106 protein-coding genes, 4 tRNA genes, 1 other RNA gene and 4 pseudogenes (2 of these 115 cut by a window edge) are annotated in these 115,343 nt (G+C 54.9%); 50 read left to right on the forward strand and 65 right to left on the reverse strand.

Going from position 1 to position 115,343, the window contains the following annotated elements; all coding sequences use genetic code 11:
- Positions 1 to 99, reverse strand: partial view of a glucuronate isomerase gene (uxaC, locus tag K6L24_RS18630; RefSeq protein WP_222681721.1) — the 5' end (the start) only. It extends 1,311 nt beyond the left edge of the window; only the first 99 of its 1,410 coding nucleotides appear in the window; it begins with the start codon at positions 97 to 99; its stop codon lies off the left edge, out of view.
- 371 nt (positions 100 to 470) lie between these two features.
- Between uxaC and K6L24_RS18635 the strand changes: the two are divergent.
- From K6L24_RS18635 to K6L24_RS22405, 11 genes and pseudogenes are all read left to right on the forward strand, one after another.
- Positions 471 to 1,783, forward strand: a pseudogene (locus K6L24_RS18635) (MFS transporter).
- Positions 1,784 to 2,042: 259 nt separating this feature from the next.
- Positions 2,043 to 2,819: a transcriptional regulator ExuR gene (exuR, locus tag K6L24_RS18640; protein WP_062745544.1), complete on the forward strand. Its 777-nt coding sequence runs from the start codon at positions 2,043 to 2,045 to the stop codon at positions 2,817 to 2,819.
- Positions 2,820 to 3,134: 315 nt separating this feature from the next.
- A complete protein-coding gene (locus K6L24_RS18645; protein ID WP_062745547.1) occupies positions 3,135 to 3,809 on the forward strand; it encodes a DedA family protein in 675 nt (224 codons plus the stop codon).
- On the forward strand, positions 3,809 to 4,189 hold the full coding sequence (gene mzrA, locus K6L24_RS18650; RefSeq protein WP_240043785.1) for an EnvZ/OmpR regulon moderator MzrA: 381 nt from the start codon (positions 3,809 to 3,811) through the stop codon (positions 4,187 to 4,189). Before K6L24_RS18645 ends, mzrA begins: the two co-directional genes overlap by 1 nt.
- Before the next feature lie 159 nt (positions 4,190 to 4,348).
- Positions 4,349 to 4,720 (forward strand): DUF1090 domain-containing protein, encoded by a 372-nt coding sequence (locus K6L24_RS18655; protein WP_118664794.1) that lies wholly within the window; start codon positions 4,349 to 4,351, stop codon positions 4,718 to 4,720.
- Positions 4,721 to 4,768: 48 nt separating this feature from the next.
- Positions 4,769 to 5,074, forward strand: coding sequence for an ElaB/YgaM/YqjD family protein (locus K6L24_RS18660; protein WP_062745555.1), 306 nt, complete (start codon positions 4,769 to 4,771; stop codon positions 5,072 to 5,074).
- Position 5,075: 1 nt separating this feature from the next.
- A complete protein-coding gene (locus K6L24_RS18665; RefSeq protein ID WP_062745558.1) occupies positions 5,076 to 5,468 on the forward strand; it encodes a phage holin family protein in 393 nt (130 codons plus the stop codon).
- Positions 5,468 to 5,749 carry a YqjK-like family protein gene (locus K6L24_RS18670; RefSeq protein ID WP_062745560.1) on the forward strand — a complete coding sequence of 94 codons (282 nt, stop codon included), beginning with the start codon at positions 5,468 to 5,470 and terminating at the stop codon, positions 5,747 to 5,749. The genes K6L24_RS18665 and K6L24_RS18670 overlap by 1 nt, the downstream gene beginning before the upstream one ends.
- A 208-nt stretch (positions 5,750 to 5,957) precedes the next feature.
- Positions 5,958 to 6,347, forward strand: coding sequence for a DoxX family protein (locus tag K6L24_RS18675; protein WP_222681722.1), 390 nt, complete (start codon positions 5,958 to 5,960; stop codon positions 6,345 to 6,347).
- An 83-nt stretch (positions 6,348 to 6,430) separates the two neighbouring features.
- The gene (locus K6L24_RS18680; RefSeq protein WP_118664796.1) at positions 6,431 to 7,417 is read left to right on the forward strand and encodes a glutathione S-transferase family protein; all 987 of its coding nucleotides are present in this window, start codon (positions 6,431 to 6,433) and stop codon (positions 7,415 to 7,417) included.
- Positions 7,418 to 7,558: 141 nt separating this feature from the next.
- Entirely contained in the window at positions 7,559 to 7,693 is a 135-nt protein-coding gene (locus tag K6L24_RS22405) for a hypothetical protein (RefSeq protein WP_255210146.1), read from the forward strand.
- A gap of 23 nt (positions 7,694 to 7,716) precedes the next feature.
- Here the strand turns inward: K6L24_RS22405 and K6L24_RS18685 are convergent, their stop codons facing one another.
- Positions 7,717 to 8,619, reverse strand: a complete 903-nt coding sequence (locus K6L24_RS18685; RefSeq protein WP_167550584.1) for a LysR family transcriptional regulator — start codon at positions 8,617 to 8,619, stop codon at positions 7,717 to 7,719.
- A 125-nt stretch (positions 8,620 to 8,744) separates the two neighbouring features.
- Here K6L24_RS18685 and K6L24_RS18690 point away from each other — a divergent pair, with 125 nt between their 5' ends.
- Positions 8,745 to 9,446 (forward strand): pirin family protein, encoded by a 702-nt coding sequence (locus K6L24_RS18690; protein ID WP_222681723.1) that lies wholly within the window; start codon positions 8,745 to 8,747, stop codon positions 9,444 to 9,446.
- A 124-nt stretch (positions 9,447 to 9,570) separates the two neighbouring features.
- Here the strand turns inward: K6L24_RS18690 and rnpB are convergent.
- Positions 9,571 to 9,950: RNase P RNA component class A (rnpB, locus tag K6L24_RS18695), an RNA gene on the reverse strand.
- Positions 9,951 to 9,982: 32 nt separating this feature from the next.
- A complete protein-coding gene (gene rsmI / locus K6L24_RS18700) occupies positions 9,983 to 10,846 on the reverse strand; it encodes a 16S rRNA (cytidine(1402)-2'-O)-methyltransferase (protein WP_062745568.1) in 864 nt (287 codons plus the stop codon).
- A gap of 62 nt (positions 10,847 to 10,908) precedes the next feature.
- Here rsmI and K6L24_RS18705 point away from each other — a divergent pair, with 62 nt between their 5' ends.
- The 4 genes from K6L24_RS18705 to dolP are packed head-to-tail and all read left to right on the forward strand — an operon-like array spanning position 10,909 to position 14,493.
- Entirely contained in the window at positions 10,909 to 12,930 is a 2,022-nt protein-coding gene (locus K6L24_RS18705; protein ID WP_062745570.1) for a penicillin-binding protein activator, read from the forward strand.
- Entirely contained in the window at positions 12,888 to 13,280 is a 393-nt protein-coding gene (locus K6L24_RS18710; RefSeq protein WP_062745572.1) for a YraN family protein, read from the forward strand. The genes K6L24_RS18705 and K6L24_RS18710 overlap by 43 nt, the downstream gene beginning before the upstream one ends.
- Positions 13,281 to 13,319: 39 nt before the next feature.
- Entirely contained in the window at positions 13,320 to 13,910 is a 591-nt protein-coding gene (gene diaA, locus K6L24_RS18715) for a DnaA initiator-associating protein DiaA (RefSeq protein WP_062745574.1), read from the forward strand.
- A gap of 10 nt (positions 13,911 to 13,920) precedes the next feature.
- Complete coding sequence (dolP, locus tag K6L24_RS18720; RefSeq protein ID WP_062745576.1) at positions 13,921 to 14,493, forward strand: division/outer membrane stress-associated lipid-binding lipoprotein; 573 nt, start codon at positions 13,921 to 13,923, stop codon at positions 14,491 to 14,493.
- A 102-nt stretch (positions 14,494 to 14,595) separates the two neighbouring features.
- Here dolP and K6L24_RS18725 read toward each other — a convergent pair whose 3' ends face one another.
- The 11 genes from K6L24_RS18725 to pmbA form a co-directional block, all read right to left on the reverse strand.
- Positions 14,596 to 16,506, reverse strand: coding sequence for a BglG family transcription antiterminator (locus K6L24_RS18725; protein ID WP_062745579.1), 1,911 nt, complete (start codon positions 16,504 to 16,506; stop codon positions 14,596 to 14,598).
- A gap of 97 nt (positions 16,507 to 16,603) precedes the next feature.
- Positions 16,604 to 17,344, reverse strand: coding sequence for a 2-dehydro-3-deoxy-phosphogluconate aldolase (gene dagF / locus K6L24_RS18730; protein ID WP_137269159.1), 741 nt, complete (start codon positions 17,342 to 17,344; stop codon positions 16,604 to 16,606).
- 2 nt (positions 17,345 to 17,346) lie between these two features.
- Positions 17,347 to 18,462 carry a DgaE family pyridoxal phosphate-dependent ammonia lyase gene (locus K6L24_RS18735; RefSeq protein WP_222681724.1) on the reverse strand — a complete coding sequence of 372 codons (1,116 nt, stop codon included), beginning with the start codon at positions 18,460 to 18,462 and terminating at the stop codon, positions 17,347 to 17,349.
- On the reverse strand, positions 18,446 to 19,579 hold the full coding sequence (locus K6L24_RS18740) for an amidohydrolase/deacetylase family metallohydrolase (protein ID WP_187509346.1): 1,134 nt from the start codon (positions 19,577 to 19,579) through the stop codon (positions 18,446 to 18,448). Before K6L24_RS18740 ends, K6L24_RS18735 begins: the two co-directional genes overlap by 17 nt.
- 45 nt (positions 19,580 to 19,624) lie before the next feature.
- Positions 19,625 to 20,269 (reverse strand): DUF4310 family protein, encoded by a 645-nt coding sequence (locus K6L24_RS18745; protein WP_062745587.1) that lies wholly within the window; start codon positions 20,267 to 20,269, stop codon positions 19,625 to 19,627.
- Between the two features lie 13 nt (positions 20,270 to 20,282).
- Positions 20,283 to 21,059 (reverse strand): DUF4311 domain-containing protein, encoded by a 777-nt coding sequence (locus K6L24_RS18750; protein WP_062745589.1) that lies wholly within the window; start codon positions 21,057 to 21,059, stop codon positions 20,283 to 20,285.
- Positions 21,060 to 21,150: 91 nt separating this feature from the next.
- Positions 21,151 to 21,450, reverse strand: coding sequence for a DUF4312 family protein (locus tag K6L24_RS18755; RefSeq protein WP_187509347.1), 300 nt, complete (start codon positions 21,448 to 21,450; stop codon positions 21,151 to 21,153).
- Complete coding sequence (locus tag K6L24_RS18760) at positions 21,450 to 21,809, reverse strand: SFCGS family glycine-rich protein (protein ID WP_062745593.1); 360 nt, start codon at positions 21,807 to 21,809, stop codon at positions 21,450 to 21,452. The genes K6L24_RS18755 and K6L24_RS18760 overlap by 1 nt, the downstream gene beginning before the upstream one ends.
- A gap of 9 nt (positions 21,810 to 21,818) precedes the next feature.
- Positions 21,819 to 22,166: a glycine dehydrogenase gene (locus tag K6L24_RS18765; RefSeq protein WP_062745595.1), complete on the reverse strand. Its 348-nt coding sequence runs from the start codon at positions 22,164 to 22,166 to the stop codon at positions 21,819 to 21,821.
- Between the two features lie 675 nt (positions 22,167 to 22,841).
- Complete coding sequence (gene cybC, locus K6L24_RS18770; RefSeq protein WP_062745598.1) at positions 22,842 to 23,225, reverse strand: cytochrome b562; 384 nt, start codon at positions 23,223 to 23,225, stop codon at positions 22,842 to 22,844.
- A 94-nt stretch (positions 23,226 to 23,319) separates the two neighbouring features.
- Entirely contained in the window at positions 23,320 to 24,660 is a 1,341-nt protein-coding gene (pmbA, locus tag K6L24_RS18775) for a metalloprotease PmbA (RefSeq protein ID WP_062745600.1), read from the reverse strand.
- 150 nt (positions 24,661 to 24,810) lie between these two features.
- Between pmbA and yjgA the strand changes: the two genes are divergently transcribed.
- On the forward strand, positions 24,811 to 25,356 hold the full coding sequence (gene yjgA / locus K6L24_RS18780; protein WP_062745602.1) for a ribosome biogenesis factor YjgA: 546 nt from the start codon (positions 24,811 to 24,813) through the stop codon (positions 25,354 to 25,356).
- Between the two features lie 101 nt (positions 25,357 to 25,457).
- Here yjgA and mpl read toward each other — a convergent pair whose 3' ends face one another.
- The gene (gene mpl / locus K6L24_RS18785; protein ID WP_062745604.1) at positions 25,458 to 26,810 is read right to left on the reverse strand and encodes a UDP-N-acetylmuramate:L-alanyl-gamma-D-glutamyl-meso-diaminopimelate ligase; all 1,353 of its coding nucleotides are present in this window, start codon (positions 26,808 to 26,810) and stop codon (positions 25,458 to 25,460) included.
- 166 nt (positions 26,811 to 26,976) lie between these two features.
- Between mpl and fbp the strand changes: the two genes are divergently transcribed.
- Positions 26,977 to 27,975: a class 1 fructose-bisphosphatase gene (fbp, locus tag K6L24_RS18790; RefSeq protein ID WP_062745606.1), complete on the forward strand. Its 999-nt coding sequence runs from the start codon at positions 26,977 to 26,979 to the stop codon at positions 27,973 to 27,975.
- 69 nt (positions 27,976 to 28,044) lie between these two features.
- Here fbp and K6L24_RS18795 read toward each other — a convergent pair whose 3' ends face one another.
- Entirely contained in the window at positions 28,045 to 28,845 is an 801-nt protein-coding gene (locus K6L24_RS18795; protein WP_062745609.1) for a MoaF C-terminal domain-containing protein, read from the reverse strand.
- A gap of 148 nt (positions 28,846 to 28,993) precedes the next feature.
- On the opposite strand from K6L24_RS18795, the gene K6L24_RS18800 reads away from it, so the two are divergent.
- Positions 28,994 to 30,091, forward strand: coding sequence for a class II histone deacetylase (locus K6L24_RS18800; RefSeq protein WP_137269163.1), 1,098 nt, complete (start codon positions 28,994 to 28,996; stop codon positions 30,089 to 30,091).
- A gap of 66 nt (positions 30,092 to 30,157) precedes the next feature.
- Here the strand turns inward: K6L24_RS18800 and K6L24_RS18805 are convergent, their stop codons facing one another.
- Positions 30,158 to 31,723, reverse strand: a complete 1,566-nt coding sequence (locus tag K6L24_RS18805; RefSeq protein ID WP_222681725.1) for a methyl-accepting chemotaxis protein — start codon at positions 31,721 to 31,723, stop codon at positions 30,158 to 30,160.
- Positions 31,724 to 32,181: 458 nt separating this feature from the next.
- On the opposite strand from K6L24_RS18805, the gene ppa reads away from it, so the two are divergent.
- A complete protein-coding gene (gene ppa, locus K6L24_RS18810; protein WP_062745619.1) occupies positions 32,182 to 32,712 on the forward strand; it encodes an inorganic diphosphatase in 531 nt (176 codons plus the stop codon).
- A gap of 107 nt (positions 32,713 to 32,819) precedes the next feature.
- On the opposite strand, the gene K6L24_RS18815 is transcribed toward ppa, so the two are convergent.
- From K6L24_RS18815 to tamA, 3 genes are read right to left on the reverse strand one after another with little or no spacing between them, the layout of a single operon-like run.
- Positions 32,820 to 33,167 (reverse strand): gamma-glutamylcyclotransferase family protein, encoded by a 348-nt coding sequence (locus K6L24_RS18815; RefSeq protein WP_062745622.1) that lies wholly within the window; start codon positions 33,165 to 33,167, stop codon positions 32,820 to 32,822.
- 2 nt (positions 33,168 to 33,169) lie between these two features.
- Complete coding sequence (gene tamB, locus K6L24_RS18820) at positions 33,170 to 36,943, reverse strand: autotransporter assembly complex protein TamB (protein WP_222681726.1); 3,774 nt, start codon at positions 36,941 to 36,943, stop codon at positions 33,170 to 33,172.
- The gene (gene tamA / locus K6L24_RS18825; RefSeq protein ID WP_191927788.1) at positions 36,940 to 38,655 is read right to left on the reverse strand and encodes an autotransporter assembly complex protein TamA; all 1,716 of its coding nucleotides are present in this window, start codon (positions 38,653 to 38,655) and stop codon (positions 36,940 to 36,942) included. The genes tamB and tamA overlap by 4 nt, the downstream gene beginning before the upstream one ends.
- 676 nt (positions 38,656 to 39,331) lie before the next feature.
- On the opposite strand from tamA, the gene paeA reads away from it, so the two are divergent.
- On the forward strand, positions 39,332 to 40,660 hold the full coding sequence (gene paeA / locus K6L24_RS18830; protein WP_062745630.1) for a polyamine export protein PaeA: 1,329 nt from the start codon (positions 39,332 to 39,334) through the stop codon (positions 40,658 to 40,660).
- A gap of 63 nt (positions 40,661 to 40,723) precedes the next feature.
- Here paeA and K6L24_RS18835 read toward each other — a convergent pair whose 3' ends face one another.
- Positions 40,724 to 40,930, reverse strand: coding sequence for a DUF1107 domain-containing protein (locus K6L24_RS18835; RefSeq protein ID WP_062745632.1), 207 nt, complete (start codon positions 40,928 to 40,930; stop codon positions 40,724 to 40,726).
- Positions 40,931 to 41,247: 317 nt separating this feature from the next.
- On the opposite strand from K6L24_RS18835, the gene K6L24_RS18840 reads away from it, so the two are divergent.
- Entirely contained in the window at positions 41,248 to 41,805 is a 558-nt protein-coding gene (locus K6L24_RS18840) for a YtfJ family protein (RefSeq protein WP_062745634.1), read from the forward strand.
- Between the two features lie 65 nt (positions 41,806 to 41,870).
- Here K6L24_RS18840 and cysQ read toward each other — a convergent pair whose 3' ends face one another.
- A complete protein-coding gene (gene cysQ, locus K6L24_RS18845) occupies positions 41,871 to 42,617 on the reverse strand; it encodes a 3'(2'),5'-bisphosphate nucleotidase CysQ (protein ID WP_062745637.1) in 747 nt (248 codons plus the stop codon).
- Positions 42,618 to 42,947: 330 nt separating this feature from the next.
- Between cysQ and K6L24_RS18850 the strand changes: the two genes are divergently transcribed.
- Positions 42,948 to 44,882 carry a bifunctional 2',3'-cyclic-nucleotide 2'-phosphodiesterase/3'-nucleotidase gene (locus tag K6L24_RS18850; protein ID WP_222681727.1) on the forward strand — a complete coding sequence of 645 codons (1,935 nt, stop codon included), beginning with the start codon at positions 42,948 to 42,950 and terminating at the stop codon, positions 44,880 to 44,882.
- 47 nt (positions 44,883 to 44,929) lie between these two features.
- Here the strand turns inward: K6L24_RS18850 and bamJ are convergent, their stop codons facing one another.
- Complete coding sequence (bamJ, locus tag K6L24_RS18855) at positions 44,930 to 45,550, reverse strand: BamJ family beta-barrel-assembly machinery protein (protein WP_062745641.1); 621 nt, start codon at positions 45,548 to 45,550, stop codon at positions 44,930 to 44,932.
- 346 nt (positions 45,551 to 45,896) lie between these two features.
- Between bamJ and K6L24_RS18860 the strand changes: the two genes are divergently transcribed.
- Entirely contained in the window at positions 45,897 to 46,442 is a 546-nt protein-coding gene (locus tag K6L24_RS18860; RefSeq protein ID WP_062745786.1) for an OapA family protein, read from the forward strand.
- Positions 46,443 to 46,547: 105 nt separating this feature from the next.
- On the opposite strand, the gene rplI is transcribed toward K6L24_RS18860, so the two are convergent.
- The 5 genes from rplI to yjfP all read right to left on the reverse strand — a co-directional run bounded on the left by rplI (position 46,548) and on the right by yjfP (position 48,983).
- The gene (rplI, locus tag K6L24_RS18865) at positions 46,548 to 47,000 is read right to left on the reverse strand and encodes a 50S ribosomal protein L9 (RefSeq protein ID WP_062745643.1); all 453 of its coding nucleotides are present in this window, start codon (positions 46,998 to 47,000) and stop codon (positions 46,548 to 46,550) included.
- A 38-nt stretch (positions 47,001 to 47,038) separates the two neighbouring features.
- Entirely contained in the window at positions 47,039 to 47,266 is a 228-nt protein-coding gene (rpsR, locus tag K6L24_RS18870) for a 30S ribosomal protein S18 (RefSeq protein WP_062745644.1), read from the reverse strand.
- 4 nt (positions 47,267 to 47,270) lie between these two features.
- Entirely contained in the window at positions 47,271 to 47,588 is a 318-nt protein-coding gene (gene priB / locus K6L24_RS18875; protein ID WP_072277455.1) for a primosomal replication protein N, read from the reverse strand.
- A 5-nt stretch (positions 47,589 to 47,593) separates the two neighbouring features.
- Positions 47,594 to 47,989: a 30S ribosomal protein S6 gene (gene rpsF, locus K6L24_RS18880; protein ID WP_004160104.1), complete on the reverse strand. Its 396-nt coding sequence runs from the start codon at positions 47,987 to 47,989 to the stop codon at positions 47,594 to 47,596.
- 229 nt (positions 47,990 to 48,218) lie between these two features.
- Positions 48,219 to 48,983 carry an esterase gene (yjfP, locus tag K6L24_RS18885; protein ID WP_137269168.1) on the reverse strand — a complete coding sequence of 255 codons (765 nt, stop codon included), beginning with the start codon at positions 48,981 to 48,983 and terminating at the stop codon, positions 48,219 to 48,221.
- Between the two features lie 182 nt (positions 48,984 to 49,165).
- Here yjfP and K6L24_RS18890 point away from each other — a divergent pair, with 182 nt between their 5' ends.
- Positions 49,166 to 51,103: a methyl-accepting chemotaxis protein gene (locus tag K6L24_RS18890; protein ID WP_222681728.1), complete on the forward strand. Its 1,938-nt coding sequence runs from the start codon at positions 49,166 to 49,168 to the stop codon at positions 51,101 to 51,103.
- A gap of 44 nt (positions 51,104 to 51,147) precedes the next feature.
- Positions 51,148 to 51,474: a biofilm peroxide resistance protein BsmA gene (gene bsmA, locus K6L24_RS18895; protein WP_137269171.1), complete on the forward strand. Its 327-nt coding sequence runs from the start codon at positions 51,148 to 51,150 to the stop codon at positions 51,472 to 51,474.
- Here bsmA and K6L24_RS18900 read toward each other — a convergent pair.
- The 15 genes from K6L24_RS18900 to nnr all read right to left on the reverse strand — a co-directional run bounded on the left by K6L24_RS18900 (position 51,448) and on the right by nnr (position 69,704).
- Complete coding sequence (locus K6L24_RS18900; protein WP_187509353.1) at positions 51,448 to 53,079, reverse strand: isovaleryl-CoA dehydrogenase; 1,632 nt, start codon at positions 53,077 to 53,079, stop codon at positions 51,448 to 51,450. The genes bsmA and K6L24_RS18900 overlap by 27 nt on opposite strands.
- A gap of 84 nt (positions 53,080 to 53,163) precedes the next feature.
- Entirely contained in the window at positions 53,164 to 53,901 is a 738-nt protein-coding gene (rlmB, locus tag K6L24_RS18905; RefSeq protein WP_062745656.1) for a 23S rRNA (guanosine(2251)-2'-O)-methyltransferase RlmB, read from the reverse strand.
- A gap of 185 nt (positions 53,902 to 54,086) precedes the next feature.
- Positions 54,087 to 56,534: a ribonuclease R gene (gene rnr, locus K6L24_RS18910; RefSeq protein ID WP_222681729.1), complete on the reverse strand. Its 2,448-nt coding sequence runs from the start codon at positions 56,532 to 56,534 to the stop codon at positions 54,087 to 54,089.
- Positions 56,535 to 56,550: 16 nt separating this feature from the next.
- Complete coding sequence (nsrR, locus tag K6L24_RS18915; protein ID WP_222681730.1) at positions 56,551 to 56,994, reverse strand: nitric oxide-sensing transcriptional repressor NsrR; 444 nt, start codon at positions 56,992 to 56,994, stop codon at positions 56,551 to 56,553.
- Between the two features lie 186 nt (positions 56,995 to 57,180).
- Positions 57,181 to 58,479, reverse strand: a complete 1,299-nt coding sequence (locus K6L24_RS18920; RefSeq protein WP_062745663.1) for an adenylosuccinate synthase — start codon at positions 58,477 to 58,479, stop codon at positions 57,181 to 57,183.
- A 134-nt stretch (positions 58,480 to 58,613) separates the two neighbouring features.
- Positions 58,614 to 58,814 (reverse strand): DUF2065 domain-containing protein, encoded by a 201-nt coding sequence (locus K6L24_RS18925; protein WP_062745790.1) that lies wholly within the window; start codon positions 58,812 to 58,814, stop codon positions 58,614 to 58,616.
- An 81-nt stretch (positions 58,815 to 58,895) separates the two neighbouring features.
- On the reverse strand, positions 58,896 to 59,900 hold the full coding sequence (hflC, locus tag K6L24_RS18930; protein ID WP_062745665.1) for a protease modulator HflC: 1,005 nt from the start codon (positions 59,898 to 59,900) through the stop codon (positions 58,896 to 58,898).
- 3 nt (positions 59,901 to 59,903) lie between these two features.
- On the reverse strand, positions 59,904 to 61,166 hold the full coding sequence (hflK, locus tag K6L24_RS18935) for an FtsH protease activity modulator HflK (protein WP_062745668.1): 1,263 nt from the start codon (positions 61,164 to 61,166) through the stop codon (positions 59,904 to 59,906).
- 54 nt (positions 61,167 to 61,220) lie between these two features.
- Positions 61,221 to 62,504, reverse strand: a complete 1,284-nt coding sequence (hflX, locus tag K6L24_RS18940; protein WP_062745671.1) for a ribosome rescue GTPase HflX — start codon at positions 62,502 to 62,504, stop codon at positions 61,221 to 61,223.
- 230 nt (positions 62,505 to 62,734) lie between these two features.
- The gene (gene hfq, locus K6L24_RS18945) at positions 62,735 to 63,046 is read right to left on the reverse strand and encodes an RNA chaperone Hfq (RefSeq protein WP_062745674.1); all 312 of its coding nucleotides are present in this window, start codon (positions 63,044 to 63,046) and stop codon (positions 62,735 to 62,737) included.
- Positions 63,047 to 63,148: 102 nt separating this feature from the next.
- Positions 63,149 to 64,099: a tRNA (adenosine(37)-N6)-dimethylallyltransferase MiaA gene (gene miaA, locus K6L24_RS18950; protein WP_062745676.1), complete on the reverse strand. Its 951-nt coding sequence runs from the start codon at positions 64,097 to 64,099 to the stop codon at positions 63,149 to 63,151.
- On the reverse strand, positions 64,092 to 65,951 hold the full coding sequence (mutL, locus tag K6L24_RS18955) for a DNA mismatch repair endonuclease MutL (protein WP_062745679.1): 1,860 nt from the start codon (positions 65,949 to 65,951) through the stop codon (positions 64,092 to 64,094). The genes miaA and mutL overlap by 8 nt, the downstream gene beginning before the upstream one ends.
- 92 nt (positions 65,952 to 66,043) lie before the next feature.
- Positions 66,044 to 67,711: an N-acetylmuramoyl-L-alanine amidase AmiB gene (gene amiB / locus K6L24_RS18960; RefSeq protein ID WP_157076016.1), complete on the reverse strand. Its 1,668-nt coding sequence runs from the start codon at positions 67,709 to 67,711 to the stop codon at positions 66,044 to 66,046.
- Positions 67,708 to 68,184 (reverse strand): tRNA (adenosine(37)-N6)-threonylcarbamoyltransferase complex ATPase subunit type 1 TsaE, encoded by a 477-nt coding sequence (gene tsaE, locus K6L24_RS18965; RefSeq protein WP_062745682.1) that lies wholly within the window; start codon positions 68,182 to 68,184, stop codon positions 67,708 to 67,710. The genes amiB and tsaE overlap by 4 nt, the downstream gene beginning before the upstream one ends.
- A complete protein-coding gene (gene nnr, locus K6L24_RS18970) occupies positions 68,181 to 69,704 on the reverse strand; it encodes a bifunctional ADP-dependent NAD(P)H-hydrate dehydratase/NAD(P)H-hydrate epimerase (RefSeq protein ID WP_222681731.1) in 1,524 nt (507 codons plus the stop codon). Before nnr ends, tsaE begins: the two co-directional genes overlap by 4 nt.
- Between nnr and queG the strand changes: the two genes are divergently transcribed.
- A complete protein-coding gene (gene queG, locus K6L24_RS18975; RefSeq protein ID WP_062745689.1) occupies positions 69,703 to 70,842 on the forward strand; it encodes a tRNA epoxyqueuosine(34) reductase QueG in 1,140 nt (379 codons plus the stop codon). The two genes, nnr and queG, sit on opposite strands and share 2 nt — an antisense overlap.
- A gap of 313 nt (positions 70,843 to 71,155) precedes the next feature.
- Here the strand turns inward: queG and K6L24_RS18980 are convergent.
- Positions 71,156 to 71,231, reverse strand: a tRNA-Gly gene (locus K6L24_RS18980).
- A 567-nt stretch (positions 71,232 to 71,798) separates the two neighbouring features.
- Here K6L24_RS18980 and K6L24_RS22510 point away from each other — a divergent pair.
- The 4 genes and pseudogenes from K6L24_RS22510 to K6L24_RS18990 form a co-directional block, all read left to right on the forward strand.
- Positions 71,799 to 73,091 (forward strand): annotated as a pseudogene (locus K6L24_RS22510) (ESPR-type extended signal peptide-containing protein); the annotation flags it as partial.
- Positions 73,092 to 73,220: 129 nt separating this feature from the next.
- A pseudogene (locus tag K6L24_RS22515) lies at positions 73,221 to 73,326 on the forward strand (hypothetical protein); the annotation flags it as partial.
- Positions 73,327 to 73,460: 134 nt separating this feature from the next.
- A pseudogene (locus K6L24_RS22520) lies at positions 73,461 to 73,913 on the forward strand (YadA C-terminal domain-containing protein); the annotation flags it as partial.
- Positions 73,914 to 73,973: 60 nt separating this feature from the next.
- Positions 73,974 to 74,540, forward strand: a complete 567-nt coding sequence (locus tag K6L24_RS18990) for a tetratricopeptide repeat protein (protein WP_062745693.1) — start codon at positions 73,974 to 73,976, stop codon at positions 74,538 to 74,540.
- Between the two features lie 47 nt (positions 74,541 to 74,587).
- On the opposite strand, the gene K6L24_RS18995 is transcribed toward K6L24_RS18990, so the two are convergent.
- A complete protein-coding gene (locus K6L24_RS18995) occupies positions 74,588 to 75,058 on the reverse strand; it encodes a nucleoside deaminase (RefSeq protein WP_245006693.1) in 471 nt (156 codons plus the stop codon).
- A 111-nt stretch (positions 75,059 to 75,169) separates the two neighbouring features.
- Between K6L24_RS18995 and cynR the strand changes: the two genes are divergently transcribed.
- Positions 75,170 to 76,066, forward strand: a complete 897-nt coding sequence (cynR, locus tag K6L24_RS19000; protein ID WP_062745697.1) for a transcriptional regulator CynR — start codon at positions 75,170 to 75,172, stop codon at positions 76,064 to 76,066.
- 67 nt (positions 76,067 to 76,133) lie between these two features.
- On the opposite strand, the gene K6L24_RS19005 is transcribed toward cynR, so the two are convergent.
- From K6L24_RS19005 to orn, 3 genes are all read right to left on the reverse strand, one after another.
- Positions 76,134 to 76,209 (reverse strand) — tRNA-Gly (locus tag K6L24_RS19005).
- Between the two features lie 26 nt (positions 76,210 to 76,235).
- Positions 76,236 to 76,311, reverse strand: a tRNA-Gly gene (locus K6L24_RS19010).
- 192 nt (positions 76,312 to 76,503) lie between these two features.
- Positions 76,504 to 77,049 carry an oligoribonuclease gene (gene orn / locus K6L24_RS19015; protein ID WP_062745700.1) on the reverse strand — a complete coding sequence of 182 codons (546 nt, stop codon included), beginning with the start codon at positions 77,047 to 77,049 and terminating at the stop codon, positions 76,504 to 76,506.
- Between the two features lie 102 nt (positions 77,050 to 77,151).
- Here orn and rsgA point away from each other — a divergent pair, with 102 nt between their 5' ends.
- The 3 genes from rsgA (at position 77,152) to mscM (ending at position 82,654) form a co-directional block, all read left to right on the forward strand.
- Positions 77,152 to 78,210: a small ribosomal subunit biogenesis GTPase RsgA gene (rsgA, locus tag K6L24_RS19020; RefSeq protein WP_062745702.1), complete on the forward strand. Its 1,059-nt coding sequence runs from the start codon at positions 77,152 to 77,154 to the stop codon at positions 78,208 to 78,210.
- A 199-nt stretch (positions 78,211 to 78,409) separates the two neighbouring features.
- Positions 78,410 to 79,309, forward strand: coding sequence for an archaetidylserine decarboxylase (gene asd / locus K6L24_RS19025; RefSeq protein ID WP_118664829.1), 900 nt, complete (start codon positions 78,410 to 78,412; stop codon positions 79,307 to 79,309).
- A 9-nt stretch (positions 79,310 to 79,318) separates the two neighbouring features.
- Complete coding sequence (gene mscM, locus K6L24_RS19030) at positions 79,319 to 82,654, forward strand: miniconductance mechanosensitive channel MscM (protein WP_062745705.1); 3,336 nt, start codon at positions 79,319 to 79,321, stop codon at positions 82,652 to 82,654.
- An 86-nt stretch (positions 82,655 to 82,740) separates the two neighbouring features.
- Here mscM and epmA read toward each other — a convergent pair whose 3' ends face one another.
- Positions 82,741 to 83,718: an elongation factor P--(R)-beta-lysine ligase gene (epmA, locus tag K6L24_RS19035; RefSeq protein WP_062745707.1), complete on the reverse strand. Its 978-nt coding sequence runs from the start codon at positions 83,716 to 83,718 to the stop codon at positions 82,741 to 82,743.
- Positions 83,719 to 84,033: 315 nt separating this feature from the next.
- Between epmA and frdA the strand changes: the two genes are divergently transcribed.
- Genes frdA through K6L24_RS19060 form a run of 5 tightly spaced genes read left to right on the forward strand, consistent with a single transcriptional unit; the run spans position 84,034 to position 87,899 of the window.
- On the forward strand, positions 84,034 to 85,824 hold the full coding sequence (frdA, locus tag K6L24_RS19040; RefSeq protein WP_062745710.1) for a fumarate reductase (quinol) flavoprotein subunit: 1,791 nt from the start codon (positions 84,034 to 84,036) through the stop codon (positions 85,822 to 85,824).
- Positions 85,817 to 86,551 (forward strand): succinate dehydrogenase/fumarate reductase iron-sulfur subunit, encoded by a 735-nt coding sequence (locus tag K6L24_RS19045; protein ID WP_062745713.1) that lies wholly within the window; start codon positions 85,817 to 85,819, stop codon positions 86,549 to 86,551. Before frdA ends, K6L24_RS19045 begins: the two co-directional genes overlap by 8 nt.
- Before the next feature lie 11 nt (positions 86,552 to 86,562).
- Complete coding sequence (frdC, locus tag K6L24_RS19050) at positions 86,563 to 86,958, forward strand: fumarate reductase subunit FrdC (protein ID WP_222681732.1); 396 nt, start codon at positions 86,563 to 86,565, stop codon at positions 86,956 to 86,958.
- A gap of 6 nt (positions 86,959 to 86,964) precedes the next feature.
- Entirely contained in the window at positions 86,965 to 87,324 is a 360-nt protein-coding gene (frdD, locus tag K6L24_RS19055; protein WP_062745719.1) for a fumarate reductase subunit FrdD, read from the forward strand.
- A 50-nt stretch (positions 87,325 to 87,374) separates the two neighbouring features.
- A complete protein-coding gene (locus tag K6L24_RS19060; protein WP_062745728.1) occupies positions 87,375 to 87,899 on the forward strand; it encodes a lipocalin family protein in 525 nt (174 codons plus the stop codon).
- Positions 87,900 to 87,940: 41 nt separating this feature from the next.
- On the opposite strand, the gene K6L24_RS19065 is transcribed toward K6L24_RS19060, so the two are convergent.
- A complete protein-coding gene (locus K6L24_RS19065; protein ID WP_062745730.1) occupies positions 87,941 to 88,072 on the reverse strand; it encodes an entericidin A/B family lipoprotein in 132 nt (43 codons plus the stop codon).
- A gap of 161 nt (positions 88,073 to 88,233) precedes the next feature.
- Positions 88,234 to 88,800, reverse strand: coding sequence for an elongation factor P (efp, locus tag K6L24_RS19070; RefSeq protein WP_062745732.1), 567 nt, complete (start codon positions 88,798 to 88,800; stop codon positions 88,234 to 88,236).
- Between the two features lie 40 nt (positions 88,801 to 88,840).
- Between efp and epmB the strand changes: the two genes are divergently transcribed.
- The gene (gene epmB / locus K6L24_RS19075; RefSeq protein ID WP_062745735.1) at positions 88,841 to 89,869 is read left to right on the forward strand and encodes an EF-P beta-lysylation protein EpmB; all 1,029 of its coding nucleotides are present in this window, start codon (positions 88,841 to 88,843) and stop codon (positions 89,867 to 89,869) included.
- An 81-nt stretch (positions 89,870 to 89,950) separates the two neighbouring features.
- Here the strand turns inward: epmB and K6L24_RS19080 are convergent, their stop codons facing one another.
- Positions 89,951 to 90,298 (reverse strand): DUF4156 domain-containing protein, encoded by a 348-nt coding sequence (locus tag K6L24_RS19080; RefSeq protein WP_062745737.1) that lies wholly within the window; start codon positions 90,296 to 90,298, stop codon positions 89,951 to 89,953.
- Between the two features lie 417 nt (positions 90,299 to 90,715).
- On the opposite strand from K6L24_RS19080, the gene K6L24_RS19085 reads away from it, so the two are divergent.
- From K6L24_RS19085 to K6L24_RS19100, 4 genes are all read left to right on the forward strand, one after another.
- Complete coding sequence (locus K6L24_RS19085; protein ID WP_137269185.1) at positions 90,716 to 91,369, forward strand: DUF1120 domain-containing protein; 654 nt, start codon at positions 90,716 to 90,718, stop codon at positions 91,367 to 91,369.
- 244 nt (positions 91,370 to 91,613) lie between these two features.
- Positions 91,614 to 92,279, forward strand: coding sequence for a DUF1120 domain-containing protein (locus tag K6L24_RS19090; RefSeq protein WP_084344202.1), 666 nt, complete (start codon positions 91,614 to 91,616; stop codon positions 92,277 to 92,279).
- 66 nt (positions 92,280 to 92,345) lie between these two features.
- A complete protein-coding gene (locus tag K6L24_RS19095) occupies positions 92,346 to 93,047 on the forward strand; it encodes a fimbria/pilus chaperone family protein (RefSeq protein WP_222681733.1) in 702 nt (233 codons plus the stop codon).
- Positions 93,047 to 95,515, forward strand: coding sequence for a fimbria/pilus outer membrane usher protein (locus K6L24_RS19100; RefSeq protein ID WP_222681734.1), 2,469 nt, complete (start codon positions 93,047 to 93,049; stop codon positions 95,513 to 95,515). The genes K6L24_RS19095 and K6L24_RS19100 overlap by 1 nt, the downstream gene beginning before the upstream one ends.
- A gap of 97 nt (positions 95,516 to 95,612) precedes the next feature.
- On the opposite strand, the gene groL is transcribed toward K6L24_RS19100, so the two are convergent.
- From groL to K6L24_RS19115, 3 genes are all read right to left on the reverse strand, one after another.
- The gene (gene groL, locus K6L24_RS19105) at positions 95,613 to 97,256 is read right to left on the reverse strand and encodes a chaperonin GroEL (protein ID WP_062745755.1); all 1,644 of its coding nucleotides are present in this window, start codon (positions 97,254 to 97,256) and stop codon (positions 95,613 to 95,615) included.
- A 47-nt stretch (positions 97,257 to 97,303) separates the two neighbouring features.
- Positions 97,304 to 97,597: a co-chaperone GroES gene (locus K6L24_RS19110; RefSeq protein ID WP_062745758.1), complete on the reverse strand. Its 294-nt coding sequence runs from the start codon at positions 97,595 to 97,597 to the stop codon at positions 97,304 to 97,306.
- Between the two features lie 229 nt (positions 97,598 to 97,826).
- Positions 97,827 to 98,288 carry an FxsA family protein gene (locus K6L24_RS19115; protein WP_062745761.1) on the reverse strand — a complete coding sequence of 154 codons (462 nt, stop codon included), beginning with the start codon at positions 98,286 to 98,288 and terminating at the stop codon, positions 97,827 to 97,829.
- A gap of 367 nt (positions 98,289 to 98,655) precedes the next feature.
- Here K6L24_RS19115 and aspA point away from each other — a divergent pair, with 367 nt between their 5' ends.
- The 5 genes from aspA (at position 98,656) to K6L24_RS19140 (ending at position 104,252) form a co-directional block, all read left to right on the forward strand.
- Positions 98,656 to 100,092 (forward strand): aspartate ammonia-lyase, encoded by a 1,437-nt coding sequence (gene aspA, locus K6L24_RS19120; protein ID WP_222681735.1) that lies wholly within the window; start codon positions 98,656 to 98,658, stop codon positions 100,090 to 100,092.
- A gap of 117 nt (positions 100,093 to 100,209) precedes the next feature.
- On the forward strand, positions 100,210 to 101,511 hold the full coding sequence (locus K6L24_RS19125) for an anaerobic C4-dicarboxylate transporter (RefSeq protein ID WP_062745766.1): 1,302 nt from the start codon (positions 100,210 to 100,212) through the stop codon (positions 101,509 to 101,511).
- 222 nt (positions 101,512 to 101,733) lie between these two features.
- Positions 101,734 to 103,443 (forward strand): protein-disulfide reductase DsbD, encoded by a 1,710-nt coding sequence (locus tag K6L24_RS19130; protein ID WP_062745769.1) that lies wholly within the window; start codon positions 101,734 to 101,736, stop codon positions 103,441 to 103,443.
- Between the two features lie 44 nt (positions 103,444 to 103,487).
- Positions 103,488 to 104,066, forward strand: a complete 579-nt coding sequence (locus K6L24_RS19135) for a transcriptional regulator (protein ID WP_062745772.1) — start codon at positions 103,488 to 103,490, stop codon at positions 104,064 to 104,066.
- 110 nt (positions 104,067 to 104,176) lie between these two features.
- Positions 104,177 to 104,252: transfer RNA gene (locus K6L24_RS19140), tRNA-Phe, on the forward strand.
- A 280-nt stretch (positions 104,253 to 104,532) separates the two neighbouring features.
- Here K6L24_RS19140 and K6L24_RS19145 read toward each other — a convergent pair.
- The 9 genes from K6L24_RS19145 to K6L24_RS19185 form a co-directional block, all read right to left on the reverse strand.
- Positions 104,533 to 104,886 carry a hypothetical protein gene (locus K6L24_RS19145; RefSeq protein ID WP_062749485.1) on the reverse strand — a complete coding sequence of 118 codons (354 nt, stop codon included), beginning with the start codon at positions 104,884 to 104,886 and terminating at the stop codon, positions 104,533 to 104,535.
- Positions 104,887 to 104,953: 67 nt separating this feature from the next.
- Positions 104,954 to 106,306: a VasL domain-containing protein gene (locus tag K6L24_RS19150; protein ID WP_118664839.1), complete on the reverse strand. Its 1,353-nt coding sequence runs from the start codon at positions 106,304 to 106,306 to the stop codon at positions 104,954 to 104,956.
- Between the two features lie 39 nt (positions 106,307 to 106,345).
- Entirely contained in the window at positions 106,346 to 106,801 is a 456-nt protein-coding gene (gene tssE, locus K6L24_RS19155) for a type VI secretion system baseplate subunit TssE (protein WP_187509371.1), read from the reverse strand.
- Positions 106,801 to 107,337: a type VI secretion system lipoprotein TssJ gene (gene tssJ, locus K6L24_RS19160; protein WP_187509372.1), complete on the reverse strand. Its 537-nt coding sequence runs from the start codon at positions 107,335 to 107,337 to the stop codon at positions 106,801 to 106,803. The genes tssE and tssJ overlap by 1 nt, the downstream gene beginning before the upstream one ends.
- Positions 107,318 to 108,421, reverse strand: coding sequence for a type VI secretion system baseplate subunit TssG (gene tssG / locus K6L24_RS19165; RefSeq protein ID WP_222681736.1), 1,104 nt, complete (start codon positions 108,419 to 108,421; stop codon positions 107,318 to 107,320). Before tssG ends, tssJ begins: the two co-directional genes overlap by 20 nt.
- Positions 108,376 to 110,139 (reverse strand): type VI secretion system baseplate subunit TssF, encoded by a 1,764-nt coding sequence (gene tssF, locus K6L24_RS19170; protein ID WP_062749475.1) that lies wholly within the window; start codon positions 110,137 to 110,139, stop codon positions 108,376 to 108,378. Before tssF ends, tssG begins: the two co-directional genes overlap by 46 nt.
- 20 nt (positions 110,140 to 110,159) lie before the next feature.
- Entirely contained in the window at positions 110,160 to 111,755 is a 1,596-nt protein-coding gene (gene tssA, locus K6L24_RS19175) for a type VI secretion system protein TssA (protein WP_222681737.1), read from the reverse strand.
- Entirely contained in the window at positions 111,755 to 115,168 is a 3,414-nt protein-coding gene (locus K6L24_RS19180) for an ImcF-related family protein (protein WP_222681738.1), read from the reverse strand. The genes tssA and K6L24_RS19180 overlap by 1 nt, the downstream gene beginning before the upstream one ends.
- On the reverse strand, positions 115,155 to 115,343 hold the 3' end of the coding sequence (locus K6L24_RS19185) for a hypothetical protein (RefSeq protein WP_222681739.1). Its footprint extends 972 nt past the window's final position; 189 of the gene's 1,161 nt are visible here — the last part of the coding sequence; its start codon lies beyond the right edge, outside the window; the stop codon is at positions 115,155 to 115,157. Before K6L24_RS19185 ends, K6L24_RS19180 begins: the two co-directional genes overlap by 14 nt.

A 115,343-nucleotide genomic window follows, 5' to 3' on the forward strand; every position in this document is an offset into this window, starting at 1 on the left:
GTGATAGTCAAAGATCGGCTGATCAGCGGCGTAATCATGGTAAAGCCGGCGGGCAAATTCACTGTCGAGTAGAAAGTCTTCACTCATAAAGCGTGACATGGGGTCTCTCCTGCTGGGTCTGATGCCAGTAAAGTTATCATACCAATTATGATTGCCGCTGAAATAATAGTGCGAATGCGATCACAAAAACACCACTATTTATCCGTGAATCAGACTGCCTTTCACGCCTTCAGAAGCTATCCTCCTGTGTTTTCAGTGGTTTTATTATCCCTCATTGCAAAAATGGTTTTTGTGATGGCTCTCAACTTTTAAATCTGTATGACAAGTTATCGTGTCGGCGTTTCATATTGAGCAGGCAAGGTTGTCGTGAAATTACCGTGCGGGTGCTGTACGCAGCAGGCCGTCCCGCCCCTTACAGGTGCACGTCCCCCTGACGTGACATCAACAATAATTACGGGAAGAGGTTTTAAATGCGTAAAATTAAAGGGTTACGCTGGTACATGATCGGTCTGGTGACCATCGGTACCATCCTGGGTTACCTGACGCGTAACGCCATCGCCGTGGCGGCCCCCACGCTGGAGACAGAGCTGCATATCACCACACAACAATATTCCTATATTGTTGCCGCCTATTCAGCCTGTTACACCATCATGCAGCCTGTGGCTGGCTATATCCTCGATGTGCTGGGTACCAAAATCGGCTATGCCCTGTTCGCCATTCTCTGGGCGGTGTTCTGCGCCGCCACCGCGCTGGCAGGCAGCTGGGGCGGGCTGGCGATAGCCAGGGGGCAGTGGGGGCCGCTGAGGCAGCCATGATCCCCGCCGGGCTAAAGGCCAGCAGCGAATGGTTCCCCGCTAAGGAGCGTTCAATTGCCGTCGGCTATTTCAATGTCGGGTCGTCCATTGGTGCCATGCTGGCGCCCCCGCTGGTCGTGTGGGCTATCGTGGCACACAGCTGGCAGATGGCGTTTATCATTACCGGCGTGTTGAGCATGATCTGGGCACTGTGCTGGCTGGTGTTCTATAAGCATCCGAAAGATCAGAAGAAACTGGATCCCGAAGAGCGCGAATACATCCTTTCCGGCCAGGAAGCCCAGCATCAGACCCATAACGGCAAAAAAATGTCCGCCTGGCAGATTGTACGTAACCGTCAGTTCTGGGGCATTGCCCTGCCGCGCTTTCTGGCGGAGCCCGCCTGGGGCACATTCAACGCCTGGATCCCGCTGTTTATGTTCAAGGCGTACGGTTTCAATCTTAAAGAAATTGCCATGTTCGCCTGGATGCCGATGCTGTTTGCTGACCTCGGCTGTATTGTCGGAGGCTATCTGCCGCCGTTCTTCCAGCGCGTGTTTGGCGTTAACCTGATCGTCTCGCGCAAGCTGGTGGTCACCATGGGAGCAGTCCTGATGATTGGCCCGGGCACCATCGGGCTGTTTACCAGTCCTTATGCCGCTATTGCTCTGCTGTGCGTCGGCGGTTTTGCCCATCAGGCGCTTTCCGGTTCGCTGATCACGCTCTCTTCTGACGTTTTCGGTCGCAATGAAGTGGCCACCGCAAACGGGCTGACCGGCATGGCAGCCTGGACCGCCAGTACCATGTTCGCCCTCGTTGTCGGCGCGCTGGCCGATACCATGGGGTTCAGCCCGCTGTTTGCCGCGCTGGCGGTGTTTGACCTGTTAGGGGCGGTCGCCATCTGGACGCTGCTGAAAAATAAACCCATTTCAGAGCTGGAGCAGGAGAAAAAAGAGAAAATGGCCGGGGTGGTGACCCAGCATTCCGCATAATACTGCGGGCGCCCCCTGCAGTATTCTCACTGAGATGGCCGACCTTCTGTTTTGGTCGGCCAGTCGCGCAGAGCGGCCCCGTGGAGCAAAGCATGAGCGAGGGTGACCGCAATAACAGGTCAGCCCTGCAGGACACCGCGATGTCGCGTCGGATTTGATCTCACAACGAGTACCGTTTTTGCAGGAGGGTCGACCCGTCACCGTGAAAAGTGGTATAACAAATTCCATTATCAGTGTGACCTGAAGGGGAACGTGGAGCATGGAATTAACTGAGTCGCGCCGTCTCTATCAACAGCTGGCCGCCGAACTGAAAAGACGCCTGGAGCAGGGCCTGTATCAGGTTGGCGAAAAATTACCTGCGGAGCGTTTTATCGCAGAAGAGATGGGCGTCAGCCGAACCGTGGTACGGGAAGCGATCATCATGCTGGAAGTGGAAGGCTACGTCGAAGTGCGGAAAGGTTCCGGCATCCATGTCGTTTCCCTGAGCCAGCAAAATCGCATCGCCACCAGCAGTCAGCTGGAGTTTGCCAACTTCGGACCTTTTGAGCTACTGCAGGCCCGTCAGTTGATTGAAAGCAACGTCGCCGAGTTTGCCGCCACCCAGGTGACACGCCAGGATATCCTGCAGTTAATGGCGATCCAGACTCAGGCGCGAAAAGAAGATCGTTTCCGCGATTCCGAGTGGGATATGAAATTCCACGTACAGATTGCGCTGGCGACGCAAAACAGTGCGCTGGCGGCTATTGTAGAAAAAATGTGGCTACATCGTCTGCATAACCCGTACTGGCTGAAATTGCATGAACATATTGATGAAAAGTCGATTGAGAGCTGGTGCGAGGATCACGATAATATCCTGAAAGCCCTGATGCGCAAGGACCCGGCGGCCAGTAAGCTGGCCATGTGGCAGCACCTTGAGAACACCAAACAGATGTTGTTTCATGCCACCACAGATGACTTCGAATTTAACGTCGACCGTTACATGTTTGCCGAAAACCCGGTCGTCATACCGGAATCAGTGGCAAACAGCGAAAAATAGCACTCTTCCTCCAGGCTGAGCTGACTCTTTGAGTCAAAAAACCTTCAATAGTGTCAGCCTGTGTAAAACTCCTTCCAGACAACGCAGTACAACGGTAAAACATCGTTAGGCCTGTGTTTCTTCCTGTCCAGGCTTGCGTAATTTTGTTACAGTTATCCGTCTTTTTTACCCGTTCCTGCACGGGATAAAAGGCGAGGTCATATTCACCAGCCATGCTGTTCCGCCGCCCGTTTTATGCTAATCAGCACCGATATAACGATGAATTAAGTGTGCAAAAAAGATGAAACAGGCCAACTATGACGTTCAGGACTATTAATGGATATTTTCAAATCTCTGGTGCACGCTCTCTGGCAACAGGATTATGCCACCCTGGCTGACCCGACGCTGGTATGGGCGATTTACTTTGTTCTGTTTATGATTTTGTTCCTCGAAAATGGATTGCTGCCCGCCGCCTTTCTTCCGGGTGACAGCCTGCTGATTCTGGTCGGCGTACTGATAGCTAAAGGAACCATGAATTTTGCCCTGACAGTGTGTGTCCTGACCACGGCGGCCAGTCTCGGCTGCTGGGTAAGTTATATACAGGGCCGGTGGCTGGGAAATACGGTTACGGTGCAAAAATGGCTGTCCCATCTGCCTGCGCAATATCATCAGCGTGCCCATCAGATGTTCCACCGCCACGGTCTCTCTGCGCTGCTGGTCGGCCGCTTTATCGCCTTTGTCCGCACGCTGCTGCCCACCATTGCCGGCCTTTCTGGTCTGAGCAATGCCCGTTTTCAGTTTTTCAACTGGATGAGCGCCCTGCTGTGGGTGCTGATTTTGACCGTGATGGGATACGCGCTGGGTAAAACACCGATTTTCCTGAAATATGAAGATCAGCTGATGTTCTGCCTGATGTTACTGCCCCTGTTTTTACTGGTGTTTGGCCTGTGCGGCTCACTGTATGTCCTGTGGCGTAAGAAGCAATCCACAAATGAGAAAGGAAACTCATGATGTCCGGTTTGATGAAATTACCGACGCGTCTCCTGCGGCTGTTGCCGCTGATGGCCATCGCCCTGTTAGCACTGGTGCTAATGCCCAGCCTGTTTCGCAGTGAAAATGCCCTGCAAATCCGGGCTTCCCGTCAGGGAATCAGCCTGCCGGATGGCTTTTATGTCTATCAGACGCTCAATGCCCAGGGTATTCAGATCAAAAGTATTACGCCGGAACAGAACGCGCTGATTATCAAATTTGACTCCATGGAGCAGAGCGCAGCGGCTGAGAAAGTGCTGCGTAAACTGTTGCCCTACGGGTTCGATATTGCACGGCATGATAACAATGATGCGGCTAACTGGATAAACCGCATCAGCCTGCGGCCGCAATCTGTCGGCTGATCCCCTCCCTTTTCATCGGGTTTATCCTTAAGAATGCTCTCTGTTTTTGAGATTTTGCTATTTTCTGTCTATGCTTCATAAGCAGTAAAATGCGATACACCTGTTTCAGGACAACGATATCTGTCACTTGATATCTCGCAAAGGAAGGTCACAATCACGATGAAAAACCATTTTATTCTTGGCGCGAGCCTGCTTATGTTTGCCACTTTCTCGCAGGCAGATACGCTCTGTCAGCAGAAAGAGCAGTCTATCCAGCATGAAATCGACATGGCGAAAAAACACGACAATCAGCGTCGGGTTAACGGTCTTGAACGTGCGTTAACGGAGACCCACGCGAACTGTAGTGATGCCAGTCTGAAAGCAGCCCATCAGGATAAGATCAGGCAGCACGAGAAAAAAGTGGCCGAGCGGGAACAGGAACTGAAGCAGGAAAAAGCGGAAGGAAACGACCGCGATAAGATTGCCAAACGCGAACAGAAACTGGCTGATGCCCGACATGAGCTGAAGGAAGTGCAGGCTGCGCCCTGGTAACGGGCACACTCTGCCAACGTCATTAAAACTAAGGTAAAGGAGTTTTCAATGTCTAAAGATACTACATCAGAACATCTGCGCGCCGAGCTGAAAAACCTGGCTGATACGCTGGAAGAAGTGTTAACGACCTCCGGTGAGAAGTCTAAAACTGAACTGGACAAGCTGCGCAGCAAAGCGCAGAGCGCGCTGAAAGATACCCGCGCCCGCCTGGGTGATTCCGGTGATCGCATTGCGCAGACCACCCGCGAAGCCGCAGAGCGTACCGATGTTTATGTGCGTGATAACCCGTGGACCAGCGTAGGTATTGGCGCCGCAGTTGGCGTTGTACTGGGCGTGCTGCTGACCCGTCGTTAATATGGCAGAACATCAGCCAAGCCACGGCCCCGGCAAAGGGGTCTTAAACATCGGTCAGCGAATTGTTACTACTCTGGTAGGGATGGTGGAAACACGCATCCGTCTGGCGGTAGTGGAGCTGGAAGCTGAAAAAGCGAACCTGATACAGATGCTGTTGATGGTTGGCCTGACGATGCTGTTTACTGCCTTTGGTCTGATGAGCCTGATGGTGTTGGTAATCTGGGCAGTCGATGCACAGTATCGTCTGATGGCCATAGCCATTACGACCGGCGTGCTGTTCGCCCTGGCGCTGATCTTTGGTCTGTGGACGCTGGCAAAATCACGCCGCTCAACGCTGCTTAGCGCCACCCGCAAGGAGCTGTCGGAAGACCGCAAGCTGCTGGAGGATGACTGATGAGCCGCGAACGCGATGCACGTAAAGCTGAACTACTCCGGCAAATTCAGCAACAGCGACTGGACCTGAGCGCCGGACGTAAAGCCTGGCTCGACAAGACTGCACGTTACGATCACGGCTTTTTGACGCTGCTCAGTGCCAAACGCTGGCTGACCATTGGCAGCGGTGTGATGGCAATCTGGTCCGTGCGTAATCCGCGTTTCATGGGCCGCTGGGCCAGACGCGGCCTGGGTGCCTGGAGCACCTGGCGGATGGTTCGTAACTATCTGCCGCGCCGATAATCCTCTGCATTAGCGGCCGCAGCTACGCGGCGGCCGCCTCTTCTCCAGTTTTCTTGAATAACTTCGACAGATTATCTCGCTTACAATGGTTTGCTTCCCCGACTATTATCTCCAGCAACGAAAGGTACTGAGCGGTTAACACGCATCAGACCTGAGCCAATCCGGTCGGGCCGCTTGCACGACCAACTAATCTTGTTTGGGGATAATCATGAAAAAAGTCGAAGATACCGGTATTGTTCTGGCGCGCATCCTGATGGCCATTCTGTTTGTGGTTGCCGGCTGGGGCAAGCTGACCGATTATGCAGGCACCCAGCAGTTTATGGCCTCAATGGGCATCCCTGCTCTCTTCGTCCCCCTGACCGTGCTGCTGGAGTTTGGTGGTGGTCTGGCGATTATGTTCGGCTTCCTGACCCGTACCACCGCGCTGATTACCGCTATCTTTACCGTGCTGACCGCTATCCTGGCGCACAGTAACTTTGCGGTCGATGGTCCGACCATGTTCCTGAAAAACATCAGCATTGCGGGCGGTTTCCTGCTGCTGGCGATTAACGGCCCGGGCGCACTGAGTATTGACCGTCTGCTGGGTAAGAAGTGGTAAATCCACAGTACCCGTTATACTAAGATTATCGGGGGTGAGGATCATATCCTCACCCCTTTTATGTTACGGAAAGGAGCAACACTATGGGACAACTGATTGAAGGCGTCTGGCACGACCAGTGGTATGACACCAAAGCCACAGGCGGCCGTTTTAAACGTTCTGAATCTGCCTTTCGCAACTGGGTTACCGCCGATGGTGAAGCCGGCCCAACCGGCAAAGCGGGTTTTCGCGCTGAAGCCGATCGCTACCATCTGTATGTGTCTCTCGCCTGCCCGTGGGCACACCGCACGCTGATTATGCGCGAATTAAAAGGGCTGTCCGATCTGATTTCAGTCTCGGTGGTGCATCCACTGATGCTGGAAAACGGCTGGACCTTTGATGAAGATTTCCCTGCTGCTACCGGCGATAGCCTGTATCAGAACGAATATCTTTACCAGCTCTACCTCCACGCCGACCCGCAGTATACCGGCCGCGTGACGGTCCCGGTGCTGTGGGACAAACAGCAGCACACTATCGTCAGCAATGAATCAGCCGATATTATCCGCATGTTTAACAGCGCCTTTGACGGTGTTGGTGCGCGCGCCGGAGACTATTATCCGCAGGATCTGCATGCTGAAATTGATGAACTGAATGGCTGGATCTACGATACGGTCAACAACGGCGTGTATAAGTCGGGGTTTGCCACCAGCCAGCCAGCCTATGATGAGGCGGTAACCGCGCTATTCGCATCGCTGGACCGGCTGGAAACCCTGCTGGGTCAACACCGCTATCTTGCCGGGGAACACCTGACGGAGGCCGATATCCGCCTGTGGACCACGCTGGTGCGTTTCGACCCGGTGTACGTCACTCACTTCAAATGCGACCGTCACCGGGTGAGTGATTACCTGAACCTGAACGGTTTTCTGCGTGACCTGTGGCAGACGCCCGGCCTGGCGGAGACCGTTAATCTTGATCATATCCGTCATCATTACTACTGCAGCCATAAGACCATTAACCCAAGCGGCGTGATCTCACTGGGCCCGGCGTACGACTGGGATGTTCCTCACGGCCGTGACCGGCATTTCGGTTAACCCTTAGCAACCAGGGCGATTTTCCTCCCCGCCCTGGATGTTCCGCACCCTTTATTGATCTGGCACAAATTCCCCTCTTTCGCACTTACGTATCTTTACTGACGTGAACACCTAAAACGAAATCACTACGGGGATGGAGCCATGATCAAATCTGTCGCAATCTGCCTTGCCGTTGTTATGCTCTGCTATGTGGCTTTTGTCGGCCACTATTACTATCAGACTTTTTCAACCTTCAGCAGCATTGAGCATTCTCAGGAAAACAACGCTGTTCAGTAGTCTGACGCGGCGACTGCGGGCTGTTATCCCTGGCGTTTCGCCAGCAGTTTCGGGATCTCCCGCAGGCACCAGGACTTTGCTTCCCCCATACTGTCACGCCGCCATGCCATAATAATGTCCACTTCCCGGGTGTACTCCGGGCTGACCACGCGCAGACGACCTTCCGCAATATCCTTCTCCACCATGGTGTAGGGCATGGTGCCCACACCCAGACCGGCCAGCAGTGCACGGTGTTTATCTTCGATGGTGCTGACCGTCAGTCGCTGCTGCTTGTCGAGCAGCGTCACGGTCAGAACCGGACGTTCGCGGGCGGTATCAGCGACGGCAATCCCGCGATACTTCACACGCGTGGTTTCTGACAGGGGTTCCGGCTCCAGATGAATAGGATGCTCCGGGCTGGCCACATAGACACTCATCAGCGTGTAAAGCTTGCGGGTATTAATTTCTGATGACGCGCGAAAATGCATATCCGGCGCAATCACGATATCAGCCCGCCCCTGCTCCAGGCGCTCCCAGGCCCCCGCCAGCACTTCGGTCATCAGGGAGACCTGAGTATTGGCTTTATCGGCCAGCTTCCCGACCAGGGGAAACAGCAGCTCAGTGGACACCAGCGCTTCGGTAGCGATGGTCAGGTGGGTTTCCCAGCCGCGCGCCAGCGCTTCAGCATCGGTGGTCAGTTTATCCGCCGCTTCCAGCAGAACGCGTCCCCGTTCCAACAGCATGCGTCCGACATTGGTGAATTTTGTACGGTGACCTGAACGGTCAAACAGCACCACATCTAACTCTTCCTCCAGCTTCTGCATTGTATAACTCAGGGCGGAGGGGACGCGACCCAGCTCATCCGCGGCGGCGGCAAAGCTTCCGCGACGGTCGATAGCGTCCATCACCCGCAGCGCTTCCAGCGTCAGAGCACGATCTTTGGCCATAGTAATTCTCTGTCAGGAAATTTGAATATTGCCAGCAGATTAACTGGCTAACAATCCGGCGTCCAGAAACTTACCATAACAGGATAATAAACGGCGGGATGTTTCCGGCCGATAAGGAGAAAAGTATGATAACCAGTCGAACCGCAGAGCAGTGTGGCAAAGCCGATTATGGCTGGCTGCAGGCACGCTATACCTTCTCCTTTGGTCACTATTTTGATCCTCAACTGCTTGGCTACGCGTCATTGCGCGTGCTGAATCAGGAAGTGCTGGCACCAGGGGCTTCCTTCCAACCCAGAACCTATCCTAAGGTCGATGTACTGAACCTGATATTACAGGGCGTGGCAGAATACCGTGACAGTGAAGGCAATCATGTGCGAGCACAGGCTGGCGAGGCACTGCTGCTGGCGACGCAGCCCGGCGTCAGCTACTCCGAGCACAATATCAGTAAAGAGGTCCCTCTGACGCGTATGCAGCTGTGGCTGGATGCCTGTCCTGAACGTGAAAATAACGCGGTGCAGCAGATGCCCGTTTCTGAACATCTGCGCTATACCCTAATCGCTTCGCCAGATGGCAGTGCGGGCAGCCTGCAGTTACGTCAGCAGGTGTGGATCCATCAGGTGGTGCTGGCACCGGGCGAAAGTTACGTCCTGCCTCTGCATGGCACGCGAGCCTATCTGCAATCGATTCATGGCTCCCTGAAAGCGACCACAGATTCTCAACAGGAAGATCTGGCCTGCGGTGATGGTGCCTTTCTGCGTGAGGAGCAGAGCCTGACCCTTACGGCGGAAAGCCCCTTGCGGGCGCTGGTTATCGATCTCCCGGTATAACGGCATCAGGATCATAACCTTCTGACGATTCAGCGATGTCCTGACCGGTAAACGGCTATACAGAGCAGCAAAACTGTACGCTGTTAACGCAAAAACCCCGCCGAAGCGGGGTTTTTACTGAATGGTTCGAAGCTGACCGGTAAGCCGGGTTCTGTCGTGGACAGTCATTCATCTAGGCCAGCAATCGCTCACTGGCTCAAGCAGCCTACCCGGGTTCAGTACGGGCCGTACCTGGTGAACCCCTATTTGGCCTTGCTCCGGGTGGAGTTTACCGTGCCACGAACTGTTGCCAGCCGCGCGGTGCGCTCTTACCGCACCCTTTCACCCTTACCTGATCCCACTTGCGTGGGCCATCGGCGGTTTGCTCTCTGTTGCACTTGTCGTGGGCTTGCGCCCCCCAGGCGTTACCTGGCACCCTGCCCTATGGAGCCCGGACTTTCCTCCCCTCTGTCTGTCTCCCCCGAAGGAGGACGGCAACAAAGCGGCGACTGTCTGGTCAGCTTCGGCGCGCAGTGTATAGGGTTTTCACCTGGATGTCACTCACCCTGCTGTTCGAGCGCGTACTTATAGAGCGCATTTTTTTTCACGCTGTGGATCTCAGCGGTCAGCGCAGCGGCTTTCTTCAGCGGCAGCTCGGCCTGGAGCAGCGCCAGCGTACGCAGCGCTTCCGGTGGCAGTGCCTCTTCCTCAGCGTGATACCCTTCCACAATCAGCACCATCTCGCCCTTACGGCGATTGTCTTCTTCCTGTACCCAGGCCAGCAGTTCCCCTACAGGTGCACCGTGAATCGACTCCCAGGTTTTGGTGATTTCCCGTGCCAGCACCACATAGCGCGCGGGGCCAAGTACTGCCACCATATCCTGTAAGCTGTCCAGCAGGCGGTGTGTCGATTCGTAAAAAATCAGGGTGCGCGGCTCCTTCTCCAGCTCGCGCAGGGTATCGCAACGTCCTTTGCTTTTGGCTGGCAGGAAACCTTCGTAACAGAAACGGTCAGACGGTAGTCCGGCGGCACTCAGGGCCGCAATCGCGGCGCAGGCACCCGGTAACGGTACCACCCGGATCCCCGCTTCACGGCACAGACGCACCAGGTGATAACCCGGATCATTGATTAATGGCGTGCCCGCATCGGAAACTAAAGCTATGCTTTGACCTTCGCGCAGCTTCGCCAGCAAGACTTCCGCTTTCTGCTGTTCATTATGATCGTGCAATGCGAAGAGGCGCGCATTGATGGCGAAATGTTGTAGCAACAGCCCGGTATGACGTGTATCTTCCGCAGCGATCAGATCGACGCTCGCAAGCACCTTTAGTGCCCGCTGGGTGATATCGCCCAGGTTACCTATCGGTGTTGGAACGATATAGAGCGTGCTGGCAGAAATATCTGCCCGATCGTGTTGTTTCATTGTTTGATCCGAATTGCCGATTTAATATTGAGCATCTTGAAAAAAACATCACTGGATACAGTATGCTTCCTTCGAAAGTAGTTCACTGCAAAGCAGTACGCACTATGCCGCTGCTGCTGGCAGCCCTGATTTTTGCCGGTTGTACCGGTCAGGCTCCGCAAACGCCTCAGGCGAATGTACAGGGGGCTGCCACTGGCACCTCTGACTATTATCTTCAGCAAATGCAGCAAAGCGCAGATGATAACAAGGTTGACTGGCAATTACTCGCAATCAGAGCGTTGTTGAACGAAGGGAAGGTTCCTCAGGCCAACGATCAGCTGACGCAGGTGCCACAGGATCTCAATGCCACTCAACGTCAGGAGCTGTTACTGCTCCAGGCACAGCTCAGTATCGCGCAGAAAAATCTGCCGGATGCCGCGGCAAAGCTGAAACAGCTTGATACCAGCGCCCTGTCCCAGGAGCAGCAGGTCCGTTACTACCAGTTGCTGATTGCCACCAGCGAGGGTCGCCCTTCGCTCGATGTGCTGCGCGCCTGGATTGCCCAGGAGCCGCTGCTGACCAACCCGGCGGATAAACAAAAGAATATCGATGCGACCTGGCAAACGCTGACGCAGATGACACCTGACCAGATGAACAGTCTGGCCATTAACGCCAGTGAAAACGTCCTGCAGGGCTGGCTCGATCTGCTGGGCGTCTACCGCGCTAACGTCAGTGACCCGGATATGCTAAAAGCGGGTATCAGCGACTGGCAGACACGCTACCCTAATAATCCGGCGGCTAAAATGCTGCCTACCGCGTTGACGCAGGTGCAGAACTTCCAGCCCGCTTCTACGGGGAAAATCGCCCTTCTGCTGCCGTTAAGCGGTCAGGCGCAGGTGTTTGCAAATGCCATCCAGAAGGGGTTTAACGACGCGAAGAATGGTGTGCTGGCTCAGGGCAGCGAGCCGGCTGCTGCGGCACCGGTACAGGCTCCTGCGGCAGTCCAGGCAGCCCCGGATGCTGTTGTCAGCCCATCGGCTGCCCCACAAGCCACCGACGCAGCAGCAGCCACCGACGTTCAGCCTCAGTCCGCCCCGGCCAACAGCGTAGAAACGGCAGCGCCGTCTGCCACTACCCAGGTTCAGGTTTACGATACCAGTACCCAGCCTATCGAACAGGTTCTGGCCCAGGCGAAGAGTGATGGTGCCACGCTGGTGGTCGGCCCCCTGCTGAAAAATCACGTGGAAGCGCTCGCAAACAGCCAGACGCCGCTGAACGTTCTGGCCCTCAATGAACCGGAAACTGTCCAGAACCGTCCGAATCTTTGCTATTTTGCGCTTTCTCCTGAAGACGAAGCGCGTGATGCCGCTCATCATATGTGGGATCAGGGCAAACGTACTCCGCTGCTGCTGGTACCCCGTACTTCGCTGGGCGACCGCGTGAGCAAAGCGTTTACGGCTGAATGGCAGAAGCTGGGCGGCAGCCAGGTGTTGCAGCAGCAGTTTGGTTCGAAAGCCGAGCTGAAACAGGGCATCAATAGCGGCGCGGGCATCCGCCTGAGCGGCACGCCGGTGAATACCCAGCCTGCGGCGGCGGCGGGTGTGACCATTGGCGGCCTGACGATTCCGGCCCCGGTGAGCGATGCGCAGATCAGCAGCAGCAACGGCAGCGTTGATTCCGTGTATATTGTCGCGACTCAGGACGAGATGGCGCTAATTAAACCGATGATCTCCATGCGCGTCAGCAGCCGTGATAATGTGGGTCTGTATGCCAGCTCACGCAGCTATCAGGCAGGAGCCGGCCCGGACTATCGTCTGGAACTGGACGGCTTACAGTTCAGTGATATTCCACTGCTGTCCGGCGCCAACCCGGCACTGATGCAGCAGGCAGCAAAGTCGTTTAACAACGATTATTCACTGGTTCGTCTCTATGCCATGGGCATTGATGCCTGGACGCTGGCAAACCATTTTAACGAGATGCGCTCGCTACCCGGTTTCCAGATTAAAGGGGATACGGGCAATCTGAGCGCAACTCAGGACTGCGTCATTAACAGGAAGTTAGTGTGGAGCCAGTATCGCCAGGGCCAGATCGTGCCGGCCAACTAAGCCGCCAGCAGCAGGGGGCGGCCCGCGAGCGTCAGGCTCGTCACCTGCTGCAAACGTCGGGTTTGCGTTTTATCGCCGCCAATGTGCGTTACCGTACCGGCGAGATTGACCTGATTATGCGTGAGGGGCAGGTGTGGGTATTTGTTGAAGTGCGCTACCGACGCGATGGCCGTTTTGGCGGCGCCGCAGCCAGCATTACCCGCAGTAAACAGCAAAAACTGTTACGTGCCGCAGCACTGTGGCTTAACGGCCGGGGACTGAGTTTTGACACGGCCGACTGTCGATTTGATGTGGTAGCGATCACCGGCGAACAGGTGGAATGGTTACCCAATGCATTTACAGCAGAATAAGCGCCTGTTTTTGAAGGCTAAACTAACCAGGTGAATGACGTGCTGGAAAGAATTAAAGTCTGTTTTACTGAAAGTATTCAAACACAGATCGCGGCAGCAGAAGCGCTGCCAGATGCGATATCACGCGCGGCGATGACCATGGTGCAGTCGCTGCTGAATGGCAACAAAATCCTGAGCTGTGGTAACGGAACCTCCAGTGCCAATGCCCAGCATTTTGCTGCCAGCATGATCAACCGCTTTGAAACCGAGCGTCCGAGCCTCCCCGCTATCGCCCTTAGCGCAGATAACGTCCTGCTGACGGCCATTGGTAACGATCGACTGCATGAAGAGATTTATGCCAAACAGGTGCGTGCGCTGGGCCACGCCGGTGATATTTTACTCGCCATATCAACCCGGGGTAACAGCCGTGATATTGTCAAAGCCGTAGAAGCGGCGGTAACGCGTGATATGACCATTGTCGCGCTGACCGGCTACGACGGCGGTGAACTTGCCGGTCTGCTGGGCCCCCAGGATGTGGAGATCCGTATTCCCTCGCATCGCAGCGCGAGAATTCAGGAAATGCATATGTTAACCGTGAATTGTCTGTGCGATTTAATAGATAACACTTTGTTTCCCCACCAGGATGTTTAAAGGAGCTTAAATGAAGGCATTATCTGCATGTGCAGTTATCCTCACCGCGTTACTGTTACAGGGCTGTGTGGCTGCCGTTGTCGGCAGTGCAGCCGTTGCCACGAAAAGCGCGACTGACCCCCGCTCCGTAGGCACTCAGGTTGATGACGGGACATTAGAACTGCGGGTAACCAACGCGTTGTCCAAAGACGAACAGATCAAACAGAATACCCATATTGTGGCCACAGCCTATCAGGGCAAAGTGCTGCTGACCGGACAGGTACCGAGCAACGACCTCGCTTTACGGGCAAAACAGATTGCTGTCGGCGTTGATGGGGCGACCGAGGTGTATAACGAAATCCGTACTGGCAGCCGGGTCAGCTTTGGTACAGCCTCCTCGGATACCTGGATCACCACGAAAGTACGTTCACAGCTGCTGAGTAGCGATCAGGTGAAATCCTCGAATGTTAAAGTGACCACTGAAAACGGCGAAGTGTTCCTGCTGGGCCTGGTGACCGATGCGGAAGCGAAGGCCGCAGCCGATATCGCCAGCCGGGTAAGCGGCGTCACGCACGTCACCACGGCGTTTACGATTCTGAAATAACCCTGTGCGGGGCGACCGAAAACGGTCGCCCCAACGGAATTCGCGCTTATCCTGCCGAAGCCGATCTTCTTTTCCTGTCCATCCGAGCAATGCCAGTCTGGCTTACAACCGGCTTAAACAATCCATCGCTACCGCTTTAAAACTGGCAAAATCTTTGCTGTCTCGCAGTCGGGTCATTGCCCTTTCCCGCATAAACGTAACAAACAGATCGTAAATCGCCATCGCTTCTTCATATTCCGTTTTACTGATTGCCAGCAGAAAAATGACGTAGGCTGTCTCGTCTCCCCAGGCCACCCCTTTCGGGGCCAGCACCGTGTAAACACAGGTTTTTTTCGCCAGCAAGCCCAGCGAGTGCGGCAGAGCGATCCCTTCACCCAGCATGGTACTGACAATGGCTTCACGCTCCTCCACAGAGGGGTAAAACGTCTTATCGACCATCCCCTCCACCTCCAGTTCAGCGCAGAGCTGACGGAACAGATCGCTGCGATCCATCGGCTGGTCAAGGATCAGGAAGTGACTGGCATCGAAAAATTTCTCCAGCATATAGGGCCGCGTACGATCCAGCAGCACCAGCTTACCGATCTGCTCCAGCTGGTACTCGGTGGGAAATGGCGACATCACGACCACCGGTTTATCTTTGTCGCTGAGGCGAACAGTCGAGATGACAAAATCCTCTTCCACGCTCTCCTTCAGCTCGTATTCACGCAGTGACAGGGTGTTACTGACGACAATCTGCGGGTATTTCCGCAATAGCATAGCCTCGATCATCCGCACGGTGGAGTTGCCGGTGTCGCACACCAGCAGGATCTGCGGATGACGCTGGTAGCCGACATTGTAATGACGCTCCAGCCCCACCCCAATATGCAGCACCAGGAAACCGATTTCATTTTCACTGATGGTATAAGGCGTGTATTTACCCCAGCTGGAAACGGCAGCCAGCGTCACATCCCAGGCCATGGGATAGTGCTGTTTGATATTGGACAGCAGCGGATTCGGGATCTGGATCTGATATCGCACGCGGGTGATCATCGTTTTAATGTGCGTCAGCAGATCGGCATGGAGCTGAGGATCGTCCTGCAGGTTGAAATTATAGTGGGTATTAATGTAGCTGAGGATGTAGTTCACCAGCGAGTCACCGTCATCAGGGCTGATCACGCTGGCCGCGCTATCCTCTACCCGGCGTGCGGCAATATTCACACGCAGGTAAGCCTCTTCCGCCGGAGAGATCGCCTTCCCGGTGATCGGTCTCATCAGATTAACAATATGACGCGCGGCGCTTCGCACCTCATCCGCCACATCTTCTGCGGTAAAATCCGTCAGTGGGTAACCTTCCCCGATGCGGCGTACCGCCACGGCACAATACAGACGCAGATAGAATTCGCCCTCATCGGTCAGGCGAATATTGAAACGCGAAAGACACTGTTGCAGCAGCGGTTGCAGCGTTTCAAGCATTCCGCTGTTTAGCGCTTCCAGCCGCAACAGGGGGCTGTCGCCGTTCTCCTGAGCAATCTGATACAACAGATCGGTCAGGCAGGTACGCATCGCGACCTCCGTGCCAAACAGCTTCATGCCATAGCGAGGCTTGGTTTCAATCGCCAGCTGGTAACGCGCCAGCCACTCTCTGACCTCGGCCATATCGCTTTGCAACGTGGTGCGACTGACAAACCACTCATCTGCCAAATCTTCCAGTTTCAGGGAAAAAGCCGAGGTAAGAAAACGAGTCAGCAGATGGTACACACGCTCAGGCGACGTGCGCGGCACACGTAAATGGGAAGGTGACTGCTGCAACAGCAGGGTATAGCGCAGGCTGTCGCTAATTTTTAACTGATAGCCCGCCCCACGGTTAAGCACCAGGCTGGCGCCGTGATCGGCCAGTAACTCGTTGAGCACGCTGATATCAGTACGTACCGTGCGCGTGGAGACGTCAAAACGGCGTGCCAGTTCATCCTGCGGCACGGTTTCGTTTTGCAATAAATCAAATAACTGTGCCAGACGTTGGTTCGGGAATCTCACGAAGCACCACTTTTATGCAATCAACCAGGAGAAAACGTAACTTATTTTTCGATGGAAAAATAGTACACCCCGGCGTCACCAGGGTGCAGGAACAAGATTAACCCACTAACTTTTTCGTCATGGCCAGCAGCGTTGCCACATCCTCTGGCCGGGTCAGACCGGAAGGCGCATCGATAATCGAACTGTAAATATGCGGGATAATTTTGCTGACGCCCGCATCCAGTGCGATCTGCAGGATCGTTTCAAAGTTGTCCAGATCGATACCGCCCGTTGGCTCCAGCCAGAAGTCGTGTTGTGCACAAGCCTCCGCCACCGCCTTGAATTCATCAATACAGGTCAAACCGTTCATCGGGAAATACTTAATTGAACTGCCGCCCATATCTTTCAACATGGCAATAGCGGTAGCCACCGGCACAATACCGTCTTCGACGCGGGAGCTCAGTGGCCCGGTAGAAATTTTCACCTTACCGCACTGGCCAGTGGGCGACACCAGCGCATTGACCACTGTCATCGACTGTCCCAGTCGTGCCCGGCTGGTGCCGACGCCGGTAAAGACCTGGTTGACATGCTGCGGCTGAACCTGGCCAGCAATTGCACTGACCATGGCAGACTGGTTGGGATCGCCTGCTCCCAGGCCGACGGACAGCGCATTATCAATCAGGGACGCGTATTCACGCATATCCGTGACGGCGCTGGCGACATCGGGATAGTTTTTTGACAATACGCCGACCAGGACGTAGCCCTCGGCTGCTTCCCAGATATCGCGGGCGTTCTGTTTTGAGCCGGCAAGCACGTTGAGGCATACCCGGTCACGGTAAAATTTTGGTGTCAGCGTCATGCTTAATTCTCCTTGTTTAACAGTCTCTGAATGCAGACAAAAATAGTGTGCAGCTGATCGGCTGACACGCTACGCACGTCCACTTCGACAATGCCTTCATTCGCTTTGTAACCGCGGAAATAAATCGCGATCTCACCGGTTTTCAGCGCCTGAACAATGTCGCTGGTGGTATGCCCGATGACGGCTTCATCAAAGTGGATTTCCGCCCGGGCAATATCACGTCCGGCGGCATCCCACACCGTGCGCGCCTGGATACCCGGCAGCTGGTTTAAGCTATCAATAAACGGCGTCATTTTTTCGACCATCTGCGCGCCGGTGACCTTCTCCACACGCAGATAGTTTTCAATCGCATGAGTCAGACCGAGGATCCCCTCTTTACCGACTTTCATCGCCCGGCCAATCCCGTTCGACTGGCGTTTCACCAACTCAACATACTGAGTTTTTCCCATCACCAGTCCGCTGGTCGGGCCTTCAATGGCTTTCGCACCGCTGTAAATGACCAGGTCAGCACCGTAGCCGTAATACACCTGCAAATCTTCCTCAGCGGCGGCATCCACAATCAGCGGCACGCCGTGTTTACGCGCCACCAGGGCAGCCTGCTCGACGCTGAGATGGCTCTTCTGTACGCTATGGTGCGATTTGATATACATAATCGCCGCCGTTTGCGGTGTGATCGCCGCAGCAAGCTGGTCCGGCGAACACTCGTTGGCGTAGCCCGCTTCCACCAGCCTGCCGCCCCCCATCGCCACCATCGTCCCCACGGGTGCCCCGTAATTGACGTTGTGCCCCTTCGGCAGGACGATATCATGAGGAACCGTCAGCGGGGCCACGTGCAGATTTTCCAGCAGCCAGTCGTTATCTTTCACAATCACTGCTGCCACCGACTGTGCGATACCGGCAGAGGCGCACGAAACCACCACTGCCGCTTCACAGCCCAGCAGCCCGGCGATATAGGCACCGGTCTTGTTAACCAGGTCTTTCATCTCAAAGTAATGATTCAGACCATAGCTGACCGTCTCAACCACATCCGCGCCCGGGGTAGACACACCGAGAATGGTCATGCGGCCGGAGGCATTAATCACCTGTTTTAAATCATATTTTTCATACACTGAAGTCATCACGTTTTTTCCCTTCGTTAGTCACGAATATGCGGCCATGCACCACGGCGGCCAGCGGTATCAACTGTTTTTCTCCGGACAGTGTCTGACCGTCCGAATCACTGAACAGACAAGCGTCCTGCTTCACCTCAAACAGGGTGAGATCGGCATCCTGCCCCGGAACGAGCCGCCCTTTGTCTTTCAGCCGCAGCCCCTCAGCAGCATGGCGGGTCACGCAGTCAATCACCTGTGGCAGCGTCATACCGATATTTAAAAATTTGGACATGACATGCGCCAGGGAATACACCGGGCCATTGAGCCGGTTACGGCAGTAGATGTCTGAACTGATGGTGTGAGGCAGAATGCCCCGGGCAATGGCCGCCCGGGCCACCTCAAAGCTGAAGCTCGCCGAACCATGTCCGACATCCAGGCGAACCCCACGCTGAAGCGCACGGGTCACAGAGGCTCTGAGCTGCCCCTGTGGCGTAAGAATACGGTTAGGTTTGCCGTTAAAGCAGTGGGTAATGATGTCGCCAGAGGTCAGTAAATCGGCGATCTCATCCAGATTCGGCGGATTATTACCGATATGCACCATCAGTGGCAGCCCACCATTTTCCCGTTGTATCGCCTTAGCCCGCACCAGCGGTTTAATGCCGTTTTGTTCCACAACGCTGCTGCTGATACGCGCTTTCAGGCCCAGGATAAAATCCGGCAGACGCTGCAACGACGCGCTCACCGCCGCGGCATCAATGCGCGCCATATCCGCCAGCTCGTTCTGCGTCAGAATGCCGCTGCGGGCGATATTGAGCAGAGCGTAAACCCGGGTGCTGGCGCTGCGGGTCAGCTGGTAAAAATCATCAATATCATCAGCCCCGGTGCTGCCGGCATCCACGACCGTGGTGACACCTGTCTCGACCCCTATGCGGTCGGCTTCATCATGGTAAATGGGCGATTTCGGGTAGCAGTGGACGTGTGAGTCAATCCAGCCTGCACTGAGCCAGTAACGCCCTGCCAGATCCCATTCATGCTTTGCCGGGCCTGTTACCTGGCCTGTCGCCGCAATTTTGCCATCGCTGATGGCGATATCGTTAAGCGTGCCGTCGCTAAGACGGGCCTGGCGGATAATCAAATCAAACATTGCAGACTCCTTTGCGTGGCGACGTCCTGCCGCCACGAAGGTCAGTTACAGCGCGACGGGGAACATCGCCCCCAGCGCCATCGCACCCAGAATGGCCCCACCGGTAATCGGCTTGTTCCACAGGTAAAACAGCAGGGAACCGACCAGCGACCCCAGGCCAATCGGAATGGAGGCCGCCATGGCAGACAGAATGATCAACGGGCCAAGGAAACGGCCGGAAGTGTTACCCGCCCCCATCATCACGTCGGCACCGTAGGTGGAGTCACTGTTGCTGATGGTGAATTTGCGCGCGAGGATAATCAGGTATCCGACGGCCAGACCCAGCACCAGTCCGGTGACCAGTGAGGCCGCGAAATTCGCTACCGGGAAGATAAACCCCGCCCCCAGCAGCAGCGCGGGCACGCCCAGGCCAATCCCGGTCTGGATCGCCCCGCCAATATCAAGGATCCCGACCAGCGAGCCTTCAATAATGCGTGCGAACAGAAAGCTGGCTCCAAAGGCCGCCACCGCGCCGTACACGCCGGTTTCCATCCCCGCACGCAGCATAGAGACGAAAGCCACTTCGTTGAATGCCCCCAGGCCATAGACGTAATACATATGTGTCCCGGCGAAAACACCGGAAGAGAGCAGTCCCACAAAAATCGGGAATGACCAGTCGTCATACCAGAAACCACGTTGTGTATTTTCCATTACCATCGTCCTCTTATTTGCCGCTCAGGGAGTTATGGATCATTTCCAGCCAGCCGGGCACACCCAGTTGGAAGGATTGCAACAGCTTCATATCAAAGCCACGGAAGAAGCCGCTGAGAACGAACAGCAGGACAATGGCCACCATCATCACTTTCGTCACCCGATTCCAGCCGGCTTCCTCGACGCCTTTACCAATCAGGATGCCCAGCACCAGCCCGGGTACCGCATTTCCCATGATCAGCTGTGCCAGCCCACCAAAAATGGTCGCCCAGAAACCCGATTTTTTACCCGCGTCGATCGCCGCCAGCCAGAAAATCACCGGCATTACGGTGTTCACTAACAGGTTTGCCGCCGGAACCAGCACTTTGACCGCCGTCACCTGCAGGGCCGCCGGTACGGCCGATGCCGTTGAGTTGAGGAATGCCACCACGATCATGCCGATGATGCCGCAGGCAATCGCCATCTTCTTAGGGTTATGCAGGGTATCTGCCACGTTACGGTTTTTGACCATCAACGCCGCTGCACCCCAGTTAGGAATAATGCGGTGGTCAACGTCCTGGGTGAAAGATCCCGCTGCGACTGAGGAGGCCCAGGCGTTGAAGAAGAAGCCCAGACCGAAGGAGAAGTGAGAAGCCGGATCGCCCTCACAGGAATTCAGTTCACCCAGCGTACGAAATGCGCCCATGCCCTGTGTGGTGGGAGCATGGAACATACGAGCCGCGCCGGCACCCACGCCCACGCCCACGAGACCGCCAATAATCAACGATTTAAATAATATGATTAGGAACATCAGTCTTTCCTTTTGTTATCACCCCGGAGTCTGTCAGGCGGCAGAAACATCGCCGCAGCCCGCTTGCACGGAGGTATCCGCCCTAATGTTTTTATCTGGAAACAGTGAAATCTACGTTATCTGTATCCACCACCACGACGTTGACAGTGATCTCCAGGTCGACGCTGTAGAGATGCTTCTCTCGTGCCAGAAAGAAGAACAGAAACTTTTCTGTTTTGATCTGCACTTCTGCCCGCCGCACCTTGACGTCTACCGGCTCAATACGCAGCAGGATTTTGCTGGTAGATTTCAGTACGGTGTTCTGTACCCGGCTAAGCCCATCGGCAAAGGCTTTGCCTTTGCTGTCACCTTTTCCGCTGACGCTCACCGTGGTGGTGAATTGTTCTTTCATCAGCCGTGCTTCTTCTGCCACGCCTGCACCAGACGCTCACCCAGTTCTTCTTTATCCATAAAGCCGAAACCGAGCACATTAGCCCCTTCATTGATGGCAGTGACCCCCTCATCAATGGAGCGCATACCGTGTTTGGCTTTATAACCGTATTTATTCTGCGCAGTAATGGCACCGGCACCGCCGCTACCGCAGAAAGAGATGCCAAAACTGGCATTTTCCGCTTTCATCACATCACCCAGTTTCATATCTGCTGCCACACCCGGCACGACAATGGCTTTACCACCGGCTTTCTCAATACCTGCTGCGACTTTCTGGCCTTTACCTAAACGGTCACCAATAACGACGATGATTTGAGACATATATTTTCCTTAATTGAGTTCGTTTTCTTTTGCGACTTCGAAATGAACGGAGAGCAGCCAGGCCTCTTCTTCTGGCAGATTAGCGAACAGATCAACGACCTGTTGCGCCAGCGCCATTGACTGCGGCGAAATATCTTCAAACAGCTCGGCTTCAACGTCTGGTAAAGCTTCACCGGTTAAAGAACGACGCGCCATCGCCCGCACATGTGATGCCAGCATCTGCTGCTGCACTGGGTTAGGATGAATATCTCTGACGGCAAAAAGATCGGCGATTTTCTCCATGACCTGCGTAGCCAGCGCCTCGATTTCATTATCCTGTTGTAATTTCGCGCCCACAGGCACTGTCCCGTTACTCACATTCGTCCCCTTTTAATTAGCATGGGATTAACCTACCCCCCCGGGCCCTTTCTGTGTAGAACGACTTTTTCCACCTCAAAGTGGAAATAAACGAACAGCACTGGTTTGATGTCGCAAAAACGTCGAAACATGCATGACGGGCTTTAAAACGAGAGGTGAATCACATATGAGAGGGGTTATTTACACGATTATTGCAGCAGAAAAGAATATGCGTTCTGTCATCTCATCATTGACAACGAAAATAGAAGTAAATCTTATAAAAGAAAAATCCTTGCACACCCGGGTACTGAAAACAGCGCCGCCCGTGAATGACGACAGGCGACGCGATCACCATACGATCGTTTTTTAATAACTAAAAAGAGAAGGTCTGAATAAGTATTATTAATATACGAAAAACAGCTGCTACACGGGATTTCGTCAGAGTATATTTAAAGGCGTTTCAAGGGAATTATCACAACCAATAATTGAAAATATTATAGTTGACCTTTTATGGTGAAATCTCTCGCTTTTAGTCGTCTTTCCCAACAAGTCAGAAAAAAATGTCACAGAATGAAAAGTGGCGATACATAATAATTTTTCGATCCCCCGGTCCTCAGCAGACAGCATAAAAAAAGAGGTGATAGCCACAGCCATCACCTCTCAGATTGACACTAACATTGGATCTTTCAGCGCCGATCAGCGAAACTTCTTATGGCCTTCGTCTCGCGTAGCGGCAAATTTTTTCGCTTCTTCTTTCGCCCCTGAAAGATCCCCGCTGTTTGCCAGCTTCAGGCTGGTATCAATCTGGCCGATAAGCTTATCCAGCTGTGCGCGGTAATCCTTCATTTCCGCACTCCCTGCGGCCTGACCCTCCAGCTTATCCGGGGTCTGGGTTTTTGCATTTTCAGCCGCCGAGCGCATATCGGTTAAGGCTTTAACCATTTCGGCTTTATCGTCGGTTTTCTGTACCGTACGGTATGCGCCTTTCAGAATATCCATATCCCCTTCCAGGCCCTGTGCCAGCAGCGTGGAACTGAACAGCAGGGTAGAGCTCAACATTGCAATCCATAATTTACGCATCTCAGATCCTATTTTTATAAATGGGTATCGTTCGGGCATGAAAAAGGCGGCAGTTTTCACCGCCGCCTGTTCAGCATACGCGTAAATCCGGAAATTACTGCCCGGCGATCTTCATTTCTGGTAACAAAACGGATCCACACTGGATATTGCTGCGCGTTTCAATATCGCTACCGATGCTGACCATATTGCGCCACATGTCTTTCAGGTTGCCGGCAATGGTGATCTCACTGACCGGATACTGGATCACGCCATTTTCTACCCAGAAACCGGACGCGCCACGGGAATAATCACCGGTGATCCCGCTCACGCCCTGCCCCATCAGCTCCGTAACCAGCAGCCCGGTTCCCAGCTGCTTCAGCATCTCTTCAAAGCTGTGGCCCTGACCGGCGATGCGCCAGTTATGGATACCGCCCGCATGGCCGGTACTCTGCAGGCCCAGCTTGCGTGCGGAGTAGCTGGTCAGCAGCCAGGTCTGCAACACGCCATCTTTAATGATGTCGCGACGCTGGGTGCGGATGCCTTCGCTGTCGAACGGCGTGGAAGCCAGTCCTTTCAGCAGATGCGGGTGCTCTTCAATGGTCAGCCACTCCGGCAGGATCTGCTGTCCAAGCGAGTCAAGCAGGAACGTGGATTTACGGTATACGCTGCCGCCGCTTATCGCACCGACTAAGTGGCCAAACAGGCCGGTCGCCACTTCTGCGGCAAACATTACCGGTGCTTTCATTGTGGACAGCTTACGCGGAGAGAGGCGCGATAATGTCCGTCGCGCACACTCTTCACCGACGTATTCCGGTGACTGAAGGTCATCAATCGCCCGGCCAATGGTATAGGCGTAATCGCGTTCCATATCGCCATTCTCTTCCGCGATCACGCAGCTGGAGAGAGAGTGCCGGCTGGAACAGTAGCCCTGGAGCATACCGTGGCTGTTACCGAACACCTTAATCCCTACGTGGCTGTTAAAGCTGCCGCCTTCGGTATTGGTAATGCGCTTATCAGCCTTCAGTGAGGCCTGTTCGGCGCGCGCGGCCAGCTCAATCGCACGATCGGCGTCGATCTCAGCCGGATGAAACAGATCGAGATCTGGCGCATCAAAGGCCAGCAGTTCACGATCCGCCACCCCCGCATAAGGGTCCGGTGAGGTATAGCGGGCAATATCTACCGCCGCCTGCACGGTACGCTTAATCGCATCCGGGCTGAGGTCCGTTGAGGAGGCGCTGCCTTTACGGTTCTGGTAGTAAACAGTGATGCCCAGCGCACCATCGCTGTTGAATTCGACATTTTCAACTTCACCGTAGCGCGTGCTGACGCTGATGCCGGTAGTTTTGCTTACCGCGACTTCTGCCCCGTCGCTGCTGGCTTTTGCCAGTTCGAGTGCCGTCGCTATCGCCTGTTCCAGGGTTTTACGCTGTTCTGCAACTTGGGAGAGTAATTTCATCGACCTGCCGTATAATGAGTTGAGAAATACCTGCTGAGAAAACCGTTCTCAAGGTGGTAAAGATTATTTTGAGTCTAACAGACTCAGAGAACAATTTCGCAGTAGCCTCGTAACCTGATAGCATTAGCCTCTTTTTCAGGAGCCGTACCAATGACCAAGCAGCCCGACGACTGGCTCGATGATGTACCCGATAACGAAGAAGAAGAAGATGATGAGATTATCTGGGTCAGTAAAAGTGAAATAAAACGTGATGCCGAGGAGCTGAAGCGCCTGGGTGGTGAACTGGTGGAGCTGGGGAAAAATTCTCTGGATAAGATCCCACTGGATGAAGATCTGCGTGCCGCGATTGAGCTGGCACAGAAGATTAAGAAAGAAGGCCGCCGTCGCCAGATGCAGCTGATTGGTAAAATGCTGCGTTCGCGTGATGAAGAGCCGATCCGTACGGCACTGGATAAGCTGAAGAACCGTCACAACCAGCAGGTTGCGCTGTTCCATAAGCTGGAAGTGCTGCGTGACCGCCTGGTGGAACAGGGCGATGACGCAATCCCTGAGGTGCTGAACCTATACCCGGATGCCGATCGTCAGCAGTTGCGCGCCATGATCCGTAACGCGCAGAAAGAGAAAGCGGCCAACAAGCCACCGAAGGCTTACCGTCAGATTTTCCAGTATCTGCGTGAGCTGGCTACCGCTTTGTAACTGCCCAGAATTGCGGGCGGGCCGACAAAGCGTGTCCGCCCCGATGTCCAGGGGCCGGTTCGTTTTACCGGTCGGCCCGTTGGATCCTCCCGCAACATCTGTTACGCCAGGCGATCTAACAACTTCTGATGTATCCCGCCAAAACCGCCGTTGCTCATCACCAGGATAGAATCTCCCGGCTGGGCTTTTTTGGCGATCATTTCAACCAGCGTATCAATATCCGCACTCCACTGTGCTGGCTGGATACAGGCATCAGCCACTTCGGCAACCTGCCAGGGAATATGATGCGGCTGATAGAGGAACACTTCATCAGCACGTCCCAGGGCCGGTGCCAGATCGTCCTTACTGACCCCCATCTTCATGGTATTCGAGCGAGGCTCCAGCACCGCAAGGATACGTGCCGTACCGCCGACTTTGCCGCGAAGCGCCGCCAGCGTGGCAAGAATAGCCGTCGGGTGATGGGCAAAGTCATCGTAAACCTTGATGCCGTTGCTCTCCCCACGCAGCTCAAGCCGCCGCCGGGCATTAATAAAGTCGTTCAGCGCACGGCCTGCATCCTCAGGCTTGACGCCCAGGTGACGTGCCGCTGCAATCGCCATCATGCCGTTATGCATGTTGTGCTCGCCGACCAGCGACCAGTTCACTTCCGCTACACGTTCACCGTCCAGTAAAACTTCCCAGTGGGACGCATCCGGTGACAGCTTCTTCGCCAGCCAGTGGCCGTTTTCGCCGACGGTTTCCTGCTCGCTCCAGCAGCCCATCGCCATCACCTGTTTAATATTCGCGTCGTGCTCGGGCAGGATAATTTTTCCCTGTCCCGGTACGATACGCACCAGATGATGGAACTGCTTCTGCACTGCACGCAGATCGTCAAAGATATCCGCGTGGTCAAATTCGAGATTGTTGAGGATCAGCGTGCGCGGGCAGTAATGTACAAACTTGGAACGCTTGTCAAAGAACGCGCAGTCATACTCATCGGCCTCAATCACAAAGAATGGGCTTTTTCCTAAAGTTGCCGATACCTCGAAATTTCCTGGTACGCCACCGATCACATAGCCCGGCTCATAGCCGCAGGCCTGTAAAATCCACGCTGCCATGCCCGCCGTCGTGGTTTTCCCGTGGGTTCCTGCCACCGCCAGCACCCAGCGGTCGCGCAGCACAAAATCGTGCAGCCACTGTGGGCCAGACAGGTAAGGAATATTGCGCTCCAGCACCGCTTCCACGCACGGGTTACCCCGGGTCATCGCATTGCCAATGATCACCAGATCCGGGGCGGGGTCGAGCTGTGAAGCGTCATAACCCTGAATTAAATCAATACCCTGCTTTTCCAGCAGCGTACTCATTGGCGGATAAACATTAGCATCTGAGCCGGTCACTTCATGGCCGAGCTCACGGGCCAGCATCGCCAGTCCACCCATAAAGGTGCCGCAGATACCGAGGATATGAATACGCATAAAAGGTCCGTTTCGTAAAAGTTCCGTCATAGTGTACCGTCCCCAACGTGCGGAAGAAACGGATTTGCCCTATGTTCTTTCGCGTTCAATCGGCTAAACTGCGTACGCATACGTTGGCAGTTTGTGAATCAAGCTGCTGCTCAACCGCAGATTCAGGGATTGTGTTATGAAAACGTTAGGCGAATTTATCGTCGAGAAACAGCACGACTTTCCGCACGCCACGGGTGAACTGACCGCATTGATCTCCGCGATCAAGCTGGGTGCCAAGATCATCCACCGCGATATCAATAAGGCTGGCCTGGTCGATATTCTGGGTGCCAGCGGCGCTGAGAACATTCAGGGCGAAGAGCAGATGAAGCTCGATCTCTTCGCCAATGAAAAGCTGAAAGCCGCACTGAAGGCACGTGGCATTGTCGCGGGTATCGCGTCTGAAGAAGAAGATGAAATCGTCATCTTCGAAGGCGTGGAAAACGGCAAGTACGTGGTGCTGATGGATCCTCTCGACGGCTCCTCAAACATTGATGTAAACGTTTCTGTCGGAACTATTTTCTCTATCTACCGCCGTATTACCCCACCGGGTACGCCGGTCACCGAAGAAGACTTCCTGCAGCCAGGCAGCCAGCAGGTTGCTGCGGGTTATGTGGTGTATGGTTCATCGACCATGCTGGTTTATACCACCGGCTGTGGCGTACATGCCTTCACCTATGATCCGTCGCTGGGTGTTTTCTGCCTGAGTGCGGAACGTATGACCTTCCCGGAAAAGGGTTACACCTACTCCATCAACGAAGGTAACTACATTCGCTTCCCGCAGGGGGTGAAAAAGTACCTGAAATTCTGTCAGGAAGAGGATGCCGCTACGCGCCGTCCTTATACTTCACGCTATATCGGATCGCTGGTGGCAGACTTCCACCGCAACCTGCTGAAAGGCGGGATCTACCTCTATCCAAGCACGGCCAGTCACCCTAAGGGTAAGCTGCGCCTGCTGTATGAGTGCAACCCGATGGCGTTCCTGGCGGAGCAGGCAGGCGGTAAAGCCTCTGACGGTAAAAACCGTATTCTGGATCTGGTGCCGCAAAGCCTGCATGAGCGCTCGCCGTTCTTTGTTGGTAACGACCACATGGTGGAAGATACCGAACGCTTCCTGCGTGAGTTCCCGGATAACTGATACTCACGTCGCCTGAGGCCCATCTGCATTTCAGATGGGCCTTTGAGCAGAACGCGCTGAAACAGGACGTCATTGCGCAGCATGGGGAGTGATATTTATCACCTTCAGTGCAGCACCCATGGCGAAATTGCTCAGCCGCTTAAAATCGTCCTGCTGGTAGCCGAAGATCTTGCCGTCAGTCCGTGCGGCTTGCAGATCAATCAGCACCACGCCCAGCGTAGGTACCACTTTTTCCTGCCAGATCAACAGATACAGACGATCGTCTATTTTGACGGTCTGACAGCGATCGACATCAGCCAGTCCTTGTTCGCCCCCCTGCAGACAGTGCCATGCGTAACAGTCAGCGTTCAGATAGATATGTTCATAGCATTCGGTTGGGCTGTAGCGGTACTGGTTGCGCATCCCGGTCAGTTCATCACTAAAGATATGACCCGCGTGTGTACTACTGCCCCCGTTGAACCAGCCAAACCGCACTGCGGCCTGTACGCCCGTCAACGGCAATCCCAGTTTGATGCGGTGAAGGGCTGAGAGGTGTGCCTGCTGTGGCGTGGGTAACTGACCGCAAACCAGGGTAAACCTGCCGCAGTGATGATCGCAGACCAATGTCAGCGTGGCTGCCGAACGGCTGTTGTCGATAAAGTCGATAAACTCAATCCCCTCGCGAAGTGACGTCAGCCGGTAAGCGACCGCGCTCTGGTTACCCCATCTCAGTGTGCCATCCGGATTAAACTGACAAATGATCGCTTCATCCGAAGAAAAGTACAGTGTCAGCACGGTCTGTAAGGGGGGGCGCATAGGCAAAATGTTGCCTTGAGGGGCGAAGCATTCGGCCAGTGCGCCGACCGGAATATATGTCACGTCATGGCTCATGGTGAGGTTCCTGTGCGTTATCAGATTGACTGAGTGTTAACCGTTACCCGTGTCGCTGACCATCGTTCTTCCGGACGAGGTGATCGTCGCTGCAGAGTGGGTAGAGTAGGCTGGCTATCCGCACAGTGACCACCAGGGAGAACTGACGATGAACAACACCGGCTTTTTTTATGACGAACGTTGCTTCTGGCACAGCACCGGGCTCCATGCCACCACCTTGCCGGTGGGGGGATGGGTTCAACCCCCCTCAGGCAGTGGCCATGCTGAATCGCCGGAAAGTAAACGTCGATTTAAAAACCTGCTGGACGTTTCGGGTCTGTCGGCTCAGTTGCAGTTACGATCTGCGCCAGCAGCCAGTGAGCAGGACTTATTGCGCATTCATCCTGCCCCCTATCTGCAGCGTTTTAAGCAGATCAGCGACAGCGGCGGTGGCCTGTTAGGCGATAATGCCCCATTGGGGCCGGGCAGCTACGACTATGCCGCCCTCTCTGCAGGCCTGGTCTGTGCCGCAGTAGATGCCGTACTGACAGGCGAAATGGAGAATGCCTATGCTCTTTCACGACCGCCAGGACATCACTGCCTGCCGGATCAGTCAATGGGCTTCTGCTTTCTGGCCAATATCCCGATTGCGATTGAACACGCGAGAGCGCGCTTCAACTTACAGCGTGTGGCGGTGGTTGACTGGGATGTGCACCATGGTAATGGTACCCAGCATATTTACTGGCAGCGTGACGATGTTCTGACCCTGTCACTGCATCAGGATCGTTGCTTTCCGCCGGGGTATTCCGGTGAGAGCGATCGCGGCGCAGGGGCGGGTCTGGGTTACAACATCAATATTCCGCTGCTGGCGGGCAGTGGTCATGATGCTTATCTCTATGCCCTGGATCGGATTGTTATCCCCCAGCTATTGCGGTTCCAGCCTGAGCTGATCATTATCGCCTGTGGATATGATGCTAATGCGCTGGATCCGCTGGCGCGCATGCAACTTCACAGCGACAGTTTCCGCGCCATGACGGAGCGCATGATGGCTGCCGCCGCGCAGCTGTGCAACGGCAGGCTGGTGATGGTACATGAAGGGGGCTATGCGGAAGCTTATGTGCCCTTCTGCGGACTGGCCGTGATGGAAACATTAAGCGATATCCGCACTGGCGTAAAAGACCCGCTGCTGTCGTTTATTCGACAGCAGCAGCCAGGGGAGGATTTTTTGCAGTTTCAGCGCAAGGCGCTCGACCGCCTGATCGCCTAGAGACGCGATTGTCTCCATCTCATTGGCCTGCCCGCGACGGGCAGAAAAAGCGTCAGCCTTTGGGATTTATGTGGCAGGCGCCACCTTAAACACCGCCATGGTGTGAACCAGCTGCTGAGACTGCTCTTCCAGCGACTGAGTCGCGGCAGCAGCCTCTTCCACCAGCGCCGCATTCTGCTGGGCGACTTCGTCCATCTGTGTCACCGCCAGATTCACCTGCTCAATACCGTGACTCTGTTCCTGCGAAGCGCTGGAAATTTCCTTCATCAGCGTGGTCACCCGCATCACTTCCGTGGAGATTTCGTCCATGGTTTCACCGGCTTTGGTGGCCATATCAGAACCTTCACTCACCCGGATTTGTGATTCGCTGATCAGGGCACGGATTTCTTTCGCCGCCGTTGCGCTTCGCTGGGCAAGGTTACGGACTTCGGTCGCGACGACGGCGAAGCCTCGTCCCTGCTCTCCGGCACGCGCCGCTTCAACGGAGGCATTCAGCGCCAGGATGTTGGTCTGGAAGGCGATACCATCAATGACGCCGAGGATGTCACCAATACGCTGCGAACTGTTGGAAATCTCTGTCATCTTCTCCATGACATAGCAGACCACCTCCGCACCGCGATCGGCCGTATCGGATACGGCCCGGGCCAGCAAATGCGCCTGCTGGGCGTTATCGGCGTTCTGCTTAACCGTGGCGGTGAGCTGTTCCATGCTGGCCGCTGTCTGTTCAAGAGACGCGGCAGACTCTTCGGTACGCTGTGAGAGATTGAGATTGCCGGAGGCCAGTTCACGGCTGCCAATATCAATCTGCAGACTGGCATCGCGCACCAGACCAACGGAGTGCTGGAGTGACTGCTGCATAGCCTCTAATGCCGCATTCAGGCGGCCCAGCTCATTGTCACCGCTTTCCGGGACAGGCTGAGTCAGGTCACCGCCCGCCACGTATTCCAGATGTTTAATCGCACTATCAAGAGGCTTCAGCAGCATGACGCGCAGGATCATCCAGGCCAGCGCCACCAGCAGCAGCGTCAGTGCCCCGCTCACAACAATGAGCACCGTCATCAGCAGTTGATTATGGGCTGCCTGAGCCATCTGCTGCTCACTGACCTCATCAGCATACTGACCAAACGCATCGACTGCTGAGGAGAATTTCCCCGCGAGATGAGAAAGATCCCCTTCCAGCACAGTGTAATAGTCGTCAACATTTTCTCTTTTGAGGGCGTCCATCAGGGGGCTAATCCCCTTTGCAACGTAGTCCCGGTGAGTCGTTACCACCGCTTCGGCCAGCACCCTGCCGTGCTCTGTCACCGTCCCGGCATCGACGAATCGTTTCAGCTCGCTTTCGGACAATGCCACATAGCTGGCAGAGCGTGTGGCAATGCTACCGGCTTCATCGGGCAGACCCACTTCGAGTTTACGTATCGCCAGCGCCGCAGTGGCTCGGGCGCGCAGCAGATTGCCGTTACTCATATATAACGCATTTAATTCAATGCCCTGAATGCGATTGATCACATCCAGTGAGCGATTTCCTTTCTGAATGGCGATAATCCCCATCACGCTGACAACCAACAGCAGCATGGTCATCAGGGCGAGTAACGCCAGCAAACCCGTACGTATTGAGATTCTTTTCAACATGATTATTTCCCGATAATGTGAAGTCCGGTCATTCCTGTGCCTGAAACGACAAGGTTATCGGCAATAACTTTACGTAACTTTAACCTTAACGGCGGGTAAATTGATCCCGCACAGTCATTCGATAAGTTCTTATTAAGTGATTACACCGCAAACTGTGGGGATATAAAGCAAAAGGAAAATTTCCCCCCAGAGAATAACCAGAAAGAACACCGGACACAGAGATAAAAGCAGTCTGTTTTTTTGATAATTAACCTTAAATCAAATAAAACAGCGGCGGGTATTTCTCATCGTTCTTGCTGCGCACCCGCAGGCCGTAAGAGCGATCATTGCAGCACTGATGATCCCGCAGAGCGCCTTGCAGCACGGAGCAATCTGAAAGGCGGAAAAAGGAAGGTACTTTGAAGATGACCTGGCTATAATAGCCGGTACTCAACCTAAGATGATTGAAGGAATTTATAATGAGCTTGAACCTGGTACCAGCGGGTAAAGACCTGCCAGACGATATCTATGTCGTTATCGAGATCCCGGCAAATGCCTCTCCGATCAAATACGAAGTGGATAAAGACACTGGCGCACTGTTCGTTGACCGTTTTATGGCGACAGCGATGTTCTATCCGTGCAACTACGGCTACATCAACCACACCCTTTCTCTGGATGGTGACCCGGTTGACGTACTGGTGCCAACCCCGTACCCATTACAGCCGGGTTCAGTGATCCGCTGCCGTCCGGTTGGCGTGCTGAAAATGACCGACGAATCTGGCGAAGATGCCAAAGTTGTTGCGGTTCCGCACAGCAAACTGAGCAAAGAGTACGAGCACATTCAGGATGTGAACGACCTGCCTGAACTGCTGCGTGGCCAGATCACCCACTTCTTCGAGCAGTATAAAGCGCTGGAAAAAGGCAAATGGGTTAAGGTTGACGGCTGGGAAGGCGTAGAAGCCGCTAAGGCTGAGATCGTTTCTTCTTTCGAGCGCGCAGCGAAGAAGTAAGCCGTCTGAACAGACGGATGCCGTTGCGGGTCGACCGACTACGGCATCCGGCCGGCAATGCAAGTTCGAAAAAAAACACCGCTCTTTGAGCGGTGTTTTTTTACAGGTTACTGGTTGCCATCTCGCTGCAGCCAGTCGCCACTTTCAATACGTTCTTTACCCTTGACTGAGCGCTGATAGACGTACAGCCAGGCACTTCCGTAAGGGGTGGATAACAGCTCACGCTTGTACTCACCACCTTTGGTTCTGAGCGCATCTAACTCACCCAGCGTTGACGCATCAATCCGGTAAACTTCGCAATAGACCTGGCCCTCACCCGCCACGACGCCCGGGTAATGACCAAGATTGTAGAGCGCGTAGCCGGCGATCTGATGATCGCCCAGCCACTGCCCGTTCGTCATCCAGTGACTGTTACCTTGCTTTCGCCGCAGGCTACCATAGACAATTATTCGCATTGCTAAAACTCAAACTGATAGAGCACATCCAGTGCCTGATCAATACCAGACACGGCTTCCAAATAAAGTTTAGGCATCAGGCGGTAACGTAGCGTTAACGTCGCCAGTGAATCAAATATGCCAACACCGTATTTTACCTGTAGACCCGGCAGTACATAGCCACTGACCTGCACCTGCTGACTGTCGCCAACACCTGCAGTATCAAGCGCCAGGTTACTGACACCGAAAGTCTCTCCGATTTTACCCACAACCTGACCACTTTGTGCAACCCCCAATCCTACCAGAGCAGAAGTTAAAGCATCACTATCGCTACCGGAAGCCCCTAATCCCTGCCCACGAAGCAGATAGGACAGCGCTTCCTGCTGCGATTTGGCCGGGTCAGAGAAGATCTCCACCTTAGGTTCATCCGCCAGTCCGGTCACACGCACACCTGCGGTCACATCATCCTCGGTGGCTTCCGGGTTACGAATTGCTTCGATATTGACGTAGGGCTGATCCGGTGGACCTGAGAATTGCAGCTCGCCTTTACGCACGATCAAATCCTGACCATAGGCGTGGAAACGACCCGACGGGATGTTAATCTGACCATTCAGCCCCAGTCCCCGTTTATCCTGCGCCAGCTTCAGGTCGCCATTAAGCTTCGCTTTCAGACCGAATGCGCTCAGACGGACATCATTGCCGACGTGGATAATCAGGTTGCTGTTAATCGGAATGCCGCTGGTTTTTGGTGCCACCGGCTTCAGATCCTTATCAAGCATGACTTCATCTGAAGAGACACCCACCGCACTTTCCGGGACTTCCTGCACCGTGATGCGGGCCCAGGGAATATCCACGCGCCCGTCCAGATTAAACAGTTCAGGCGTCGCTTCAAACACCAGGTCCGGCGACACATCCATCCTCACCATCGGCGGCACGGTGACACGGACCCGGCTTCCTTTCGCCGCAATACGGGCGCGCCAGGCATCCAGCTGGTTCCAGTCTGCATCACCGTTTAAAGCAATCTGCCCCTGCGAGGTCTGGATCGCCCCCTCGAGGGTGGAGCTCATACCATTAAACACCATAGAGAGGTTAGCTGCCGTCAGATCCACCGGCATAAAGCTACCGTCTACATCAACGTTGCGTAGCCCAAGCTGCCCGTACACCTGCGGTCGCTGTAAATCTCCTCCCAGCCGCAGATTGCTGTTAAGCATCCCGGTGATTTTCTCTCCTTTCATCAGGGCAGGGTTTAGCATCGCCAGCGACAGGCTGGTGATGTTGACGTTACCAGACAATGTCCTTCGCCCTTCGGGATCGGCGATCTGCACGTTGCCATCAAGCTGACCGTTGTTGGCAATGCGAATCAGCCAGTCGAGCTGAGCCCGGCCATTTTTCAGCGCGGCATTCAGGTTAAGGGTGCTGAACGCGATCGGCAGCGTGTTACCCTGCACATCCTGCTCCACTTTTACGCCGTTACCTTTCAGGGAAATCCGTCCGGTGGGCAGCGCACCATCGGCAGTCCAGCTGACATCCGCATCGCCGCTGAACACGCCGGTAAGCTGGGTGGCGTCCGGCATAAACGGCTTGATCATCGCCAGATTGAAGCGGCTGAGGACGACGCGCGCCCGGCCCGATGGCCCGGCCTCAATGGTCTGCGGCACGCAAAGCTCCGCGTTAGGGTTCTGCCAGCAGTGAGGTCCAATGCTGACCGTCTGTTTTGCATTCAGATAGTCGAGCGCGATAGCGCGTGTTAAGCGCCACTCGCCCACCGGCGTATCAAAGCGGGTGTTATTCAGGTTGCCCTGCCAGCGCTGCGTCGCGCGGTCAAAGCTGCCGTTCAGCGCTAACTGGCCTGAGACCGGTTCTCCCTGGACGGCCAGTTTCAGTTGGTGCTGCTTCTCAGTACCGCTGGCATCCAGCGTCAGCAGATTGACCGCCAGTGCATCCTGCTTCAGCTGTTCAACGCGCAGTTTAAGCTTGCCCTGGATCTGCTCGCCCGAACTGACGTCACCCTCGAGCTTAATACGTCCAATGCGCATCGCCTGCCAGCGCAGTCCGGTCGCCGTCAGATCGGCCAGCAACTGGGGGGTCGTCAGGTCGCCACGGGCGCGGAGGGTGCCTTTCGCAACGCCACCGAGACCCGGCAGAGCGTTATCCAGGTGTTGAGCATCAATATCCGCATCCAGATTCAGCTTATCGCCCAGCGATCCTTTCAGATTGACGTTGTTACGCCCCAGCACCAGTTTAATCCCGGGAATATCCCACTGGTTGTAGCTGTTGCCATAAAGTGTACCGTCAGCGCTGACCGCGTTATTACGGACGTTACCTTTGAGCTTCAGCTCCGGTACGCGCATCTGCCAGCTACCGCCGTACAGACTACCGCGCGTGGTGATTTTCCCGTCCAGTTTCGCTGGCCAGTCAGGATACGCTTTTGCCGTGTTAATACCGGACAACGTCAGTTCGCTGCGCCAGCTGATCGCCTGGCTCCAGTCCACCAGCGCCGTCAGGTCGGTGTTGCCCTGCAGTGCTGCCAGACGCAGTTTATCCAGCGAGAACTGTTCGACATTACCTTTGCCATCAAGCGTCAGCGTAGCCGGTGGGATATCTTGCCCCTTTAACGCGGCTCGCAGGGACATGACATAGTCGGTAGCCTGCCCTTTGAAAGTGAAGTTAATGTTGTCGGCCTGATACTGCGCCTTCCCGTCCAGCGGCCAGCGCAGCTGCGGGCTTTGTAAGGTCATATTGAGCGGCAGGCCTGCTTCAGCCAGCTTCGTCTCCGCATCAAACTGTGCGCGCACCGGACCGGAGAGATTGAGACCCAGCGTCAACGTATCGCGCAGGCCACCGCCCAGCGTCATTTTGATCTTCTCACCTTTGATTGGATCGACATTGAGCTGACTGTAGAGCGTGAAATTCACCGGCCAGTCGCCGCTGAGTGTCGCCTGACCCTGAGCATTGACCTGCCCCTGCGGCGAGTCAATATCGAGCGTCTGCAGCTGCAGATGGTTGTTCTCGGTTTTGGCTTTCACCAGCAGGCGCTGTACGGCGATATCGGTATCCCCGGTGATACGCAGTTGCTCGCCCAGGATCTCCTGCACATCGACATCCACCGGCAGAATAAACTCCGGCAGATCCGGCAGTAACGGTTTAGCAAACATCGCCTTCAGTGTTTCACCCAGCGACGGTTCACCGGCAGCTGGCCGCTGCACCTTCGGCTGAACGACCTGCTCGTCGGCAACTTTCGCCGCTTTCGGCAGTGCAATCAGTAAGCCCTGAATATGCGTCGGCATCAGCGTCATTGAACGCCCCTGCCAGTGCATTCCACTGGTGAAATCGGCCAGCGAAATGGCCGTATCATCAATTTTTATATTGATGTTATGCAGCGCCAGCCGGCTGAGGGTCAGCGGATAGGGCGTGCTGATATCACCGCCGCTGCTCTCTTCCTCTACAGGCGGATTGGCGGGGGGTGGCATCTTCTTGCTGTCTACGACCACATGGACGTCTTTCAGCGCGAGGTCATTGACGCAGAACGCGCTCTGCTTCAGGCAGCCGGGCTTAAGAGAAAGATGGAGCTCACCCGCATTGACGGTAACGCCCGGCATTTCATATTTAATGCCGGCAATCGTCAGATCACGCCAGCCGCCTTTGACCTGCTGGATATCCAGCCCCGGAACCCAGCGGGCCGCTCCGTTCAATACCATATGCAGGCCGCTGGTCGTGCCAATGAGAAATGCGATGCCGCCAAACAACAGCACGATAAAAATCAGAATGCCAATCAGGCCCTTTTTCCACCACTTCATAGTTCAGGCCCCAGTCCAATGTAAAACTGAATATCGCGATCGTCCTGATCGCCAATCGGCCGGGCAATATCCAGCTTGATCGGCCCGACGGGTGACTGCCAGCGCACGCCAAAACCGGCACCGGTTTTAAAATTACTCTGCTTGATGTCATTGACCGCCTCACCGGAGTCAACAAACACCGCCCCCCACCATTTTCCGCTGACGTTGTATTGATACTCCAGCGATCCGGTAGCCAGCTTGGAGGCACCGGTCAGCTTTCCTTCGTCATCCCGTGGGGAAATACCTTTGTACTTATAACCGCGTATGCTGCGGTCACCCCCGGCAAAGAAACGCAGATCGGGTGGCACTTTTTCAAAATTATTGGTTTCAATCCAGCCGAGGTTGCCCCGCACCACAAACCGGTGTTTGTCCTCCAGCGTGCGGATCCAGACGTTTTGTGCCTGCATCACCGCAAAGTCGATATCTGAGCCCCAGGTGGTGTCAGAAACATCGACTGAGTAGCGCTGCGAGTCGCCCCACGTCGGCATCAGACCGCCGCGCGAGCGCGTACGGTTCACGCTGACGCCCGGGTAGATCAGCATCGTGGTGTTAGTGACACTGCCCTGAGTAAAGTGGTCAAGGCTCCAGCGCAGATTGACGGCGCGCTGCCAGCCGCTGGAACTGTCCCAGTAGCGTGACGCGGCCAGCGTGGTGGAGTCGGCCTTGGTGTCGTTGAGATCGGTTCGTTTGAGTCCCCCCTGCAGCAGGTAGTACTGCTCCAGCGGGCTTTTGCGCAGCGGCATCTTATAGCTGAAATCTAACTGCTGTTCCGGTGCCGAAATATTGGCACTGGTGCTGAAGCTGTGCCCGCGGTCATTGACCCAGGGTTTCTTCCAGGTGGCCTTCACGCGCGGGCCGACGTCCGTCGAGTAACCGACGCCGGTTTCAATGGTGTTCTCGGTGCGTGGCGAAACGACGCCATGCAGCGGCAGCACCTTGCTGTCACGTCCTTTATCAAATTCGGGGGCTATCACCACCGAATTAAACCAGCCAGTCGCAGATAAACGGCGGTTTAGCTCGGCCAGGTCGCGGGATGTGTAGTAATCCCCTTTTTTAAAGGGCACCAGATTTTGCAGATAGTCATCACGGATCTGTGAGCCTTCGAAGCTGACATCGCCAAAGCGATAGCGCTGGCCGCTGTCATAATCAAGATCCCAGAACGCTTCACGGCGTTCCACCGACACACCCAGTTGGCTTTTGCGGTAGTCACCGTCAAAGTAGCCTTTACGCAGCGCCATATTGCTGAGGGAACTTTTAAACTTCTCGTAATCACTGTGGTTAAGTACCGTACCCAGTTTGGGTTTTCCGTTACGCACCAGCGCCTGGTAGTCTTCATCGGTACGTGCTCCGCCGCGCAGGATCACCGTTTCTCCGGCAATTTTCACGGGTTCACCTGGTGTGACCCGTGCCAGCAGCACCTGGCGTTTTCCGCCTTCGGGTGGCGGTAGCAGCTCGAAATCGATCTGGGGCTCATAGTAACCGAGCGCTTTAAGGCCTTCTTTTACGGCATCGCTGACGCGCGAACGAAAGCGCCCGTCGGAGGTAACTTCATCACTGGTGATGGTGGATAAACGTGCCCTGACGTTCTTCTGTAATTCCCCGGTTAACCCTGTTACCTGCAAACGAACATTCGCAGCCTGGGCGACAGGCGCGACGATCAGCAGGCAAGACATGCAGTACACATGAATTCGTGGCACGCTTACTCCCGTTTTATTGCCAGCCCGCAATCCACCGGGCTTAATCTGGTAAAAATAATTCGCTAAGTGTGTAAAACTCGTGCGGCAAGATGGTATTACCCACTCTTCAGCTTCGGCCAATCGGAGCCTAAGGCAAATTTTGTGCTTATTGTCTGCAAAGTCACGCTACGTTACAACCCGACATCGCAATTAGGATTAAATGGAGTGTAACGTGCTATCAGTATGAGACAAGTTTCAAACCCTCACACCGGTGTAAACGTCTGCTTTTCGTCAGACAGGCACGGCAGCGGGAGGGACGGCACGATAAAAGAGGCCGGCCAGGTACGACACGAAAAACCCGAAATTTTTTGTGCCTATACACGGAATCCGTGTCTGTTCACTGCCGCAATTGTAAGCGCCCGACACCACAGCTATAATCACTCCACAGGACGCACCGCGACCTGATTACCCTTCTGCTCCGGCACATGGCCGAACCGCAGACATTTTTGGCACGGATAGCCCTGAATCGCTGAACTTCCTGATGTGATGTACGCAGCATCAACACGCTGCGCGCTGCCCAGGCCAAAAATGACAAGTGATTAACCCGGCCCCCTCTTTTCGCGCGATTGCTTTGCTGATTGCCCGCTGAGCCGAGCCAAATAATGGATGTTTTATGTTAGACAGCTTCCTTGTCATCGTACTGCTGATTGCCATCAGCTCATTTTTTTCGCTTTCAGAAATCTCGCTGGCGGCCGCCCGCAAAATCAAACTTAAGCTTCTGGCCGACGAAGGCAACATTAACGCGCAGCACGTCATGAAGATGCAGGAAACGCCTGGCATGTTCTTTACCGTGGTACAGATCGGTCTTAACGCCGTGGCTATCCTCGGTGGCATCGTCGGTGATGCCGCATTCTCGCCGGCGTTCCGTTCGCTGTTTGAACGTGTGGTCGATGCAGAAATGGCCGAGCGGATCAGCTTTATCTGTTCCTTCACCGTCGTCACCAGCCTGTTTATCCTGTTCGCCGACCTATTCCCTAAACGTCTGGGAATGATCGCGCCGGAAACCGTGGCGCTGAAAATCATCAACCCGATGCGTTTTTGCCTGTTTATGTTCCGTCCGCTGGTGTGGTTCTTTAACGGCGGCGCCAATATCATTTTCCGCCTGTTTAAAATTCCGCTGGTGCGTAAAGACGATATCACCTCTGACGACATTTACGCCGTGGTAGAGGCCGGAGCGCTGGCCGGCGTGTTACGTAAGCAGGAACATGAGCTGATTGAGAACGTCTTCGAGCTGGAGTCGCGTACCGTGCCTTCTTCCATGACCTCGCGTGAAAACGTGGTGTGGTTTGATCTGCACGAAGATGAGAGCAGCCTGAAAGAAAAAATTGCCCGCCATCCTCATTCGAAGTTCCTGGTCTGTAATGAAGATATTGACCATATCGTGGGTTACGTCGACTCCAAAGAGTTGCTGCTGCGCGTGCTGGGTAACCAGAGCATGACGTTGAATAGCGGTTTGCAAATCCGTTCAGCGCTGATTGTTCCCGATACGCTGACACTGTCAGAAGCGCTGGAAAGCTTTAAAGCGGCCGGGGAAGACTTCGCGGTGATCATGAACGAGTATGCGCTGGTGGTCGGTATCATCACCCTCAATGACGTCATGACGACACTGATGGGCGACCTGGTCGGTCAGGGGATGGAAGAGCAGATTGTTGCTCGTGATGAAAACTCATGGCTGGTGGAGGGCGGTACACCGATTGATGATGTGATGCGCGTCCTGCATATTGATGAATTCCCGCAGTCCGGTAACTACGAAACGATAGGCGGCTTTATGATGTTTATGCTGCGTAAAATCCCCAAGCGTACCGACTTCGTGAAATTCCACGGTTTCAAGTTTGAGGTGGTGGATATCGACAGTTACCGCATTGACCAGTTGCTGGTCACACGCATTGATGCGCGGCCCACCGTGCCGGCATTGCCGAAAGATCCTGAAGAGCAAGCGTAAGGTCACTGGCGTTCCGGCTGGCTGATCTCACCCACAAAAAAGGCGCTAAAAGCGCCTTTTTTTTCAGTTAAATTCGGTCTGTAACCGCAGAACCTGCCGGTTTACTTCCGACATCACACTGTAGTGCTGCTTATCTTTGACGCGCGGGATGAGGATCTTGCCCTTATCAAATTCAAACGCGCCGACATCCTTGATATACAACCTCCCACGAAACAACGTCTTAACGTATTTCGCAACCTGTAACGGGTTATATTTTTGGAAGATTTTCATTCTGAATCGACTCCTGAAACATTAACTACGCCTCGTCGTGGCCAAGCCGGACACGAACCGGTGAAACGCAAAGTGCCATAACTATAGAACATCGTTTGCTTCCAATGTTCCTAAAATTGAATTTTTTTACTGTGTTTACAGATCATGACAGAACTCTCTGTTACCTGACCGTACACACACAGTATAAACCTTCAATTAGTGGTGAATTGTGCGATGTGTTGCAAAGATGTTATCTCGATGAGACAGCAGCATCATCCGCACATATTATTTCAGTAGTATGACTAACTGATCTGACCACTCAATGTGCTGGAGCAATCATGACTACCGTTCGTAATTTCGCGCTCACTCTCTCTCTGTTGCTACCTTTTGCTGTCGCCGCCCATAACATCAAGGCCGATCAGCGCGTTCCGCCAGTCGGCGTTGCCGATAAGGGGGAGCTGTTCTATCAGCAGGATCAGTTTAGCTACAGGAACTGGAACAGCGCCCAGTTGGTAGGAAAAGTGCGGGTTATCCAGCATATTGCTGGCCGCTCTTCGGCTAAAGAGCAAAACGCCGCACTAATCGAAGTGATCAAGGCCGAGAAATTCCCCCATGACCGTTACCAGACGACCACTATCGTTAATACTGACGACGCCATCCCCGGCACCGGCATGTTTGTGCGCAGCAGTATCGAAACGAATAAGCAGCAGTTCCCGTGGTCGCAGTTCATCGTCGACAGCAACGGGGCAGTACATCACGCCTGGAAACTGGCAAGCGGCGGTTCGGCGATTATTGTGCTGGATAAAGAGGGGCGGGTGCGCTTTGTCAAAGAAGGTGCACTGACACAGGATGAAGTGAAAAAAGTGAGGGCACTGTTGAAAGCCTTGCTGGCTTGATATCGCCATCACAGATAGCACCTGAGTACCGATTGATTTTTCGGTACTCAGGTGTGGTGCACGGGTCAAAAAATTGACACGCGGAACCCCGGATTAAGGAAGGATTCGCGGGGCGTGTAATCCAGCGTTTTCCCCTGCCAGTCTGTGACATGAGCACCCGCTGCCAGCGCTACCGCATGACCAGCGCCGGTGTCCCAGATATTGGTCGGTCCGAAGCGTGGATAGAGCTGTGCTTTGCCTTCTGCCACCAGGCAGAACTTTAGCGATGAACCAATCGCAGTGGTCTGATGCTCCCCCATCTGCGCCAGGTACTCTTTCAGTTCCTCATCAGAACTGGCATGAGAACGGCTGATCACCACCAGCGGTGGACGCGCATCCTGTATTTTAATCTGCTCTTTATGGCCGCCTTCTTCTTTCCAGGCTTTGCCATCGGCAGCAGAGTACATCACTTCCAGTACCGGCGCATAGACCACGCCCAGCACCGGTTTGCCCTGCTGGATCAGCGCAATGTTCACAGTGAATTCACCATTACGTTTAATAAACTCTTTGGTGCCATCCAGCGGATCGACAAGCCAGTATTGCTGCCAGTGCTGACGCACGTCCCAGCCAGCAGGATCTTCTTCTGACAAAATCGGGATTTCGGGAGTGAGCGCCGATAATCCGGCAACAATCACTTTATGCGCAGCAATATCCGCCGCCGTCACCGGTGAATCATCCGCTTTGCGCACCACATCCAGTGGAGCCTGCCCGTCATACACCCGCATAATCGCGTCGCCTGCTTCACGTGCCATCTGGCAAATTTGTTCTAACACTCTCCACCTCCTGATCGCCTGCCGTTACCACGGCCGCCTGAGCCAATCCTGTTAAAAGGATAGCAGTTTGCTCCGCAGGGCGTTTAACCGCAGGTCACCCCTGGGGTTAGCCATTTGTTTTCAACAGGATAACGTACCTTCTACCCGGGAACACGGTTTCCTGTTATTTTCTGCTTTTTTTCCATCCCCTCTTAACGCGGTGAGTCAAACTGGCGACGGAGTGGGTTAAATCCGCGACTTGCATCACAATTTCCTGTAATGGCACGACACAATTTCACACTATTCTGAGATGGTGACGAAAGTTTAAACCGGAACATAAAGGGAGTATGCATGTTCAAATCTTGCCTTACGCTGACCGCGCTACTGGTCAGCCATTCACTGGCCGCCGCCACGGTGGATTTCCGCCTGCTGGAAACCACCGATCTGCACAGTAATATGATGGATTTCGATTACTACAAAGATCAGCCCACCGAGAAGTACGGCCTGGTGCGTACTGCTTCGCTAATCGCCAGCGCCCGTCAGCAGGTGACGAACAGCGTACTGGTCGACAACGGGGATGTGATTCAGGGCAGCCCGCTCGGTGACTATATGGCGGCAAAAGGTCTGCAGGAAGGCGACATTCATCCGGTTTATAAAGCGATGAATACCCTGGACTACAGCGTGGGCAACCTGGGTAATCACGAGTTCAACTACGGCCTCGACTATCTGAAAAAGGCGATTCACGGCGCGCGTTTTCCCTATATCAATGCCAATGTTATCGACGTTAAAACCGGTAAACCGCTGTTTACGCCCTATTTGATCAAACCCGTTGAAGTACGCGATCGCGAAGGGAAATCCCATACGCTGAAAGTCGGCTACATCGGCTTTGTCCCACCGCAGATTATGACCTGGGATAAAACCAATCTGACCGGCAAAGTGACCGTTGACGATATTACCGCCACCGCGAAAAAGTGGGTTCCTCAGATGCGAAAAGAGGGAGCCGACCTGATTGTGGCCATTCCACACTCCGGGCTCTCCAGTGAGCCTTACCACGCGATGGCCGAGAACTCCGTGTATTACTTAAGCCAGGTGCCGGGCATTGATGCGATTATGTTCGGCCATGCTCATGCGGTCTTCCCCAGTGCCGATTTTGCTGACATCAAGGGGGCTGATATTCAGCAGGGTACGCTGAATGGTATTCCGGCGGTCATGCCGGGCATGTGGGGCGATCATCTCGGGGTGATTGATCTGGTGCTGAACAATGACCGCGGAGGCTGGCAGGTGAGCAGCGCCCGGGCTGAAGCCCGCCCGGTGTATGATAAGGCGGGCAAAAAGTCGCTGGCAGCTGAAGATCCCGCCCTGGTGAAGGTGCTGGCGGACGATCATGCTGCTACACGTGAGTTTGTCAGCCAGCCGATCGGGAAATCGGCAGATGTGATGGCCAGCTATCTGTCGCTGGTGCAGGACGATCCGACCGTACAAATCGTCAATAATGCCCAGCGAGCTTATACCGAACACTTTATTCAGGGCGACCCGGACCTTGCTCACCTGCCGGTGCTGGCAGCCGCTGCCCCGTTTAAAGCCGGTGGCCGTAAAAACGATCCGGCAAGCTATGTTGAAGTGGATAAAGGACAGCTGACCTTCCGCAATGCGGCCGATCTTTATCTCTATCCCAATACGCTGGTGGTGGTCAAAGCCAGCGGTGAACAGGTTAAACAGTGGCTGGAGTGTTCCGCCGGGCAGTTTAATCAGATTGATGTCCAAAGCAGTAAACCGCAGTCGCTGATTAACTGGAATTTCCGTACCTATAACTTCGATGTCATTGATGGCGTGAACTATCAGATCGATGTGACACAGCCTGCGCGCTACGATGCAGAGTGCGGTCTGATCAATGAAAAGGCCTCGCGCATCCGCCACCTGACCTTTAACGGTAAACCGATTGATCCGAAAGCAACCTTCCTGGTCGCGACCAATAATTATCGTGCCTATGGTGGAAAATTCGCCGGCACCGGGGATAAGCAGATAGCCTTTGCTTCACCGGATGAAAACCGTTCGGTGCTGGCCGCTTATATCGGCGCGCAGACAAAGGCACAAGGCGAGGTGAAACCGCAGGCAGATAATAACTGGCGGCTGGCACCGATTCACAGCAGCACGCCGCTGGATATTCGTTTTGAAACCGCACCAGGAGAGAAAGCCGCTGCATTTATTCGCAGCCATGGACAATATCCGATGAAGCAGGTGGGAACGGATGAGATTGGGTTTGCTGTCTATCAGTTGAAACCGTAACGGTGACAGACGCCCGGTCGCATTAAGCGCCGGGCGTGTGCAGGGTATTACAGGATTTCCAGCAGTTCCACTTCAAACACCAGGGTGCTGAAAGGCGGGATGGATGCGCCGGCACCACGCTCGCCGTAAGCCAGATTGTGAGGGATCACCAGTTCCCATTTGGAACCCACCGGCATCAGCGTCAGGGCTTCAATCCAGCCAGGGATAACACCGCTGACCGGGAACTCAGCCGGCTCACCGCGCTGTACGGAGCTGTCGAACACGCTGCCGTCGATCAATTTACCGGTATAGTGGACACGTACGCGATCCTGACGGGATGGGATAGCGCCCTCCCCCTGTGCCAGCACGCTGAACTGCAGACCGCTCTCAGTGCTGCTGACGCCTTCACGCTGTGCGTTATCTTCCAGGAACTTCTGACCTTCCACTGCCATGGCCTTCTGACGTTCCTGACGGACCGCTTCAGCACGCTCGTGCACTTCACGCAGGGCGCGATGAACGACATCAACAGGAACGGATGGGGCATTCCCTTCCAGCGCATCGCGCAGACCTGCCAGCAGTGCTTCCGGCAGCAGACCCTGCAAGCCAGACTCCTGTAACTGTTGACCGACCTGTAAACCGATACCGTAACTTGCTTGCGCTTCAACGCTGTCAAAAGAAGGGGTTGTCATGGATTTTCCTTTCATCATTGATAAAACCGAAGACGAAGCATAACAGCGCAGACAACGGGCGTAAAATCCCATCTTCCACTGGTGACTTTTCGGCAGGAAACAGAAACAATAACGCTACTCACTATTCCGCACCCTGCAGGGTGCTTAAGCCTGTACTGGCTATCACTCGGGTTTCACGAGATCCCCCGCTGATAGTTCGTATTGGTTCAGCAATATGTATTCAGAGGTTTAAATGGGCCAGACTGCCCGCAGGCGCAGGAAGAAGCCGCTTTTTATTGCCAGAATGAAACAGTGGATAATGAAAAGCTCACCGTTCGCGCGAGTGTCGCGCCAGGAGGAAGAAACCATGCCAAATGCATCACGCTTATCGCCGTGGTTCAGCCGCCTCTGGCATCTGCCAGATGAGGTTCGCTGGATGGACCCGCTTCCCGCGCGCCACCGACGCGGGATTATTGCAGCTGTGCTGGTGATTTTGCTGGCCTTCCTGTGGCCCGCTCCCCAGCGCAGCGTGGCCCCGGTAACCCCGATTCAAAGCGGATCGGGTACTGACGTGCCGCTACAGGCAGAAATAACGGACACCCCTGCTCCCACTCCCGCTCCTGCCGTGACAACACCGCAGCCGGACGCTCAGGGCGAGTGGCGTGATTTCACCATTGCCTCCGGACAGACACTGGCACAGCTGTTCCGCGATAATAATCTGCCGGTGAATGATGTGTTTGCTATGGCGCAGGTGGAAGGTGACGACAAGCCGCTCAGTTCCCTACATGCGGGACAGGGGGTGAAGATACGTCAGAATGCCCAGGGCGTCGTGACCGGATTAACACTGGAGGGGACGAACGGAGAGATTCTGTTTACCCGACAGCCCGACGGGACGTTCTTAAAAGCGCAGTAGGAAACAATCCCCAAAATCGGCTGGCTAATAAAGCAGCCACATTGCAGGCAACAAACAAAAACGCCGCCCCGAGGGGCGGCGTTCTTTCATGCGATACCGAGGCGATTAAGCTTCAGGAACGATGTTTACAGTCAGTTTAGCGAAGACTTCGCTGTGAACCTGGAAGTCCACTTCGTGCTCACCGGTAGTACGCAGAACGCCGTTCGGCAGACGAACTTCGCTCTTAGACACTTCAACGCCAGCTGCAGTAACTGCATCAGCGATGTCGCGGGTACCGATGGAACCGAACAGTTTACCTTCGTCGCCTGATTTAGACGCGATGGTAACGGTGCCCAGTGCATTGATTTTCTCAGCACGTGCATTAGCTGCAGACAGAACGTCAGCCAGTTTGGCTTCCAGTTCTGCACGGCGCGCTTCGAAGAATTCAACGTTTTTCTTGGTAGCAGGAACAGCTTTGCCCTGTGGTACCAGGAAGTTACGAGCGTAGCCCGCTTTAACGTTGACCTGATCACCCAGGCTGCCCAGGTTTGCTACTTTATCAAGCAGAATAACTTGCATTACCTTATCCTCTTAAAGTCGTTAATGGACAGTTGCCGTTACTGATGACGATCAGTGTACGGCAGCAGGGACAGGTAACGCGCGCGCTTGATAGCACGAGCCAGCTGACGCTGGTATTTTGCGCGAGTACCGGTGATACGGCTCGGTACGATCTTACCGCTTTCAGTGACATAATTTTTCAGCGTTGCGATATCTTTATAATCGATCTCTTGAACGCCTTCCGCTGTGAAACGGCAGAACTTGCGACGACGGAAATAACGTGCCATTTGGCTAGTCTCCAGAATCTATCAATTCAATCTGCTCGGCATGCAGTACGAGTTTGTTCAGACCGTTGCGCCCTTGATGGCTGCAAATAAAACCCTGAACAGTAAGCTGCGTGCCGACCGTTATACTTTGAGTAATGGCCTGATGAGCTTTGCCGCTGATAATCACCGGCATTCGACACCAGGCTTGCCGGTTAAAACCGGCTTCCACCTGCTCTGAACGATGCTCAAGCACGAACTGGCAGTGTGGAATTCCTGACGGGCTGACTTTTCGCGTTGGTGCCTTGCACACAGTGCCAGACAGCGTCAGTCGGTTAGCCGTCACGGAAATTACTCTTCAGAATCCCCAGCATCTGCATCATCAGAGGTTTCGTTAGCAAAATCTTCACGACGCTCACGGCGCTCGTCTTTCGCTTTAACCATCGGAGATGCTTCAGTTACCGCGTGCTTAACGCGCATAACCATGCTGCGGATAACGGCGTCGTTGAAGCGGAAGTTAGTTTCCAGCTCATCGATCGCTTCCTGCGGAGCTTCAACGTTCAGCAGAACGTAGTGGGCTTTGTGCAGTTTATTGATCGGGTAAGCCAGCTGACGGCGGCCCCAGTCTTCCAGGCGGTGGATCGTACCTTCTGCACCAGTGATGGTCGCAGAGTAGCGCTCGATCATGCCAGGAACCTGTTCGCTCTGGTCAGGGTGAACCATAAATACGATTTCGTAATGACGCATCGAATTTGCTCCTTACGGATTATTCAGCCTCCTGTCGGGGTCAACCGCGGCCCATGGAAGCAAGGAACGTTATAAGCCGTGACCTGACAACTATCGGGTCACAACCTGAGAATGCGGCTGAAAAATTGACGCGTAATCATACTTGCGAGGGGTGACGAACACAAGGTAAAGATCGGTATTTAACCCACTATTTCAGGCAGCACGAAAAATGGCCGACCTTCCGGGCCGATCATCTTCCCACCGATGACAAATGCTGTTTAAAAAACGTCGTCATCGCCGTTAATGCCGGGGGGGTGATACGGTGCCCGATGCCTTTCTCGGTCAGAAACGTCAGATTGCGGTTTTGCCCGCTGTCACGCAGTGCTTTTTCCAGCCGCACGCTTTCTGCCGCCGGCACCACCTCATCGGCCTCGCCGTGCCACACCAGCAGCGGCCGGCTGGCGAGCTTTTCTAACTGATGGCTGACTTCGTACTCATCCAGCGGTGCCAGCCGGGCAGCCAGCGCGTGATGCTCATCGGGTGTCTTTGCGACCAATGGTGGAAACAGTGTCTGCGCCAGCTGACTGAAATAGCCGGACCCCATCATGCAGGCTGCACTGTGCAACTGAGGATAACGCGCCAGCGCACCCAGCGCCGTCATCCCCCCCATGGATGCCCCGGCCACCGCCAGCCGCGAACCGTCCACCCACTGCTGTTGACGCAGCGCCTGTTCAAGCGCCGGAAGTTCATCGATATTACTGCGCAGGATCTCCCAGAAATGGGTTGACCGCCGTTCGGCATCACCGTCATACCGTGCACCGTGCATAGCGGCGTCGGGCAGTATGGCCCGAAATCCAGCCTGTGCCAGCGCGACAGCAAAATACGCGTAAACCTCTTTTGAAGAGGTATAACCATGCCAGAACAGCACGGTGGGTAACGGGGTGTCCCGCTGTCCCGCCGGGAACGCATGTAAGCATTCAATACCGGCGAAACATTCTGTGTTTACTTCAATCATTCCCTCTTCCTGCCATTGTCAGTGGGCGCACGCGTTATGACGAGCGACGGTTTAGCCGGTGAAGACCGCCTCGGATGCAGGCGTTCACGATCCTGTCAGTTTACCCCCTTAGTTTATGGGGTAAATTTTCCCATTATCCTGCCGTTAACCCATACCAGAACCTAACGAATAAAGGCATAACCATGAAACGTCTCTCTCTCAAGACATGGAGTCTGGGCGTAAAACTTTCGGTACTGACCTCGGTGAGCGTCGCGGTACTGTTTATCATTTTAACCCTGACACTGAGCCACAATGCAGCAAAACAGGTCCATACGCTGACGCAGGCGGATATGGAAAACCAGGTGAACGGCATTGGCGATATGGCCAGTATGTTTAACACCACTCTCAGCGAAGAAGTCAGCAACTACACGGCCTTATTCCAGAGTTTTTTACCGAAACGCTTCTCTCTGGATGAGTCCCAGCAGATCACCGTGGGTGACCAGCAGACCCCAACGCTGCGCGCCGGACTGCGTACGCTGAACCTCGACCAGGTACTGGTTGATGATTTTAAAGATCGCACCGGCGCCATTGCCACTATTTTTGTTCGCACTCAGGGCGATAAATTTATCCGTGTTTCCACCTCACTCCGAAAAGAGGATGGCGAACGGGCCATCGGCACCCAGCTTGACCCTAACAGCCCCGCCTGGCAGCCCATTCAGAAAGGTGACATTTATCGCGGTGTCGCCCTGCTGTTTGGCAAACGCTACATCACCCAGTATCAGCCGGTGCGTGATGAGACAGGCCGGGTGATTGCCATTCTGTTTGTTGGAGTGGACATCAGTAAACAGTATGCCGTGATCCGTGAAAAAGTGCTGGCGAAGCATCTCGGCGACAGTGGCAATTTCTACGTGCTGAACCGCACAGCAGGCAAGCAGCACGGCCACTATCTGTTTCACCGCACTCTGGAGGGGAAACTCCCCGAGCTGCCACAGGCGGTACAACAGCAGCTCCTGACGCAGCCCCAGGGCAAGCTGGAGGTGACTGACGACAAAGGCACGGAGAAAATTCTCGTCTGGCAGTACCTGCCGGAATGGAACTGGGTGGTCGTCGGCGACGTCGATAAAGCCAGTCTGCTGGCCCCGGTTCAGCAGACGCGTAATCTGTTCCTGCTGATTGGTGCGGCGCTGGTCGCGGTGTTCGCCATCATGTTTATCTGGATCACGCGTATCTGGCTGAGTCAGCCCCTGCAGCAGGTGATTACGCTGGCACAGCAGTATGCGGCGGGCAATCTGCTGGCAACGCTGGAGACACGGCGCCAGGATGAAGTGGGCCAGTTGATTGTGGCGATTAACGGCATTGGTGACGGGCTGGAACGTGTGGTGGCTCAGGTACGCCATGCCGCAGATGAAATAGCCAGCGGCACCGAAGCCATTGTCTCCAGTAGCAGTAATATCAGTGAGCAGATCAGCCGACAGGCCAGCAGCGTGGAGGAGACCTCCGCCAGTATGGAGCAACTAGGTGCCACGGTAGAACAAAATGCCGGCAATGTGACCCAAGCGCTGCAACTGGTTGGTGAAGCGGCAGCAGCCGTCAGCCACGGCTCGGCTACTGTCGGCCAGTCAGTGCTGACCATGTCCGATATCAAAACGGCCTCTCAGGGGATTGCCGACATCACTCAGGTGATTGAATCTATTGCCTTCCAGACCAATATCCTGGCACTGAATGCAGCAGTAGAAGCGGCGCGTGCCGGCGAAAACGGTAAAGGCTTCGCCGTAGTCGCCGCCGAAGTGCGGGCGCTGGCGCAGCGTAGTGCGCATTCCGCCAAAGAGATCGACCATTTGATTGCCGACTCTCTGCGTAAGGTCGTTCAGGGCCATGACCTCTCTGAGCAGACCCGACAGGCGATGGACAATATCACCGGGCGCATGGAGCAGGTCAAAGTACTGATGAGTGAGATTAACGTGGCTTCACATGAGCAGTCGACCGGTATCGGTCACGTGAATATCGCCATGGCGCAAATTGGCCAGGCTACCCATCAGAGCAGCGAACTGGTGATGCATTCCGAGCAGACGGCACAGGAGCTGAGTCGTAAAGGACATCACCTTAACGAGTTAGTGCAGGTGTTTAGTGTTAAGTCATAAAACTGGCTTACACTCAAAGTGGGATTTGTTTTGAGAGGATGACTATGCGTCCGATACCTGCTTTGCTGTTTGTTCTGTTACTGAGTGGCTGTAGCGTGCTGAACAGCACGCCGCAGCCCCCCCCGCCCCCTGCCGCGCAGGCGGTAGAGATCAGCCGCGCGCAGAGTAGCAATCTGCCACGGCTGGGCAGTGCCAGCGTCACTGTGCGCGGCTCCCCGGATGATGCAGAACGCGCGCTGGCAGCAAAGGCTAATGCAGCCGGTGCGCGTTACTATCAAATTCTGTTGGTCAATGAAACCGTGGCGCCCGGCATGTGGTACGCAAGCGCTATTTTCTACGGCGCATCAACTGGCACCGGTGGCGCGCAATAGCAGACGCTGACACACTTTTTGCGACAGCGTAAAGCCAGAGTCGGGGCCCAGCTGCTGGCGGCACCAGGCATCGGCTAACGGGGGTTCAAGATGGCGCAGCACCTGTTCTGCGATGACCAGGTTAACGAGCTGTGTCACCAGATAGTGCGCCTGAGCCTCCTGTGGCCTGCGCAATGCTGCTCTGAGCTGACGCCAGCGTTGATCGACGTAGCGGTTCTGCCCTTTTACGCCGTCCATCAACCGTCCCACCCCCTCAACGGCGGCAGGCTGCTTCGTCAGCACACGCAGAACATCAAGGCACATTACGTTGCCTGCCCCCTCCCAGATGCTGTTCACGGGCATCTCCCGATAGAGGCGCGGAAGCTCACTCTCTTCGCAATAACCCACCCCCCCCAGCACCTCCATCGCCTGTGCCACCATGCCCGGCCCGCGTTTGCAGATGACATATTTGGCGGCGGGTGTCAGCAGGCGGCAATAGCTGCGTTGTTCTTCATCGGCGGGCTGTGACCAGGCGCTGGCGAGGTGCATCAGGAAAGCGGTTTGCCCCTCCAGCCGCAGAGCTTCAGAAGCTAACCACTGGCGCATCAGTGGCTGATCGACCAGGTTTTTTCCCTGAACCTGACGCTGGTGCGCGTGGTACAGGGCGATCGAATAGGCCCGGCGCATCAGACCATGGCTTCCCAGCGCGCAGTCAAAACGGGTATACCCTGCCATTTTCAGGATTTGCCGCACGCCCTCACCTTCCTCCCCGACAAGCCAGGCGCTGGCATTGAGGAACTCCACCTCTGCGCTGGCGTTCGCGCAGTTGCCGAGTTTGTCCTTCAGGCGCTCAATCTGCACGGCATTACGGGTGCCGTCCGGCAGCAGACGCGGCAGGAAAAAGCACGACAGCCCTGCTGAAGCCTGCGCCAGCACCAGATGAGCATCGCTCTGCGGTACAGAGAAAAACCACTTATGGCCGATGAGGCGATACTCTTCTCCGCTTCCCCGGGATGCGACCGGTTCGGCGCGTGTGGTATTGCTGTATACATCTGTCCCGCCCTGCTTCTCGGTCATGCCCATCCCTATCAGCAGGCCGCTTTTTTGTTCACCTGGCTGCTGATGCGGATCGTAACGGTCTGACAGCAGGCCAGGCAGCCAGCGCTGAAAAGGGGCTGGCAGGTGTTGCTGTAGTAACGGGATCGCTCCGAATGTCATGGTCACAGGACACAAGGTACCGGCTTCTACCTGCGCGTGCAGCAGAAAGCGGGCCGCTCGCGCCACAAACGCGCCTTCCTGTGCGCCGGCCTGCCACGGCAGGTTATGTACGCGGTTGGCGCACAGCCCCTGCATCAGCAGATGCCAGGCAGGATGAAAGCGCAGATCGTCGAGACGCTGCCCACGGGCATTGTAACGCAGCAGTTCCGGCGGATGACGGTTAGCCAGCCGCCCCAGTTCCAGTGAACCGGCGCTGCCCAGCTGCTGACCGACGGAGGCCAGACGAGCGGTATCCCATCCCGCGCCTTCACGCAGCACGGCTTCACGCAGGGGGGTATCAGAGAGAAACAGATTACTGTGATCCAGAGGGGCAGGCTGATTAAAAACGGTGTGGGTTGTCCAGTCCATTGCGGCATCTTTTGTTAAGGGGCCAGATGCAAGGATAGGACGCAGGGAGGAGAATTCCGGGGCGCAGGTCACGCCCCGGAGAATTTATTTCGCGCTGCGCTGGCGCACCGCTTCAAACAGACAGACACCGGTCGCCACCGAGACGTTAAGCGAGGAAACGCTTCCTGCCATCGGAATGCTGATCAGCTCATCACAGTGCTCACGGGTCAGGCGACGCATCCCCTCTCCTTCCGCACCCATCACCAGCGCCATCGGGCCGGTCATTTTGCTCTGGTACAGAGTATGGTCAGCCTCACCGGCCGTGCCGACAATCCATACGTTAGCCTCCTGCAGTACGCGCATGGTGCGTGCCAGGTTGGTGACGCGGATCAGCGGAATATGCTCGGCCGCACCGCTGGCCACTTTTTTAGCCGTCGCATTCAGCTGGGCTGAACGATCTTTGGGTAAAATAATCGCGTGGACCCCGGCGGCATCGGCGCTGCGCATGCAGGCACCAAGATTGTGCGGGTCGGTCACGCCGTCCAGAATCAGCAGGAACGGACTGTCCAGGCTGGCCAGCAGGTCCGGCAGGTCGCCTTCCTGATACTGACGGCCCGGTTTCACCCGGGCGATAATGCCCTGATGCACAGCACCTTCTGATTTGCTATCCAGCACCTGCTTGCTCGCCACTTGAATAACGATGCCCTGCGCTTCCAGCGCTTTGACCAGCGTTTGCAGACGACGATCGTCACGCCCTTTCAGGATAAACACTTCCTGGAAACGCTGGGGATCGCTGTCAAGCAGCGCCTGCACGGCGTGAATACCAAAAACAATTTCACTCATGGTTCAGTTACTCAACTTTCATATTCAGTGAGCGGGCTGCCCGAAAAAGAGGGTCAGCCCCTAAGCTAATGATGACGAATATCACAGGCTGACCGAAGGTCAGCCCCTACGAAAAACAGGTTGCCCTGAACCGCAGGGGTCGACCCTTTTTCGGGTCGACCCGTATCGACAGTGTGCAGTTGCCGTTATTGTGCGGCGTCGGTTTTTTTCGCCCGCTTCGCGCGGGTGGCAGCCCCGATTTTACGGGTCTTGTCCGACGGTTTGCGGGGTTTTTTCTCTTTCGCTGCAGCAGGCGCCGCGCCGTCAGCGGCTTTCGCCGGGCGGAAAGCACTGTCCGGCTCAAAGTTGGCGCCTTTGCGCGGAGCTCGACGGCGGCTGCCGCTGTTCTTCGGTGCTGCACGCTTTTCGCGTTCGCGTTCTGTTTTACCTTCACCACGCGGCTTACGGCTGCTTGAGATCAACGCGAAGTCAATCTTGCGCTCGTCCATATGCACCGCATCAACCCGCACTTCCACCGTGTCACCAAGGCGATAGGTACGGCCACCGGATTCACCAATCAGGCGCTGGCCCACGGCATCAAAGCGGTAGTAATCATTATCCAGCGTCGACACGTGTACCAGCCCGTCAATAAACAGATCGGTCAGACGCACGAAGAAACCAAAGCCAGTCACGCTGGAGATCACGCCGGTAAAGGTTTCGCCTACCTGATCCTGCATGAAGTCACACTTCAGCCAGTCGGCGACATCACGGGTGGCTTCGTCCGCACGACGTTCCGTCAGGGAACAGTGCTGACCCAGCTGCAGCATCTGCGGCATCTCATAATGGTAGCCACCGGTTGGCGTGGTGTTGCCCTGCAACGTCCCCGCCTCTTTGGCCAGCAGGTACTTAATTGCACGATGCAATAACAGGTCGGGGTAGCGACGGATCGGCGAAGTAAAGTGTGCGTACGACGCCAGCGCCAGGCCGAAGTGGCCCCGGTTTTCCGGGTCGTAAACCGCCTGCTTCATGGAGCGCAGCAGCATGGTTTGCAGCATTTCGTGATCCTGACGGCCCGCAATCTGACTCAGCAGTGCAGAGTAATCCACCGGCTGCGGCTTATCGCCACCCGGCAGGGTCAGACCCAGCTCATTCAGCACCGAGCGGAAGCTCTTAATGCTTTCATCACCCGGACGGTCATGGTCGCGGAACAGGGCAGGTTCGTTGTTTTTCTCAACGTAGCGCGCTGAAGCGATGTTCGCGAGGATCATGCACTCTTCGATCAGTTTGTGGGCATCGTTACGGGAAACCTGCTCCACGCGCTCGATACGGCGATCGGCGTTGAAGATAAACTTCGCTTCATCCGTTTCAAACGAAATACCACCACGCTGCTCACGCGCTTTTTCCAGCGCCAGATACATGCGGTGCAGTTCTTCCAGATCTTTCACCAGCGGCTCGTACTGCTGACGCAGTTCCTGATGCCCCTGCAGAATGTTCCACACTTTGTTGTAAGTCAGACGCGCGAAAGAGTTCATCACCGCTTCGTAGTGCTTGTAACCTGTCAGTTTACCGGTCGAGGAGATGGTCATCTCACACACCATACACAGGCGGTCAACTTCCGGGTTCAGGGAACACAGGCCGTTAGACAGCACTTCCGGCAGCATTGGGATCACCTGGGACGGGAAGTAAACCGATGTACCACGGTTAACCGCCTCATCATCCAGCGGCGTGCCCGGGCGCACGTAATAGCTGACGTCAGCAATGGCTACCCACAGGCGCCAGCCGCCACCGCGTTTCCGCTCACAGAACACGGCGTCATCGAAGTCACGGGCATCTTCGCCATCAATGGTGACCAGCGGCAGATCGCGCAGGTCGACGCGGCCCTGTTTCGCCTCTTCCGGCACTTCTTCGCTCAGATGGGCAATCTGTTTTTCCAGCGCTTCCGGCCATTCGTGCGGAATATCATGCGTACGCAGCGCCATATCAACGGCCATGCTGGTCCCCATGTTATCGCCCAGCACTTCAACGACTTTACCCACGGCCTTGCTGCGGCGGGTCGGACGCTGAGTCAGCTCCACCACCACCACAAAGCCCATGCGCGCGCCCATCAACTCATCAGCCGGGATAAGGATGTCAAAGCTCAAACGGCTGTCATCCGGCACCACAAAGCCAACCCCTGAGTCGGTGAAATAGCGGCCAACGATCTGGGCATTACGTGGCTCAACCACGCGCACCACACGCGCTTCACGGCGGCCTTTACGATCGGCACCCATTGCCTGCGCGAGGATCATGTCCCCGTGCATGCACATTTTCATCTGTTCAGCAGAAAGATAGAGATCGTCCTTACTGCCTTCAATGCGCAGGAAACCAAAGCCGTCGCGATGGCCGATCACTTTGCCTTTAAGCAGGTCCAGACGCTCCGGCAGCGCATAGCACTGACGGCGGGTGAACACTAACTGCCCGTCACGCTCCATAGCGCGCAGACGGCGACGCAGCGCTTCAGTCTGCTCTTCTCCACTGATGGAGAGTTCTTCTGCCAGCTCTTCACGGCTGGCCGGTTTTTCACGTTTATCCAGGTGGGCAAGAATGAACTCGCGGCTTGGAATAGGGTTTTCGTACTTTTCAGCTTCTCGTTCCTGAAAGGGATCGTGTGACATCGAGGTTCCTCCGTTGTCAGTTGCTCAGTGAAGGTCGTTCACTCAGCAAAATTTGGTAGAGCGGATTGTTGTCTTCAACCAGATCGGCCAGGGTGTATTGGTCAAGCTCATGCAGAAAACTCTGCAGAGCATCATGCAGCGCTTTTTTCAGGCGGCAGGCTGAGGTGATATGACAAAAGTCACTGTGGCAGTTCACCAACTGCAGCGGTTCCAGCGCACGAACCACCTGACCAATCACGATATCTCCGGCGGGTTGCCCCAGACGGATGCCGCCATTTTTGCCGCGTACGGCAGCAATGTACCCGGCACGACTAAGGTGATTGATAATTTTGACCATATGATTACGTGACACACCGTAAGTGGCTGTCACTTCACTGATACTGGTCATCTGGCCTGCCGGTAGCGAAGCGAGATAGATCAGCGCGCGTAAGCCGTAATCGGTAAAACTGGTTAGCTGCACGATAACCTCAAAGATACAACCGCAGGTGAAGTTGTGATCCGCTCAATAATTTGTATGGTTAACAATGATAATAAACCAGCCGGGGCTAGCCGGGCCATTTTATTTAAGGTGAGAACGGCAGAAGGGAACGGCAGGAAACCGGTACTGAATAAAAGCTGGCCGGGCAATGCCCGGCCTGAAACGACATTATGCGTCAAACGGGTCGCGCAGAATCATGGTTTCACTACGGTCCGGGCCGGTCGAAATAATATCAATCGGCACACCGGTCACGTCTTCAACGCGCTTGATATAGTCAAGCGCTGCCTGCGGCAGACCGTCCAGCGTTTTCACACCAAACGTGGTCTCAGACCAGCCAGGCATGGTTTCATAAATCGGTTCAATACCTTCCCAGCCTTCTGCTGCCAGCGGGGTAGTGGTCACTTCACGGCCGTCTGGCATGCGGTAAGCAACACAGATTTTCACCTCTTTCAGGCCATCCAGCACGTCCAGTTTGGTCATGCAGAAGCCGGAGAGAGAGTTAATCTGAACGGCACGGCGCACGGCAACCGCATCCAGCCAGCCGGTACGACGACGACGACCCGTAGTGGCTCCGAACTCGTTCCCCTGCTTGCACAGGAATTCACCGGTTTCATCAAACAGTTCGGTCGGGAACGGTCCTGCACCCACGCGAGTGGAGTACGCTTTGACGATCCCCAGCACGTAGTCAACATAGCGGGGACCAATGCCTGAACCCGTTGCTACGCCACCGGCGGTGGTGTTAGACGAGGTGACATACGGGTAAGTACCGTGGTCGATATCCAGCAGGGTGCCCTGTGCGCCTTCGAACATAATCAGGTCGCCACGCTTGCGCGCGCCGTCCAGCAGTTCGGAAACGTCAACCACCATCCCGGTGAGGATGTCGGCAATTGCCAGGGTATCCGCCAGCACTTTGTCGTAGTCCACTGCGTCAACTTTGTAATAGTTCACCAGCTGGAAGTTATGGTATTCCATCACTTCTTTCAGCTTCGCCGCGAAGGTTTCTTTGTTGAACAGATCGCCCACGCGCAGACCACGACGGGCCACTTTATCTTCATAAGCCGGCCCGATACCACGACCGGTGGTGCCGATGGCTTTCGCGCCGCGCGCTTTTTCACGTGCCACGTCCAGCGCGACATGATACTCAAGGATCAGCGGGCAGGCTTCGGAAATGAACAGACGCTCGCGTACCGGGAAGCCGCGATCTTCCAGACCCTTCATCTCTTTCATCAGCGCAGCCGGAGACAGCACAACACCGTTGCCGATGATGCTGGTTACGTTCTCACGCAGGATGCCAGAGGGAATTAAGTGGAGGACGGTTTTCTCACCGTTGATGACTAGCGTATGGCCAGCGTTATGGCCTCCCTGGTAGCGCACTACGTATTTAGCACGTTCAGTCAGGAGGTCAACTATCTTACCTTTACCTTCGTCACCCCATTGGGTGCCCAGTACGACGACGTTCTTACCCATTTTTCAAAATCACCGATTGCTTAAAAAAGGATTCTACCATCGTCATTTCCCTCTTTCAGCAGTTTTAGCATACGATTGCGTACTTTTTTGCCAGTGAGTCGGTTGTACACCCGGGTTTGGCGGGTATTTTTGATTCAACCAGCGCCGCCACGATTAAGCATGTAGTAGATTACTGCACCGGCAACGACCAACCCACCCCCTACCCGCCGCAGCAGACCATCCGGCATTTGTGCCATCGAAAGGATCATCCGCCGCCAGAGCTTCGGATAAAGCATCGGGCCTAACCCCTCAAATACCAGTACTAACCCCAGCGCCATCCACACCGTTCCATTCATCTCGTTCACTCACTGTCTGGTTTTAACTGAAACATAAAAAAAGGGCCGGAACAAATCCGGCCCTTTCCATTTTCCAACGGGTTAGCGCGTCGTGGTTGACGGACTCTTCATAAAGCGGAAGAAGTCGCTGTCCGGGCTTAACACCATGACATCCTGATTGCTCTTGAAGCTGTTCTCATAAGCACGCAGGCTGCGGATAAAGGCATAGAAGTCCGGATCCTGGCTGAATGCATTTGCAAACAGTTTCGCCACTTCTGCATCGCCTTCACCCTGAGTAATCAGAGCCTGACGACGCGCTTCTGCCAGTGTACGTTCCACTTCATAATCGGCCTGAGCTCTGACTTTTGCCGCTTCTTCCGCACCCTGAGCACGCTGGCTACGGGCAACGGATTCACGCTCTGCACGCATACGTGCATAGATAGCGTCAGACACTTCTGTTGGCAGGTTAATCTGCTTGATACGCACATCCACCACCTGAATACCCAACGCCGCCATACTGTTCGGGTTGATAGGCGGTTCATTGCTGTTGGTCTCGCTCTCTACGCGCTTGGCAACAGAGGCAATGGCATCATCGGCAGCTGGTGTAGCAACTTCATCATCCTGGCCTGCACTACCGGTGTTCAGGGCATCGCGGACATCGGTGGTCAGACGACCACGCGAATCTGTCACGATATCTTTCACATCCAGGCGGCCAATCTCAGAACGCAGACGGTCACTGAACTTACGTTTCAGCAGCACTTCCGCCTGAGAAATATCTCCCCCGCCAGTGGCCAGGTAGTAACGGCTGAAGTCGCTTACGCGCCATTTGATATAGGAATCAACGATCAGGTCTTTCTTCTCTTTAGTGACGAAGCGATCGGCCTGGTTGTCCATCGTCTGGATACGCGCATCAAGTGACTTTACCGACTCCAGGAATGGGATCTTAAAGTGCAGACCTGGCGCGTAGACCAGCGGTTTATTATCTGAATCACGCAGAACCTTGCCAAAGCGCATCACAATGCCACGCTGGCCTTCCTGCACAACAAACAGTGACGCGTACAGCACCACCAGCACAACAATCAATACTACGATTAATGGCTTACGCATCGCTTATTCTCTCCCTTCGCGCTGGGTATCGTTACGCTGAGCATTCACCCGGCGCTGATCCATAATGTCGTCCGGACTGAACGACGAACTGCCGCTGGCGCGTTCGTTACTGCCTGATGCCGGTGGCAGACGCAGCAGCCCACCGCTTGCATCCTGGCTGTTGGCAGACGCCCCCTGGCCACGCATCAGCTGATCCAGTGGCAGTACCATCAGGTTGCTGCCTTTATCATTAACCAGCACCTTGCGGGTATGACCCAGCACGCGTTCCATGGTTTCGATATACAGACGCTCACGGGTAATCTGTGGTGCCGCTTTGTATTCCGGCAGGATACGCGCAAAGCTATCCACTTCACCCTGTGCTTCCAGCGTCACGCGAGACTTGTAGGCACGCGCTTTTTCCAGAATCCCCTGCGCATCACCACGGGCACGTGGCAGTTTGTCGTTGGCATAGGCTTCAGCTTCACGCACTGCCTGCTCACGGTTTTCACGCGCGGCAATCGCATCATCGAAGGAGGCTTTCACATCTTCCGGTGGGCGTGCCGTCTGGAAGTTGACGTCAAGCAGAGTGATGCCCATGTCGTACGGACGAATGGTTTCTTCCAGCTCACGCTGGGTTTCACTACGCACGACGGTACGGCCTTCGGTCAGGATGCGATCCATGGTTGAACGACCGATAACGCCTCGCAGCGCGCTGTCGGTTGCCTGACGCAGGCTGTCATCAGCACTGGTCACCGCAAACAGATAGCGCTCTGGGTTTGTCACGCGGTACTGCACGTTCATTTCAACGCGCACAACGTTCTCATCCGAAGTCAGCATGGTGCCTGAAGCAGACAGCTCACGAACGGCCTCCACGTTCACCGCGCGAACCTGATCGACAAAGGTCGGCTTCCAGTTCAGACCTGGTTCAACCAGATGGCTGAATTTACCGAAGCGTGTCACCACGCCGCGTTCTGCCTCTTTGATGGTGTAGAAGCCGCTGCCCGCCCAGATCACGACCGCAGCCACAGCCACGATACCCACCAGACGCCCGGCATTGCCCGGCTTGCGTTGCGCGCCGCCGTTGCCGCTACCTGACCCGTCACCGCCGCTTTTCTTACCACCGCCCAGTCCGCCGAGCTTATTGCTCAGTTTACGGAAGATATCATCTAAATCAGGAGGCCCTTTATCACGCCCTCCCTTATTTCCCCCAGAGTTGCCGCCTTGATTATTGCTGCTTCCCCACGGGTCGCGGTCCTGTCCGTTATTCCCGGGCTGATTCCACGCCATGTTTATACTCCATTAATTGTGTGTGCGGTGGTATCCCAGGCCGGGATACACGTGTCAGGCAACTATGTAATCGACCAGCGAAGGTTCCTGCTTGCACAGGCGCCGCCAGTCAACGATCGGCATACGCACCTGTAACCCTACGCTGCCATCGTCTTCATTCCACTCTTTTTCTATCGCCTGCAATTGGTAAAAGCGGCTGCGTAGCCGCCCGGCTGCCGCTGGCAAACGCAGATCATACTGAGCAATCTCGCCAGCCAGACGCTCGGTGAGTGCCTGGAACAGCAGCGGAATCCCCTCACCGGTCTGTGCTGAAAGCCAGACGCGAATCGGCAGATTCTCTTCATCACGATCGATACGCGGAACGAAATCATCCAGCATATCGATTTTATTCATCACCAGCAGGCTGGGGATATCATCGGACTCAATTTCTTCCAGCACGACATTAACGGCATTGATGTTGTCATCAATACGCGCATCGGCAGCATCGATGACATGCAGCAGCAGTGCGGCTTCACGGGTTTCCTGCAGCGTCGCTTTAAACGCCGCCACCAGGTCATGAGGCAGATGGCGGATAAAACCGACGGTATCGGCCAGCACCACTTCACCGACGTCCACCACGTCCACACGACGTAGGGTCGGGTCGAGTGTGGCGAACAGCTGGTCCGCGACATAGACCTCTGAGGTAGTGAGGCGGTTAAACAGCGTAGACTTGCCGGCGTTGGTATACCCCACCAGCGACACGGTAGGCACATCGGCTTTGTTACGCGCCTGCCTGCCCTGTTCGCGCTGCTTCGACACGCGCTCCAGTCGGGAGAGGATCAGCGTAATACGGTTGCGCAGAAGGCGACGGTCCGTCTCCAGTTGGGTTTCACCCGGGCCGCGCAGACCGATCCCACCTTTCTGACGCTCAAGGTGCGTCCAGCCGCGAACAAGGCGCGTGGCAAGGTGGCGGAGCTGGGCGAGCTCAACCTGCAGTTTACCTTCATGGGTGCGGGCACGTTGGGCGAAGATATCCAGAATCAGTCCGGTGCGGTCAATGACACGGCACTCGCACAGCGCTTCAAGATTGCGCTCCTGCGCCGGACTGAGGGCATGATCGAACAGCACCACGGAGGCACCGCTCTCTTTTACCGCTTCGGCTATTTCAACAGCTTTTCCTTCACCGACAAAATATTTGGGGTGTGGCGATTTGCGGCTGCCGGTAACAACACGCAGCGCTTCTACGCCAGCAGAAGACACCAGGGTTTCAAACTCCTGTAAGTCTTCAGTATCTCTGTCTTGCGAGAAATAGATGTGCACCAGTACGGCCTGCTCACCGGCATCATAACGGTCAAACAAACTTTAGACCTCTCAATACTTTGTTAAACCTGCTGCGCGTTGGCCATACTGCGTCAAAACCAGATTCAAAATGCGCGTTCAGCTCACTAAACGGCGTTTTTTGCATGGATTCTCTTAATGACTCAAGCGCAATAAGGAAGCCAGGCGATAAATTCGTTGCCATAAAAACATTGCCAGGACGGGGAACCGGTAACAAAAAACTCCCCGTCCGGGAGGGACAGTCACACTAATTATTCAGCGTCATCACTGTCTTGCTGAGGCTGAGAAGCGGCCCCCTGGTTACTTCCGCTATGATGATAGTTGCTGCTTCCGCCACCCGCATTGTTGCTGTGGTGGGAGACCGGGCGGGACGGAACAACGGTAGAGATCGCGTGCTTATACACCATCTGGCTAACCGTGTTCTTTAAAAGAATAACAAATTGATCAAACGACTCGATCTGGCCCTGAAGTTTGATGCCGTTTACCAAATAAATCGAAACCGGAACACGTTCGCGACGCAGTGCGTTCAAGAACGGATCTTGCAATGATTGCCCCTTAGCCATTCTATCTTTTCCTTATATGCTTGTTGTTTGTAACTTAAGAACCATACGGTTCGAAATATGACGTAAAAAATTTGCGCAAGATAACGCACCAATTGTACACAATCACCCAGGCTTCGCACTAAGAACCTGTAACACGCGGGCATAGGCCGCATCAGGCTGTTCGCTGTCAAGCCAGTGAACATCTTTCCAGCCACGTAACCATGTTATCTGGCGTTTAGCCAACTGCCGGGTTGCGCAAATTCCCCGATAAACCATGTCATCGTAATCAATTTCACCGGATAAAAATGACCACATCTGGCGATAACCAACACAACGAATGGAAGGCATATCCGTATGCAAATCACCTCGTGCAAAGAGCGCCCGAGCCTCCGCTTCAAACCCTGACGTTAACATCTGATGAAACCGCTGCTCAATACGCTGATGGATTAATTCGCGATTCGCGGGTGCGATAGCGAACTGTGCAACATCGTACGGCAGTGGATCGCCCGAAGTTTTAGTCAGTTCCGTTAAAGTTTTACCCGAAATGAAAAAAACTTCCAGTGCTCGCGAGAGTCTCTGGGGATCATTCGGATGAATACGACGTCCAGCAACGGGATCAACATCACATAACTGACGGTGAAGCGCTTCCCAGCCCTCCTCACGCGCCATCTGCTCTATACGCTGACGTACCTCTGGATCGGCCGAGGGCAACGGCGATAATCCTTCCAGCAACGCCTTGTAATAAAGCATGGTGCCACCAACAAGCAACGGAATATTACCCCGCCGGGTAATATCCGCCATTTCAGCCAGCGCATCGCGCCGAAACTCCGCAGCCGAATAGGCCTCAGAGGGATCGCGAATGTCCAGCAAACGATGAGGCGCAAGACGCCTTTCCTCTGCGGAGGGTTTGGCAGTGCCAATATCCATACCGCGATAGATCAGCGCTGAATCAACACTGATCAGCTCTACCGGTAACGCCTGGCGCAGTGCAATCGCCAGGGCGGTTTTACCGGAGGCCGTCGGCCCCATCAAAAATATTGCCTTAGGCAGGCCAGCCGTGGATTGTTCACTCATGCTTCAGGGCGTTCATCGCCGTTTCAATATCGATGTATTGCAGTAATCCAGAAGGTGGCGATTTCACTAATTGCGGGCAAAGTCGCTCGACTTCTGCCAGCAGGGTAATCGCCTGCGAGTGATTCCAGTGCTGATATTCAGAAACAGACTGACGCGCTAACCACTGCGCCGTCTGGCTTGCTGATACATCCTGCTGCCGGGCCAGATACCCTAACATTTCTGGAATCAAGTTTTGTAAATTTTGTTGGCGTAATGGTAAAGGCACGGCGCGTAACATCACATGATGAGCGTCAAACAGCAGGTCAATGCCCATCAACGCCAGCAAGTCCGACTGCCGCTGCCCCGCCTCACGCTCTGCCTTTTCCAGCTTAAGCCGGACAGGAATCAGCAATGGCTGCGGCTTCAACCCTTCACTACCGGGTTCCAGCTGCATCTGCTTCAACCAGCGTTCAGCCACTGCCAGCGCAATCAGTGCCACACCTGAGCTGCCGTCAACCAGCGCATACTGCTCCTGTATCACGGTCAGTACGCGTCCAAAACTGTGCACGTGCCCGGCAAGCGGGGCCGGTTTTTCTTCTTTTACGCGGGTTTCCGGGGGCGGCTCGTCACGAACGGCGGGTGCAGATGACACCTCTCCGGTCTTTAACAGCTGTTGATAGACCGCGCCCTCGCGTTTCTGATACTGCGGCTCCTGCCGCTGCCAGCGGTTTCCAGCCCGGCTACCCTGGTCCGTCGGCGCGGCGCGCGGCGCAGCAGGGGCCGGTTCAGAGAAGTGATTCCCCCCCGCCGCCTGACGGTTCTCTGGCTGCCAGCGCTCGGCAGGCGCGGATGATACATCAGGCAGCGCTTCTGCACCGGTTTCCTGCAGTACGCTGATCACGCCCTGATAAATAAAATCATGCACCAGCCGCGACTGATGAAAACGCACCTCATGCTTTGCCGGGTGAACATTGACATCAACCTGGTGAGGATCAATTTCCAGATAAAGCACATACGCAGGCTGATGTTGATCCCCCAGTTTATCCTGATAGGCCTGACGGATAGCATGGTTAATTAAGCGATCGCGCATCATCCGGCCGTTAACATAGCAGTACTGTAATTCGGTCAGTGCCTTAGAGCCCACCGGGTCAGCCACCCAGCCGCGTAAACTCAGATCCCCGTGCTGCCACTCAATGTTCAGCGCATGGGCAATAAACGCCGTACCGCAGATGGCCGCCACGCGCCGCTCACGCTGGGTGTTGTCACTGACACCACGATACTGACGCACCAGCTTGCCGTTATGGCTGAGAGAGATGGCCACATCAAATCGCGCCAGCGCGATACGCCGGATCACTTCATCAATATGGGTAAATTCGGTTTTTTCGGTGCGCATAAACTTGCGCCGTGCCGGCGTGTTGTAGAACAGATCCAACACTTCAAGCGTAGTGCCAACCGGGTGTGCTGCGGGTTTAACGGTGACGGCCTGGTCGCGTCCTTCCGCGTAGGCCTGCCAGGCTTCACTTTGTGCCTCGGTACGGGAAGTCAGGATCAGACGCGACACGGAACTGATGCTGGCCAACGCCTCACCACGAAATCCGAGGCTGATAATTGCCTCCAGGTCATCCAGCGAGGCGATTTTACTGGTTGCATGGCGGGCCAGTGCCATCGCCAGCTCATCTTTATGAATGCCACAGCCATTATCACGAATGCGGATCAGCTTCGCGCCGCCTTTCTCAATATCGATGTCAATGCGCGTAGCGCCTGCATCCAGGCTATTTTCCACCAGCTCTTTCACTACCGATGCCGGGCGTTCAACCACTTCTCCTGCAGCAATCTGGTTAGCCAGCTGTGGCGGTAATACCTGAATGGGCATGATTTGTCCTTTGAAACGGTTGGGCATGGGGCGACCGGGTATTTATCAGGGCGACCGCAAAAATGGCCGTCCCCAACATTATCCGCCCAGGGTTATGAGGTCGGAATTTTTAACGTCTGCCCCAGCATTACATTCTGCGACTTCATCTTATTTGCCTGCTGGATTGCCTGCGGGCTCACGCCGTATTTCGCAGCAATCGCCGTCAGCGAATCCCCCCGCACGACTTTGTGCCTGGCGGGTTTGCGGCTGCTCACTGCCGCCGCAGAAGCCGTTTTACTCCCGGCAGGAACCTTCAGACGCTGCCCCACCCAAACCACATCTTTTTTTAATGTGTTCATGGTACGCAGCGTTTCCATACTGACCCCATAGCTGGCGGCAATACCGGAAAGTGTCTCTCCGCGTTTCACCACATGGCGCTGAACCGCACCGGTATATTCTGTGCTGGCGGGGGCCGGGTTAGCCTGGACTTCAACCGCCGTTGCGGCCTGCAACGGTCGGTTTTCCTCCTTTGGGATGGATTGTAACGGGTGCGCCAGGAAGTAGTTGCGCAGGCCTTTATAAATCGACTCGGCAATCTTCTGCTGGTAAGCACTGCTGCCCAGCAGCCGCTCCTCCGAAGGGTTACTGATAAAACCGGTTTCCACCAGCAGAGAAGGGATATCTGGCGAGCGGAGTACGCCGAGGCTGGCATGTTCCGGCCGGCGCTTGTGCAGCGCGCCGACGCGTTGCAGCTGCGCAATCACTTTCACTGCCACATCATAGCCCACGCGCTGCGAATGCCCGAACTGCAGATCCAGCACAGCCTGGCTGAGGTACGGATCCGCCTGGCTGTTGGCCAGCAGGTCACCGGCACCGCCTAACAGTTCTGACTGTTTCTCATGCTGTTCCAGCCAGCCCGCCATTTCACTGTTCGCACGACGGTTCGACAGCACCCACACGGAAGCACCGGATGCGCTGCGGTTGGGTGCGGCATCGGCGTGAATGGACACCAGCAGATTGGCGTTTTGCTTGCGCGCCACTTCAGAGCGGCCCATGACGGAAATAAAATAGTCGCCGTCACGGGTCATCACGCCTTTAAACATCGGGTCGGCGTTCAGCAGCGCTTTTAACTTGCGCGCAATCGCAATCGTCACGTTTTTTTCTTTCAGGCCCCCGCCACCAATGGCGCCCGGATCCTGTCCGCCGTGACCGGCATCAATTGCCACGATCACGGTGTCATTGCTGCTACGAGCGTTGCGTGGGCGCGCCACCTCATTACCACTGCTGACCGACGTCACCGGATTGGCATCAAACGGACTTTTTGGCGGTGCACTGACCGGACGGGAAGGTGACACGCTGCTTACCGCGGCCTGGCGGCTTGCCTGGGATGGCTGCGTGCCGGAAATGGTGAACACCACATTGTAATGACTGCCGTTACGCTGCGTAACCGCCCGGGTCTTACCCCGCTGGGTCAGCTCAAACACCAGCCGGATACTCTGGCTGTCTTTGGCGGTGCTTGACCGGATGCGCTTCACAATGTTCTCACCGCTGAAAGTCAGGGGCAGCCCCTGTACGATACCGCTCTGGCGGATATCCAGCACAACACGATCCGGGTTATGTAACGGAAAGAATGCATACACCGGTTGCCCGGCAAAGCTCAGCGTGACCCGGGCTTCGTTACTGCCATTAGAAACTTTAATATCGGATAAATTCGCCGCCACCGAGCTGAAGGAACAGCAAAACAGGGCCAGCAGGCACCAGGCTTTAAATCGCAGCATCATGCTCCATCCTGTTCAGCCATTATGCGTTGTAACATCGTTTCACCATTGGGGGTGCAGGCGCACAGGCGTGCTTCACGCGCATGTCCCTGATAAGTGAGATGCAGCTCCACATCAGGCTCTGGCAGGATGCCAGCCCCCTGCTGAGGCCACTCAACCAGGCACAGGCTGTCCGGGCCAAAATAATCACGAATGCCCATAAATTCAAGCTCTTCCGGGTCAGACAAACGGTACAGGTCAAAGTGATACACCCGGCGATCTGGCAGAACGTAAGGTTCAACCAGCGTATAAGTGGGACTTTTTACATTTCCCTGATGGCCAAGCGCCTGTAAGAAGCCGCGGCTAAAGGTGGTTTTACCTGCACCGAGGTCGCCATAAAGATAGAGGATCGCCGCGCCTTGACAGGCGCGGGCCAGGCGGGCACCCAGAGCGAGGGTTGCTGCCTCATCGGGCAATGCAATTACACAGGTCATCATTCTTTTGTATTCGAAATCTCAGGATTGACAAACAGATACAGCATCGAGAGCAGGTCGCTGGCTAACATACCGCGCGTACCGCGCTGCTGTGCCACTACGTCAGCCGCCGCTCCATGCACGACGCATCCTGCGCAGGCAGCATCGTACAGTGAGAGCTTTTGCCCTGCCAGACTGCCGATAATACCAGATAACACATCTCCCATTCCCCCACTGGCCATACCGGCGTTACCGACATCGGCAATGGCCATTTCGCCCTGCTCGCTGGCAATCAATGTACCGGCACCTTTCAGGACGACAGTACCACCATAGCGCTTTGCCAGACGGCGTACAGCCAGTAAGCGGTCACTCTCAATTTCGCTGACTTTACTGTTCAGCAGCCTTGCGGCTTCACCGGGATGCGGCGTAATAATTCGATTTTGACGTTTATCGGGGCTGATTGCCAGCAGGTTAAGCGCATCGGCGTCCCAAAGCATCGTTTTCTGAGAGTTTTCGACCTTTTTCAAGGCGTTCTTACCCCACGCGCCCTGACCGAGACCAGGGCCAATCACGATGACATCCGCCCATTCCAGCCCGGCATCGAGCGTTTTATCCGTCATCTCCTGTACCATAATCTCCGGACGCGCCGTCAGTAAGGGGCCAACGTTTTCAATGTGAGTGAGTACTCGCACCAAACCTGATCCGGCGCGTAATGCGGCTTCTGCTGTCATACGAATCGCTCCGGCAGTTCCGTGATCGCCGCCAATCACCAGCAGGCGGCCGTGATCGCCTTTGTGTGAGGTCGGCCGCCGTGGCGGCAGCCAGGTGGCGAGATGGCCGGCATCATAGCGGGCAATCGGCGCGACCTGACCTCGCAACCACGGATCAAGATTCAGGCTGTGGTAATGCAGCTGTCCGACATGGTCACGCGCTTTACCGGTCAGTAGCCCCGGTTTCAGGGCGATAAATGCCAGCGTATGACGCGCATTAACGGCAACACCCGGGACAGTACCGTTAGCAGCCACTAACCCTGAGGGCACATCCAGCGCAAACACCGCGGCTGAATGGCCATTCATCCGCTCAATCAGCGCATCATAAGGCGCTTCAGGGATGCGATGAAGCCCGGTGCCGAGCAGTGCATCAACAATCACGTCAACAGAATCAGGCCAGGAAAGGCGTGCATCGTGGATTACCCCACCGGCCGCCAGCCAGTTTTCCCGCGCCTGGCGGGCTTCCTCTGGCGGGTTTTTATTCCCTTTCACAGCAATCAGCGTGACCTGCAGCCCGGCAGCCTGCACCAGGCGTGCTACGACAAAGCCATCGCCGCCATTGTTGCCGTGCCCGCACAGGATCAGCCAGTGCTGCGCCTGCGGCCAGAGCTGCCGTAGTAAGCTGAACGCTGCCTCCCCTGCGCGCTGCATCAGTTCAAACAGTGTGATACCCAGACTGTCTGCCCCCTCACGCTCCAGCCCGGCGACCGCCTCCACAGGCCAGACAGAATAGGGTAAACTGGTACGGTCTTTTTGCTGGTTCAGGTTATTCATGTCGCATCCTCTCGATTTTCATCAACTTGCCCGGGATATTAAACAGTGGGGGCTGGCGCTCGGCTTTCAGCAGGTGGGTATTTGTGATACCGACTTAACGCTGGAAGAGCCCCGTCTTCAGGCCTGGCTGGACAAACAATACCACGGTGAAATGGACTGGATGGCGCGCCACGGGATGATGCGCGCCCGCCCCCATGAACTGCTGCCCGGTACGCTGCGCGTCATCAGCGTACGGATGAATTATCTGCCTGCAAAAGCCGCCTTCGCCAGCACGCTAAAAAATCCCCGGCTGGGCTATGTCAGCCGTTACGCTCTCGGCCGCGATTATCACAAAGTATTACGCAATCGCCTGAAAAAGCTCGGCGATATGATCCGCGAACACTGTAGTGACGCCCAGTTCCGTCCCTTTGTCGACTCAGCGCCGCTGCTGGAACGGCCGCTGGCCGCGAAGGCGGGTCTGGGATGGACGGGTAAACATTCGCTGATCCTCAATCGCGAAGCCGGATCCTGGTTTTTTCTCGGCGAACTGTTGATTGATCTGCCGCTGCCGGTTGATAGTCCGGTCGAAGAGAACTGTGGACGCTGCGTTGCCTGCATCACTACCTGCCCGACAGGTGCCATCGTCGAGCCTTACACCGTCGATGCCCGCCGCTGCATCTCTTATCTCACCATCGAGTTAGAAGGTGCGATTCCGGAAGCGTTTCGTCCCTTGATCGGCAACCGCATTTATGGCTGCGACGACTGCCAGCTGATTTGCCCGTGGAACCGTTACGGGCAGCTCACGGATGAAGATGATTTCAGCCCACGCGCCATCCTGCATGCTCCCCCCCTGACAGAGCTTTTCGCCTGGGATGAGGCAAAATTCTTACGTATTACTGAAGGATCAGCTATCCGGCGAATTGGTCATTTGCGCTGGCTGCGCAATATCGCGGTGGCGCTCGGCAACGCGCCCTGGGATGAAAACCATCTGAAAGCACTGGAAGCACGTCGCGGTGAGCATGCCATGCTGGATGAACATATTGACTGGGCGATTGCGCGCCAGCTGGCACGACGCGATGAACATACTATTGAAGTACAGAGCAGCCAGCAGAAACGCCTGGTGCGTACGATCGAGAAGGGATTGCCACGTGATGCTTAAATGCACAACAGGGTAAGTTTTCTCCCTGCGAAATCTTTTCCACATGCTGTGAATAAAAATAAAAACTCTTTGTCATTCAAGCGTCACAGAAACAGCAAGTGATCCAGATAACAATTTGAAATATTCACAATTGACTTAAAAACAACGAGTTACAAAAGATATGGAATAACAAGCTGTTTTGTCGCACGCGAAGATCAAGAACATAAGCTGTGGATAAGTCTGTTTAAAAGATTTTTGAGCAGAGGCAAACAGGCTATCGCACTGCATCAGACGCTGTGGATAAAAATGAAGGTCATTGAGAAATATTTTTATTTGGAGCGGGAAACGAGACTCGAACTCGCGACCCCGACCTTGGCAAGGTCGTGCTCTACCAACTGAGCTATTCCCGCTTAGGATTAATGCTGTTTTAATGCACTAAAAAGCATGTAACTTATTGATTAATCTGCTTTTTATTCCTGCTTTTCACAGGAGAGGTCGCTATTATGGACCTGTTTACGGGTGCTGGCAAGCCTTGCTTCAAAAAAAATTTTCCCGCTCAAAAAAACTGCGCACTGCGTCACTCCGTTACCCGTTATGAGACGATTCAGATCCCCGCCATTTGCAAACCTGCCCGTCAGTCAGTATGGAACTGGCGTATCAAAATGTGCCGATTCAATATCAAACCTCATAATACTGATGACGAAAAAACCATTAGTAATATAACGATATTTTTAATAAAACCACTAACAAAAAAAATAATTAAATATCGATAGACAATAAATAAACTAATCATTTTATTATAATGGATAAATAACGATACCGATAACCACACACCCTGATTGACATAAAGCAGTTTATATCGCTACCATTATTCGGTTAAAGCCAAATTTATTACCCGCACCACCAGGAAGAAACAAAACTTTTAAATTACCCTCCTTTTATTAGGAAATTACTTAAATTAACGGACTATTATCGACATGAATAAGATATTCAAAGTAATTTGGAATAAAAGTGCCCAGTGCTTCGTGGTCTCTTCTGAACTGGCAAAAAGTACAGTTAAGAGTGGACGACAAAAATTAACACCAGCAAGCCAGAAAAGCTCAACGCTGTTTAGCTTTTCGCTGCTGGTCTCATCGCTACTGATGGCCATGTCCGGGTCAGCCTATGCGGTGAACGCAGCACCGCCAGCAAACAGTATTAACCCGGACTATCAGGCAGCAAACGGATTAATCAGCATTGCAGGCGGTGGCAAAGGCAACGCCCATGCAACTGATAATAAAAATGGCCAGAATGATAAGTCCAATAATGACTATGGTATTGCTATCGGAGCCGGCTCTAAAGGATTCTGGGCCAGCGTGGCCATGGGGGATACCGCCGAGGCACAGTCGCTCTACGGCACCGCCATTGGCCCCAAGGCCAACATAGACAACGCCTCGGACTATGCCGTTGCGCTGGGTAATAAGGCCAGCATAAAGACCAGTAACAACGGGGTGGTATTGGGCTCCAATGCCAGTCTTACAGGTGCCGAGAACTCGGTCGCCATAGGAAATGCAGCGTCCGTTAGTGGGGTTAAGAACTCCGTTGCCATAGGCGCAAACTCTACGGCAACCGAAGAAAATACCGTCTCCATTGGTTCTAAAGGGCATGAGCGCAAACTGGTTAACCTGGCTGACGGCGATGTTTCTGCGACGTCTAAAGAAGCGGTTAACGGCAGTCAGCTGAATACGACTAACCTGAAGATTGATGCGTTTGACGGACGAATCAATGACAATAATGCCAATATCGATCTCCTGAATCAGGGAAGTGCCGGCGTCATTCAGGTAACCAAAGATAAAACGACACTGTTTATCGGTTCTGACATTGCAGAAGAAGTAACCACGTTTGATCTGTCCACAACAAAGACTGTAGATGGTGAAGATGTCACAACCAACCGGAAAATGACGGGTCTGCTGGAGGGCATAGTCGAAAAAGATTCCACCGATGCCGTCAACGGCAATCAGCTGTTTAAAACCGAGCAGGAAGTACTGCAAAACACCGGTGATATTACCAATCTGAATACCGGTAAGGCCGGGCTGGTGCAGCTGGAAGGGCAAAATCTGTTCTTCGGCAGCGCGGCGGCCAACGCAATGGTCTTTAATGTCGGAAACCGCACGATCAGCGGTGTGAAAGCAGCCACACTCAGCGCAGACTCAACCGAAGCTGTTAACGGCAGTCAGCTGCATGACACCAATGCCCGCATTGATAAAAACTCCGATGACATTGCCAAACTGGCCGGTAACAGCAGCGGTGGGGGTGCTGGCGGCATGCTGCAAATGAGTGGTGACGGGCAGTCCCTTGTCGTCAGTGAGGCAGGGAAAGGGGCAACCTCGCTCAATTTAGACGGCCTCACCATTAACGGGATTGGCGCAGGCGAGTTAAGTGCGACTTCCACCGAGGCGGTTAATGGTTCTCAGCTGTTTGAAACCAATCAACAGGTTTCTAAAAACACTACCGATATCAGTAAATTAAGCACAGACATCAGCAGTGGTAAAACAGGCGTAACGCAGATTGATGGCGATAAAATCGTCTTCAACGATGGCGGGAAAGGCACAACCACTCTGGATGTCGGCGGGCGTAACGTTGCTAATATCAAAGAGGGTGAGCTGTCCAAAAACTCGAAAGATGCAGTTAACGGTTCTCAGCTGTTTGAGACGAATACTCACGTTGAGCAGAACACGGCAAATATTGAAATTAACCGGACAGATATTAATAAAAACAAGACGGATATTGCCAATAACTCATCAAAAATCACTGACCTTGAAAATTCCTTCTCAGGCATGAATCACTCATTCAGAAGCCTGGCGAAAGAAGTTAACAAGAATAAAAAACGGGCTGATGCCGGGATTGCCGGGGCGATGGCGATGACGGCCATTCCCCATGTGTATTCCGACGACTTCTCTTTCGGTATGTCGATGTCAGGTTACCGGGATCAGGGGGCATTAGCCGCAGGGGTGACGGTGAAAACCAGTGAACATACGGCCATGAAAGTGAACTCTTCCTGGGATACCCAAAATGGCGCTGGCGTTGCCGCAGGTTTTGCCTGGGGCTGGTAAGGCTGATTGAATAATGGCCATCGGGAGGAGTCCCGCTGGCCATAAAAGGTGACTATTTCAATGAAGACCATTATCAACGGCCTGATTATTATTATCATGAGCTCAATCATTTCTACGCTGTGCGCGCTCTACTTATCTGATAATAACAACAGCCTTTTTAAACATTATGATCCCCCTGCAGTCAATAATCAGCACGATAACACTATCGAATTACTGAAAAAATCCGCTATAGCCGGAAATATAGAGTCGCAGTTTACGCTCGGTACTATGTATTATCTGGGACGTCAGGTTCCTAAAGATGATGTTGAATCACGCTTCTGGTTTAATATTGCCTACACAAATGGCAGTCTGGAAGCCGAAGTCAATCTTGCCTCCATGTATAAATACGGTGAGGGTGGGGATAAGGACCTGAAAAAAGCACTTTCACTCTACGCCGATGCCGCACAAAAAGGGTCTCCCGTTGCTTTTTACAGTCTGGGAAAAATGTATCTGACGGGCGACGCTCTGGAGAAAAATGAGCGCTATGGGCTCTCGTTATTACAGGACTCCTGTCGTGCAGGTTACGACAAGAGCTGTCTTCTGCTGCGACAAACATCTCATCCTCATCCGGCGACACCGCAAAAATGACCCTCAGGATCATTTTTGCGGCCGGTGAACGATCAGATCTGCCAGCGTTAAGGGTTCAGCTGCTGCCAGCGCTGATAAACGTTGATCGCATTGCTGCTTTTCTGCTGGATCATCGGCAGGCGACGCTGTTCGATCGGCTTGCTGTACTCTGCATAGAAGGTATTCAGTTCAAAGTACTTGCGGTTATCCTGATAAAACGGTGCATAGTCTTCACGCGTTGTAAGGTAAATCACCTGCTTCGGACTGCAATAGTAGAGTGAGCCAAGGCACATCGGACAGGGGCTGGCGAGAATGTAAATATCGCAGTCACTGAGATTTTCTGTGCCGAGCCGCGTACAGGCCTGGCGGATAGCCAGGATTTCAGCGTGTGCGGTAGGATCGCTGGTTTGTGCCACCAGATTCGGACTTTCTGCAATAATCTCACCGTCACGCACGATCACCGTCGCAAACGGCCTTCCGCCCTCTTCCACGTTTTTCATTGCCAGATCGACAGTACGCTGCACAAAATCCATCATCATCTCCATGTCTGCTCAGAGTAGGGTTAATGGAGATAAGGCTATGGCCGGTTAGCTATAATGTAAAAGACCCATTTATAATGAATGCCATAAGCTGTAATTATAGGAACGCTCATGCTGTTACGTCATATCCACTATTTTCTGGCGGTCGCTGAGCACCGTAGCTTTACCCGCGCGGCGACAGCGTTGCACGTCTCGCAGCCGGCACTGTCACAGCAGATTAAGCAGTTAGAAGAAACCCTGGGCAGCCCGCTTTTTGACCGAAGCGGAAGAGAGATGCGTCTGACCGACGCCGGAGAAACATATCGTCATTATGCGAAGCGGGCCCTGCGCGACCTGGCGGAGGGACAGCGTGCGCTGAATGACGTGGAAAATCTACGGCGTGGAGCATTGCACATAGCCATTAACCCCACCTTCACTCACTACCTGATGGGGCCGCTGGTCGCGTCTTTTCACCACCGTTATCCCGACATTACGCTGGAAATACGGGAAATGCCTCAGGAGCAGATAGAGCAGAACCTGGCGGATGACCGCGTGGATTTAGGCATCGGATTTGACGTACCGGTGCAGACCGGCATCTCCGCTCAGACGCTGTTTACCGAAACGCTGGCGCTGGTCGTCGCCAGCCATCACCCCCAGGCCCGGCATCGCCGTCTGCCGCTTGCGGCACTGGATGAGGAGAAGCTGGTGCTGCTGACGGCTGAATTTGCCACCCGGAGGCAAATTGATCACTGCTGTCGGAAAAACAACCTGAATCCTCAGGTGTTAATGCAGGCAAACTCACTGAGTGCGGTGATTGAAATTATCCGGCGAACCAGGCTTGCCAGCCTGCTACCGGCAATGACAACCCTGGCGCATCCTGATCTGGTGTCCGTTGAACTCACGCCCCCGCTGCTGGAAAGAACGGCAGTGCTTTTACAAAGAAAGGGAGGATACCAGACCGCTGCGGCAAGGGCATTTGCCGTTCTTGCGCAGGAACAGGGAGATGATTTTCAGCAAGGACAGGCATAAAAAAAGAGCCTTTCGGCTCTTTTTTTACTGGTTCACAGAAAGACGAGTCTGTCTGAAAACGAAATTTTGGAGCGGGAAACGAGACTCGAACTCGCGACCCCGACCTTGGCAAGGTCGTGCTCTACCAACTGAGCTATTCCCGCTTGGGTGGTACTGACTACTTAAAATTTGGAGCGGGAAACGAGACTCGAACTCGCGACCCCGACCTTGGCAAGGTCGTGCTCTACCAACTGAGCTATTCCCGCTCTGGGTACCGAAGAAAATTCTTCATCGGTACGGGGTGCGAATTATACGAGTATTTTCCCCCCCCGCAACCCCCGGCATTGAAAAAATTTACTTTTTTTTGCCAAGTGTCGATTAAACCGCCGTTACGCTGATTTTTACAGCATTTCAGGGCTAAAAACAGCGCTTACTGCTTTTTCCCGCTCACCGTAAAATTACAGCTGGATAAAATGCTCGCGATAATAGGCCAGTTCGGCCACTGACTCACGGATATCATCCATCGCCTGGTGGGTCCCCTGCTTTTTAAAGCCCGGCAGGATCTCCGGTTTCCAGCGCCGTGCCAGCTCTTTCAGCGTACTGACATCCAGGTAACGGTAATGGAAGTAGGCTTCCAGCTCCGGCATATATTTGAACAGGAAGCGGCGATCCTGGCCAATGCTGTTACCACAGATCGGTGAACTGTTGGCCGGAACCCACTGTTCAAGAAAGGCAATCGTCGCCCGCACGGCAGCTTCTTCATCGATCTGGCTGGCTTTAACCCGCTCCACCAGGCCACTGTTGGTATGGGTGCGTACATTCCACTCATCCATTAATGCCAGTTGGGCATCTGACTGGTGGACAGCCATCACCGGGCCTTCGGCCAGAATATTCAGATCGGCGTCTGTAACCAGGGTGGCAATCTCAATAATCCGATCCTGCTCCGGGTCGAGCCCGGTCATCTCAAGATCAATCCAAATCAGGTTGTTAGCATTAGCAGTCATAGTACGTCTCGCGTTGGCCGAAGCGGCATAGTGTCGAATTAAGGTGTATGATAGACGTTTTGCCCTGTCAGGGCGAAATATGCAAAACCGGTGTGAGGAACAGTGACTAAAAACAAACTATCCAAAGGTCAGCAACGTCGCGTGAGTGCCAACCACGATCGTCGCCTGAAACAGCGTGCTGATAAACCTGAGCCAGATGACAATCTGTTCGGTGAAGCCCGTGATGGCGTGGTGATCAGCCGTTTTGGTATGCATGCCGATGTGGAAGATGCGGATGGTTCCGTTCACCGCTGTAACATCCGCCGCACCATTCGTTCACTGGTGACCGGTGACCGCGTGCGCTGGCGTCCAGGCGTGGAAGGGGGAGCTACCGTTAAAGGAATTGTTGAAGGCGTACATGAACGTACCTCGGTACTGACGCGTCCCGACTTCTATGACGGTGTGAAGCCTATTGCCGCCAATATCAATCAAATCGTGGTGGTGTCGGCTATTCTGCCTGAGCTCTCGCTGAACATCATTGACCGCTATCTGGTGGCGTGCGAAACACTGGGCGTTGAGCCACTGCTGGTACTGAACAAAACCGATCTGCTGGATGACAAGGGCCGTGCCTTCGTTGATGAGCAGATGGATATCTATCGCCATATTGGCTACAAGGTGCTGATGGTTTCCAGCCATCGTAAAGAGGGCCTGGTGGAACTGGAAGAGGCGCTGACCGGTCGGGTCAGTATCTTCGCCGGGCAGTCCGGGGTCGGAAAATCCAGCCTGCTCAACGCCCTGCTGGGTCTGGAGCTCAGCGCTGCCGAGATCCTCACTAATGACGTCTCCGACAACTCAGGCCTGGGACAGCACACCACCACTGCTTCCCGTCTCTATCACTTCCCGCACGGCGGGGACGTGATTGATTCCCCGGGGGTGCGGGAATTTGGTTTATGGCACCTGGAGCCGGAACAAATCACCCTGGGATTTGTCGAATTCCGTGACTACTTAGGCGGGTGCAAATTCCGTGACTGCAAACATGATACTGACCCCGGCTGCGCCATACGTGAAGCTGTCGAAAAAGGTGAGATCGACGAGTCGCGTTTTGTTAACTATCACCTGATTCTCGATACCATGTCTGAAGTCCAGGCGAAAACCCGCCGCTTTAGCACCGACAAAGACTGACAAAACGGGCCTGATAAACAGGCAGCGGGGCATTAAAAACAGCGTTCACTGCCGGGCAATAGCCTAAAACTGCGGGCGCTGCTACAATCCGCCCCCTTTATTAGCACTGTCCCCTGATTCATCACTTTGCAGAACGGCGCAGCGCGCCTCTGCAGCCTGATCCGGGGGCAGGTATATCTGATTGAGCCAGGAGGCTAACGTGTTCGATCGTATTAAACTCGGCCTGAATAACATACTGCCTAAAAAAGCCCTGACTGAACTGGCCGGCTGGGGTGCCAGCAAACGGGGTGGATGGCTGACCAAAGCCGTGATAGACGCTTTTGTCTGGTATTACAAAGTGGATATGAAAGAAGCGCAGAAACCGGACACGGCCAGCTATCGCACCTTTAACGATTTCTTCGTCCGTCCGCTGCGCGACGAAGCCCGGCCGATTGAAACTGACCCGAATCTGCTGGTTCTGCCTGCGGATGGCGCGATCAGCCAGTTAGGCCATATTGACGGCGAACAGATTTTTCAGGCCAAGGGGCATACCTATTCGCTGGAAGCGCTGCTGGCAGGCAATACCGCGATGACTGAGATGTTCCGTGACGGCGAGTTTGTCACCACTTACCTGGCACCACGTGACTACCACCGTGTTCATATGCCTTGTAACGGGATCCTGCGCGAAATGATCTACGTACCGGGCGACCTCTATTCGGTGAACCCGCTGACGGCCCAGAACATTCCCAATCTGTTTGCGCGTAACGAGCGGGTGATTTGCCTGTTTGATACCGAATTTGGTCCGATGGCACAGATTCTGGTGGGCGCCACGATTGTCGGCAGCATCGAAACCGCATGGGCGGGCACCGTAACGCCACCGCGTGAAGGGGTGATCAAACGCTGGAGCTGGCCGGGTGCAGATGCAGAGGGATCGGTCGTCCTGTTGAAAGGTCAGGAAATGGGGCGCTTTAAACTCGGCTCAACCGTGATTAACCTGTTTGCTCCTGGCAAAGTTAAGCTGGCAGAAAGCCTGACGGCTGAGAGTAAAACCCGTCTTGGCACGACCCTCGCCATCGCACTGCAAAAAGACAGTGCGGAAGACGTCCTCCATCATCCATAGCGGATAATCATGTCACGTCTGATACTCACTCTTTTGTTAGGCTGGAGCTTGCTCCAGCCGGTATATGCCGCCAGCGCACCGGATGCGTCGCAGATCAAACAACAGCTGGAAGAGGCGAAATCAGAGAAGACCTCCGCAAGTCAGACCGCCACCGTCGAGGCCCTGCAGTCCACGCTTAACTGGCTGGATGAATACCAGAAGTCCGTGGATCTTACGCAGGAATATCAGCAGGTCATCGACGATTTCCCCAAACTGTCCCGTGAATTACGCCAGCAGATCGTCACCCTGACGGACAGCAACAAGCCCCTGCGCAGTAATATGAGTGCCGCCGATCTCGATCAGGAGATCCTGCAGGTCAGCAGCCAGTTGCTGGAAGAGAGCCGTCAGGCCCAGCAGGAGCAGGATCGCGCCCGTGAGATCAGCGACTCTCTTTCCCAGTTGCCGCAGCAGCAAACCGATGCCCGCCGCGCGCTGAACGAAATAGAACGCCGCTTACAGGGACAGCCTGCCCCCAACACGCCACTCGGTCAGGCCCAGCTGGCGCAGCGTCAGGCAGAGTCTGCCGCACAAAAAGCCCGCGTGGATGAGCTGGAGCTGGCACAGCTTTCAGCCAACAACCGTCAGGAGCTGGCGCGTATGCGCGCCGAAGTCCACCAGCGTAAAGCCGCCAGCCTGGATGCCTACTTACAGGATTTACGTAACCAGCTGAACAGCCTGCGCCAGCGTGAGGCCGAAATGGCCCTGGCCCGCACCGAACAGCTGGCAGAAAACAGCGGTGATATGCCCGCCGGCATCACGGAACAGTTTCGCATTAACCGCGAACTTTCCAGCGCACTGAATCAGCAGGCGCAGCGCATGGACCTGGTGGCCTCGCAGCAGCGAACCGCCGCCAATCAGACCATCCAGGTTCGTCAGGCACTCAGCACCATTCGCGAACAGTCACAGTGGCTCGGCGTCTCCAACGTGCTGGGTGAAGCACTGCGTGCCCAGGTGGCCCGACTGCCGGATATGCCGAAGCCACAACAGCTGGATAATGAAATGGCCCAGCTGCGCGTGCAGCGCCTCTACTATGAAGACCTGCTCGAGCGCCAGAAATCACTGCGCCAGCTTCGCCAGGATGACAACAGCGACCTGACGCCTGAACAACGCCGTATCCTTGAAGCCCAGTTGAAAACCCAGCGCGAACTGCTGACCTCGCTGCTTTCCGGCTGTGATAATCTGATCCTCGGCGTCACCAAACTGAAAGTGGGCAACAGCCAGCTGGTGGATGCGCTGAATGAAGTCAAAGAAGCCACCCACCGCTACCTGTTCTGGACGGCGGATGTCAGCGCCGTCGACTTCAGCTACCCCATCAACCTCGCGCGTGACCTGCACCGCCTGCTGTCACTGGACACACTGGGTCAGCTGGGCGGCGCGATGGTGATGATGGTGACCAGCCGGGAAACCGTGCTGCCGCTGCTTGGCGCCGTGCTGCTGGTCGGCTTTAGCATCAGCTCCCGCCGCCACTTTCGCAAATTCCTTGAACGCGCCTCCAGTAAAGTCGGCAAGGTTACCCAGGATCACTTCAGTCTCACCCTGCGAACGGTGTTCTGGTCCATTCTGGTGGCACTCCCTTTGCCAGTGCTGTGGGCGGCGCTGGGCTATGGTTTACAACACGCCTGGCCCTATCCGATTGCCATTGCCATCGGTGACGGCGTGACCGCCAGCGTCCCGCTGCTCTGGGCGTTTATGGTCAGCAATACCTTTGCCCGTTCGCAGGGGCTGTTTATCGTCCATTTCCGCTGGCCGCAAACCCGTGTGGCGCGCGCAATGCGTTTCTATACGCTGTGCATCGGTCTGGTAGTACCGCTGATGATGATGCTGATTGCCTTCGATAATCTTGAAGACCGCGAATTCTCAGCCACCCTCGGCCGCCTGTGCTTTATCCTGATTTGTGGTGCCCTGAGCCTGGTGACTGTCAGCCTGAAACGGGCGGGGATCCCGCTGCACCTTGATAAAGAAGGTAACGGCGATAACTTGATTAACCGGATGCTGTGGAATGCGATGATCGCGATCCCGCTGGTCGCGGCCCTTGCCTCCTGTATCGGCTATCTGGCGGCGGCTCAGGCGCTGCTGGCGCGTCTGGAAACCTCGTTAGCGATCTGGTTCCTGCTGCTGGTGATTTACCATATTATTCGCCGCTGGATGCTGATCCAGCGGCGACGTATCGCCTTCGATCGGGCACGCCAGCGCCGGGCTGAGATCCTTGCCCAGCGCGCGCGCGGCGAAGAGGAACTCGCCGCCCAGCAAACCGCTGCCGACAGCGTGGATGTGGAAGAGCCGGTGATAGACCTGGATGCCATCAGCGCGCAGTCATTACGCCTTGTGCGTTCAATACTGACGCTGATCGCACTGGTTTCGGTGATCGTCCTGTGGTCAGAGATCCACTCCGCGTTTGGCTTTATGGAAAATATTCGCCTGTGGGATGTCAGCACCACCGTACAGGGAGTGGAAAGCCTGCAACCGATCACGCTGGGCTCGGTGGTGATTGCTATCCTGGTGCTGGTGATCACCACCCAGTTGGTGCGCAATATGCCTGCCCTGCTGGAGCTGGCGCTGTTGCAGCACCTCAGCCTGACGCCCGGCACGGGCTATGCCATCACCACCCTGACCAAATATATGCTGATCCTGATTGGCGGACTGGTCGGGTTCTCCCTGATCGGCATTGACTGGTCGAAACTGCAGTGGCTGGTGGCGGGTCTGACCGTCGGCCTGGGCTTTGGTCTGCAGGAGATCTTTGCAAACTTTATCTCCGGCCTGATCATTCTCTTCGAGAAGCCGATCCGCATCGGGGACACCGTGACCATCCGCGATCTGACCGGTAGCATCACACGCATTAATACCCGCGCCACCACCATTACCGACTGGGACCGCAAAGAGATTATCGTGCCGAACAAGGCCTTTATTACCGAGCAGTTTATTAACTGGTCGCTGTCAGACTCGGTCACCCGCGTGGTGCTGACCATCCCGGCCCCGGCCGAGGCGAACAGTGAAGAGGTAACCAACGTGCTGCTCACTGCCGCACAGCGATGCAGCTACGTGCTGGAGACACCGCCGCCAGAAGCCTTCCTGGTGGATTTGCAGCAGGGGATCCAGCTGTTTGAGTTGCGCATTCACGCTGCAGAAATGGGGCACCGCATGCCGCTGCGCCACGAGCTGCATCAGCTTATCCTGCGCGGTTATCAGGAGCACGGGCTGGAAATGCCGTTCCCACCGTTCCAGGTGCGTATGGAAACCATCGGACGCAAAACGCCTGCCAGCAACGGCGCGCCTGCGGCACGTAATTACAAATCGGGCGGGTTGTGATGGCCCGGCACGGGTCAAAGGTGATCATTCAGCCCTGACGCCGGGATCCTGACGGGGCGCACCGACTTTTCAGTGCACCCTGCGCGTTAACAACGATCGACGGTAAATGCAATCACATCACTGAGCTGCTCGGCCTTCAGGGCCAGCATCACAATACGATCCACGCCCAGCGCCACGCCGGAACATTCCGGCATCCCGTGAGCCAGCGCGTCCAGCAGATGAGTATCAATCGGCTGCACCGGCAGGCCGGCTGCGGCACGTTTACGGTTATCCTGCTCAAAGCGCAGGCGCTGTTCGCGGCTGTCGGTAAGCTCACGGAAACCATTGGCCAGTTCAATCCCTTTGAAATAGACCTCGAAGCGCTCTGCCACGCGATGATCTTCCGTGCTGATCTCAGCCAGCGACGCCTGGCTTGCCGGAAAGTGATAAACGAAAGCGGGTTTCTCTTTACCAATCTCAGGCTCCACGCCCAGCATAAACAGCAGCTGTAAAAGCGTGTCGCGATCTTCTTCCCGATGGGCCAGATCGCCTGCGCCCAGCTTCACGGCGGCCTCACGCAGCTGCGCTTTATCGGCCGACAGTGGGTCAATCTCCAGATGACGAATAAACGCCTGCTGGTAGGAAAGGGTTTCTGCCGGCGCACACTCCAGCACCTGCTGTAACAGATCGTCCACCTCGTTCATCAGGCGGTACATATCATAGTGTGGCCGGTACCACTCCAGCATGGTGAATTCGGGATTATGGTGCCGCCCCATCTCTTCATTACGGAAGCTGCGGCACAACTGAAAGATCGGGCCACTGCCCGCTGCCAGCAGGCGCTTCATATGGTATTCAGGGCTGGTCATCAGATAAAGATCGATGCCTGCGGCGGCGCCGGGCCCCACAAACCGCGTCTGGAACGGGAACAGATGCACGTCCGTCACCGTTGCCTGGCTCATCGCCGGGGTTTCCACTTCCAGTACGCCGCGATCGGCAAAGAAACGCCGGATTTCAGCCATAATCGCCGCACGCTTCAATAAATTGGCGATGGGTGCACAAGGCCGCCAGCTGGCCGAATCGCTCATCTTTTTTACTCCACAGTCAGTAGGGGCAGGAAGTCTACCTGTACCGGCAGCAACACACAATTCTACGTCGAAAAAACCAGCAACCTGTTTAACCACAAAAATAAAGTGGTTTTCCTCTGCTACCCGCCCAAATGGCCGAACACATCAAATTAGCGTGTTTTTAACCCGCCTATACTGGGCGGCGACAGGCGAGTAGACCGACCCGCCATGCCTCTGGAAAAATTTTAAACACACCATACCTTCACTATTTCACCCCGCAGAATACGCTTTAATAGCGATGCGGTGGGAAGTATGACGGGTATAAGGGAGGAAGCTGTGCAAACCCTGAATGCCGATTTGGTCATTGTTGGTGCCGGTGGTGCCGGGCTTCGTGCCGCGATTGCCGCTGCCGAAGCCAATCCACGATTAAAAATTGCCCTGATATCCAAGGTCTATCCGATGCGCAGCCACACCGTGGCCGCCGAGGGGGGAGCCGCTGCGGTTACCCAGCAGCAGGACAGCTTTGATTCCCACTTTCACGATACCGTTGCCGGCGGCGACTGGCTGTGTGAGCAGCCGGTCGTGGACTACTTTGTCCAGCACTGTCCGCAGGAAATGGCGCAGATGGAGCTGTGGGGCTGCCCGTGGAGCCGCAAAGAAGACGGATCGATTAACGTGCGCCGTTTTGGTGGCATGAAGATCGAACGCACCTGGTTTGCCGCCGATAAGACCGGTTTTCATATGCTGCACACCCTGTTTCAGACTTCGCTGAAATACCCTCAGATCCAGCGTCTGGATGAGCATTTTGTCCTCGACCTGCTGGTAGATGATGGCGTCGCGCACGGTGTGGTGACCCTTAACATGATGGAGGGTACGCTGCTGGAGGTGCGCGCGCAGTCTGTGATCCTCGCCACCGGCGGGGCCGGACGCGTCTACCGTTATAACACTAACGGCGGCATCGTCACCGGCGACGGTATGGGCATGGCGTTTCGTCATGGTGTTCCGCTACGCGATATGGAATTTGTCCAGTATCACCCGACCGGCCTGCCGGGTTCGGGCATTCTGATGACGGAAGGCTGTCGGGGCGAAGGCGGTATCCTGGTCAATAAAGACGGCTACCGTTATCTGCAGGATTACGGCATGGGGCCGGAAACCCCGCTCGGTGAACCAAGAAATAAATATATGGAACTGGGGCCCCGCGATAAGGTTTCCCAGGCCTTCTGGCACGAGTGGCGCGCCGGGCGTACCATCGCCACCCCGCGGGGTGATGTCGTGTACCTTGACCTGCGCCATCTGGGTGAGAAAAAGCTACGGGAGCGACTGCCCTTTATCTGCGAACTGAGCAAAGCCTACGTCGGGGTCGACCCGATTACCGCCCCTATTCCGGTTCGTCCGACCGCGCACTACACCATGGGCGGCATTGAAACCAACAACCAGTGTGAAACCCGTATTCAGGGTCTGTTTGCCGTCGGCGAATGCTCATCTGTCGGGCTGCACGGCGCTAACCGCCTGGGGTCCAACTCGCTGGCCGAGCTGGTGGTCTTTGGTCGCCTGGCCGGCGAACAGGCTGCACAGCGGGCCTCCCAGCCACATCCACTGCGCGACACCGTCCTCAGCGCACAGCGCAACGATATTGAAAAACGCCTGCATGGCCTGGTGAACCAGCAGGGCAACGAAAATGCAGCCACCCTGCGCGACGAAATGGGCATGGCCATGGAAGAGGGCTGCGGCATTTACCGCACCACCGAACTGATGCAAAAAACGATCGATAAACTGGCCGAACTGAAGCAGCGTTTTTCCCGCCTGCGCGTTACCGATACCTCCAGCGTATTCAATACCGAACTGCTGTACGCTGTTGAGCTGGCCCACGGGCTGGATGTGGCGGAGTGTATGGCCCATTCGGCCATCCAGCGGAAAGAGTCTCGCGGCGCTCACCAGCGACTGGATGAAGGCTGCACTACACGCGACGACGAACACTTCCTCGCTCATACCCTGACATTCTACAACCCGCAGGGTGCCCCTGCGGTCGCCTATGATCCGGTCACGATTACCCATCTCCCGCCAGCCGCACGCGTGTATGGCGCGGCCTCTGAGGACAAAACCCCTAAGGAGCCTGCTCATGAGTGAGAGCAAACGCCGTCAGATTGATATTCTGCGTTACAACCCGGAAAGCGATCGCGTTCCGCGCAACGAGATTTTTGACGTGCCGTGGGATGAAACCACCTCGCTGCTTGATGCACTGGGTTATATCAAAGATAACCTCGCTTTTGACCTGTCGTATCGCTGGTCTTGTCGCATGGCCATCTGTGGCTCCTGCGGCATGATGGTGAATGGCATACCGAAGCTGGCCTGTAAAACCTTCCTGCGTGACTACCCGTCCGGAATGAAGATCGAGCCGCTGGCTAACTTCCCGATTGAACGCGATCTGGTGGTGGATATGACCCACTTTATTGAGAGTCTGGAAGCCATCAAACCCTGGATCATCGGCAACACGCGCAGTGCCAGTGAAGGCCCAGGGCGGCAAACGCCGGCGCAGATGGCGAAATACCATCAGTTCTCCGGCTGTATCAACTGCGGCCTGTGCTATGCCGCCTGTCCGCAGTTTGGCCTCAACCCGGAATTTATTGGCCCGGCAGCCATCACCCTCGCCCACCGCTATAACCTTGACAGCCGCGACCAGGGTAAGGCCCAGCGAATGCCGCAGCTTAACGGTATTAACGGCGTCTGGAGCTGCACGTTTGTCGGATACTGCTCGGAAGTCTGCCCTAAACACGTGGATCCGGCCGCTGCTATCCAGCAGGGCAAAGTGGAAAGCAGCAAAGACTTTTTAATCGCCACGCTCAAACCCCATTAAGGAGGCCGTCAATGACCACAAAACGTAATGCGTATATTCGTCCAGTGCGGGGGAACTGGTGGCAGTCGCTGCCGTTTTACCGTCTGTACATGCTGCGTGAAGGCACAGCCCTTCCCGCACTGTGGTTTAGCATTGAGCTGATTATCGGCCTGTTTGCGCTCAAACTGGGGCCCGATAGCTGGGCAGGTTTCGTCAGCTTCCTGCAACACCCCACCGTCCTGTTGCTGAATCTGGTGGCGCTGGTCGCCGCCTTGCATCACAGCAAAACCTGGTTCGACCTGGCCCCCAAGGCACAGATTATTATCGTCAAAGGGGAAAAGCTGCCACCGGAGCCGGTGATCAAAGGGCTGTGGCTGGCATTGATTATCCTGAGTGGTGCGGTGCTGGCCGTATCACTGCTGGCCTGAGGAGTCATGATGAAAACACAACCACAACGTTCTGATGAACCGATCTTCTGGGGACTGTTTGGCGCGGGAGGCATGTGGGCTGCGCTGGTCAGCCCGGTGATCGTTCTGCTGGTTGGGCTGCTGCTGCCGCTGGGCTGGGCACCCACAGGCGCCTTCAGCTACGAGCGCATTCTGGGCTTCGCCCAGTCACTGCCTGGGAGGGTGATCATGCTGTTGATTATCGTCCTGCCGCTGTGGTGTGCGCTGCACCGCCTGCACCACAGCCTTCACGATCTCAGGCTGCACGTTCCGGCCAGTAAACAACTGTGCTACGGGATCGCCTCGTTATTGAGCGTGGTGGCGCTGATTGCCGTTATCGCCGTCTAAAAACGCAGTACAGGCTATACTTAAGCCATTCATTGATAAAGGAATGGTTTATGTCACTCTGGAAAATGCTCACTGCAGGCGCCGGGGCTCTGCTCTCGGTCGCCTGTTCAACCACCCCACCGCAGGGCGTTACCCCTGTGACCGGATTCAACGCCGAACGCTACCTGGGCAGCTGGTACGAGATTGCCCGTCTGGATCACCGTTTTGAACGCGGGCTTGATCACGTCACCGCCACCTACAGCAAGCGAGACGATGGCGGCCTGAAAGTAGTCAACCGGGGTTTTAATACGAAAAAACAGCGCTGGCAGGAAAGCGTGGGCAAAGCCTATTTCACCGGCCCCAGCGATCGTGCCACCCTTAAAGTGTCCTTCTTCGGGCCATTTTACGGGGGGTATAACGTGATCGCGCTGGACAGCGATTATCAGCATGCGCTGGTGTGTGGGCCTAACCGGGAGTATTTGTGGATCCTGTCCAGAACACCGCAGCTGGATGCCGGCGTGAAAGCCGATCTGGTGGCGCAAGCGCGTCGTGCCGGGTTTGCCGTGGATAAGCTAATCTGGGTTAATCAGCAATAACGACGTCGGGCCGGTGCAGCGCGCCGGCCCGTCAAAGCAGATTAATTCGTGCTTTTCTGAATTGCCTGACCACCTGCCTCAACATCTTCACCTACGCCACGCGTGGTGTTACAAGCTGAGAGTACGGAAGAGAGCACCAGAACAGAAAGAATGGCAACAATACTTTTCTTCATAGCAATTTCCTTTTAATTAGAGATAAGTACAACGCTATAAGCATAGCTGTATTTTATCCACCTGCCCGTGGTAAGCAGAAAAAAGGTCAGTTTATGAAGATATCAGGGGGGAATAACAGAAAAGATAAGGGCCTGACGGACAGGCCCCTACTGATTCGGGCTTATTTTACGCGTGAAACGTATTCGCCAGAACGGGTATCGACTTTAATCACTTCGCCAATCTGAACAAACAGTGGCACTTTCACGACTGCACCGGTAGACAGCGTTGCTGGCTTGCCGCCTGTCCCGGCAGTATCCCCTTTCAGGCCCGGATCGGTGTCGGTGATTTCCAGCTCCACGAAATTCGGTGGCAGCACCTGGATCGGCTTACCGTTCCACAGGGTCACGATACACTCAGCATTGTCGAGCAGCCATTTGGCCGCATCGCCCACGGTCTTCTCTTCAACAGGGTGCTGTTCGAAGGTTTCCGGGTGCATAAAGTGGTAGAACTCACCGTCGTTATACAGGTAGTTCAGGTTGGTATCGACGACATCAGCGCCTTCAGCGGAGTCGGTAGATTTAAACGTTTTCTCAACGCGCGTTCCGGTCAGCAGACGGCGCATTTTAACGCGTGCGAATGCCTGGCCTTTACCTGGCTTCACAAACTCGCTGGATTCGATGGCATAAGGCTCGCCTTCGAACATGATTTTAAGACCGGGACGGAAATCGTTGCTAGAATAAGTCGCCATGAAGGCCCTCTAAATTTATAACTGGTACTTAGCCAAAAAAATGGCACACATTGTAACCCTAAATACCCCTGTGCGAGAAGAATGGTTGCATCAACTTGCCGATGTAATCACTGATCCGGATGAATTACTGCAACTTTTAGCGTTGCAACACCACCCTGAACTGGTTTCAGGCCATGACGCACGGCGTCTTTTTGCCCTGCGCGTCCCGCGGGCCTTCGCTGCACGCATGCGTAAAGGCGATCCACAGGATCCTCTGCTGCTTCAGGTGATCACCTCGCAGCAGGAGTTCGTTGATGCACCGGGTTACAGTACCGATCCGCTGGATGAGCAGAGCAGCGTGGTGCCGGGTCTGTTACATAAATATCGTAATCGTGCGCTGTTGCTGGTCAAAGGCGGCTGTGCCGTCAATTGCCGTTACTGTTTTCGCCGCCATTTTCCCTACTCTGATAACCAGGGCAATAAACGCAACTGGCAGCAAGCCCTGGAGTATATCCGACAACAGCCAGAACTGGATGAGATTATTTTCTCCGGGGGCGATCCGCTGATGGCGAAGGATCATGAACTGGACTGGTTGATTGGCGAGCTGGAGCAGATCCCACATATCAGACGCCTGCGCATCCACACCCGTCTGCCGGTGGTGATCCCCAAACGCATCACGGAAACGCTGTGTCAGCGGCTGTCTCAGTCGCGTCTGCAAACGCTGATGGTCACCCATATCAACCACGCGCAGGAGATCGATGACGATCTGCGTCACGCAATGCAAAGGCTCAAGCGGGCCGGGGTGACGCTGCTCAATCAGAGCGTATTGCTGCGCGGCATTAACGACCATGCCGTCACGCTGGCTACATTAAGTAATGCGCTCTTTGATGCCGGGATCCTGCCCTATTACCTGCACGTGCTGGATAAAGTGCAGGGTGCTGCGCATTTCTATGTCGACGACGAGCGCGCACGCGGCATTATGCGTGAACTGCTAAGCAGAGTGTCGGGCTATATGGTGCCGAAACTGGCGCGGGAAATTGGTGGGGAGCCGAGCAAAACGCCGCTGGACCTTCAGCTGCGTCAGGAGTAAATCAGGCCGGCCTGAAAATAAAAAGGGTGGGCACAAAGGCCACCCTTATTTAGCGCTGTATGTCCCGTCAGGCGACAACGATTACGGACACTTATAGACCTGGCCGCTCATTTTGCTGTCCAGCGGTGCGAAGCTGGACCAGATGTTCTGAGTGGGGCTGGTGGCACCATAAATGACATTGCCGCCCATCTCAGCGGCACGATTACGCAGGTCGTTTGCGGCGCCGCGCAGTGAACTGCCTTCGCCACCGGAACCTGAGAACCAGTTACTTTGCGATCCCGTCACGTTGCCCAGCAACTGGCAACTGCTGGCCGGTTGCTGATCGGTAAAGGTGACGCGTTCGCCCGCAGAACTCAGCGTGTTAGAAGAAGAGCTACAGCCTGCCAGCAACAGGGCCGCCACAGAAAGTCCCAGGAAGTTAATCCGCATTATAATCCTCATTTATTATCATCAGTTTCAAGCAGGCATCATGAAAGCTTTCCAACTCTTTACCTGAGAAAACAGTGCCAACATTGTTCAGGCCCACGCTGCGCGCCCTTTACTTATACCCTTTTCAGCAACAAAAAAAAACATCCCTGCAAGGCAAAAAGAAGGGGAAAGTGTCATCATTGTTAATGTAATAGCTATCATTACCAGAAGATTATTAATTTTAATAATTTCCAATAGAAGATGACAAATAGGCATCCAGGATTTTAAAAAAAAGCTTCCTTCCTTTTTATTCGGAAAGTTCTAATTAACAATGCCAGTCATCATGACTGGCAATAAATCAATTTCATTCTTGACAAACTTAATATTTTTATGATTCTATATGCAACATATAGCTACTAACCTCGTAATGGATTACCTGTGAATGTAAGCAAGTTAATACCCTTTCATATTATTACTATTGTCACTGCTCTTTTTATCGCTTCAAGTAATGCGACATCACAAGCATCCTTAACTTTGCAGGGGGAGATTTTACCCAGCTCCTGTGATATCACTATGGATAGCAGTGGCAAAGTGCAGCTTGGGAAAATGAATACACCTAATTTTTCCTCCGAAAAAAAAAGCATCCGCTTACCAGAAAGAAACATCATTGTTAGTATTAATTGCCCGGCAGCCACCTTATTCGGCATTCGCCCTATGGACATTGCAATAAATGCAGGCAATGTTAAGCATGATGGTTCAGGAGATAATACTGTATTCAGTCTCGGCCTGACGGCTTCCGGGCAGGCCATTGGGGGCTATTATGCCAGCATCAATAAATCGCTCTCTTCGGTTGATGGCAAACAGCCTGATAATATTATTGCCTCTCGTGATCAAGGAAATAGCTGGAATCTCGCCCAGGGTAACCTCTCTGCTAAAGGGGAAAATGTCTATTCCTGGGGAGAACAGACGCAGCCACATAGTGCACGTTCAGTTAAAGTCAGCTTAATTATTACACCGTTTTTATTCAAAAATAATTACAGTGACACGGTAAATATAGAGGGACTCAGCAGTTTTGAACTGGTTTACCTCTGATAACACCGACAATATTCCACGTCCGGTAAAGAACCTCGGCATTCACAAATCTCACCAGGATAATTGCTAATAAAGCAGCCATAAAAATCAACAAACTCATTAATCCAGGAATGTCGAAGAAGTAATGAATTCGCAACAAAGATATAACAATCTGTTTTAGGTTCCACCAAAAAGGAAAATGTATCACTTAAAATGATACAGATGCATTGAGATTCTCCATCAAATCATTAAAGGACTATATGAAATGAAAAAAACAGCCATCGTTATAGCACTTCTAAGCAGTGTCGCTGCTTCCGGTGTCGCAAATGCAGCTAACTCACAGGCAACAATGAAACTTGAAGGTAGCATTATTCCTGCTACTTGTAATATCAAAGTGAATGGCTCTACCTCCAGTACCCTGTCACTGGGGAAAATAACTGCAGCACAGTTGGAGCAGAATGGTGGCACCACCCTTCTGCCAAATAAAAACGTTAGCCTGAACATCACCTGCCCAAGCCCAACCTTTGTTGGTTTCCAGGTGATGGATCTGGGTGAAAAAGCTGGTCAGGTTGAATTAAGTGGCGTCAAAGATACAGGCCTGTTTAGTCTGGGTACCACGAAGAGCGGTGCGATTGTTGGTGGATACTTTATTGATTTTGAATCAGGAAAAATTGATGCAAAAAAAGTGACCAACTTTATTTCTTCAGCGTCATTAGACGGAAAATGGAGTAAGTTCACAGGTAAGCTCGATGCAATGAAAAAGAGCATTTACTCCTGGAGCACAGAAAGTGCAATGTCCTATCCTTCTATTGGTTTCTCACATGAAGTTGGGTTGACTATTCATCCTTACATCAATCCACTGTCAGCTTCAGACGCGGCAGACAAAATTGAACTGAGCGGTGAAGCAACTTATGACCTCGTTTATCTGTAATCATTTCTTCTTGTAATATCTCTCAGGGGATCCTTTCGGGTCCCCTCTTTTCACACCAGAGGTAATATGAAGTCTCTTACCGTAATGCACACAACCCTCGCGTTGATGTTAATCACTTTCGCCTCATCCTCGTCCGCCATTATGAAACCAGAGTCATCAATGTTACTCATTAATGAAGCCGATGGGGGGGGAAGTATTAATGTCGAAAATATGGCAACCGAAGAATCGCTGCTCTATGTTAAAATCACTGATTTACCTGACGATCCTCAGCCAAAGCTTCTGGTGACCCAACCCGTCATGCGAGTAGGTGCACAGCAAACTCAACGCGTGCGTTTTATTCTAAAAAGCGACCGAACTTTAGAAAAGGAACATTTAAAACGTGTAACTTTTGAGGGTATCAGCCCCAAAAAAGCAGAAGGGAATAACGATATCTCCCTGAATATTCGTCATAATATACCCGTGATTATCCACCCTAAAGGGCTGCCATTTATTGCCGATCCATGGAAAGAGCTTGTCTGGTCTCAGAGTGGCAGTACATTGACGGTAAAGAATCCAGGAAAATATATTGTCCGCCTTGCGCAGAATGTAAAATTACTGCCTTCAGGTTCTGCAACTCCCCTTGAAAAAAGCTATGTTCTCCCTGGCCAGACGTTAAGCATGCAGATAAAAGATGATAAGACGGCAGGACAGTTACAAAAAGTGAGTATTGAAACTCTGTCCAAGTATGGTTATGAAACCGGAACCGTTGAAATGCCTGTATCGCACTAATGTTTATGGTGAAAAGGACTTTTACCATATGTAATGATAGCCTCGCCATAAAAAAGCCAGGTGCTCTGGCCGGCGGGTTATTACTCCTGATGGTCTTTGGTCATGCCAAAGGTTCCGAGCCACCTGCCTCTCATCCAGAATCAACGAAAACAACCTGGGATATCGAGGCGCTAAAGCGGCGTGGGATCATATCTGAGCAGGTGGAAAACCTTGATAAGTTGAACGAAATCCCTCCCGGAGAAAATTTAGTTGATATTAACCTTAACGGTGCGTTTAAAACCTCTTTTCAAGTTAATGTGAATGACCAAGGTATTATTTGCTTCACTCCGGCGCTTTTTGATGCTCTGGGGATCTCCGTTTCGGATAGTAATCCAAAAGAGGGGTGCTATGACTGGATTAGTGAGCAACCCGGCACCAGCGTTGCCTGGCAGAGTGAGTCACAAACACTGAGCATCGTTGTCCCACCTGATGTGCTGCAGCAGGAGAGCAACGGTGATTATGGCGGCATCGCAGGCCATATAAACTACAACTATTACTCCAGCATGAACAAAAGCGCATACCAAAAGCAACGCTACAGTTGGCTATCACTCAGCAGCGGAATTAATATTTCTAACTGGATGATCCGCAGCCAACAAAATGTTCAGGATAATCAGGGAGAAATTAGCACAACCATTAACTCCACCTATGTAGAACGCTATCTCAGTAGTCTGAATAAAATTTTTCAGGCGGGCGAAATTAGCACCAGAAACACACTTTTTCCGTTAGGCCAGTTACGTGGCTTTCAGCTTTATCCCGATGATGCCCTTGACAGCAACAGTGCAACCGGTGTCTCTGTTGACGGTATGGCCAGTACCTCTCAGGCCCGCGTTGAGGTACGCCAATATAATCAGCTGATCTACAGTACGCTGGTTGCAGCGGGTCCGTTTCATCTGCCAAATATTCCGGTGCAAAACCGCAACGCTGAACTGGACGTTACCGTATTGGAAACGAGCGGGGAGACGCAACAGTTTATTGTACCCGCCATTCAGTTAATGAACACGTCCCAGCCTGAAAACCGCGGTTTCAGCCTGTCTTTCGGTAAATTACAAGATCAGCCAAGTGATGACGCTAAGATCCCGGCCATACTCACGCTAAATAAAAACTGGCAGCCTCTGAACAGAATGTCGCTGCGTACCGGATCATTGCTGAGTGGCAAATACCAGTCTGTTGCTGCAGCAATGAATGGCCAGATTGCGTCGGTGCCCGGTCAGTCCTTTTCATTACAGGTCCTGCTGGCGCAAGACCATTACCAGCATAAGAAAAGCGCGCAGGTGCGTGTCTTCAGCAACCATGCTCTGACAAAAAATCTGTCGCTGTCGCTGGGAGCCAGTAAAAATACACCGGGTTATGCCTCAATAGAAGAAGCCAGTTTGCGGGCGAGGCGCAAAGATAAGTGGAGCTACAGTGCTGATAATTCAGAGTTAGATCTGGGGTTCAGCTGGAATAGTGAAACACTAGGTACACTTTCATTCACTCATAGTCTGACAACCAGCTATCCCGACAACGATCGCTGGCGCTACTCTATGCTTACCTGGAACCGGCGCTTCGAAAATGGGTTACAGCTCACAACCAGCGCCTCTCGGGCAAAAAGCCGCGACAGGAGCAATAAAAGCCTCAATATTAACCTGAGTTGGCCACTGGGCGAGAAACGTATCCGCCATTATTATCGTTCCTCCAATCAGAGAAATATAATGGGCAGCGATATCAATCTCCCGCTGGGCACCAGCAATAATTTGCAACTCGCCGTTGAGGAAAACAGCAAAGATCGCAATCGTTCGTTGCAAAGTTCACTCAGTAGCGACCTGCGCTACACCAATGTAAATACCAGCGTGCAGTTGGATAACCAGCACCAGCGTAACTACAGTATTAACGGTAATGGTTCACTAGTCGTACACAATAAGGGAGTGACCTTTAGCAACAGTAGCGTTCAGGATACTTATGGCATACTCAGCCTCAACCGCCCACTGGCAGGGGTGCCCGTGATTTCGCCATCAGGAACGTCCTGGACGGATTGGCGCGGAATGGCGCTCATTTCATCATTGTCGCCCTGGCATGATAATGCCATTGACGTTGACGTTGATAAGCTCCCCAAAAATGTCGATGTCAGCAACGGACATCGCACACTGCGGCCCGCACGGGGATCGGTAAAACAAGTGCAGATAAACATGTTGTCCGGAACCCGTCTGCTAATGACGATCTCTTTAGCCAATGGCCAGCTATTACCCAAGAGCAGCACGCTTTGGATTGGTAAAAGGCTAGTCGCAGAAGCGGTGGATGAAGGGCTGGCTTTTATCAACAATGCTGACAGCAAAGGCACTTTTCATGTGAAGATCGCCCAGTCAACCGATGAGTGCGACATTCAGTATCAGTTAAAGGATGCAACCGATGAGGATGCTCTCTACGAGCAGCTTAGTCTGACCTGCCAGTAGCTCAAAATGAGTAAAAAAAAGCCCGGTAAGGCTTTCACCTTACCGGGCGTTGGCTTTTTTCTGTCCTTTTAACCGCGACAGAAAAGGCAGGGGAGAATTACATCATTCCGCCCATACCGCCCATACCACCCATGCCGCCAGCACCTAAATCAGGCGCGTCGCCTTTAGGCAGGTCAGTCACCATACATTCGGTGGTGATCATCAGGCCAGCAACAGAAGCCGCGTACTGCAGTGCAGAACGGGTAACTTTGGTTGGATCCAGAATACCGAAGTCGATCATGTCGCCGTACTCTTCAGTCTGCGCGTTGTAACCGTAGTTACCTTCGCCCGCTTTCACGTTGTTGGTCACAACAGAAGGCTCTTCGCCGGCATTAGCCACGATCTGACGCAGTGGGGATTCCATCGCGCGCAGCGCCACTTTAATACCCACGTTCTGGTCTTCATTCTGGCCACGCAGTTCAGACAGCTTAGAAGCCACACGTACCAGTGCAACACCACCACCAGCAACAACACCTTCTTCTACCGCTGCACGGGTTGCATGCAGGGCATCTTCAACGCGTGCTTTTTTCTCTTTCATTTCAACTTCAGTGGCTGCGCCCACTTTCAGAACGGCAACGCCGCCTGCCAGTTTCGCTACGCGCTCCTGCAGTTTTTCACGGTCGTAATCAGATGTTGCTTCTTCGATCTGCTGACGGATCTGCGTCACGCGACCAGAGATAGCCACTTCTTCACCGGTACCATCAATGATGATCGTGGTGTCTTTGCTGATCACAACGCGTTTCGCCTGGCCCATATCTTCCAGACCCGCTTTCTCCAGCTCCATACCGATCTCTTCAGAGATCACGGTACCACCGGTCAGAACAGCGATGTCCTGCAGCATGGCTTTACGACGGTCGCCGAAACCAGGGGCTTTAACCGCAGCCACTTTCACGATACCGCGCATGGTGTTGACCACCAGCGTTGCCAGCGCTTCGCCTTCAACATCTTCTGCGATGATCAGCAGTGGTTTACCGGCTTTCGCAACGGCTTCCAGCACTGGCAGCATTTCACGGATGTTGGAGATTTTTTTGTCAGCCAGCAGGATGAATGGAGATTCCAGCTCAACGGCGCCTGTTTCTGGCTTGTTGATGAAGTAAGGGGACAGGTAACCGCGGTCAAACTGCATACCTTCAACCACGTCCAGCTCGTCCTGCAGGCCGGTACCTTCTTCAACGGTGATCACGCCTTCTTTGCCCACTTTTTCCATCGCCTGAGCAATCAGTTCGCCCACGGTTTCGTCGGAGTTTGCAGAGATGGTGCCGACCTGAGCAATGGCTTTAGAGTCAGAGCAAGGTACAGACAGTTTTTTCAGTTCTTCAACCGCAGCGATTACCGCCTGGTCGATACCGCGCTTCAGATCCATCGGGTTCATACCCGCCGCGACGGCTTTCAGGCCTTCGGTGATGATGGACTGTGCCAGTACGGTCGCAGTAGTGGTACCGTCACCCGCAGCATCGTTAGCTTTAGAAGCCACTTCTTTCACCATCTGTGCGCCCATGTTTTCGAACTTGTCTTCCAGTTCGATTTCACGCGCAACAGAAACACCATCTTTGGTGATGGTCGGTGCACCAAAAGATTTATCCAGGACCACGTTACGGCCTTTCGGACCCAGGGTAACTTTTACTGCATCTGCCAGTACATTCACACCGCGCAGCATTTTTACGCGAGCGTCATTACCGAATTTTACGTCTTTAGCTGCCATTTTATCTTTTTCCTTAAATTCGTTACGTTCAGTGAATTACGCGCTGTTTACGCTTCAACAACGGCCAGAATGTCGTTTTCTGAGATGATCAGGACTTCTTCGTTGTCGATCTTTTCAGTTTTCGCGCCGTAGCCTTCGCTGAAGATGACCACATCACCTACTTTGACGTCTAATGGCTTCACGTCGCCATTTTCCAGGATGCGACCGTTACCGACTGCCAGGATTTCGCCACGGGTGGATTTACCCGCCGCCGATCCGGTCAGCACGATGCCGCCTGCAGATTTGGATTCAACTTCTTTACGCTTGACGATAACACGATCGTGCAATGGACGAATTTTCATTGTTAGCTCTCCTTTGAGAAGTCCAATCAGTTTTGGGATGAAAGCCGGGCATCATGAGCAACCGGCCTCGTGACGAATGAGATGCGGTCGCAGGAGAGGCCTTTCAAGGGCCAGGAGGAAATTTTTTTGCTAACTGAACTGTTTGGTGGTTTTTTGCACAATTGTCGGTTCCGGCAAAAATAAAACGGCGCCCCGTCAGGAAAGCGCCGTTTTGGCCAGGCAGCGTAACTTACTGTTTATCGTTATGACGATCGTGCTCTATCAGGTTTGACTCTTTGCGCTCGTACTCACCGTCAACGGTAAATCCACTGTCGGGGCCTGCACCCGGGCCACGCCAGACTTTCAGGTGCGGCATCAGTTTCAGCGTCAGATGTTTTTGCACCGGTGGCAACAGCAACAGCAAACCGATGAAGTCGGTAAAGAAACCTGGCAGCAGCAGCAGGAAACCTGCCAGTACCAGCGACACACTCTTGATCATCTCGGCAGCCGGGCTTTCACCGGCATTCAGCTTCTGCTGCATCAGCATAAAGTTTTTCATCCCCTGGTTTTTCACCAGCGAGATACCGATGCAGGAGGTGAAGATCACCAGCAGCATGGTCATTAATACACCCATCACGTGGGCGACCTGAATGAAGAGAGAGATCTCGATCCATACCAGGGCAAATATCACTAAGAACGGTAACCAGCGCACCGCGTTCTCCTGTATCAAGGGCCGCCCTGCAGACTGCACGGCGGCATAAAATGGCGATCGTCACGATCGATAGTATAGAAGGTGGGAACGAAAGCCCCGCTTTTCAACCGGAAATGTGGAAAATCGTTCTGCATCTTCCATTGTGAGGACGATCACATAAGATTGAAACTGTTTGATTCAGCAGGCAGTTTAAGTGATCTGGATTCAGGCTTTTACATCGCAACAGAATATGATCGTGCTCGGGTTGACGCAAACGGATAAAATGCGGCGGCAGCCGTTCCCCGGCCTGATATTCTCTGGATGTTGGCCGCTGAAACAGGCACTTAAATTGTATTGATTTAACCGGTATTCCCAACAGAAGGTTCTCATGGCTAATAACATTCGTATCGAAGAAGACCTGTTAGGTATGCGTGAAGTTCCCGCGGATGCTTACTACGGTGTTCATACTCTGCGTGCGATTGAAAACTTCTATATCAGCAACAGCAAAATCAGCGATATTCCTGAGTTTGTCCGCGGTATGGTCATGGTTAAAAAAGCAGCAGCACTGGCCAATAAAGAGCTACGGACTATCCCGCGCAACGTGGCAAATGCCATTATCAGCGCCTGTGATGAAGTGCTGAATAATGGCCGTTGCATGGATCAGTTTCCGATCGATGTCTATCAGGGCGGCGCAGGCACCTCGGTCAATATGAACACCAATGAAGTACTGGCTAACATCGGCCTGGAGCTGATGGGGCATCAGAAAGGGGAATACCAGTTCCTTAATCCGAACGACCACGTCAACAAATGCCAGTCAACGAATGATGCTTACCCGACCGGATTCCGCATCGCGGTTTACAGCTCTATTTTAAAACTGCTGGATGCTATCGGGCAGTTGAGTGAAGGCTTCCAGCGTAAAGCAGTGGAATTCAATACTATCCTGAAGATGGGCCGTACCCAGCTGCAGGACGCGGTACCAATGACCCTCGGTCAGGAGTTCCACGCCTTTAACGTCCTGTTGAATGAAGAGATCCGCTGCATCCTGCGCACCGCCGAGCTGCTGCTGGAGGTCAACCTCGGTGCAACGGCCATCGGTACCCGCCTGAATACCCCGGATGGTTATCAGCAACTGGCCGTAGAGAAGCTGGCCGAAGTCAGCGGACTGGCGTGCGTTCCGGCGGAAGACCTGATTGAAGCCACCTCAGACTGCGGCGCCTACGTGATGGTACACAGCTCGCTGAAGCGCCTGGCGGTAAAACTGTCAAAAATCTGTAATGACCTGCGGCTGCTCTCCTCGGGGCCGCGCGCCGGGCTGAATGAAATCAACCTGCCGGAACTGCAGGCGGGATCGTCAATCATGCCTGCCAAAGTGAATCCGGTGGTGCCGGAGGTGGTCAATCAGGTGTGTTTCAAAGTCATTGGTAACGATATTACCGTGACAATGGCCTCAGAAGCCGGTCAGCTGCAGCTGAATGTGATGGAGCCGGTGATTGGCCAGGCCATGTTTGAATCCATTCATATCCTGACCAACGCCTGCTACAACCTGCTGGAAAAATGCGTAGACGGTATCACCGCCAACAAAGCCGTGTGTGAAGCCTACGTGTTTAACTCCATCGGCATTGTCACCTATCTCAACCCGTATATCGGCCATCACAACGGCGATATCGTGGGTAAGATCTGTGCAGAAACCGGTAAGAGCGTCCGTGAAGTGGTGCTTGAGCGCGGCCTGCTGACCGAAAGCGAGCTGGATGATATTTTCTCAACGCAGAATCTGATGTTCCCGGTGTACAAAGCGAAACGCTATACCGATGAAAACGAACAATAACAGACCCGATAATTAGCACCCTTTTAAGGCACGTGTTCACTGAACAACGTGCCTTTTTACTTTTCGCAGCACACAAAATTTTAACGGTTTATTAGCAAAAAAATTAAGGAACACCCTATGTTATTACCTGAGCTTATCGTCGTCTTTCTCGCGATCTATCTGGGAAGTCGGCTGGGAGGGATTGGCATCGGCTTTGCCGGTGGCCTCGGGGTCCTTGTGCTGACCCTGGGCTTTCAAATCAAACCCGGCGCCATCCCGTTCGATGTGATTGAGATCATCATGGGCGTGATTGCCGCCATTGCCGCCATGCAGGTGGCCGGCGGGATGGACTACCTGGTCAACCTGGCTGAACGACTGCTGCGTAAACATCCGCGCTATATCACGCTGCTGGCCCCCCTGGTGACCTATGTGATGACCCTGCTGGCAGGAACCGGCCACACCGCCTTCTCCACGCTGCCGGTTATTGCTGAAGTGGCTAAAGAGCAGGGTGTGCGCCCTTCCCGTCCACTGTCGATTGCGGTGGTCTCCTCACAAATCGCGATTACGGCGTCACCGATTTCTGCGGCCGTTGTGTTTATGGCCGGTATCCTCGAGCCCAAAGGCATCAGCTATCTGATGCTGCTGGCGGTGGCGATCCCTTCGACGATGGCAGCGATCTTTATCGCAGCACTGGTCACCAACTTCCTCGGTAAGGAACTGAAGGACGATGAAGTCTATCAGGCCCGACTGGCAAAAGGGGAAGTCGCCCTGCGCGGTGCCAGCAAGTTTGAAGAAAAGCCGGGGGCAAAACGCTCGGTGCTGCTACTGCTGCTGGGGATTATCGCCGTGGTGTTCTATGCCACCGCCATCAGTGATGCCGTTGGTTTGATTCCGAACCCGGTACTGCCGCGTAACGAAGCGATCGTGGTGTTTATGCTGACGGTAGCCGCTCTGATCTGCTTAACCTGTAAGATCGATACCGGGGAAATCCTCGGGGCCAGCACCTTTAAATCAGGGATGAGCGCCTGTGTCTGCGTGCTCGGCGTCGCCTGGCTGGGTGACACCTTTGTTAAGGCCCACATTGGCGATATCCAGCAGGTCGCGGGTGAGCTGCTTCACGACTTCCCATGGATGCTGGCGGTGATCCTGTTCTTCGCTTCTACGCTGCTTTACTCACAGGCGGCCACCACCAAAGCACTGATGCCTGCGGCGCTGCTGCTGGGCGTTTCGCCGGTGACCGCCGTGGCCTCTTTTGCCGCGGTATCCGCCCTGTTTGTGCTGCCGACTTATCCGACGTTGCTGGCGGCGGTAGAGATGGATGACACCGGCTCCACCCGCATCGGCCGCTTTGTCTTCAACCACTCGTTCCTCATCCCCGGTACGCTGGCGATTGTGCTGTCGGTGGCCTTTGGCTTCCTTTTGGGGGGGATTATTCTCTGATGCGGTGAACAGAGGAACGGTAAAATAGCCGTCCCGACAGATCGAAGGGAAAAATACCCGCCCAACGGCTGATTGAATAAATGGCCGGTCCCTGCCCCTTAGCAGGGGCCGGCCTTCTTTTCGGTCGTCCCGTTCTGTTCCGCACGGCCCTCATCAGGGAATGTCATGCTATTATCTCCCTTTCCGCCTGGTCGGTCCCCCATGGAGAGAGCAAGACCCGTTATGACCCAGCGATTTATTCCCCTGATATTCCTGCTGTTTGCCACGCTGTTCAGCCTGAACGCCGGTGCATCGTTGTTTGACAACCACGCCAACAGCCAGTTTGTGACGGTCAATCAGGCCTTCACGTTTGATTTCACACAGAAGAACGATCGGCTCACCCTCAGCTGGCAGGTCAAACCTGGCTACTACCTTTACCGGCAGCAGATCAAGATCGGCGTTCAGGGTGCCACCCTCGCTGAATGGCAGTTGCCCGCCGGCCAGCCTCATGAAGATGAGTTCTACGGTAAAACCGAGATCTACCCTGACAGCCTGACGCTGCCCTTCACCGTCACCCAGGCCGCCGCCGGTGCAGAGATGACGGTGACCTATCAGGGCTGCGCTGCCGCCGGCTTCTGTTATCCGCCGGAAACCCGTACGGTTCCGCTTAATGCCGTTGCGGCCCACAGCGCCCCTGCCCCTGTCGCTACGGCCGATCCTGCTCCGCCGACCCGCAGCAACCTGCCTTTCTCACCCTTATGGGCGCTGCTGATCGGGATTGGTGTGGCCTTTACTCCCTGTGTACTCCCGATGTACCCGCTGATCTCCGGCATTATCCTTGGCGGGAACCGCCGCTACAGTACCGGGCGCCTGTTTGCGCTGGCCATGGTCTATGTGCAGGGCATGGCGCTGACCTACACCCTGATGGGCATCGTGGTCGCCGCTGCCGGGCTGCGCTTCCAGGCAGCATTACAGTCCCCTGCAATACTGATCGGGCTTTCCGTGGTGTTTATTGTGCTGGCGCTGTCGATGTTTGGCCTGTTTACCCTGCAGCTGCCTTCTTCACTGCAGACCCGACTGACGCTATGGAGCAACCGCCAGCAGGGGGGATCGCTGCCGGGCGTCTTCATGATGGGAGCCCTGGCCGGGCTGATCTGTTCACCCTGTACTACCGCCCCGCTCAGTGCCATCCTGCTGTATATAGCGCAAAGCGGTAATATGCTGGCAGGTGCCGGCACGCTCTATCTTTATGCGCTGGGCATGGGCCTGCCGCTGATTGCCATTACCCTGTTCGGCAACCGCCTGCTGCCAAAGAGTGGCCCGTGGATGCAGACGGTGAAAGAAGGCTTTGGCTTTGTGATCCTGGCCCTGCCGGTGTTTCTGCTGGAGCGGGTGATCGGCGATGCCTGGGGAGTTCGCCTGTGGAGTCTGCTGGCCGTTGCCTTCTTCGGCTGGGCATTTATCAGCACTCTGAGAAGCCACCGGGGCTGGCTGCGGGTACTGCAAATTCTGTTACTGGGTGCGATGCTGATCGCCGTGCGTCCTTTACAGGACTGGGCATTTGGCGATGCGAAGACGACAGAAGCTGCCCCACAGCTCACGTTTACCCGCATCAGTGATGTGCAGCAGTTGGATCAGAAGTTGGCCAACAGTGCGGGAAAAATCACCCTGCTCGACCTTTACGCTGACTGGTGCGTGGCCTGCAAGGAGTTTGAGAAATACACCTTCAGCGATCCGCAGGTGCAGGCTGCGCTGGGTCATACGCAGCTGCTACAGGCCGATGTTACCGCCAGTAATGCCGCTGACCGCGCCCTGCTGGATCATCTGAACGTACTGGGTTTACCGACCCTGCTGTTCTTTGATGCACAGGGTCATGAAATCCCCGACTCACGCGTGACCGGGTTTATGAAACCCGCCGCTTTCCGTGCACATTTGCAGAAACTGGCGCGTTAAACGACACTAAGGTTCGATAATGAAGCGTACAAGAGGAGAACCGCGTGCAGCGTGAACAAGTACTTGAACAGGCTCTGAACGTGCTGGAACAGCATGGGTTAGCGGCAACCACCTCTCTTGCCATGATGGCCGGTGAACTGGACTGTAGTGAGCAGGAACTGCAGCGCTTCTGGCCAGACCGCGATGCGTTGCTTTACGACGCGCTGCGCTACCATGGCCAGCAGATAGAGGCCTGGCGCCGCCAGCTACTGCTGGATGACAGCCAGAGTGCCGGGCAAAAACTGCTGGCGCGCTATCAGGTGCTGGCTGACGCGGTCAATCACCAGCGCTATCCCGGCTGTCTGTTTATTGCCGCCTGCAGTTTCTACCCGCAGCCAGACCACCCTATTCATCAGATTGCCGAGCAGCAGAAACAGGCTTCCTGGCAGTTCACCCACCAGCTGCTGAGCGAACTGGAAACGGATAATCCTGAAGGCGTGGCGCATCAGATGGAACTGATCCTTGAAGGCTGTCTGTCGCGACTGCTGGTGAAACGTCAGGTTCAGGACGTGGAAACCGCCCGCTGTCTGGCGGAAGATGTATTGAGCTTCGCGCTGTGCCGTAAAAACGGGGCGTTAAGCTAAAGCAGGGTGTGCCTGTACGGGTAAAAAGCAGGCAGTCGGCAGGATTTTACGACTTTTTTGTGACAAAGCCGTTGACGCCGAACGGGGTTTACGGTTTAATGCGCCCCGTTGCCCGGATAGCTCAGTCGGTAGAGCAGGGGATTGAAAATCCCCGTGTCCTTGGTTCGATTCCGAGTCCGGGCACCATATTCAGAAGAACCCGCTTATAGCGGGTTTTTTGCTTTCTGCGATCCGGACTCTCCATCGAACTACGTTCGATGACTCGTCTCATCCATGAGACTCGCCCCTGCGGGGTTAACGCTGAAGCGTCATGCAAAAACGCTCCCGGCGTTTTTGTCCGAGTCCGGGCACCCTATTCAGAAGAACCCGCTTATAGCGGGTTTTTTGCTTTCTGCGATCCGGACTCTCCATCGAACTGCGTTCGATGACTCGTCTCATCCATGAGACCCGCCCTTACCTCTGCTATTTAATAAAAAAATTCCGCTTTTAAATACTGGACGATTACGGCAACCACGCACAGTCCGGCAGCGATTAGCAACAGCCAGCAGAACACCCTGAAAGGGTAATTTCTCCACACGGTGGCGATGCTGCGCAGTTCGTCAGTGGAAAACCCTTTTAACCGGTGATGGAACAGACAGAGATAGGCTGCACTGTATATCACCCACAGCAAAGGGGTAAGCATCGCCAGGGTACGTCCCAGGGTAAGATAAAGGGCGAGCGGAATGGCAATAAACGGGATAAAGGCCAGGTCATCCCAGCGTTTTAACTTCTCCCTCAAGCGATCGTCCTGCTCTTTAATCGCTTTCTTACTGAGTGACATGGCCCGCTCTCTTTCCGTAAGAAGATAACAGAAGTTTATCAGGCCCCGGCCGGTGACGGGAAGCCCTCTAATTTTGAGAGGTCACGTCCGGTGCGCCTGGTGATCCAGCCGCCTGCCTGAGCAAAAAATAGCGCTTCTGTAACTGCGCCAGCGCGATTAAAGCCTGCTGTCGTTCCGTCTCAGACGGGCTGGCGGCATAACGACGCAGACGTTCCTCAGCCGGTAGTGCGCGATTAAACGCCTGAGTCACGTCGTACACCACCGACTTGAGCTCGCTCACCGTGATATATTTTCCGCGCTGGCCATCGAGGGCATTCAGTCTGGCGGTCAGCTGCTGCAGCTGCGCCATCCCCTCCTGCCAGCCTCCCATCGTGTCTGCCGGTAGCGCCGACGCACTCATCTGCTGTTGCCACGCGGTAGCCATTTTATCCGTAGCGGGATCCTGCGGGTTAAGCGTCTGTGCCTGATGCACCAGCCGCTGTCCGTAATTGAGCGTCCAGTCCGGATCAAGAGAGACCAGGCGCGACAGCTGTTGCTGCGTGCGCGGCGTAAGCTTGTCCGGCAGCGTATTATTCATCTTCAGATGGTTTAGCTGTTCATCTGACAGCGGTAACGCCTGCGCCGACAGGGATGCGTTCAACTGGGATAGCAGCACATCCGGTCGGTGCAGGGTCAGCCAGCCCCACAGGGCGACACTCCCCACCACCAGCGTGGCGGCGCCTCCCGCGATAAAAGGTTTCCAGAAGCGGGCTCTGACGGGCCACGACGTTTCTACATTAACTTTTTGCGCGGGCGGTGTCTGCGCCACATACACCCATTGTGCCGTGCCAGCCCCACTCTCCGCGCCTGCACCCGGCATGCTCTGCGTCGCAGCCGGTAACACCGCCGCTGACGCATCGCTGTTTTCCAGCCGTACCGCGCTGATGTGCATCAGCGTGGCCAGAGCATCGAACTGACTCAGATGCTTTAACTCAAGGCGTTGCAGACTGTCATTAAGACGGCCGAGCTGCTGCTCTGCATGGTAAAGCTGGTTAAGGTCGCTGTAGCTGACCGGTTGTGTGCGCAGCCCCTGCTGCAGGCGTCGGCTCAACCCACTGAGGATTTCAATGCGGGCATGGACCGGCTGTGGCCACAGATTGCCCCACTGGTGGCAGATTAAGGCTTCGAGGATGGCCAGTCCTTCATTCAGCCCCGCCAGCCCGACCAGCTGCGTTCTGGCCAGCGTAAACCAGGCTGCGGTTTGCAGCTCAACGCCGTTTTTTTCAAATAACGACAGGCTGAGTTTTTCAACTAAATGCCAGTTCACATCCGGCCGTGCCGGGTGGGAGAGTTTGCCCAGTTCGTCGCGCAGGGCGGCATAATCCGGCAGCGTACGGGGATCGCCGCCGGTTTTCAGGTAACGTTCAGATAATGTTGTCATAAGCAGCTTCAGAGAGTGTTCGGAAAAGAGTGATGCCTGCTAAAGAGAAGCACGCGGGTCCAGGTACTGCTGCTGTTTCATATGGCGGATCAGCACTTTGCCCTCCGGCATAAATTCAGTGCCGTAGCGCACGAGGCCGATGCCTTTCAGCTCGGCATCGATGGCATAGCGCAACTCGCCGGGGATCGTTTGCGGCAGCATATTCACTCTGATGCTGTTGAGGCGCGGCTCGTAGCGCAGCAGTACGCCGGACAGCGTGGTCATCAACTGATGTGCGGTGCCGGGCATCCCCTGCAGGATTTTGGTCATATCCGGCAGCCCATAGTCGGGCAGATGCGCCAGCGAACCGGCACGGCAATTAAGGATGCGCTGCATGTTATCGAGCACCGAAAGGATCACCTGGTTTTCCTCGCTGACGTTGTGCAGATCCAACCCGCCGCTGAAGTTGCCATAGAGCATTTCATACAGTGAGGGAGCGTTATGGGTGTAAGGCATTACTTGTCCTTAAGGGGTTGCAGCATTATCGTCTGCTGGTTCAGCTCAATCTGGCGGGCATCATCCGGGTCCAGATCGTCGCGACTGAGCACCAGACGCCAGCTATTGTTATTCCCATCGGGGGTGAGAAACATCGCGGCCACCGCGACAAAGCGGGTGCTGGCTTCCATCGGCATATCCACCGTCACCGCTTCCCCCGGACGCAGGCGAATATCTTTTTCCGTCAGCAAATCGGCCTTTAACGCCTGGCTGTCGGTAGCAAACAGCGAGGCATAATCCGTGCTGTCAAACGCCTTCCTGTCTTTCAACTGGTAGATCCTGACGACGGTGGACAGCGCCTGGCCACGTGCATTGTTATTCACCCCCTCGCGGGCGCGGATATCGAGGTGGAGGGTTTTTACCTGCTTATAAAAAATCGATTGGGTCACAGCAACAGTGCCGTCTGTCACTTTTTGAGTCAGCCCACAGCCAGCCAGTATCAGTGTGATACCGGCGGCCAGCGCAGCCAGAGGAAATTTACCAGCGGTAATCGCCATCTTCATCGGTCTCCCTGCGGTGAATATTTTCCTGTACCCGCTCATAGCGGCCCAGGTTAATGGTGATTGTGTTGGGGTGCGATGCGGTCTTAGCCGCATTCAGCGGTCGCATCACGGCAGTGCGGCCCAGCTGCACGGCGCCTGCCTGCGGTTTACTGCTCATGGTCGCGTCAGGCAGCAGACTGCGGTCAACACACAGCTGTAACCGCACATCGAGGCGGGAGCCAAGATAAACATGCAGCAGCGCCATCAGATCCGCATGCAATTCGCCACCGGGCAGCCAGCCCTGCACTTCAGCCGGGTCAGTGGTTGTCAGGCGCATCAGCACCTGGCTGTTCACGTCGGTGGCATAGTTGCCCATCACCGGACGGTTTGTCAGGGTGACGGGCTGGCTGACACTCATGGTCAGCGGCTTTTTCAGTGGCACACGGCGTTTGTCGTGGTGCCAGATTTTTACCTGCGTGCCAGGTGCCAGCAGGCGTACCAGCGAGGCCATGCCTTCCGCCGTCCGCCCCGGCAGCAGCATCACCGGCAGCAGTGCCAGAAAACGTGAAGCCGGGGCCGCGATACTGTCCGTGCAGCCATCAATCCCAAGCCCGGCCAGCCCCAGCAGGTACTGCGAGGTTTTGTCCTTCCCACCCTCTTCAAAGGTCGCCGGGTAGGAATATTTCCGCCAGATACGGTAGTACTGGGCAATCAGCCGGTGGTTGAAGATATCGAGGAAACCGGCGGTCGTCTCATACCCTTCCCGTCGCTGGGTGATGTCATTGACATAGTGCGTCGGCAGCGGAGACTCCACGCCGTACAGCCCCATAAAGGTGATACGCACCGTCGGCGGCAAATGAGGATGCTCTGGCGGTTCAATCCCTTTGATTTCGGAGGCCGGGAAGCCCATGCCCGGATGCGGCCGGAAACGCACCGGCTCATGACGTACCTGCCAGCTGCTGCCGATAACCGGTTTATCCGGCTGGTTCTGCTCCAGCAACTGGCAGAAGCGATAAAAGTTCATGTACGCCAGCCGGTCCCCCAATTGCTCCATCAGCCGGGCAGGCGTGGACTGTGATTCTCTTTCCACCGGATGCATTTTCCTTCTGGCTGTACGATGAGGGTGAGCTGGTTGAACTGGTTCATGTCGGCATACAGCGCAAAGAACCGGTTGAGCATTTCGCCAAACAGGTGAATATCCCCCTCGCCGGTGAAGCCGTTGCTGTCGAGAGTCACTTCGATATCCAGCCCCCGCAGCAGGAATCCCTGCTCAAAACGTTGCAGGCGGTGGTGCCCCACATGCTGGATCGCCTCCAGACGTCGGGTGTTCAATTCATCTTCCTGCCAGTTATAGAGCGCCAGCGTTCCGCGCAGCACTTCGGCGGTGCTCATCATGTTCAGGAACCCGGATCCCAGGTGGCTCAGTACGCGCCAGTGGAAACGGTCTTCAGCAGGCGGGTAAACCGGCAGCGTGGGTTTACAGAGGTTTTTCACCGACAGCGGTGTCTGTACCACCGGCTCACAGCGGTCGAGCAGCGTGCTCTGCAGCGCCCGGCGCGGTAACTGACCGTTGGTACCGGTGATTTGCAGCGACACGGCTTCGCGCTCAAACAGGCGGTCATCTTCCCACTGGTGGCCACCGAGGATAAGCCAGGTGTCATACAGTCCGGTGACGCTGCGTTTCACGCGGGTGTGGTAATACCGTGGCGGTGCCTGACGTCGCATCATCCCGCCCTTGTGACGAAAGCTGCTGAACGGCACGTATTCAGCATCACTGGTGCGGTTTGAACCGGTGACCGAATCCACGGCATAAATTTCGGTGTGCCCGTCCTGCAGTCGTTTGGGGCGCAGCAGATACTCACTTTCAAGCCCGCTGATGGTGAGCGGGTCCGCTTCCAGGGTGAACAGGTTAATCACCGGCACACAGTGCAGACGAACCGCGTCATCAGCGACCGGCAGGTCAGATGGCCATGGCGTACTGAACACGACGTCGATGTCGAAGTACTCTGCTCCTGCAGGCGGCGTGATCCCGTCCAGACCGTTGAGGTGGATAAACATAAATTTGTCGCGGAAGGTAAAATACTCCAGCAGCAGCTGGTAACCGCTGAAGGCGGTATCCCCTTTCGGCCACAGACCGTCTTCCTCTGCAAATCCTCCCGGCGAGAAGTACCCGTCAAGGCGAATGCGGTCGGCCTGCCCGGGCAGGCGCATATACAGGGCGGCCTGCCGTCTGGTCAGCATCAGGTGCAACTGACTGCTGACGGGTGCATCCGCACCGAGATAGAGACTCAGATGACTGAGGTCAGCATGGGACCAGTCCGCCTGGGTGCTGCAGGCAAAGCGCATCCTCAGCAGCGAACGCCCGTCAGGCTCGGTGGTCATGGTCACCCCGGAGATGTTCAGCGGGTTGAGCATCACATCGCGGGTGGTGCGGTAGCGGCAGACCGTGTTTTTTGGCCCCACCGGGCGGGAGTACACCTCCAGACCTGCGGGCATCACTTCCGCCATCTTCACGGCCTGAAGCGCGGGCGTGAATGCCACCACAGAGAGTGACGGAATGGTACGCAGGTAGTGAGGCCAGAGCATACTGACCAGCCCTTCGGTCAGCTCCGGCAGGTCGTCGTCAATCTTCTCCCGCAGCCGCCCCATCGAGAAAGCAAAGCCTTCAAACAAACGTTCGACATACGGATCGGGCGTGCCAGCCTTATCCAGGTCGAGCATCGCTGCACGATCGGGATGGGTTTGTGCGAACTCTTTCGCGGCTTCACGCAGGTAGCGCATTTCTGCATCGAAATAGCGCAGGGTCAAATCTTCCATTTATTTCTGTTCCTGTGGATTTAACCGCAAAGCACGGCGGCACGGGCAGGATCGACGGCGATCAGCCCGGCAAGTAACTGGTCCATTACCGGTGTCAGGCGGGCCTTATCGGCCTCACTGCGACCGGCTTTCAGCCGCAGGAGTTTCAGATGGCGGGCCTGTACCTCGAACAACAGCTCAGGCTCCCATGCTGAGAGGGTCACCTCACTGGCCCGCTCACCCAGCTCTGCAAACAGGTGTACCGCCAGTTCATTTTTACCGTACTGCTCGGCAATGCGCCCCATCAGCAGGCGCAGCAGCCACTGCTGTCGCGCCGTCGTGACGCCCGGGCGGTTCTGCAACCAGCCCAGCGCGGCATCCGGGCCTTCACTGTCAGCCAGCGCCACGGCTTCCGGTTCCAGCGCCAGAATGTCTTCGTTGCCGGCGCTAACCGGAGCGGATGTGGTGTCGTTGCCCCAACCGCCTGCGGTGCCCAGCACGCTCTGCTGGATCCAGTTCAGCGTCACTTCATCGGCAAACGGCGTTCCGTCACTGAACGCCAGCGTTTCCAGCCCGGACAGTCGCGACAGCAGCCCTTTCAGGTCAGCGGTAATAATCTCGGCCAGCGTCTCCTGGCCTGATTTCGTCAGTGCATGATGGATATACCACTGCAAATCCAGCCACAGGTGATTGGCACCGCGGGAAAACGTGCTGTCGGCCGTTTCCAGCATTTCAGCCCAGTTCTGCTGCAGGTAGAGGCGTTTGAGTAACGCGCGCTGATCCGCCCTTGGCGGCTCGATGCGCGTACGCCCCTGAACATCCGGGGCCGGGATGGCCCGCAGAGTGTCATGGCGCAGGCTTTTCATCAGATGGTGTGCTGACAGCCAGCCGTCCGGCTGCTCACGCAGATATTCGGTGAGCGTGCGGCCCTGGGCCAGCAAATCCTGACCAGAGGTGATGCGCCCAATGAGCGGGGCATCGCTGTGGCTGGCCGTTGAGGGGGTTTCGCCGGTGCTGGCGTTCTGCGGTACCACCGCATCCACGCCACCGGCTTTCTGCAGACGATTTTCCAGCGCCCCATACAGCGCGTTAAGTTCCGGGCGGGTTTCATCGGGCTCATTTTCGGTCAGCCCGGCGATCAGCAGCAGCGCCCCGGTAGTACGCATCGCATCGATCCTGACCACTTCCGGGTACAGGGAAAGCGAGTCAGTCATGCGCGACCCTGCCAGCCATTCCAGTGCCGCCTTACGGCTGCGGTTACGCTGTGGATGCAGCTTTGTACCAAAGCGTTCCAGCAGCCCGGCCAGCAGTTCAAGCCCTTCGGCCAGCCCCTGTTCACCTTCGCGGTGCAGTTTCGCCCAGCAGTAGTACGTCGCCACGCGGATGTCTTTCGCGGTGGTGGTCAGCAGCTTCTCTGCCAGCCGGCAGACGAGCTCTGTATCCGCACCGGAGAGTTTATTGACCTCCTCGCGCATCTGCTGGAAGTCATCGTCATAGCCAGGATCCTCGCCGGCGGGCGATAAACCGGACAGCGGCTGCAGCCAGTTATCCCACTGCGCCACGCGTTCACGGGTAGTGGCAAGCAGTGATTCCGGTTCGGTCTGGCAGGCGCTGAGTAAGACGTTCAGGGTACTCATCAGTAAACCTCCTCTGCAACATTGCCAGCACGGGCAACCTGGTCTGATGGTGCAATACCGGTGGTGCTGAAGATGGTTTCCGGCAGGCGGAAATGACGCAGCTTCAGCAGTGCCAGCGGGCCTTCTCCCGCTTCGGTACGCAGGGTGTAATTGAGTTTGCGGCCGTCCTGGGCTTTCCAGCTCAGGCTGTAACTGCTGCCGATACCCGGGTAAGCGCTGACGGTGGCTTTATCGAGCAGTCTGATCCAGCCCCAGGCACCGGGAATATCGGCGTACTGGCGGGTGCCCGCCTGCGTGCTTATCCAGCTCAGGTTTGCTCCCGGGGCTTCCGTATCCGCAGGCCAGGTGAAACGCTTCCACGCCGGGAGCTGGTTCACATAGGTCAGCTTCTGGCTGTCGATAATCATGTCGGTCTGCATCACGCCATTGGCCGTGCCCGGACGCAGCTCGAAATTCATGCCGGCATTGCCTTCGGTGAAGGCCACATCCGAGAGTTGACTCAGGGTATTGATAGCGTTGAGGAACGCCGGGTTAAAGGCCAGCCCCTGCGAGTTGATACTGTCCGGTACCCAGTGGTTACCCTCTTTATGCAGCACGCCCTTGAGGCGGGTCTGCAGGAACTGCGCGATACGCCCGGAATCGGCGTTGAGGTATTTAGCCAGCAGCGGCAGAGAAACATCACTGCTGGAGTTGCTGAACGGATAGCGGCCACCGAAGGCACTGTTCCACTCGGCCACCACCGCCTGCTGCCACTGGGCGTTGAGGCTGCTGGCCGCCGGGGTCAGCACCTGCTGCCAGGCCTGCTCCATCGGGTTCACAAACACCGTGTGGCCAAAGCCGCTCCACTCCTGACCCAGACCGGCGGCAATGAGGCTGCCGTAGTCGCGGGTTTCGGTCAGATCCACAGCCTTGCCCTGGAATACGGTCCGGGCAATGGTCTGGGTCATGGCCTGCGGGTCGGCGGCATTGGTCACCTGCTGCAGGCGCAGACGCACCTGGGTGACACGCGTCAGATACGACTGCAGACTCTGCTCCTGTGCTCCCGCGCGGTTCCTGTCCATCAGCGCCAGCACCGGACCAAAGGTCGCATCCAGCGGCCCATGGGCACCGGCACTCTGGTCAATGGCATCCTTGTCATCACCGCCAAGCAGGTTTTTGGCCGATTTCACCAGGGAATCCGAAATGGCTTCTCCGGTTTGCCCGGTGCGCCCCTGCACATTCAGGGTGTTCATCAGCGCCACCAGAGGTGACTGGCGCACGTCGGCCATCAGGGTCAGCTGGTCAATGGAATCCGACAGCGTGGCCGCCTGATGCCAGCGCAGGCTGTTGAGGAACGCCAGCCAGGCACCGCCAAAGTCAGCGAAGTAGCGCTCCGTCAGGCGCTTTTTCAGCGCTTCCGGGGAGATTTCATCCTGCCTGTTCACCTGATGCTTACTGTCAGTGAGCACCCAGTCAAGCTCGTCCCGGCGCGCCTTCACCACCTTCCCGATGGCGGGCTGCACCGCCTGCGTCCAGGCCTGAAGCGTAAACATCCCCGGAACAATTTCGGTGGTGCTGAACAGGCGGGATGCATCGGTATCGCCGGTCATGTCTTCAAGGCGCATATCGGCATACAGATGCGCCACCTGAGAGAGCATCTTCTGGTACAGGGTCGATTCGCTGTTACGTACGCCCATCAGGCGAACCAGCAGGGAGCGCGCCTGGCTGACCATATTTTCATCGGCACGGAGCTTCCACCCCGGGTGCGCAGCCAGCTGCGCGCCATAGAACGACAGCAGTGACGGGGCCAGCCCCTGCCAGATACCGTCTTTCACGCCATCACGCTTCGGCCAGTCATGCAGCAACGCGGTACTGAACCAGCCTGCATCCATATGTTCCGGACGCGCCAGCATCAGGTAGAGTTTGAGCTGCTCCCAGGTGTGTTTTGCCATCTGCTCACGCAGCGGGCTCCCCGGCGGCAGCGCGTTAAAGGTGCTGACCTGCTTCTGCAGGTGGTCTGCGGCCGCATCCCGCAACAGCGGCAGTGCGCTGTCCTGATAACGCGGCCACAGTGCCGCCAGCAGGGCATTATTCTGGCTCAGACCGGCTTTTTCGTACCACGGAACGCCGTGTTCAGAACGATACTGCAGGCGGGCCAGCGTTTTCTGCAGTTCAGACAGGGCATGCAGACGCTGCTCCAGCGGCTGATTTTGTCGCGAAGCCATTGCAGCCCGGGCATTCGCGCCGTCAATCTGGCTGCGGTTGGTGACATACGCGATGCTCATCCATGCAGCCCAGCCCACCATCGCGAGGGCGATAACCGACGCAAACATCTTGCGCCATGGAATGCCCGGCTTAACAGGGCGAAGTGCGGCCGGAAGCGCCCGGACAGAATCAGGCAGGACATCCCAGCGTTTATCCATGCCCCAGTGGTGCGGCACGGCGCGTTTGGCACCCGCTGAGGGTTGACTGAACACCACGCCGGCCAGCGGCAGCGGGCGGTACGGATTGAGCATCACCGACAGCGGTGCGGTCACGCTTTCCGGCTCACGAATGAGCTGGTCGGCAAGCATCAGCAGGAAGTTATATTTCACTTCACCACAGGCCTGCTGCAGCCCCTGTGAAGTCAAATCCGGCGTCAGGGCAGCAAGTTGCTCTGCCAGCCCTTCGGTACGGCAACCGGCAGGTAACAGGCAGCCGGTCGCCTGGGTAATGCGCCCTTCCGGCTGACCGGCGCGCAGATGCAGGGACCAGACGTACAGCGGGAGCTTCCAGCCAAGCGTTTCCATACGCGTACTGATGGCATGGGACAGGGAATCCATAGTGCTGTCTGACGGTACCGGCAGCGGCTGCTCCAGCCCTGGCGCAGATAGCTGATCAAATGCTGAAGTGACCCACACCAGCCCATCCACCGGACGGCGGCGCAGTTTGCGCAGCGCGGTCAGCCAGGCACTGTCTGCTGGCGTATTGAGGTCACCGCCCCACAGCAACAGCGTGCCGCGGTCTTCCTGCCAGAGCTGAACTGTCAGACCCGGGGTCAGTTGCTCCACTTCAGCGGCAGTGCCAGTGACCAGCAGGATGCGAACTTTGCGGGACCAACGCCGACCGTAGAGGTTACGCATGGCGTTACGGATAGTATCCACAGTGACGTTGCGTGGCGGAGTCCGGGCAACTCTTGATTCATCAGAAGGCAACGCATTGTTCTTCTGTTCTCGCCAGCGGTGATACTTTTCCCGCATGAACCGGAACATGAATGGCGTATAGAAAAAAATCAGCAAGACTATCCATACGGCAACAAACGCGAGCACTTGCTTCAGTCGGGTATCAAGGCCATGCGAGGGACCAAAATGAAGGACCAAGGCCACTATAATCGCTGAGATGAAGGCTATTATGCCGGCAAGCCCCCCTCTGCTCCATGTACTACCCGGCATCATTATTTCCACTCCCTGAGGTAACAGTACTGACAAAACGATCAGCACCTGAGGTAAACAACCCTAAAACAGGTTTGTTGCTGACGGACACGATGTCGGCCAGTAATGTGGCTAAAAGCCACGCACTCCCGGCCCCTGGAATACCGTTATATTTTTCCAGTACATCAATTTCCTGGGG

Origin of the sequence: Erwinia persicina (genome assembly GCF_019844095.1) — a bacterium.
In the GTDB taxonomy this organism is placed as follows: domain Bacteria; phylum Pseudomonadota; class Gammaproteobacteria; order Enterobacterales; family Enterobacteriaceae; genus Erwinia; species Erwinia persicina.

Excerpts from the sequence above, each read along its gene's own strand:
- tsaE (WP_062745682.1), bottom strand. The coding sequence starts at position 68,184 with ATGATGACCTGTGTAATTGCATTGCCCGATGAGGCAGCAACCCTCGCT.
- K6L24_RS18750 (WP_062745589.1), bottom strand. The coding sequence starts at position 21,059 with ATGTTCCTAATCATATTATTTAAATCGTTGATTATTGGCGGTCTCGTG.
- bsmA (WP_137269171.1), top strand. The coding sequence starts at position 51,148 with ATGCGTCCGATACCTGCTTTGCTGTTTGTTCTGTTACTGAGTGGCTGT.
- frdC (WP_222681732.1), top strand. The coding sequence starts at position 86,563 with ATGACCACAAAACGTAATGCGTATATTCGTCCAGTGCGGGGGAACTGG.
- K6L24_RS18675 (WP_222681722.1), top strand. The coding sequence starts at position 5,958 with ATGAAAAAAGTCGAAGATACCGGTATTGTTCTGGCGCGCATCCTGATG.
- yjgA (WP_062745602.1), top strand. The coding sequence starts at position 24,811 with ATGACCAAGCAGCCCGACGACTGGCTCGATGATGTACCCGATAACGAA.
- hfq (WP_062745674.1), bottom strand. The coding sequence starts at position 63,046 with ATGGCTAAGGGGCAATCATTGCAAGATCCGTTCTTGAACGCACTGCGT.
- K6L24_RS18815 (WP_062745622.1), bottom strand. The coding sequence starts at position 33,167 with ATGCGAATAATTGTCTATGGTAGCCTGCGGCGAAAGCAAGGTAACAGT.
- K6L24_RS18920 (WP_062745663.1), bottom strand. The coding sequence starts at position 58,479 with ATGGGTAAGAACGTCGTCGTACTGGGCACCCAATGGGGTGACGAAGGT.
- efp (WP_062745732.1), bottom strand. The coding sequence starts at position 88,800 with ATGGCGACTTATTCTAGCAACGATTTCCGTCCCGGTCTTAAAATCATG.
- bamJ (WP_062745641.1), bottom strand. The coding sequence starts at position 45,550 with ATGACAACCCCTTCTTTTGACAGCGTTGAAGCGCAAGCAAGTTACGGT.
- K6L24_RS18805 (WP_222681725.1), bottom strand. The coding sequence starts at position 31,723 with ATGTTGAAAAGAATCTCAATACGTACGGGTTTGCTGGCGTTACTCGCC.
- K6L24_RS18660 (WP_062745555.1), top strand. The coding sequence starts at position 4,769 with ATGTCTAAAGATACTACATCAGAACATCTGCGCGCCGAGCTGAAAAAC.
- K6L24_RS18690 (WP_222681723.1), top strand. The coding sequence starts at position 8,745 with ATGATAACCAGTCGAACCGCAGAGCAGTGTGGCAAAGCCGATTATGGC.
- tssG (WP_222681736.1), bottom strand. The coding sequence starts at position 108,421 with ATGCATCCGGTGGAAAGAGAATCACAGTCCACGCCTGCCCGGCTGATG.
- K6L24_RS19080 (WP_062745737.1), bottom strand. The coding sequence starts at position 90,298 with ATGCGGATTAACTTCCTGGGACTTTCTGTGGCGGCCCTGTTGCTGGCA.
- tssJ (WP_187509372.1), bottom strand. The coding sequence starts at position 107,337 with ATGGCGATTACCGCTGGTAAATTTCCTCTGGCTGCGCTGGCCGCCGGT.
- tssE (WP_187509371.1), bottom strand. The coding sequence starts at position 106,801 with ATGCCTTACACCCATAACGCTCCCTCACTGTATGAAATGCTCTATGGC.
- miaA (WP_062745676.1), bottom strand. The coding sequence starts at position 64,099 with ATGAGTGAACAATCCACGGCTGGCCTGCCTAAGGCAATATTTTTGATG.
- mutL (WP_062745679.1), bottom strand. The coding sequence starts at position 65,951 with ATGCCCATTCAGGTATTACCGCCACAGCTGGCTAACCAGATTGCTGCA.
- K6L24_RS19065 (WP_062745730.1), bottom strand. The coding sequence starts at position 88,072 with ATGAAGAAAAGTATTGTTGCCATTCTTTCTGTTCTGGTGCTCTCTTCC.
- K6L24_RS19150 (WP_118664839.1), bottom strand. The coding sequence starts at position 106,306 with ATGACAACATTATCTGAACGTTACCTGAAAACCGGCGGCGATCCCCGT.
- K6L24_RS19095 (WP_222681733.1), top strand. The coding sequence starts at position 92,346 with ATGAAGTCTCTTACCGTAATGCACACAACCCTCGCGTTGATGTTAATC.
- aspA (WP_222681735.1), top strand. The coding sequence starts at position 98,656 with ATGGCTAATAACATTCGTATCGAAGAAGACCTGTTAGGTATGCGTGAA.
- K6L24_RS19125 (WP_062745766.1), top strand. The coding sequence starts at position 100,210 with ATGTTATTACCTGAGCTTATCGTCGTCTTTCTCGCGATCTATCTGGGA.
- K6L24_RS18735 (WP_222681724.1), bottom strand. The coding sequence starts at position 18,462 with ATGACTTCAGTGTATGAAAAATATGATTTAAAACAGGTGATTAATGCC.
- paeA (WP_062745630.1), top strand. The coding sequence starts at position 39,332 with ATGTTAGACAGCTTCCTTGTCATCGTACTGCTGATTGCCATCAGCTCA.
- K6L24_RS19180 (WP_222681738.1), bottom strand. The coding sequence starts at position 115,168 with ATGATGCCGGGTAGTACATGGAGCAGAGGGGGGCTTGCCGGCATAATA.
- groL (WP_062745755.1), bottom strand. The coding sequence starts at position 97,256 with ATGGCAGCTAAAGACGTAAAATTCGGTAATGACGCTCGCGTAAAAATG.
- K6L24_RS18995 (WP_245006693.1), bottom strand. The coding sequence starts at position 75,058 with ATGATGATGGATTTTGTGCAGCGTACTGTCGATCTGGCAATGAAAAAC.
- K6L24_RS18800 (WP_137269163.1), top strand. The coding sequence starts at position 28,994 with ATGAACAACACCGGCTTTTTTTATGACGAACGTTGCTTCTGGCACAGC.
- rpsR (WP_062745644.1), bottom strand. The coding sequence starts at position 47,266 with ATGGCACGTTATTTCCGTCGTCGCAAGTTCTGCCGTTTCACAGCGGAA.
- cynR (WP_062745697.1), top strand. The coding sequence starts at position 75,170 with ATGCTGTTACGTCATATCCACTATTTTCTGGCGGTCGCTGAGCACCGT.
- mscM (WP_062745705.1), top strand. The coding sequence starts at position 79,319 with ATGTCACGTCTGATACTCACTCTTTTGTTAGGCTGGAGCTTGCTCCAG.
- epmA (WP_062745707.1), bottom strand. The coding sequence starts at position 83,718 with ATGAGCGATTCGGCCAGCTGGCGGCCTTGTGCACCCATCGCCAATTTA.
- exuR (WP_062745544.1), top strand. The coding sequence starts at position 2,043 with ATGGAATTAACTGAGTCGCGCCGTCTCTATCAACAGCTGGCCGCCGAA.
- orn (WP_062745700.1), bottom strand. The coding sequence starts at position 77,049 with ATGACTGCTAATGCTAACAACCTGATTTGGATTGATCTTGAGATGACC.
- K6L24_RS18655 (WP_118664794.1), top strand. The coding sequence starts at position 4,349 with ATGAAAAACCATTTTATTCTTGGCGCGAGCCTGCTTATGTTTGCCACT.
- amiB (WP_157076016.1), bottom strand. The coding sequence starts at position 67,711 with ATGATGCTGCGATTTAAAGCCTGGTGCCTGCTGGCCCTGTTTTGCTGT.
- K6L24_RS19100 (WP_222681734.1), top strand. The coding sequence starts at position 93,047 with ATGTTTATGGTGAAAAGGACTTTTACCATATGTAATGATAGCCTCGCC.
- K6L24_RS19130 (WP_062745769.1), top strand. The coding sequence starts at position 101,734 with ATGACCCAGCGATTTATTCCCCTGATATTCCTGCTGTTTGCCACGCTG.
- K6L24_RS19090 (WP_084344202.1), top strand. The coding sequence starts at position 91,614 with ATGAAAAAAACAGCCATCGTTATAGCACTTCTAAGCAGTGTCGCTGCT.
- pmbA (WP_062745600.1), bottom strand. The coding sequence starts at position 24,660 with ATGAAATTACTCTCCCAAGTTGCAGAACAGCGTAAAACCCTGGAACAG.
- rnr (WP_222681729.1), bottom strand. The coding sequence starts at position 56,534 with ATGTCACACGATCCCTTTCAGGAACGAGAAGCTGAAAAGTACGAAAAC.
- K6L24_RS18850 (WP_222681727.1), top strand. The coding sequence starts at position 42,948 with ATGTTCAAATCTTGCCTTACGCTGACCGCGCTACTGGTCAGCCATTCA.
- cybC (WP_062745598.1), bottom strand. The coding sequence starts at position 23,225 with ATGCGTAAATTATGGATTGCAATGTTGAGCTCTACCCTGCTGTTCAGT.
- frdD (WP_062745719.1), top strand. The coding sequence starts at position 86,965 with ATGATGAAAACACAACCACAACGTTCTGATGAACCGATCTTCTGGGGA.
- hflK (WP_062745668.1), bottom strand. The coding sequence starts at position 61,166 with ATGGCGTGGAATCAGCCCGGGAATAACGGACAGGACCGCGACCCGTGG.
- K6L24_RS18860 (WP_062745786.1), top strand. The coding sequence starts at position 45,897 with ATGCCAAATGCATCACGCTTATCGCCGTGGTTCAGCCGCCTCTGGCAT.
- K6L24_RS18835 (WP_062745632.1), bottom strand. The coding sequence starts at position 40,930 with ATGAAAATCTTCCAAAAATATAACCCGTTACAGGTTGCGAAATACGTT.
- fbp (WP_062745606.1), top strand. The coding sequence starts at position 26,977 with ATGAAAACGTTAGGCGAATTTATCGTCGAGAAACAGCACGACTTTCCG.
- K6L24_RS18760 (WP_062745593.1), bottom strand. The coding sequence starts at position 21,809 with ATGTCTCAAATCATCGTCGTTATTGGTGACCGTTTAGGTAAAGGCCAG.
- ppa (WP_062745619.1), top strand. The coding sequence starts at position 32,182 with ATGAGCTTGAACCTGGTACCAGCGGGTAAAGACCTGCCAGACGATATC.
- mzrA (WP_240043785.1), top strand. The coding sequence starts at position 3,809 with ATGTCCGGTTTGATGAAATTACCGACGCGTCTCCTGCGGCTGTTGCCG.
- queG (WP_062745689.1), top strand. The coding sequence starts at position 69,703 with ATGTCGCATCCTCTCGATTTTCATCAACTTGCCCGGGATATTAAACAG.
- K6L24_RS18670 (WP_062745560.1), top strand. The coding sequence starts at position 5,468 with ATGAGCCGCGAACGCGATGCACGTAAAGCTGAACTACTCCGGCAAATT.
- rplI (WP_062745643.1), bottom strand. The coding sequence starts at position 47,000 with ATGCAAGTTATTCTGCTTGATAAAGTAGCAAACCTGGGCAGCCTGGGT.
- dolP (WP_062745576.1), top strand. The coding sequence starts at position 13,921 with ATGAAGGCATTATCTGCATGTGCAGTTATCCTCACCGCGTTACTGTTA.
- dagF (WP_137269159.1), bottom strand. The coding sequence starts at position 17,344 with ATGACGCTGACACCAAAATTTTACCGTGACCGGGTATGCCTCAACGTG.
- hflC (WP_062745665.1), bottom strand. The coding sequence starts at position 59,900 with ATGCGTAAGCCATTAATCGTAGTATTGATTGTTGTGCTGGTGGTGCTG.
- K6L24_RS18840 (WP_062745634.1), top strand. The coding sequence starts at position 41,248 with ATGACTACCGTTCGTAATTTCGCGCTCACTCTCTCTCTGTTGCTACCT.
- K6L24_RS18740 (WP_187509346.1), bottom strand. The coding sequence starts at position 19,579 with ATGTTTGATTTGATTATCCGCCAGGCCCGTCTTAGCGACGGCACGCTT.
- K6L24_RS18680 (WP_118664796.1), top strand. The coding sequence starts at position 6,431 with ATGGGACAACTGATTGAAGGCGTCTGGCACGACCAGTGGTATGACACC.
- tamB (WP_222681726.1), bottom strand. The coding sequence starts at position 36,943 with ATGAAGTGGTGGAAAAAGGGCCTGATTGGCATTCTGATTTTTATCGTG.
- tamA (WP_191927788.1), bottom strand. The coding sequence starts at position 38,655 with ATGTCTTGCCTGCTGATCGTCGCGCCTGTCGCCCAGGCTGCGAATGTT.
- tssA (WP_222681737.1), bottom strand. The coding sequence starts at position 111,755 with ATGAGTACCCTGAACGTCTTACTCAGCGCCTGCCAGACCGAACCGGAA.
- mpl (WP_062745604.1), bottom strand. The coding sequence starts at position 26,810 with ATGCGTATTCATATCCTCGGTATCTGCGGCACCTTTATGGGTGGACTG.
- K6L24_RS18900 (WP_187509353.1), bottom strand. The coding sequence starts at position 53,079 with ATGGACTGGACAACCCACACCGTTTTTAATCAGCCTGCCCCTCTGGAT.
- K6L24_RS19145 (WP_062749485.1), bottom strand. The coding sequence starts at position 104,886 with ATGTCACTCAGTAAGAAAGCGATTAAAGAGCAGGACGATCGCTTGAGG.
- rsmI (WP_062745568.1), bottom strand. The coding sequence starts at position 10,846 with ATGAAACAACACGATCGGGCAGATATTTCTGCCAGCACGCTCTATATC.
- K6L24_RS18795 (WP_062745609.1), bottom strand. The coding sequence starts at position 28,845 with ATGAGCCATGACGTGACATATATTCCGGTCGGCGCACTGGCCGAATGC.
- epmB (WP_062745735.1), top strand. The coding sequence starts at position 88,841 with ATGGCACACATTGTAACCCTAAATACCCCTGTGCGAGAAGAATGGTTG.
- K6L24_RS18745 (WP_062745587.1), bottom strand. The coding sequence starts at position 20,269 with ATGGAAAATACACAACGTGGTTTCTGGTATGACGACTGGTCATTCCCG.
- K6L24_RS19045 (WP_062745713.1), top strand. The coding sequence starts at position 85,817 with ATGAGTGAGAGCAAACGCCGTCAGATTGATATTCTGCGTTACAACCCG.
- rpsF (WP_004160104.1), bottom strand. The coding sequence starts at position 47,989 with ATGCGTCATTACGAAATCGTATTTATGGTTCACCCTGACCAGAGCGAA.
- tssF (WP_062749475.1), bottom strand. The coding sequence starts at position 110,139 with ATGGAAGATTTGACCCTGCGCTATTTCGATGCAGAAATGCGCTACCTG.
- K6L24_RS18890 (WP_222681728.1), top strand. The coding sequence starts at position 49,166 with ATGAAACGTCTCTCTCTCAAGACATGGAGTCTGGGCGTAAAACTTTCG.
- K6L24_RS18645 (WP_062745547.1), top strand. The coding sequence starts at position 3,135 with ATGGATATTTTCAAATCTCTGGTGCACGCTCTCTGGCAACAGGATTAT.
- K6L24_RS18990 (WP_062745693.1), top strand. The coding sequence starts at position 73,974 with ATGAAGACCATTATCAACGGCCTGATTATTATTATCATGAGCTCAATC.
- K6L24_RS22405 (WP_255210146.1), top strand. The coding sequence starts at position 7,559 with ATGATCAAATCTGTCGCAATCTGCCTTGCCGTTGTTATGCTCTGCTAT.
- K6L24_RS18685 (WP_167550584.1), bottom strand. The coding sequence starts at position 8,619 with ATGGCCAAAGATCGTGCTCTGACGCTGGAAGCGCTGCGGGTGATGGAC.
- K6L24_RS18755 (WP_187509347.1), bottom strand. The coding sequence starts at position 21,450 with ATGAAAGAACAATTCACCACCACGGTGAGCGTCAGCGGAAAAGGTGAC.
- rlmB (WP_062745656.1), bottom strand. The coding sequence starts at position 53,901 with ATGAGTGAAATTGTTTTTGGTATTCACGCCGTGCAGGCGCTGCTTGAC.
- K6L24_RS19110 (WP_062745758.1), bottom strand. The coding sequence starts at position 97,597 with ATGAAAATTCGTCCATTGCACGATCGTGTTATCGTCAAGCGTAAAGAA.
- K6L24_RS18925 (WP_062745790.1), bottom strand. The coding sequence starts at position 58,814 with ATGAATGGAACGGTGTGGATGGCGCTGGGGTTAGTACTGGTATTTGAG.
- K6L24_RS19060 (WP_062745728.1), top strand. The coding sequence starts at position 87,375 with ATGTCACTCTGGAAAATGCTCACTGCAGGCGCCGGGGCTCTGCTCTCG.
- K6L24_RS18665 (WP_062745558.1), top strand. The coding sequence starts at position 5,076 with ATGGCAGAACATCAGCCAAGCCACGGCCCCGGCAAAGGGGTCTTAAAC.
- K6L24_RS18705 (WP_062745570.1), top strand. The coding sequence starts at position 10,909 with ATGCTTCCTTCGAAAGTAGTTCACTGCAAAGCAGTACGCACTATGCCG.
- nnr (WP_222681731.1), bottom strand. The coding sequence starts at position 69,704 with ATGAATAACCTGAACCAGCAAAAAGACCGTACCAGTTTACCCTATTCT.
- yjfP (WP_137269168.1), bottom strand. The coding sequence starts at position 48,983 with ATGATTGAAGTAAACACAGAATGTTTCGCCGGTATTGAATGCTTACAT.